This is a genomic window from Micromonospora sp. CNZ295, assembly GCF_004217535.1.
Map to the genome: position 1 here is coordinate 4,963,548 of NZ_SHKZ01000001.1, position 115,343 is coordinate 5,078,890.

At 70.3% G+C, this 115,343-nt stretch carries 107 protein-coding genes (1 of these 107 only partly in view); 52 read left to right on the forward strand and 55 right to left on the reverse strand.

Annotation, left to right across the window (positions count from 1 at the left end):
• The 3 genes in view from EV376_RS23175 to EV376_RS23185 are tightly spaced (at most 17 nt apart) and all read left to right on the forward strand, a layout consistent with a single transcriptional unit that may run on beyond the window.
• Positions 1-352 carry the 3' end of an ABC transporter ATP-binding protein gene (locus tag EV376_RS23175; protein WP_130326519.1) on the forward strand. 605 nt of this gene lie to the left of the window's left edge, so the window shows 352 of its 957 coding nt (coding positions 606-957); its start codon lies off the left edge, out of view; it ends in the stop codon at positions 350-352.
• Entirely contained in the window at positions 349-1,191 is an 843-nt protein-coding gene (locus tag EV376_RS23180) for an ABC transporter permease subunit (RefSeq protein WP_165438071.1), read from the forward strand. Before EV376_RS23175 ends, EV376_RS23180 begins: the two co-directional genes overlap by 4 nt.
• A 17-nt stretch (positions 1,192-1,208) precedes the next feature.
• Positions 1,209-1,442, forward strand: coding sequence for a hypothetical protein (locus EV376_RS23185; protein WP_130326523.1), 234 nt, complete (start codon positions 1,209-1,211; stop codon positions 1,440-1,442).
• Between the two features lie 211 nt (positions 1,443-1,653).
• Here EV376_RS23185 and EV376_RS23190 read toward each other — a convergent pair whose 3' ends face one another.
• The 4 genes from EV376_RS23190 to EV376_RS23205 all read right to left on the reverse strand — a co-directional run bounded on the left by EV376_RS23190 (position 1,654) and on the right by EV376_RS23205 (position 5,256).
• Positions 1,654-2,187: a DUF305 domain-containing protein gene (locus EV376_RS23190; protein WP_130328815.1), complete on the reverse strand. Its 534-nt coding sequence runs from the start codon at positions 2,185-2,187 to the stop codon at positions 1,654-1,656.
• A gap of 56 nt (positions 2,188-2,243) precedes the next feature.
• Positions 2,244-3,044 carry a lytic polysaccharide monooxygenase gene (locus EV376_RS23195; RefSeq protein ID WP_130326525.1) on the reverse strand — a complete coding sequence of 267 codons (801 nt, stop codon included), beginning with the start codon at positions 3,042-3,044 and terminating at the stop codon, positions 2,244-2,246.
• Positions 3,045-3,209: 165 nt separating this feature from the next.
• The gene (locus EV376_RS23200; RefSeq protein WP_130326527.1) at positions 3,210-4,535 is read right to left on the reverse strand and encodes a HAMP domain-containing protein; all 1,326 of its coding nucleotides are present in this window, start codon (positions 4,533-4,535) and stop codon (positions 3,210-3,212) included.
• Between the two features lie 31 nt (positions 4,536-4,566).
• Positions 4,567-5,256, reverse strand: coding sequence for a response regulator transcription factor (locus EV376_RS23205; protein ID WP_130326529.1), 690 nt, complete (start codon positions 5,254-5,256; stop codon positions 4,567-4,569).
• Between the two features lie 38 nt (positions 5,257-5,294).
• Between EV376_RS23205 and EV376_RS23210 the strand changes: the two genes are divergently transcribed.
• Positions 5,295-5,864, forward strand: coding sequence for a hypothetical protein (locus EV376_RS23210; protein WP_130326531.1), 570 nt, complete (start codon positions 5,295-5,297; stop codon positions 5,862-5,864).
• 161 nt (positions 5,865-6,025) lie between these two features.
• On the opposite strand, the gene EV376_RS23215 is transcribed toward EV376_RS23210, so the two are convergent.
• On the reverse strand, positions 6,026-8,434 hold the full coding sequence (locus EV376_RS23215; protein ID WP_165438072.1) for an FG-GAP repeat domain-containing protein: 2,409 nt from the start codon (positions 8,432-8,434) through the stop codon (positions 6,026-6,028).
• Positions 8,435-8,810: 376 nt separating this feature from the next.
• Between EV376_RS23215 and EV376_RS23220 the strand changes: the two genes are divergently transcribed.
• The 4 genes from EV376_RS23220 to EV376_RS23235 all read left to right on the forward strand — a co-directional run bounded on the left by EV376_RS23220 (position 8,811) and on the right by EV376_RS23235 (position 16,674).
• Positions 8,811-11,183, forward strand: a complete 2,373-nt coding sequence (locus tag EV376_RS23220; RefSeq protein ID WP_165438073.1) for a tetratricopeptide repeat protein — start codon at positions 8,811-8,813, stop codon at positions 11,181-11,183.
• A gap of 284 nt (positions 11,184-11,467) precedes the next feature.
• A complete protein-coding gene (locus EV376_RS23230; protein WP_486482766.1) occupies positions 11,468-13,522 on the forward strand; it encodes a cation-translocating P-type ATPase in 2,055 nt (684 codons plus the stop codon).
• Positions 13,407-14,102: a cation transporting ATPase C-terminal domain-containing protein gene (locus EV376_RS31025; RefSeq protein ID WP_486482767.1), complete on the forward strand. Its 696-nt coding sequence runs from the start codon at positions 13,407-13,409 to the stop codon at positions 14,100-14,102. The genes EV376_RS23230 and EV376_RS31025 overlap by 116 nt, the downstream gene beginning before the upstream one ends.
• A 136-nt stretch (positions 14,103-14,238) precedes the next feature.
• The gene (locus EV376_RS23235; RefSeq protein WP_207228330.1) at positions 14,239-16,674 is read left to right on the forward strand and encodes a glycoside hydrolase family 65 protein; all 2,436 of its coding nucleotides are present in this window, start codon (positions 14,239-14,241) and stop codon (positions 16,672-16,674) included.
• 92 nt (positions 16,675-16,766) lie between these two features.
• Here EV376_RS23235 and EV376_RS23240 read toward each other — a convergent pair whose 3' ends face one another.
• Complete coding sequence (locus EV376_RS23240; RefSeq protein ID WP_486482768.1) at positions 16,767-17,117, reverse strand: hypothetical protein; 351 nt, start codon at positions 17,115-17,117, stop codon at positions 16,767-16,769.
• Between the two features lie 275 nt (positions 17,118-17,392).
• Here EV376_RS23240 and EV376_RS23245 point away from each other — a divergent pair, with 275 nt between their 5' ends.
• From EV376_RS23245 to EV376_RS23270, 6 genes are all read left to right on the forward strand, one after another.
• On the forward strand, positions 17,393-20,314 hold the full coding sequence (locus EV376_RS23245; protein ID WP_130326537.1) for a BTAD domain-containing putative transcriptional regulator: 2,922 nt from the start codon (positions 17,393-17,395) through the stop codon (positions 20,312-20,314).
• Between the two features lie 67 nt (positions 20,315-20,381).
• A complete protein-coding gene (locus EV376_RS23250) occupies positions 20,382-20,621 on the forward strand; it encodes a hypothetical protein (RefSeq protein WP_130326539.1) in 240 nt (79 codons plus the stop codon).
• A gap of 69 nt (positions 20,622-20,690) precedes the next feature.
• Positions 20,691-21,173: a hypothetical protein gene (locus tag EV376_RS23255; RefSeq protein WP_130326541.1), complete on the forward strand. Its 483-nt coding sequence runs from the start codon at positions 20,691-20,693 to the stop codon at positions 21,171-21,173.
• 2 nt (positions 21,174-21,175) lie between these two features.
• The gene (locus EV376_RS23260; RefSeq protein ID WP_130326543.1) at positions 21,176-22,954 is read left to right on the forward strand and encodes an ABC transporter ATP-binding protein; all 1,779 of its coding nucleotides are present in this window, start codon (positions 21,176-21,178) and stop codon (positions 22,952-22,954) included.
• Positions 22,951-23,262, forward strand: a complete 312-nt coding sequence (locus EV376_RS23265; RefSeq protein ID WP_130326545.1) for a S24/S26 family peptidase — start codon at positions 22,951-22,953, stop codon at positions 23,260-23,262. The genes EV376_RS23260 and EV376_RS23265 overlap by 4 nt, the downstream gene beginning before the upstream one ends.
• Positions 23,259-23,765, forward strand: a complete 507-nt coding sequence (locus EV376_RS23270) for a MauE/DoxX family redox-associated membrane protein (RefSeq protein WP_130326547.1) — start codon at positions 23,259-23,261, stop codon at positions 23,763-23,765. Before EV376_RS23265 ends, EV376_RS23270 begins: the two co-directional genes overlap by 4 nt.
• An 83-nt stretch (positions 23,766-23,848) precedes the next feature.
• Here the strand turns inward: EV376_RS23270 and EV376_RS23275 are convergent, their stop codons facing one another.
• From EV376_RS23275 to EV376_RS23285, 3 genes are read right to left on the reverse strand one after another with little or no spacing between them, the layout of a single operon-like run.
• On the reverse strand, positions 23,849-24,646 hold the full coding sequence (locus tag EV376_RS23275; RefSeq protein WP_130326549.1) for a DsbA family protein: 798 nt from the start codon (positions 24,644-24,646) through the stop codon (positions 23,849-23,851).
• Positions 24,647-24,668: 22 nt separating this feature from the next.
• A complete protein-coding gene (gene fdxA, locus EV376_RS23280) occupies positions 24,669-25,013 on the reverse strand; it encodes a ferredoxin (RefSeq protein ID WP_130326551.1) in 345 nt (114 codons plus the stop codon).
• Positions 25,014-25,032: 19 nt separating this feature from the next.
• A complete protein-coding gene (locus tag EV376_RS23285; protein ID WP_130326553.1) occupies positions 25,033-25,500 on the reverse strand; it encodes a hemerythrin domain-containing protein in 468 nt (155 codons plus the stop codon).
• 368 nt (positions 25,501-25,868) lie between these two features.
• Between EV376_RS23285 and EV376_RS23290 the strand changes: the two genes are divergently transcribed.
• Positions 25,869-26,339, forward strand: coding sequence for an IS1096 element passenger TnpR family protein (locus EV376_RS23290; RefSeq protein WP_486482769.1), 471 nt, complete (start codon positions 25,869-25,871; stop codon positions 26,337-26,339).
• Between the two features lie 545 nt (positions 26,340-26,884).
• Positions 26,885-28,192, forward strand: a complete 1,308-nt coding sequence (locus EV376_RS23295) for a cellulose binding domain-containing protein (protein WP_130326557.1) — start codon at positions 26,885-26,887, stop codon at positions 28,190-28,192.
• Positions 28,193-28,297: 105 nt separating this feature from the next.
• On the opposite strand, the gene EV376_RS23300 is transcribed toward EV376_RS23295, so the two are convergent.
• The 3 genes from EV376_RS23300 to EV376_RS23310 form a co-directional block, all read right to left on the reverse strand.
• Positions 28,298-28,762 (reverse strand): DUF3237 domain-containing protein, encoded by a 465-nt coding sequence (locus EV376_RS23300; RefSeq protein ID WP_130326559.1) that lies wholly within the window; start codon positions 28,760-28,762, stop codon positions 28,298-28,300.
• Positions 28,763-28,856: 94 nt separating this feature from the next.
• Positions 28,857-29,324, reverse strand: a complete 468-nt coding sequence (locus EV376_RS23305; protein ID WP_207228332.1) for a MarR family transcriptional regulator — start codon at positions 29,322-29,324, stop codon at positions 28,857-28,859.
• Positions 29,321-30,550, reverse strand: coding sequence for a flavin-dependent oxidoreductase (locus tag EV376_RS23310; protein ID WP_486482919.1), 1,230 nt, complete (start codon positions 30,548-30,550; stop codon positions 29,321-29,323). The genes EV376_RS23305 and EV376_RS23310 overlap by 4 nt, the downstream gene beginning before the upstream one ends.
• Positions 30,551-30,812: 262 nt before the next feature.
• Between EV376_RS23310 and EV376_RS23315 the strand changes: the two genes are divergently transcribed.
• The 5 genes from EV376_RS23315 to EV376_RS23335 all read left to right on the forward strand — a co-directional run bounded on the left by EV376_RS23315 (position 30,813) and on the right by EV376_RS23335 (position 34,966).
• On the forward strand, positions 30,813-31,787 hold the full coding sequence (locus tag EV376_RS23315; RefSeq protein WP_130326564.1) for an ABC transporter substrate-binding protein: 975 nt from the start codon (positions 30,813-30,815) through the stop codon (positions 31,785-31,787).
• A 6-nt stretch (positions 31,788-31,793) separates the two neighbouring features.
• Positions 31,794-32,561: an ABC transporter permease gene (locus EV376_RS23320; RefSeq protein ID WP_130326566.1), complete on the forward strand. Its 768-nt coding sequence runs from the start codon at positions 31,794-31,796 to the stop codon at positions 32,559-32,561.
• Positions 32,558-33,373 carry an ABC transporter permease gene (locus EV376_RS23325; RefSeq protein WP_130326568.1) on the forward strand — a complete coding sequence of 272 codons (816 nt, stop codon included), beginning with the start codon at positions 32,558-32,560 and terminating at the stop codon, positions 33,371-33,373. The genes EV376_RS23320 and EV376_RS23325 overlap by 4 nt, the downstream gene beginning before the upstream one ends.
• Positions 33,366-34,178: an ABC transporter ATP-binding protein gene (locus EV376_RS23330; RefSeq protein ID WP_130326570.1), complete on the forward strand. Its 813-nt coding sequence runs from the start codon at positions 33,366-33,368 to the stop codon at positions 34,176-34,178. The genes EV376_RS23325 and EV376_RS23330 overlap by 8 nt, the downstream gene beginning before the upstream one ends.
• A gap of 230 nt (positions 34,179-34,408) precedes the next feature.
• Positions 34,409-34,966 (forward strand): dihydrofolate reductase family protein, encoded by a 558-nt coding sequence (locus EV376_RS23335; RefSeq protein ID WP_130326572.1) that lies wholly within the window; start codon positions 34,409-34,411, stop codon positions 34,964-34,966.
• 251 nt (positions 34,967-35,217) lie between these two features.
• Here the strand turns inward: EV376_RS23335 and EV376_RS23340 are convergent, their stop codons facing one another.
• On the reverse strand, positions 35,218-36,492 hold the full coding sequence (locus EV376_RS23340) for an MFS transporter (protein ID WP_207228334.1): 1,275 nt from the start codon (positions 36,490-36,492) through the stop codon (positions 35,218-35,220).
• A 90-nt stretch (positions 36,493-36,582) separates the two neighbouring features.
• Here EV376_RS23340 and EV376_RS23345 point away from each other — a divergent pair, with 90 nt between their 5' ends.
• Positions 36,583-37,425: a LysR family transcriptional regulator gene (locus tag EV376_RS23345; RefSeq protein ID WP_130326574.1), complete on the forward strand. Its 843-nt coding sequence runs from the start codon at positions 36,583-36,585 to the stop codon at positions 37,423-37,425.
• Between the two features lie 240 nt (positions 37,426-37,665).
• On the opposite strand, the gene EV376_RS23350 is transcribed toward EV376_RS23345, so the two are convergent.
• A complete protein-coding gene (locus EV376_RS23350) occupies positions 37,666-39,027 on the reverse strand; it encodes an aspartate aminotransferase family protein (RefSeq protein ID WP_486482770.1) in 1,362 nt (453 codons plus the stop codon).
• 44 nt (positions 39,028-39,071) lie between these two features.
• On the opposite strand from EV376_RS23350, the gene EV376_RS23355 reads away from it, so the two are divergent.
• The 3 genes from EV376_RS23355 (at position 39,072) to EV376_RS23370 (ending at position 42,181) form a co-directional block, all read left to right on the forward strand.
• The gene (locus tag EV376_RS23355; protein WP_130326576.1) at positions 39,072-40,115 is read left to right on the forward strand and encodes a LysR family transcriptional regulator; all 1,044 of its coding nucleotides are present in this window, start codon (positions 39,072-39,074) and stop codon (positions 40,113-40,115) included.
• A 108-nt stretch (positions 40,116-40,223) separates the two neighbouring features.
• Complete coding sequence (locus tag EV376_RS23360) at positions 40,224-41,018, forward strand: maleylpyruvate isomerase N-terminal domain-containing protein (RefSeq protein ID WP_130326578.1); 795 nt, start codon at positions 40,224-40,226, stop codon at positions 41,016-41,018.
• A gap of 254 nt (positions 41,019-41,272) precedes the next feature.
• A complete protein-coding gene (locus EV376_RS23370) occupies positions 41,273-42,181 on the forward strand; it encodes a ferritin-like domain-containing protein (protein WP_130326580.1) in 909 nt (302 codons plus the stop codon).
• Between the two features lie 123 nt (positions 42,182-42,304).
• Here EV376_RS23370 and EV376_RS23375 read toward each other — a convergent pair whose 3' ends face one another.
• The 6 genes from EV376_RS23375 to EV376_RS23400 form a co-directional block, all read right to left on the reverse strand.
• Entirely contained in the window at positions 42,305-43,315 is a 1,011-nt protein-coding gene (locus EV376_RS23375) for an ABC transporter ATP-binding protein (RefSeq protein ID WP_130326582.1), read from the reverse strand.
• Positions 43,312-44,301, reverse strand: coding sequence for an ABC transporter ATP-binding protein (locus EV376_RS23380; protein ID WP_130326584.1), 990 nt, complete (start codon positions 44,299-44,301; stop codon positions 43,312-43,314). Before EV376_RS23380 ends, EV376_RS23375 begins: the two co-directional genes overlap by 4 nt.
• Positions 44,298-45,179, reverse strand: coding sequence for an ABC transporter permease (locus tag EV376_RS23385; RefSeq protein WP_130326586.1), 882 nt, complete (start codon positions 45,177-45,179; stop codon positions 44,298-44,300). The genes EV376_RS23380 and EV376_RS23385 overlap by 4 nt, the downstream gene beginning before the upstream one ends.
• Complete coding sequence (locus EV376_RS23390) at positions 45,176-46,120, reverse strand: ABC transporter permease (protein WP_130326588.1); 945 nt, start codon at positions 46,118-46,120, stop codon at positions 45,176-45,178. The genes EV376_RS23385 and EV376_RS23390 overlap by 4 nt, the downstream gene beginning before the upstream one ends.
• Before the next feature lie 18 nt (positions 46,121-46,138).
• Positions 46,139-47,680: an ABC transporter substrate-binding protein gene (locus tag EV376_RS23395; protein WP_130326590.1), complete on the reverse strand. Its 1,542-nt coding sequence runs from the start codon at positions 47,678-47,680 to the stop codon at positions 46,139-46,141.
• Positions 47,681-48,175: 495 nt separating this feature from the next.
• Positions 48,176-48,625: a tetratricopeptide repeat protein gene (locus EV376_RS23400; RefSeq protein ID WP_130326592.1), complete on the reverse strand. Its 450-nt coding sequence runs from the start codon at positions 48,623-48,625 to the stop codon at positions 48,176-48,178.
• 352 nt (positions 48,626-48,977) lie between these two features.
• Here EV376_RS23400 and EV376_RS23405 point away from each other — a divergent pair, with 352 nt between their 5' ends.
• Genes EV376_RS23405 through EV376_RS23415 form a run of 3 tightly spaced genes read left to right on the forward strand, consistent with a single transcriptional unit; the run spans position 48,978 to position 52,781 of the window.
• Positions 48,978-49,991, forward strand: a complete 1,014-nt coding sequence (locus tag EV376_RS23405; protein WP_130326594.1) for an enoyl-CoA hydratase/isomerase family protein — start codon at positions 48,978-48,980, stop codon at positions 49,989-49,991.
• Positions 49,984-51,387, forward strand: a complete 1,404-nt coding sequence (locus EV376_RS23410; RefSeq protein ID WP_207228336.1) for a CoA transferase — start codon at positions 49,984-49,986, stop codon at positions 51,385-51,387. The genes EV376_RS23405 and EV376_RS23410 overlap by 8 nt, the downstream gene beginning before the upstream one ends.
• Positions 51,384-52,781: an amidohydrolase family protein gene (locus EV376_RS23415; protein ID WP_130326596.1), complete on the forward strand. Its 1,398-nt coding sequence runs from the start codon at positions 51,384-51,386 to the stop codon at positions 52,779-52,781. Before EV376_RS23410 ends, EV376_RS23415 begins: the two co-directional genes overlap by 4 nt.
• A 23-nt stretch (positions 52,782-52,804) precedes the next feature.
• On the opposite strand, the gene EV376_RS23420 is transcribed toward EV376_RS23415, so the two are convergent.
• The 3 genes from EV376_RS23420 to EV376_RS23430 are packed head-to-tail and all read right to left on the reverse strand — an operon-like array spanning position 52,805 to position 55,921.
• Positions 52,805-53,689, reverse strand: a complete 885-nt coding sequence (locus EV376_RS23420; protein WP_130326598.1) for an enoyl-CoA hydratase — start codon at positions 53,687-53,689, stop codon at positions 52,805-52,807.
• Between the two features lie 26 nt (positions 53,690-53,715).
• Positions 53,716-54,729 carry an acyl-CoA dehydrogenase family protein gene (locus EV376_RS23425; protein ID WP_165438074.1) on the reverse strand — a complete coding sequence of 338 codons (1,014 nt, stop codon included), beginning with the start codon at positions 54,727-54,729 and terminating at the stop codon, positions 53,716-53,718.
• 7 nt (positions 54,730-54,736) lie between these two features.
• Positions 54,737-55,921 (reverse strand): acyl-CoA dehydrogenase family protein, encoded by a 1,185-nt coding sequence (locus tag EV376_RS23430; protein WP_486482920.1) that lies wholly within the window; start codon positions 55,919-55,921, stop codon positions 54,737-54,739.
• A 135-nt stretch (positions 55,922-56,056) separates the two neighbouring features.
• On the opposite strand from EV376_RS23430, the gene EV376_RS23435 reads away from it, so the two are divergent.
• The 7 genes from EV376_RS23435 to EV376_RS23465 are packed head-to-tail and all read left to right on the forward strand — an operon-like array spanning position 56,057 to position 63,995.
• Positions 56,057-57,223 carry an acyl-CoA dehydrogenase family protein gene (locus EV376_RS23435; RefSeq protein ID WP_130326604.1) on the forward strand — a complete coding sequence of 389 codons (1,167 nt, stop codon included), beginning with the start codon at positions 56,057-56,059 and terminating at the stop codon, positions 57,221-57,223.
• 21 nt (positions 57,224-57,244) lie between these two features.
• On the forward strand, positions 57,245-58,414 hold the full coding sequence (locus EV376_RS23440; protein ID WP_130326606.1) for a thiolase family protein: 1,170 nt from the start codon (positions 57,245-57,247) through the stop codon (positions 58,412-58,414).
• Positions 58,411-58,845, forward strand: a complete 435-nt coding sequence (locus EV376_RS23445; protein ID WP_207228341.1) for an OB-fold domain-containing protein — start codon at positions 58,411-58,413, stop codon at positions 58,843-58,845. Before EV376_RS23440 ends, EV376_RS23445 begins: the two co-directional genes overlap by 4 nt.
• Positions 58,842-60,296, forward strand: a complete 1,455-nt coding sequence (locus EV376_RS23450) for an ANL family adenylate-forming protein (protein WP_130326608.1) — start codon at positions 58,842-58,844, stop codon at positions 60,294-60,296. Before EV376_RS23445 ends, EV376_RS23450 begins: the two co-directional genes overlap by 4 nt.
• A gap of 26 nt (positions 60,297-60,322) precedes the next feature.
• A complete protein-coding gene (locus EV376_RS23455; RefSeq protein ID WP_165438075.1) occupies positions 60,323-61,318 on the forward strand; it encodes an MBL fold metallo-hydrolase in 996 nt (331 codons plus the stop codon).
• Positions 61,315-62,331, forward strand: a complete 1,017-nt coding sequence (locus tag EV376_RS23460; protein ID WP_165438076.1) for a 2-dehydropantoate 2-reductase — start codon at positions 61,315-61,317, stop codon at positions 62,329-62,331. Before EV376_RS23455 ends, EV376_RS23460 begins: the two co-directional genes overlap by 4 nt.
• Positions 62,328-63,995 carry a thiamine pyrophosphate-binding protein gene (locus tag EV376_RS23465; protein WP_130326614.1) on the forward strand — a complete coding sequence of 556 codons (1,668 nt, stop codon included), beginning with the start codon at positions 62,328-62,330 and terminating at the stop codon, positions 63,993-63,995. The genes EV376_RS23460 and EV376_RS23465 overlap by 4 nt, the downstream gene beginning before the upstream one ends.
• On the opposite strand, the gene EV376_RS23470 is transcribed toward EV376_RS23465, so the two are convergent.
• Positions 63,976-64,815: a TIGR03619 family F420-dependent LLM class oxidoreductase gene (locus EV376_RS23470; protein WP_130326616.1), complete on the reverse strand. Its 840-nt coding sequence runs from the start codon at positions 64,813-64,815 to the stop codon at positions 63,976-63,978. The genes EV376_RS23465 and EV376_RS23470 overlap by 20 nt on opposite strands.
• On the reverse strand, positions 64,812-66,362 hold the full coding sequence (locus tag EV376_RS23475) for an AMP-binding protein (RefSeq protein WP_130326618.1): 1,551 nt from the start codon (positions 66,360-66,362) through the stop codon (positions 64,812-64,814). The genes EV376_RS23470 and EV376_RS23475 overlap by 4 nt, the downstream gene beginning before the upstream one ends.
• A 71-nt stretch (positions 66,363-66,433) precedes the next feature.
• On the opposite strand from EV376_RS23475, the gene EV376_RS23480 reads away from it, so the two are divergent.
• Positions 66,434-67,276 carry an IclR family transcriptional regulator gene (locus EV376_RS23480; RefSeq protein WP_486482771.1) on the forward strand — a complete coding sequence of 281 codons (843 nt, stop codon included), beginning with the start codon at positions 66,434-66,436 and terminating at the stop codon, positions 67,274-67,276.
• Between the two features lie 8 nt (positions 67,277-67,284).
• Here EV376_RS23480 and EV376_RS30545 read toward each other — a convergent pair whose 3' ends face one another.
• From EV376_RS30545 to EV376_RS23555, 16 genes are all read right to left on the reverse strand, one after another.
• Complete coding sequence (locus EV376_RS30545; protein WP_207228343.1) at positions 67,285-67,425, reverse strand: hypothetical protein; 141 nt, start codon at positions 67,423-67,425, stop codon at positions 67,285-67,287.
• Positions 67,422-67,580 (reverse strand): hypothetical protein, encoded by a 159-nt coding sequence (locus EV376_RS30550; RefSeq protein ID WP_207228345.1) that lies wholly within the window; start codon positions 67,578-67,580, stop codon positions 67,422-67,424. Before EV376_RS30550 ends, EV376_RS30545 begins: the two co-directional genes overlap by 4 nt.
• A complete protein-coding gene (locus tag EV376_RS23490) occupies positions 67,564-68,862 on the reverse strand; it encodes a CoA transferase (RefSeq protein WP_130326624.1) in 1,299 nt (432 codons plus the stop codon). Before EV376_RS23490 ends, EV376_RS30550 begins: the two co-directional genes overlap by 17 nt.
• On the reverse strand, positions 68,855-69,973 hold the full coding sequence (locus tag EV376_RS23495) for a CoA transferase (protein ID WP_165438079.1): 1,119 nt from the start codon (positions 69,971-69,973) through the stop codon (positions 68,855-68,857). Before EV376_RS23495 ends, EV376_RS23490 begins: the two co-directional genes overlap by 8 nt.
• 19 nt (positions 69,974-69,992) lie before the next feature.
• On the reverse strand, positions 69,993-70,820 hold the full coding sequence (locus EV376_RS23500; RefSeq protein WP_207228347.1) for an ABC transporter ATP-binding protein: 828 nt from the start codon (positions 70,818-70,820) through the stop codon (positions 69,993-69,995).
• Positions 70,821-70,847: 27 nt separating this feature from the next.
• Complete coding sequence (locus EV376_RS23505; protein WP_207228349.1) at positions 70,848-72,044, reverse strand: amidohydrolase family protein; 1,197 nt, start codon at positions 72,042-72,044, stop codon at positions 70,848-70,850.
• 11 nt (positions 72,045-72,055) lie between these two features.
• Positions 72,056-72,916 carry an ABC transporter permease gene (locus EV376_RS23510; RefSeq protein WP_165438080.1) on the reverse strand — a complete coding sequence of 287 codons (861 nt, stop codon included), beginning with the start codon at positions 72,914-72,916 and terminating at the stop codon, positions 72,056-72,058.
• A gap of 103 nt (positions 72,917-73,019) precedes the next feature.
• On the reverse strand, positions 73,020-73,961 hold the full coding sequence (locus EV376_RS23515) for an SDR family NAD(P)-dependent oxidoreductase (protein WP_130326632.1): 942 nt from the start codon (positions 73,959-73,961) through the stop codon (positions 73,020-73,022).
• Positions 73,958-75,625: an AMP-binding protein gene (locus EV376_RS23520; RefSeq protein WP_207228351.1), complete on the reverse strand. Its 1,668-nt coding sequence runs from the start codon at positions 75,623-75,625 to the stop codon at positions 73,958-73,960. Before EV376_RS23520 ends, EV376_RS23515 begins: the two co-directional genes overlap by 4 nt.
• Positions 75,622-77,787, reverse strand: a complete 2,166-nt coding sequence (locus EV376_RS23525) for an acyl-CoA dehydrogenase family protein (protein WP_130326634.1) — start codon at positions 77,785-77,787, stop codon at positions 75,622-75,624. The genes EV376_RS23520 and EV376_RS23525 overlap by 4 nt, the downstream gene beginning before the upstream one ends.
• On the reverse strand, positions 77,787-78,923 hold the full coding sequence (locus EV376_RS23530) for a steroid 3-ketoacyl-CoA thiolase (RefSeq protein WP_130326636.1): 1,137 nt from the start codon (positions 78,921-78,923) through the stop codon (positions 77,787-77,789). Before EV376_RS23530 ends, EV376_RS23525 begins: the two co-directional genes overlap by 1 nt.
• A gap of 81 nt (positions 78,924-79,004) precedes the next feature.
• Complete coding sequence (locus EV376_RS23535) at positions 79,005-80,192, reverse strand: ABC transporter substrate-binding protein (protein ID WP_130326638.1); 1,188 nt, start codon at positions 80,190-80,192, stop codon at positions 79,005-79,007.
• Between the two features lie 21 nt (positions 80,193-80,213).
• Positions 80,214-80,654, reverse strand: a complete 441-nt coding sequence (locus tag EV376_RS23540; protein WP_486482772.1) for a MaoC family dehydratase — start codon at positions 80,652-80,654, stop codon at positions 80,214-80,216.
• Positions 80,651-81,769: an acyl-CoA dehydrogenase family protein gene (locus EV376_RS23545; protein WP_130326640.1), complete on the reverse strand. Its 1,119-nt coding sequence runs from the start codon at positions 81,767-81,769 to the stop codon at positions 80,651-80,653. Before EV376_RS23545 ends, EV376_RS23540 begins: the two co-directional genes overlap by 4 nt.
• Complete coding sequence (locus EV376_RS23550; RefSeq protein ID WP_165438081.1) at positions 81,769-82,314, reverse strand: FAS1-like dehydratase domain-containing protein; 546 nt, start codon at positions 82,312-82,314, stop codon at positions 81,769-81,771. The genes EV376_RS23545 and EV376_RS23550 overlap by 1 nt, the downstream gene beginning before the upstream one ends.
• On the reverse strand, positions 82,311-83,504 hold the full coding sequence (locus EV376_RS23555; protein WP_130326644.1) for an acyl-CoA dehydrogenase family protein: 1,194 nt from the start codon (positions 83,502-83,504) through the stop codon (positions 82,311-82,313). Before EV376_RS23555 ends, EV376_RS23550 begins: the two co-directional genes overlap by 4 nt.
• 104 nt (positions 83,505-83,608) lie before the next feature.
• Between EV376_RS23555 and EV376_RS23560 the strand changes: the two genes are divergently transcribed.
• Complete coding sequence (locus EV376_RS23560) at positions 83,609-84,367, forward strand: enoyl-CoA hydratase/isomerase family protein (RefSeq protein WP_130326646.1); 759 nt, start codon at positions 83,609-83,611, stop codon at positions 84,365-84,367.
• A gap of 3 nt (positions 84,368-84,370) precedes the next feature.
• Here EV376_RS23560 and EV376_RS23565 read toward each other — a convergent pair whose 3' ends face one another.
• From EV376_RS23565 to EV376_RS23575, 3 genes are read right to left on the reverse strand one after another with little or no spacing between them, the layout of a single operon-like run.
• On the reverse strand, positions 84,371-85,012 hold the full coding sequence (locus EV376_RS23565; protein ID WP_130326648.1) for a hypothetical protein: 642 nt from the start codon (positions 85,010-85,012) through the stop codon (positions 84,371-84,373).
• A gap of 36 nt (positions 85,013-85,048) precedes the next feature.
• Positions 85,049-86,242 (reverse strand): thiolase family protein, encoded by a 1,194-nt coding sequence (locus EV376_RS23570; RefSeq protein ID WP_130326650.1) that lies wholly within the window; start codon positions 86,240-86,242, stop codon positions 85,049-85,051.
• Positions 86,235-87,761 carry an AMP-binding protein gene (locus tag EV376_RS23575; RefSeq protein ID WP_130326652.1) on the reverse strand — a complete coding sequence of 509 codons (1,527 nt, stop codon included), beginning with the start codon at positions 87,759-87,761 and terminating at the stop codon, positions 86,235-86,237. Before EV376_RS23575 ends, EV376_RS23570 begins: the two co-directional genes overlap by 8 nt.
• Positions 87,762-87,837: 76 nt before the next feature.
• On the opposite strand from EV376_RS23575, the gene EV376_RS23580 reads away from it, so the two are divergent.
• From EV376_RS23580 to EV376_RS23600, 5 genes are all read left to right on the forward strand, one after another.
• Positions 87,838-89,493 (forward strand): methylmalonyl-CoA mutase family protein, encoded by a 1,656-nt coding sequence (locus EV376_RS23580; protein WP_130326654.1) that lies wholly within the window; start codon positions 87,838-87,840, stop codon positions 89,491-89,493.
• A 112-nt stretch (positions 89,494-89,605) separates the two neighbouring features.
• A complete protein-coding gene (locus EV376_RS23585) occupies positions 89,606-90,070 on the forward strand; it encodes a DIP1984 family protein (protein WP_130326656.1) in 465 nt (154 codons plus the stop codon).
• A gap of 874 nt (positions 90,071-90,944) precedes the next feature.
• The gene (locus EV376_RS23590; RefSeq protein ID WP_130326658.1) at positions 90,945-91,484 is read left to right on the forward strand and encodes a PadR family transcriptional regulator; all 540 of its coding nucleotides are present in this window, start codon (positions 90,945-90,947) and stop codon (positions 91,482-91,484) included.
• Positions 91,481-92,209, forward strand: coding sequence for an ABC transporter ATP-binding protein (locus EV376_RS23595; protein WP_486482773.1), 729 nt, complete (start codon positions 91,481-91,483; stop codon positions 92,207-92,209). Before EV376_RS23590 ends, EV376_RS23595 begins: the two co-directional genes overlap by 4 nt.
• Position 92,210: 1 nt before the next feature.
• Positions 92,211-93,974, forward strand: a complete 1,764-nt coding sequence (locus EV376_RS23600; protein ID WP_165438082.1) for an FtsX-like permease family protein — start codon at positions 92,211-92,213, stop codon at positions 93,972-93,974.
• Between the two features lie 59 nt (positions 93,975-94,033).
• Here the strand turns inward: EV376_RS23600 and EV376_RS23605 are convergent, their stop codons facing one another.
• Positions 94,034-94,555 (reverse strand): universal stress protein, encoded by a 522-nt coding sequence (locus EV376_RS23605; protein WP_130326662.1) that lies wholly within the window; start codon positions 94,553-94,555, stop codon positions 94,034-94,036.
• Between the two features lie 44 nt (positions 94,556-94,599).
• Between EV376_RS23605 and EV376_RS23610 the strand changes: the two genes are divergently transcribed.
• From EV376_RS23610 to EV376_RS23640, 7 genes are all read left to right on the forward strand, one after another.
• Positions 94,600-94,827: a hypothetical protein gene (locus EV376_RS23610; RefSeq protein WP_130326664.1), complete on the forward strand. Its 228-nt coding sequence runs from the start codon at positions 94,600-94,602 to the stop codon at positions 94,825-94,827.
• The gene (locus tag EV376_RS23615; protein WP_130326666.1) at positions 94,824-95,510 is read left to right on the forward strand and encodes a helix-turn-helix domain-containing protein; all 687 of its coding nucleotides are present in this window, start codon (positions 94,824-94,826) and stop codon (positions 95,508-95,510) included. The genes EV376_RS23610 and EV376_RS23615 overlap by 4 nt, the downstream gene beginning before the upstream one ends.
• Positions 95,507-95,935, forward strand: a complete 429-nt coding sequence (locus tag EV376_RS23620) for a hypothetical protein (protein ID WP_130326668.1) — start codon at positions 95,507-95,509, stop codon at positions 95,933-95,935. The genes EV376_RS23615 and EV376_RS23620 overlap by 4 nt, the downstream gene beginning before the upstream one ends.
• Positions 95,936-96,128: 193 nt before the next feature.
• Positions 96,129-96,413, forward strand: a complete 285-nt coding sequence (locus EV376_RS23625; protein ID WP_130326670.1) for a hypothetical protein — start codon at positions 96,129-96,131, stop codon at positions 96,411-96,413.
• 354 nt (positions 96,414-96,767) lie between these two features.
• Positions 96,768-97,856 carry an IS630 family transposase gene (locus EV376_RS23630; RefSeq protein ID WP_165438083.1) on the forward strand — a complete coding sequence of 363 codons (1,089 nt, stop codon included), beginning with the start codon at positions 96,768-96,770 and terminating at the stop codon, positions 97,854-97,856.
• A 391-nt stretch (positions 97,857-98,247) separates the two neighbouring features.
• Complete coding sequence (locus EV376_RS23635; RefSeq protein WP_207228353.1) at positions 98,248-99,309, forward strand: aminotransferase class I/II-fold pyridoxal phosphate-dependent enzyme; 1,062 nt, start codon at positions 98,248-98,250, stop codon at positions 99,307-99,309.
• Positions 99,310-99,498 (forward strand): hypothetical protein, encoded by a 189-nt coding sequence (locus tag EV376_RS23640; RefSeq protein WP_130326674.1) that lies wholly within the window; start codon positions 99,310-99,312, stop codon positions 99,496-99,498.
• Positions 99,499-99,634: 136 nt separating this feature from the next.
• Here EV376_RS23640 and EV376_RS23645 read toward each other — a convergent pair whose 3' ends face one another.
• The 10 genes from EV376_RS23645 to EV376_RS23690 form a co-directional block, all read right to left on the reverse strand.
• Positions 99,635-100,120 (reverse strand): DinB family protein, encoded by a 486-nt coding sequence (locus tag EV376_RS23645; RefSeq protein WP_207228355.1) that lies wholly within the window; start codon positions 100,118-100,120, stop codon positions 99,635-99,637.
• 223 nt (positions 100,121-100,343) lie between these two features.
• Positions 100,344-103,301: an FAD-binding and (Fe-S)-binding domain-containing protein gene (locus tag EV376_RS23650; protein ID WP_207228357.1), complete on the reverse strand. Its 2,958-nt coding sequence runs from the start codon at positions 103,299-103,301 to the stop codon at positions 100,344-100,346.
• Positions 103,298-104,236: a dipicolinate synthase subunit DpsA gene (locus EV376_RS23655; RefSeq protein ID WP_130326678.1), complete on the reverse strand. Its 939-nt coding sequence runs from the start codon at positions 104,234-104,236 to the stop codon at positions 103,298-103,300. Before EV376_RS23655 ends, EV376_RS23650 begins: the two co-directional genes overlap by 4 nt.
• Positions 104,233-105,165, reverse strand: a complete 933-nt coding sequence (locus tag EV376_RS23660) for a dihydrodipicolinate synthase family protein (RefSeq protein WP_165438084.1) — start codon at positions 105,163-105,165, stop codon at positions 104,233-104,235. The genes EV376_RS23655 and EV376_RS23660 overlap by 4 nt, the downstream gene beginning before the upstream one ends.
• The gene (locus EV376_RS23665) at positions 105,155-106,768 is read right to left on the reverse strand and encodes a D-aminoacylase (protein ID WP_130326682.1); all 1,614 of its coding nucleotides are present in this window, start codon (positions 106,766-106,768) and stop codon (positions 105,155-105,157) included. The genes EV376_RS23660 and EV376_RS23665 overlap by 11 nt, the downstream gene beginning before the upstream one ends.
• Positions 106,765-107,913 (reverse strand): mandelate racemase/muconate lactonizing enzyme family protein, encoded by a 1,149-nt coding sequence (locus EV376_RS23670; protein ID WP_130326685.1) that lies wholly within the window; start codon positions 107,911-107,913, stop codon positions 106,765-106,767. The genes EV376_RS23665 and EV376_RS23670 overlap by 4 nt, the downstream gene beginning before the upstream one ends.
• A gap of 1 nt (position 107,914) precedes the next feature.
• Positions 107,915-109,084 carry an ABC transporter ATP-binding protein gene (locus EV376_RS23675; RefSeq protein ID WP_130326687.1) on the reverse strand — a complete coding sequence of 390 codons (1,170 nt, stop codon included), beginning with the start codon at positions 109,082-109,084 and terminating at the stop codon, positions 107,915-107,917.
• Positions 109,081-110,181: an extracellular solute-binding protein gene (locus EV376_RS23680; RefSeq protein ID WP_165438085.1), complete on the reverse strand. Its 1,101-nt coding sequence runs from the start codon at positions 110,179-110,181 to the stop codon at positions 109,081-109,083. Before EV376_RS23680 ends, EV376_RS23675 begins: the two co-directional genes overlap by 4 nt.
• A gap of 233 nt (positions 110,182-110,414) precedes the next feature.
• Positions 110,415-112,169 carry an ABC transporter permease gene (locus tag EV376_RS23685; protein WP_130326691.1) on the reverse strand — a complete coding sequence of 585 codons (1,755 nt, stop codon included), beginning with the start codon at positions 112,167-112,169 and terminating at the stop codon, positions 110,415-110,417.
• Entirely contained in the window at positions 112,166-112,918 is a 753-nt protein-coding gene (locus EV376_RS23690; RefSeq protein ID WP_165438086.1) for a GntR family transcriptional regulator, read from the reverse strand. Before EV376_RS23690 ends, EV376_RS23685 begins: the two co-directional genes overlap by 4 nt.
• 71 nt (positions 112,919-112,989) lie before the next feature.
• Here EV376_RS23690 and EV376_RS23695 point away from each other — a divergent pair, with 71 nt between their 5' ends.
• The 3 genes from EV376_RS23695 (at position 112,990) to EV376_RS23715 (ending at position 115,218) form a co-directional block, all read left to right on the forward strand.
• Complete coding sequence (locus EV376_RS23695; protein WP_130326694.1) at positions 112,990-113,244, forward strand: hypothetical protein; 255 nt, start codon at positions 112,990-112,992, stop codon at positions 113,242-113,244.
• A gap of 604 nt (positions 113,245-113,848) precedes the next feature.
• Positions 113,849-114,328, forward strand: coding sequence for a hypothetical protein (locus tag EV376_RS23705; protein WP_130326696.1), 480 nt, complete (start codon positions 113,849-113,851; stop codon positions 114,326-114,328).
• Positions 114,329-114,636: 308 nt separating this feature from the next.
• A complete protein-coding gene (locus tag EV376_RS23715; protein ID WP_130326698.1) occupies positions 114,637-115,218 on the forward strand; it encodes a dihydrofolate reductase family protein in 582 nt (193 codons plus the stop codon).
• Positions 115,219-115,343: the final 125 nt, after the last annotated feature.

Sequence of the window (115,343 nt, forward strand, 5' to 3'; positions counted from 1 at the left end):
GATCGCGGTGATCGCCCGGGGCCGCCTGGTCGCCGAGGGCACCCCGGACGAGCTGCGCGCCGCCCTCGGCGACGGGGCGCTGCTCATCGTCGCGGACCCGCTGGACAAGGCAGCCGCGTACCTGCGGGACCGCCCGGAGGTCCGATCGGTGGAGACGGCCGACGGGTGCCTGCGGGTGGGCGCCGACCCGGCCCTGGCCGCGGAGCTCAACCGAGGGCTGGTCGAGACGGGCATCCAGGTGCGGGAACTGCGGCCGGTGCGGCACTCCCTGGAGGAGGCGTTCCTGGATCTGACCGATCCGGCCGCACCCGAGCCGGCGACCGAATCGACAACCGAGGGAGGCCAACGGTGATCTCCTCCGTACGCGCGGCCTGGTTCGCCGACCGGAAACGACCGGGGGTCTGGGCGGTCACCCTCACCTGGATCGTGCTGGCGCTCGCGTTCGGCCTGGGGATCCCCTACCTGGTGCACCTGGCGCTCTCCGGTGACCCGGAACAGGCCGACGACGCCGCCACGCTGCTCGACGCCGTGTTGCCCGGCCAGCTCGTGACCACCGGAATCGGGCTGTTCCCCCTGTTCGGCGGCGCGATCGTGGTCATCCTCGGTGCGCTGGTGGTCGGCAACGAGTACCGCTGGGGGACCCTCAACCTCATCTTCACCCAGCGACCCCGGCGGGCTCAGGTGATGGCCGGGCACGCCGTCGCGCTCTGCGCGTTGACCCTGCTGCTGGTGGCGCTCACCTTCGCCGCGATGGCTGGTGTCACCGCGCTGCTCGCCCTGATCGAGGGCCGGGGCATGGCCTGGCCGCCGATCGGCAGACTCGCCGCGGCCGTCGCCGCGGCATGGCTGATCTGCACGGCGCACGCCAGCCTCGGCTACTTCCTCGCGATCGCGTTCCGGAGCACCGCCACCGCCATCGCCGTCGGGCTGGTGTGGACGCTGGTCCTGGAGAACGCGGTCAGCGGGCTGGCGCTGGTCCTGGCCCCGCTGGAGGTGGTCCGCGCCCTGCTGCTCGCGCCCAGTTCCGGAGCGTTGGCTGGAGCGCTCGGTGCCCGCTCCCAGTTCGACGGAGGGACCCCGGGGGTGATCGAGTCGGGCGGGGCGGCGCTGCCCGTCGCGGTCCTGGTCTGCTATGTGTTGGTGATGTTCGGGCTGGGTATCCGGCTGGCAGCACGCCGGGACGTCAGCTGAGCGGAAGGGGTGTCGGGTTGGATTTCCTTCTTGCCTTCGCGCTGACGGGGCTGATGGCCTGTGGCGGCTGGATCGCCTGGGCCGCCGTGCGGGCGTGGTCCCGGGCCCGGGCCCGGCGGCACGAGCTTCGACTCATCCGGGCGCGCTCGGCGGCCGACCTGCGCCAGGCGGAGCTTGCCGCACATGTCCGTGAGCTCGAGCTGGCCAACGAGACGTACGAGGACTTCGTCCGACGCCACCCCGAACGGTGACCGAGAGATCAGATTCTGATCGGCGTCCCGCCGCCGTCCGGGGAATGTAGCGGCACCGGGCCGTCGTCCTTGACGGCCGTGTGCTCCACGCCCGGGCGCTGGTCGCCCGAAGGGCGGTACGGCCGCACGGACCCGACGGGCACGAATGCCGGCCGGGCCGCCGCACCCCCCACAGCGGAGTACGGCGACCCGGGGTTCTCGGGCGGGCCGGTCAGCCGTTGAGTAACGCCAGCATCTGTGCGATCTGGTCGGCGCGGGACTCCGTGACCCGGCGGGCGAGTTCCTTGGTCTCGGGGTTCGCCCCCTCCGCCGCCTCCCGCTGGGACATCTCCACCGCGTTGTGCTGGTGGCCGACGAAGAGGTTGAGGAACTGCCGGTCGAAGTCAGGCCCGGACGCCTGCTCCAGCGCGGCGATCTGCTCGGCCCCCGTGGCCGGCAACCCTCCGTGCGCGGCGTGCGCGCCCGGATCGTGGTCGACCGTCGTCGGCTCGGACCAGGTGCCCAGCCAGGACTTCATCATCGTCACCTCGTCGCCCTGGGTGGCCTCGACGGCCGCGGCGAGGATCTTGATCTCCTCCCGTTGCGCCCGCGCCTTGGCCAGCCGGACGAGCTGCATGCCCTGCTCGTGGTGGGCGACCATCATCTGCAGGTAGGTGACGTCGGCGTCGTTGCGGGTGTCGCCGACCGGCACGGCCGCGGAGGCCGGCGGCCCCGGCTCGTCAGGCTCGGTGCCGCAGGCGGCCATCGAGAGTGGAGCCAGGACGGCCAACAGCAGTGCGACGCCGAGCCTGCTGCCGCGCCTCATGCCGGCAGCCACAGGGCGAGAGTGAACAGCGACGGCTCCCAGCTGCGGATCGCGCTGTGAGCCTGCCGGCAGCGGTAGCGCTTTCCGTCGAACGTGACCTCGTCGCCGACCCGGTACGCGACACCCGCCGCCCAGGCCGCGCCGGTCGGCGCACCGGTCTGGCCCGGGTTCGCCGGCTCGGTGGCCGTCGCGGTCTGCGTGGGCCGCACGGTCGGGGCCTGCGTCGGGACGCCGGTGGGGGCGGGAGTCGGCGTCTGGGCCGGCGGTGTGCCGCCCCCGCCGCCGACGTTGAGGTCGATGCAGTTGTAGAAGGCCATCGGGGTGTCGCCGATGTTCCAGATCGCCAGCACCGTCTGCCGGCCGGGGAACTTGCTCAGGTCGACCTGGTGGGTGACGACCGCCTCGGGCTGTCGGTTGCCGTCGTCGAACACCGCGACGCGGGTGTTGCCGATGAAGTACTCCCAGGTGCTGGTGCGGTGCCGGGCCGTCAACGCCCAGCTGAAGCTGACGGTGGAGCCCACCGCGCGTGCCGGCCAGTTGCGGCTGTTGTCGTTCAGCACGGCGAACTGCGAGAGCCCGCCGTCGCAGCTCTTGAGCCCCTTCGGCCCCTCCACGCTCTGCGGCTCGAACTGGATCGGGCCGCAGTCCGGTACGGCGCGCTGCGCGCACAGGGCCTGCCGGCTCGGCGGCGAGGAGACGTACCCGTGCGCCGCGGCGGGCGACTGGATCGCCAGCGTCGAGCCGGCGGCGGCCGCGACCGCCGCGAGCGGGTAGGCGATGATCTTGCGAATGGCCATCGTTTCGTCAACCGTCCTGTCGTGGGTTGTCGGACCGTCCGACACACCTCGAGTTACGGCTGTGGACGCTAGGCACGGGCGTCGTAACGAAGCCTTAAAGACTCCAGAAAGGATCTTTAAAGCGCGGTCCGTGGTCGCCCGGGCACCGTACGGGCAGGTGACGGCTCAGTCGCGATCGGCGCGCTGGCGTCGGCCACCCGGCCTGGAACGCTGATCCGGCGCGCCGTCCGCCGTGAGGAGGAGCGCCACCCGGGCGCCGCCCAGCGGCCCGCGTCCGATGTCGAGCCGGCCCCCGGCGGCGGTCGCCACCCGCTGCACGATGTCCAGGCCGAGCCCGGTCGAGCCGGCTCCGCTCGCGCCGCGCCGCACGGCTGCGGCGGGGTCGGCGATGCCGGGGCCGGCGTCGTCGACGATCAGCCCGCCCGGGGAGACGGTGACCCGGAACGCCGATTCCTCCGGGGTGTGCGCGAACACGTTGCCGAGCAGGGCGTCCACCGCCAGGATCAGGTCGCCGCGCGGCAGCGGCACCGGCACCGGTTGGTCACCGCCGGCCACCGTCCAGGGGCGCCGCTGATCCTCGGCCAGCACCGACCAGAACGCCAGCCGGTCGGCCAGCACCTCGACCAGGTCGGCGCTCTCGGCGCCGCGCTCGGTCACGCTGCGTCGGGCTCCCGTGATGATCGCTTCCATCTCCTCGTCGAGCAGGTCGCAGGCCTGGCGCATCCGTTCCCCGATGGGCCCGGGTGGCATCGCTTCGGCATCGAGGCGCAGCGCCGTCAGCGGTGTACGCAGGCGGTGCGACAGGTCGGCGGCCAACTCCCGCTCGGCGTCGATCAGCCGGCTCATGTCCTGGGCGAGCCCGTTGAACGCCTGCGCGGCGTCGCGCAGCTCCGGCGGGCCGTCGGGGTGGACCCGGGCGGTCAGGTCACCGGTGCCGAGTTGTCGCGCCGCGTCGGCGAGTCGACGGGTGGGCCGCACGATCCGGCCGGCCAGCCGGTCGGCGACGAGCGTGGAGCCGCCGACCAGGACGACGGCGAGGACCACGAGGGCCAGCCAGGAGCGCCACACCCCGCGCTCCATGTCCTCGCGGGGCACGTACACCTCGATCACCGCGGTCTGGTCATCGCTGATCACTGTGGGCAGCAGGTACGCCAGCCCACCGGCGGTGTCCGCGGTGACCGGGCGCCGGTACCCGGCGGCGAGCGTCACGTCGGCGGCACTGGCGTGCGCCACCCCGACCGGGGCCGCGTCGGGCAGGTGCACGGCGAGCCGCCCCTCGCTGCCCGCGGCGATGCTCGCCACCGCACGCGACAGCGACTGCGGGTCCGCGTCGACGGCGAGCGCCGCCACCATCGCCGCCGACTGCTGGCGGGCGTCGCCGATGGCCCGATCGTGCGCGAGCTGGCGGGTCACCACCGCGAGCGGTACGAGGAAGGCCAGCGCCACCATCGACGTGATGGCCAGCGCCAGCCGGTTGAGCGCCCACCTCATCGCGACCTCCGACCTCTCCCGGAACCGAGGGTCATCCCGGGTCGACCATCATGACGCCGACCCCGCGGACGGTGTGCAGCAGGCGCGGGTTGGCGGCCGTCTCGCCGAGCTTGCGCCGCAGCCAGGAGATGTGGACGTCGATCGTCTGCTCCTCGCCGATGCGGGCCTGCCGCCAGACCTCGGTCATCAGCTCTCGCCGGCTCACCACCTGCCCGACCCGCTCGGCGAGGTAGGTGAGCACGTCGTACTCCCGCCGGGTCAGCTTGATCGGCTCGCCGTTCATGGCGACCCGCCGCTCCTTGCGGCTGATCGTCAGCGGCCCGACGGTGATGGTGCCGGGCCCCTCATCGTCGGTGCTGCGCCGGTACCGCCGCAGCACCGCGGCGATGCGGGCCAGGATGTGTTCGCCGGAGAAGGGCTTGGTCACGTAGTCGTCGGCACCGGAGTTGAGCAGGTGGATGATGTCGGTCTCCGACCGGCGGGCCGTGGCGACGACGACCGGCACGTCGGAGATGGCCCGGATCATGCGGAGCGCATCGGTTCCGTCGATGTCGGGCAGCCCGAGGTCGAGGAGGATCAGGTCGGGCTGTTCGTCGGTCAGGATGCGCAGGGCCTCGGCGGCCTGGCCGACGGCCCGTACGACGTGGCCCGCGTCGGTCAGGGCGCGGGACAGTGCCGCGGTGATGATGCGGTCGTCCTCGACCAGCAGGATCAGCGCCATAGGATCACCCTATGGCGCAGGTGGGAGGGAGGATGATCATGCGTACGTTGCGCAACTGGGTGCCTACGCTGGTGTGGCTGGTAGCCACCGTCACCAGCATCGCGCTGGCCTCGGTCGCGCTGCTCCCCGTACTGCGCACCGCCCCAGCGGAGGAGGCACTCGCCTCGGTCCGCGAGCTGCGCCGCGGCGGCGCCGGCGGCGTCCCGCCGAGCGTCACGGCGCCGGCACAGCCGGTCCCGTCGTCGCCGCCGCCGTCGTCGGCCGCTCCGTCCGCCACGGCCCCGTCGGTCGCTGCGACGCCGACCCGCGGAGCCGGCGTGCGGCAGACGACGACCCGGGACGGCTGGACCGTCACCACGGACGCCGCTGGTGTGGCGACCTACCTGCGCTCGTTCCGGGTGGAGGGTGGCCAGACCGTGGTCCGGGCCAGCCGTGGGCGGGTGCAGCTCGTCACCGCCACTCCCGGCCCCGGGTACTCGGCGGAGACCGTGCAGGACACCCCGGACAACCTTGCGGTCTTCTTCCTCGAGCCGAATCACCACTTCGTCATCCACGTGGTGTGGCGCGACGACGCGCCGTTCGCCCAGGTGAGCGAGATCGGCGGCTGACCCGCGCACGGCCCGCGCATGCCGGGGTCGTGCGCGATCGGTCTGGCACGCGGGCCAGGTCAGCGACCCCGGCCAGCAGCGGATCCGGCGGGCTGAACGCCCGCCGGATCCCGTGGTCGGTCAGCTGCTTCCCTCATGTTTCCCGGTCGGGTCCAGGGCGGTCAGTTGACCGTTGAGGTGACCACGACTGAGCTGGTGGTGCTGCCCAGGAACGGTGTCGAGTCCATGCGTACGCACCTGAGTGAGTCGTTCGGATTCGTGTACCCCGCGGGGCAGTATTCCGGGTCGGCGTCGAGCGCGATGAGTTCGTAGTAGTGCCCGTTGACCAGGGCGTTCCAGCTGAACGGCGTACCGGAGTGGGTCGTCTGCCCGCAGGACCCGTAGTTGGTCCAGTTCGGCTGCTGGCTGCCCACGTGGACCCACGCGGAGCCGGCGGAGAGGTCCTTGACATAGATCTGCAGTGTGTGGGCCTCCGGCCAGGTGCAGTTGACCACCCGGTAGGTCTTGATGCCGGTGGGCGTGGGGTTCGTCGGCGGCGGTGGCGGGGGTTCGCTGACGTTGTACCACTTCAGGTCGATGCCCCAGGTCTGGTAACCCTTGACCAGGTAGGCGTCCGCGGCGGAGTTCCACAGCGCGAAGTAGTTCCCGGTGGTGATGTCCTGGCCGGCGTACGTCTTCCAGCCATCGTCCTCGCTGTCACCGAGGACGTACCACTCGTAGGACGGGGTGTCGGACAGCTGCAGGTTGACTCCGAAGGTCTGGTTGCCGTACTTCAGCCAGCCGCCGCCCCAGACCCGCAGCGCCACCGCCTGGCCCTTCATCAGGTGGGGTCCGCCCTGCGCCTGCACCCGCCACAGCGAGGTGTCCGCCCAGCCCAGGTTGACGCCGAAGGTCCGCTCGCCGTATACGAGTTCGCTCAGCGCGTTCTTGTTGTAGAGCCCCCCGGTTCCGTCATTGGTGCTGCTCAGGCCGTCCCACTGGCGTGCAGCCTTCGCGACGCTCTGCGGGAATACGTCGGGGTCCGGCCGCACCGTGCACAGCTCCGGGGTGTAGGCGGCTTCGGTGTCGTTGTAGGCGGCGATCCGGTAGCACTGGCCGCTGATGTCGCGTTCCGTGTCCACCCAGGTGTAGTCCTCGCGACCCTGGCCGCTACCGACCACGTTGCGCGTCGGAACCTGGTGCACCACCCGCCACTGGCCCTGCTTGTTGCGCTTTTCGACCCGGAAGCCGCGCTCGTTGTCCGAGCGGTCGAACCAGTTCACCGTGACCATCTTCTCGCTGACGAGCAGACCGGAGGGTTCGCCGTACCACCTGCCCGGACGGGTGATGGACGGGCCGGGCACGGCGGCGTACTTCGGGAAGTCGGCTGCGATCGCGTCGGTGACGATGAAGTGTGCTTCGCCGCTCGACCACGCCACCGGGAGGGTGGTCCAGCCTACCGCCCCGGTCAGGACCAGGTCTGTCATGCCGTTGGCGTCGAAGTCACCGCTGACCACCCTGGCCCCGGGCTCCTGCGCTCGGCCCGCGAAGCCCTCAAGCCGCTCCTCGACCACCTTGAACGTGCCATCCTCGTTGGACAAAGCAACCGGCACGCTGTCCCACTTCGCTCCCCCGGTCAACGCCAGATCCGTCCGGCCATCACCGTTGAAGTCACCACCGGTCACCCGCACCCCGGGCTCCTGCGCCCGACCCGCGAAGCCCTCAAGCCGCTCCTCGACCACCTTGAACGTGCCATCCTCGTTGGACAAAGCAACCGGCACGCTGTCCCACTTCGCTCCCCCGGTCAACGCCAGATCCGTCCGGCCATCACCGTTGAAGTCACCACCGGTCACCCGCACCCCGGGCTCCTGCGCCCGACCCACGAAGCCCTCAAGCCGCTCCTCGACCACCTTGAACGTGCCATCCTCGTTGGACAAAGCAACCGGCACGCTGTCCCACTTCGCTCCCCCGGTCAACGCCAGATCCGTCCGGCCATCACCGTTGAAGTCACCACCGGTCACCCGCACCCCGGGCTCCTGCGCCCGACCCACGAAGCCCTCAAGCCGCTCCTCGACCACCTTGAACGTGCCGTCGCCGTTCGACAGGGCTACCGGCAGGCCGCTCCAGGTGCTTCTGGGGCCGGGTGTCAGTGCCACGTCGGTGCGGCCGTCGTGGTTGAAGTCGCCGGTGGTCACTGTCACGCCAGGCTCCGCTGCCCGGACAGGGAAGTCGGACGACTCGGCGCTTGTCACTCGGAAGGTGCCGTCACCGCGAGAGAACGCCACCGGCAGGTGCCGCCAGGCGCTCGCGCCCGTCAGCGCCAGGTCGGTGCGCCCGTCCCCGTCGAAGTCACCGGTGAGGATCTGCGCTCCGGCGACCGCGGCCCACAAGGAGAACCTCGCGATGTCCTCGTCGGTCTCGTCGTCCGGGGCGTGCTTGAGATCGAAGGAGCCGTCGCGTTGGGCGAAGGCCACCGGCACGTTCCGCCACGTGGTCGCGCCCGTCAACGCCAGGTCGGTGCGCCCGTCCCCGTCGAAGTCCCCCGCGACCACCGAAGCGTCGAAGGTGCCAGCGGCGTTGGGTACCTTCACCACCGTTTCCGCGTGTACCGGTGCTCCTGTCGCGGCGACAATCGCCAGCGCGACCGGGCCAGCGGCCCACCGCCGCGCCCGGCGTCCTGCGCTCGGCCGTCCTGTTCTCGTCAAGGGTTTCGACCGCCTACGAGACATCGCTCTCCTCCGGGATCCGCCTGCCGATGGCCGATCCGCCGGAGCGCCATCGGGAGGCCACACCAATCGCTACCAACCGAAGGGCCAATGTCACAGACCGTCGTACGGGACGGATCGAATTCTGGACATCAGCGGACACAGATCCTGACTTATGCTGCGTGGCGCCGGTGCCGGTCCAGGAAGGCACCGGACAGCACCGGACGGCTGGAACGGACAGCGCCGGACACGAGGGAGCGCCATGCCGGTCAGGGTGAGTCCCGAGCGGAAGCTCCTGGCGGAGCTCTGCGACGACCTGCGGCTGCTGCGAGCTCAAGCTGGTGGGCCGAGCCTGCGGGCGCTGGCCTTCCAGGTCGGGCTCGGCAAGAGCCAGGTCGGCGCGATCTTGAGTGGCCGGATCCGCACACTGCCCGACTGGCGTGTGGTGAGCGGCTTGGTGGAGGGCTGTTACCGGTACGCAACTGACCACGGCCGGTTCGAGACGCTCGCGCTGCGCTCCGGCCTCAACGAGTACTGGCGGCCGCGGTATGCGGTGCTGGAGCATGCGTTCAGCCAGCACCGATCACCGACGTACCCGGCCCAGGAGGCGTTTGGGCCGCCGGTGATCCCCCGGCAACTTCCCCGGCCGGTACGGCACCTCGTCGGGCGTGGCGCCGAGTTGGCCGTACTGAGCAAAGCGTCGGGCCTCGTCGTGATCAGTGGTGTCGCGGGAGTCGGCAAGACCGCCCTGGCCCTGTCCTGGGCGCAGGACGTGGCGGATGAATTTCCGGACGGCCAGCTCTACGTGAACCTGCGCGGCTTCGACCCGTCCGGGTCGGTGCTGCTCCCGGGCGAGGCCGTACGTGCCTTCCTCGATGCGTTGGGGATACCGCCCCGGCAGGTACCGGCCGGCGAGGAAGCCCAGGTCGGTCTCTATCGGAGCCTGCTCGCGCAGCGGCGGGTCCTGGTGGTGCTGGACAACGCACGCGACGCCGACCAGGTACGACCGCTGCTACCCGGATCGTCCGGCTGCCTGGCCGTGGTGACCAGCCGCAGCCCGCTGGCCGGCCTCGTGGTCACCGAGGAGGCCCAATCACTGCGCCTCGACCAGCTGAGCGCCGTGGAGAGTGCCGATCTGCTCGCCGTCCGTATCGGCGCGGACCGGCTCGCGACCGACCCGGTCGCCACGGAACGCCTCGTCGCCGCGGCTGCGCGCCTCCCGCTCGCGTTGTGCGTCATCGCAGGCCGGGCCGCGATGCAGCCGAAACTTTCGCTGGCGGCCCTGGCCGACGAGATCTGCGGCGAACGGCAGGAAACCTCCCGGAGGGCGTTGGACGCTCTCCACGTCAGCGATTCGGCCGCCGACGTGCGGGCGGTCTTCTCCTGGTCGTATCACACGCTGGGCGCCGGCGCGGCGAAGCTGTTCCGGCTGTTGGGCCTGCACCCTGGTGAGGACATCGCGGTGCCGGCGGTGGCCAGCCTCGCCGGCGTCGATGCGGGACGTGTGCGGCGTGACCTCGCCGAGCTGACCGAGGCCGGCCTGCTCGATGAGCACCGCCCCCATCGGTACCGTCTGCACGACCTACTCCGCGCGTACGCGGTCGAGCTCGCCCACGAGGTGGACGCCGCGGATGACCGGGACGCGGCACTGAACCGGCTCTTCGACCACTACCTGCACACCGCGCACCTCGGTGCCCAGCGACAGCACCCGCTCTTCAGCCGGATCGCCCTCGCAGCGGTGCCGTCCGGGGTGACACCGGAAGCACTCGCCGACGCCACGGCGGCACAGACCTGGTTCGACGACGAGCGTCTGGTCCTGCTCGCGGTGGTCCATCAGGCCGCTCACCTGGGATTTCCCCGGCACGTGTGGCAGCTCGCCCTGGCGATCGCCAGCTATCTCGACCGGCAGGGACTCTGGCAGGACTGGTACGCCGTACAGATTCTCGCGCTGGACACGGCACGCCGTGACGGCCATCCGATCGGGCAGGCGCAGACCCACCGCACCCTCGCACGGGTCTGCTCCCGGCTGGGCCGCGCCGACGAGGCACGGGCGCATCTCGGCCTCGCACTCGAGTTGTTCGACCGCGGCGGCGACCGCGACGGGCTGGCACACACCCATCTCAACCTGGGGCAGGTACTCGAACGCCAGGGTCACCTGCGCGAGGCGCTGGACCACTCCCGCCGGGCGATGGACCTGTTCACCGAGACCCGCAACCTGGCGGGGCAGGCGTACACCCTCAACGCGGTCGGCTGGCAACTCGCCCTGCTCGGCGAGTACCAGGCCTCCGTCGACTCCTGCGAGCAGGCGCTCGACCGGTTGCGGTCGGTCGGTGACCGCCAGGGGGAGGCCGACGCCTGGGACAGCCTCGGTTACGCCCACCACCGGCTCGGCGACCACCGGAGGGCGATCGCCTGCTTCGGGCAGGCGCTCGACCTGTTCCGAGAGACCGGCGACCGCTACTCCGAAGCCAGCACGCTCGACCACCTCGGCGAGAGCCACCAGGCGGCGGGCGAGCCGGTTGCCGCACACGCGGCGTGGTGCCAGGCGCTGCCGATTCTTCAGCAGCTGGGGCATCCCGACGCCGAGCGGGTCACCGACCGGCTGCGGCAGGCGGCCGAGTCGCCACCGGAGTGAGGACGGCCCAGCACACCGCTGGCAGAGGTCCACGTGCAATCGCTGGTCCCGGACCGGGCCATACGGTCCGCGCGCTCGGCGCCGTGAGACCGACCTGGCGCACAACGGAAGCGAGGCGTTCGTGTTCATGCCGTTTTTGCGGCTTTATGTGATAGTCAGGACGAGGGCACGGGAATACTGGCGGTGCTGTCCGACGAAGCACGGGTGAGAGGCGTTCGAGCATTCCGCGGATTCCGGCGCCCCAGGCCGACCCTGCCCCGCCTTGGGCGCGAGAAGGGGCGGAGGTGGCCTGTGCACTGGGAGTCGATGCGCGGGTCGGATTAACCAGCCGGGAAGCGGCCGACCGGCTGGCCGCCGACGGTCCCAACCTGCTGCGGCGGGTGGCCCGTCGCGGCTGGCTCAACATCCTGGCGGCGCAGTTCCGCGACGTCGTGGTGGTGCTGCTCGCGGTGGCGGCAGTGGTGTCCTTCGCGTTCGGTCAGGTCGCTGAGGGCGCCGCGATCGTCGTGGTGCTCCTGCTCAACGGAGCGATCGGCTTCGTGACCGAGTTGCGTGCCGCGCGGTCGGTGGAGTCGCTGCGCACCCTCGGGCAGGTGACGGCCACCGTACGGCGCGCGGGGGAACGGCGGCGGGTGCCCGCAGAGGATCTCGTCGTCGGCGATGTGGTCCTGCTGGAGGGCGGCGACGTCGTCACGGCGGACCTGCGGCTGCTGGAGTCCTCGCGGCTGGAGGCAGACGAGTCCGCGCTGACCGGCGAGTCGGTGCCAATTGGCAAGACCGTCGAGCCGGTGCCGGGGGACGCCCCACTCGGGGACCGGACGAACATGGTGTTCAAGGGAACCGCGGTCACCCAGGGCAGCGGCGCGGGCCTCGTGGTGGCCACCGGGATGGGCACCGAGCTCGGCCGGATCTCCTCGCTGGTGCAGCAATCGCAGGGCGGGTCCACGCCGCTGCAGATCCGGCTCGACCGGCTGGGCAGGCGGCTGGTCTGGGTGACCGCGATCGTGGCGGCGCTGGTGGTCGTCGCCGGACTGCTCGGCCGCCAGGAGCTTTCCCTGACGCTGCGCACCGCCATCGCGCTCGCGGTGGCCGCCATCCCGGAGGGTCTCCCGGTCGTGGCCACCCTGGCCCTCGCCCGGGGGGTGCTGCGAATGGCGCGGCAGCGTGCGCTGGTCGAGCGATTGTCGGCGGTGGAGACTCTGGGCTCGACCAACGTGATCCTCACCGACAAGACCGGCACGCTCACCGAGAACCGGATGACCCTCGAGATGATCGAGCTGTCCGCCGGTCCCGTCACCGCCGCCGTGTGGCGGCGGCCTGAGCAGCCGCGCTCCCCTGCGCTGCTGCGCGCGCTGCGGATCGGCGCACTGTGCAACGATGCCAGCCTCGGCGACGGGCCGCCGGCCGGGCGCGACGCCGGTGAGGGGCGGGACGGGCGGGGGCCGTCAGGGGATCCGATGGAGATTGCCCTGCTCGTGGCCGCCACCGAGGTCGGGCTGTCCGGGCAGGGCCTGGCGCAGGAGTACCCGCGGATCGCTACTGAGGCGTTCGACCCGGCGAAGAAGATGATGGCGACCGTGCATCGGCACGACGAAGGCCTGCTGGTGGCCGTCAAGGGAGCGCCCGAGGCCGTCCTGGCTGCCTGCCACCAGGTGGCCACCGAGACCGGCGTCGAGGAGTTGGACCGGGCGGCCCGGGACGATTGGCACGCCCGGGCCGACCAGTTGGCCGCCGAGGGGCTCCGGGTCCTCGCCCTCGCCGACCGCACTGCCCAGAACGTCGGCGCGGATCCGTACGCGGAGCTGACGCTGGTCGGCCTGGTCGGGCTGCTCGACCCGCCGCGGCAGCACGTCGGCGAGGCCGTCTGGTCGTGTCGTCAGGCCGGCATCCGCGTCGTCATGGTGACCGGCGACCATCTGCGTACCGGCGAGGCCATCGGCCACCGCATCGGCCTCATCGGGCCGGGCGAGACCGTGGTTCACGGCAGCGAGCTACGCCCGCCCTCGGAACTGGCACCCGCCGAGCGGGACCGGCTACGCCGCGCCGCGGTCATCGCGCGCGCCTCGCCCGAGCAGAAGATCGACCTGCTGGCTCTGCACCAGGACAGCGGCGACACGGTCGCCATGATCGGCGACGGGGTCAACGGCGCACCGGCGTTGAGCAGGGCCGACATCGGTGGCGATGGGCCAGCGGGGTACCGACGTCGCCCGCGAGGCCGCCGACATGATCCTGCGCGACGACCGCTTCGAGACCATCGTGACCGCCGTCGAGCAGGGCCGCACGATCTTCGACAACATCCGCAAGTTCGTCGTCTACCTGCTCACCTGCAACCTCAGTGAAATCCTCGTCGTCGGCGTCGGCAGCCTCGCCGGCGGGCCGCTGCCGCTGTCGCCGATCCAGATCCTCTTCCTCAATCTGATCACCGACGTGTTTCCCGCCCTCGCCCTCGGGCTGGGGTCGAGTAGCAGCGACGTCCTGCGCCGACCGCCCCGGCACCCGGCCGAGTCGGTACTCACCCGTAGGCACTGGCAGGGCATCGTCGGGTATGCGGCAGTGATCAGCGCCGCCACCCTGACGGCCCTGGCGATGGCCACCACCTGGCTGGCCCTGCCCGCACCCCAGGCGGTGACGATCTCATTCCTCACCCTGGCCTTTGCTCAACTCTGGTACGTGTTCAACACCGCCGACCCGGCCTCGGGCCTGCTGTTCAACGAGGTCAGCCGCAACCGATGGGTCTGGGCCGCCATCGCGCTGTGCGCCGCCGTGCTGCTGTCCGCCGTCTACCTGCCGGTGCTTTCCGGGGCCCTGTCCGTCGTCGAACCGGGCCGCACCGGTTGGACGCTTATCCTCGCGATGAGCCTCGTCCCGCTCGCCGTCGGCAGAGCCATGCACCTGGGGCGCCGGGCAACCCCTCGGTAGCCTCGCCGGTCGACGAGGCGGCGCTTGCGGCTCGCCGCGCCCGGCCACGCCACGTTACGAACCCATCTTTCTGCTGAAAATGCGCGCAGATCGGACCGGGCCGACGAAGACTGGACCGTGGCGCGACCGTGAGCGGGTGAGCGCCGGTTCGGGGGGAAAGTGCGTGGAAGAGCGCCCGATGGACGGATGGACCTGGTGCTACGAGGGCTACGACCCACGCGAGGAGGGCCTGCGGGAAGTGCTGTGTACCGTGGGCAACGGGTATCTCGCCAGCCGAGGCGCGGCCCCGGAAAGTCTCGCCGACGGCATCCACTATCCGGGCACCTACGCCGCCGGCATCTACAACCGTCGGGCCAGCGAGGTGGCGGGCCGACGGGTCGAGAACGAGTGCCTGGTCAATCTGCCGAACTGGCTGCTGTTGACCTTCCGGGTCGGCGACGATCCGTGGTTCGACATTGACAGCGTTGACATCCTGGAATACCGCCAGGTGCTGGACCTGCGCCAGGCCACCCTCCACCGCCGCGTTCGCTTTCGGGACGGCAAGGGCCGCATCACCATCGTCACCCAGCGCCGTTTCGCGCACATGCGATTCCCGCACGCCTGCGTACTGGAGTCCACGATCACGGCGGAGAACTGGTCCGACCGACTGGCAGTCCGCTCGGCCCTCGACGGCACCGTCCAGAACACGCTGGTCGCCCGGTACCGGGGACTCGCCGGCGACCATCTCCTGCCGGTGCGCATCGACGAGGTATCCGACGACTCCGTCCTGCTCGAGGTGCAGACCAACCAGTCGCACGTCAGGGTGGCCATGGCCGCCAGAACGGCGGTGCACGGCGAGGGAAGACTCGACCAACGCCGCCTCGTCGAGCGCGATGGATGGATCGGCCACGACATCGACGTCGAACTCCACGCCGGGCGCTCCGTCCGGCTCGAGAAGGTGGTCACCGTCTTCACCAGCCGCGACAGCGCCACCCTGGAGCCGGCCGAGCAGGCCGTGCGATGGCTACGTCGCTTGGGCGCCCCGCGATCGCTGTTGACCGACCACGCCACGGCGTGGCACCACCTGTGGCAGCGTTACTCCTTTGGAACCGGAGTCGGTGCGGAAGAAACGGAAATGCTGCGCATCGTGCGGCTACACCTGCTGCACCTGCTGCAGACCGTGTCGCCCAACAGCCAGGACCTCGACATCGGGGTACCGCCCCGAGGCCTGCACGGCGAGGCGTACCGCGGTCACATCCTGTGGGACGAACTCTTCGTCCTGCCGGTCCTGAACCTGCGCACTCCCGCGGTGAGCAGAGGCTTGCTGCTCTACCGCCACCGGCGGCTGCCCGAGGCCCGTCAGGCGGCGCTCGCCGCCGGCCACGCCGGCGCCATGTATCCGTGGCAGTCCGGCAGCGACGGGCGGGAGGAGAGCCCGCGCCTGCACGTCAACCCCGTTTCAGGACGCTGGCTACCCGATCCCACCCACTTGCAGCGACACGTCGGCCTCGCCGTCGCCTACAACGTCTGGCAGTACGTCCAGGTCACGGACGATCGGGAGTTCCTCGCCCACCACGGCGCCGAGATGTTGCTGGAGACGGCGCGGTTCTGGGCCAGCCTCGCCAGCTACGACGCCAACCGGAACCGGTACGTCATCCGGAACGTGATGGGGCCGGACGAGTTCCACTGGCGCTATCCCGGTGCCGACCACGACGGCATCAACAACAACGCCTACACCAACGTGATGGCGGTGTGGGTGCTCCTACGTGCCGTGGACGCGCTCGACGCCCTTTCGGCGCAGAGCCGGGCGGAACTGCTCGACACGCTCCGGCTCGGTGCCGATGAACTCGTACGCTGGGACGACATCACCCGCAAGATGTTCGTGCCGTTCCATGACGACGGCGTCATCAGCCAGTTTGAGGGCTACGAGAGGCTCGATGAGCTGGACTGGGACTCCTACCACGAACGGTACGGCAACATCCAGCGTCTCGACCGCCTCTTGGAAGCCGAAGGCGACGACGTCAACCGCTACAAGGCATCCAAGCAGGCCGACGTCCTTATGCTGTTCTACCTGCTGTCAGCGGACGAGCTGCGCGACCTACTCCAGAGACTGGGGTACCGACTCGACGCACCGATGATCTCGCGTACCGTCGACTACTACCTCGCCCGTACCTCACACGGCTCCACCCTCAGTGCGGTCGTGCACGCCTGGGTCCTCACCCGCGCCCACCGAGAGCAGGGCGTGGACCTGTTCTTCCGGGCGCTGCGCGCCGACGTCGTCGACATCCAGGGCGGCACCACCGCAGAAGGTATCCACTTGGCCGCGATGGCCGGCAGTATCGACCTCCTGCAACGGTGCTTCGCCGGCATCGAGACCCGCGACGGGCAGCTGTTCCTCAATCCGTACTGGCCGAGGTCACTGCAGGCGCTCTGCTTCGGCATCCGCTATCGGGAACACGTCCTGACGGTGCGGATCAGCGGGCGGACGGTACGGATCGACAGCGCCGCCGGAAAACAGCAACCGATCCGGGTTTCCTGTCGCAGCAGGACGGCCGACCTGAGACCAGGATCCGCTCTCACCTTCGCCTTCTGACGTCGCGAGCCCGGAGCGGGCCCACCTCGGGCTAGGTCCTCGGCGCAATCTCTGGATCCGCCTGTCGCAGCCAGGAGTCGTGGGTAGCGGCGTCAGCGGGCCTCCATCACGGTCGTGTCGACCAGCCGGTTGTCCTCGGTGCCGGGTAACGTTCGGGCCGGAGGAAGTCTGCCCGCCCGGAGCAGAGCGCCTGGGAGTTGATGACCGAGTTTCCGTTCGAGCCAGGAGACGGCCGAGGCGAGTTCCTCCAGGTCCAGTCCGGTGGCCTGCCCCATCCGATCGAAGAGGTAGACGAGATCCTCGGTGGCGACGTTACCGGTCGCCGCCGGCGCGAACGGGCAACCGCCTGCTCCACCGATGCTGGCGTCGAGGGTGGTGACGCCCGCCTGGACGGCGGCAACCGCGTTGGCCACGCCGGTGTGCCGGGTGTCGTGCAGGTGCAAGCGCAGCGGTGTCCGCGATCAGAGCGACGACCTGGTTGTGCCCGCCTCGGCGAGGTTTCATAGTGCTGTGGCAGGGCTGCCTGTCCTGCTCCGCACGGTCTTCGCCGCCGCTGCCCCACCGTCACCCGCAACGCCACCCGAGCCGTGCGATACACCACCGCAGGCGCGGACGGATCTCGACGGCGAGACATGGTTCCAAGCCGCCACAGCCCTGTGATGAACTCCCGCACCCGACCGACCCGACGAGCGTTTAAACACCGCGCTAGCTTTGCGCGGTGCGCGGGTATCGGATCGGCGTCCTCGGACGGATCGAGTTGAGCGTCGACGGGGTAGCTGTGTCGCTCGCCCCGCTGGAACGGGGATTCGTCGCGAGCCTGGCGGCCCACCCTGGGCGCATCGTCTCCGTCGACCGTCTGATCGACGGTCTCTGGTCGGATCATCCGCCCGCGGGGGCGCGCAACCGGGTGCAGGCGATCGTCGCCTCGATCCGGCGCGGTGCGAGCCCGGAGCTGATCCTCACCAGGTCACCCGGCTACCAGTTGAACGCCTCGGTGGTCGTCGACTCGGCGGAGTTCGCCGCCGAGGTGCAGCGCGCCGCGGCCGCCACCGACGCCCGCTGTGCGGTGGAGCTGCTCGACCGGGCGCTGGCGCGTTGGCGCGACGACGCGTTCGTCGACGTCGGTGCGAGGCTGGTCGACTTCGAGCGCGATCGGCTTCGCGAGCTGCGTGAGCATGCGATCGAGCTGCGCGTCGAGGCGTTGCTGTCGCTGGGTCTGCACCAGGAGCTGGTGCCCGAGCTGACCACACTGGTACGCGATCGGCCGCTGCGGGAACGGCTGCGCGGTCAGCTCATGGTGGCCCTGCACCGCAGCGGCCGGCAGGCGGAGGCGCTCGCCGTCTACCGGGACGGGGCCCGGATACTCGCCGACGAGCACGGCATCGACCCGGGGCCACATCTGCGGCAGCTGCACCGGGAGATCCTCGGGAACGAGCAGGAGACGTCCCCCCGAGCGTGGGTGCGTCCCAACCAGCTGCCCGGCGTCACCGGTGACTTCGTCGGACGGGACAAGGAGCTCGGGCTGCTGCTGTCGTTGCTGGGGCGGAACCCGCCGGCGGTCGGCGCCGCTCAGGTCGTCGTCGTGACCGGGCTGGCGGGAACGGGCAAGACCACGCTGGCGCTGCGGGCGGCCCACGAGAGCCGCCATCGTTTCGCCGCCGGGTGTCTGTACGCGGACCTGCGCGGCAACACCACGGACCCGGCCCGGCCGGGTGCCGTGCTCGGCGCCTTCCTGCGCGCCCTCGGAGTGGCCGGCGAGGCCATCCCGGAAGCGGCCGAGGAACGCGCGGCGCTGTACCGGTCCGTGCTGGCCGACCAGCCCATGCTGGTGATGTTGGACAGCGCGGCGGACGCGGCCCAGGTGCGTCCGCTGCTGCCCTCCGCCGGCGGCAGCGCCCTGATCACCAGCACCTCGACGTTGCCCGGGCTGGCGGGCACCGAGGTCGTCGCGCTCGACGTCCTGCCGGTCGACGACGGTCTGGACCTGCTGGCCGGGCTCGCCGGCGCCGAGCGGATCAGCCGGGAGGCCGCGGCGGCGGCCGACGTCGTGGAGTTGTGCGGGCGCCTGCCGCTGGCGTTGCGCATCGCCGGCGTACGGCTGGGCGAGCGGGAGGCGATGACCGTGGCGCGGCTGCGTGACCGGCTGCGCGACGAGCGACGCCGCCTCGACGAGCTGTCGCTCGACGGGCTCGACGTGCGCAGCAGCTTCACCGTCGGGTTCGAGCGGTTGGCGCCGTCCGCCGCGCGGTTGCTCGCGGTGCTCAGCCGTACGTCGTTGCGCAGCTTCGGCATGTGGGACGAGACCATCGAACCACTGCTGGAGCAGCTGTGCCGGTCCCACCTGCTGACCGCCGATGCCGACGGCAGGGTACGCATGCACGACCTCGTCCGGTTGCACGCCCGGGAGCGCACCGACGTCACCGCCGACGAGGTGATCGCCTGGTACGCGCGGCTGCACGCCTACGCCGAACGCGCCGACGCGTCACTGCCCTGCAAGGCCCTGCCGGTGGTGGACGTGGAGTGCGTGATCGACGCCGGGGAAGCCGTCGACTGGTTCGAGGCGGAACTGGAGAACCTGGTCGCGGCGGTGCGGGACCTGCTGGGGTTGGGCGCGGTCGACCTGGCCGGGCGGCTGGCCGGCACGATGGGCAACTTCGCGCTGATGCGCAGCCAGCACCTGCCCGAGTTCGTCGACTGCCTGCGCGGCGTGCTCGAGCGCCACGCCGACCTGTCGTTGCCGACCCGGATGTCGCTGCGGCTGCGCCTGGGCACGGCGTACCGGATGTTGAACCGGCACGGCGAGGCCGTGCCGCTGCTGCGCGCGGCACACCGGGACAGCCGCGGGTCGCTGGTGGCGCACCGGCTCGTCGCGTTGCAGGGCTATTCGCTGTGCTGCCGTCAGCTCGGTCGGTTGCGGGAGGCGGACGCCGCGCTGCTGCTGCTGGTGCGGTTGTGCGCCGCGCACTGGCCGGGCGGCCCGGCCGGCGGGCACGTGCTGCTGACCCTGGGCATGCAGTACGGGCAGTACCAGCACACCTCACCGTTCGCCCACGCCTGCTTCACCGCAGCCCTGCCGCTCTTCGAGGCGGCCGGTGACCGGTGGGGCGAGGCGCTCGCGCGGGAGAGCATCGGGCTGCTGCACCGGCATGCCGAGGAGTGGCCGCAGGCCCTGGAGCACCTGCGGCAGGCGGTGGACACCGCTCGCCGGCTCGGTGACCGGATGAGCGTGACAACCGCCGAGCAGGCGCTGGCCGCGACGCACCTCGCCGCCGGCGACAGCGACTCCGCACGCCGGCTGCTGACCCGTACGGTCCCGGCGTTCCGCGAGATGCGCCACGAGTGGGGCGAGGCGATCTCCCGCCGGCTGCTCGGCAAGGTGTACCTCGAGGAGGGCGACGCGGATCGGGCGGTGGCCGAGCTGGAAGGTTCGGTGGCGATGCTGCGCGGTATCGGGCAGCCGTTCCCGCTCGCGAACTCGCTGAGCCTGCTGGCACGGGCGCAGGCCAGCCTCGGCAGGCCCGACCGGGCGGTGGCGCTCGGCGAGCAGGCGCTGGGCATCTTCGAGCACTTCGACGCCGCGTACGCCGATGACCTGCGCGGATGGCTGGCGCGCTGGCGGAGCGCAGCCCCCGCGCAGTAGAAGCGCAGGGCGTGCGCAGCGGGGGTCAGCACAGTGATGGGCAACCACCCACATAGGAGGTCTGCCCATGACCAGGATCATCACCCGCGTCGGCGACGCCGTCCTCGGCAAGGTGCTCGGGCGCGAAGAGGCCGGCGCCTGCGTGCCGGAGCACGGCCAGGCGTGCTCGTGCGTCGCGTCCGACGGCTACTGCTCGGGCGGCAGCTACTTCCGCCGTTACCGGCAGGGCTACTACAACTGCAACGGCGCGTGCGTGACGTCGACGTCGCGGTCGGTCTGCTACGTCAAGAAGGCCGGCGCCTGCTGACCTTCTCCCCCGCTGGGGGCCGCGCCGGGGGGCGCGGCCCCCGCACCTCTGAGTTGCCGAGGAGTTCCCATGCCGGGTTTCGTCTACGCCGCCATCACCGTCGTCGGCGCGGTCGCCGTACTCAACCTCGTCCTGACCCTGGCTCTGGCCCGGCGGCTGCGCGAGGCGCAGACCGGCCACGCCCACGACGGCGAGCCCGTTCCCGAGGTGCTGCCCGCCGCGGGTCTTCAGGTCAGCGGTTTCCCGCACGCCGACCTGGCCTCCGGCCGGCGCACGGTGGTCCTGCTGACGCCGACCTGCCCGCCGTGCCAGACCCTCCTGGACGCCCTCACCGCCGACGCCGAGCGCTACCGCCACGACACCCTCGTCCTCATGATCGGCACGCCGGAGGAGACGGCGCCCATGGCGCCGCGCCTGGCCGGCTTCGACACCGCGACCATCACCGAGGCGCTCGCCGAGCGGGAGTTCCAGGTCAAGGGGTTCCCCGCCGTGCTGTCGGTCGTCGACGGTGTGGTCGTCGACGCCGATCACCAGCTTCCGGTCCTGGCCTGACCGTGGCCACGCTGCGAGCCGCCCTGCGGCTGGGCTGCGCCGACCCGAAGGCGCTCGCCGCCATGGTCGTGCTCGTCCTCGTCGGCGCGGCGCCACCGATCGGCGTGGCGTGGTTCATGAAGCTGCTGTTCGACGAGGTGAGCAGGGGCCGCGCGGCCAGCCCGTCGGCCGCGACCTGGTACGCCGTGGCGATCGCCGTCCTGGGCGCCCTCGCGGTGATCGCCAACCGCCTGTCCGGCTACTTCACCACGGCGTTGCAGCACGCGATCACCATCGCCGCCGACGTGCGGCTGTACCGGAAACTGAACGGCTTTCTCGGGCTCGGCCCCTTCGAGCAGCCGGCACTGCGCGACCGGCTGGCGCTGGCCCAGCAGGCCGCCGATCAGGCGCCGTACGCGATCGTCATGTTCACGGTCAGCGTGGCCCAGAGCGTCGTGACCATCGGCGGCTTCGCCGCGATCCTGGCCTCCCTGTGGCCACCGGCCGGCCTGCTCCTGCTGGCCGTGGCCGTGCCCGAGTTCCTCATCCAGCTGCGGCTGTCGCGGCGGGCCGCGCGGGCCGTGGAGGACAGTGCCAGCCTGTTCCGGGCCCGCTTCCTGTTCCAGACCGTGCTGACCGACCTGCGCGCCGCCCGGGAGGTGCGCCTGTTCCACCTCGGCCGGTTCTTCCACGACCGGCTCACCGGTGCGGTGCGCTCGGCCGCCCGGATCGAGCTGGCCGCCGCGCGGCACGCCACCGTGGTGCAGACCTGCTGGGCGCTGGCCGGTGCCGCGGTGACCCTCACCGCGACGGTGATCGCGGTGAACGCCGCGGTCCGCGGCCGGCTCAGCCTCGGCGACCTCACGCTCCTGCTGGCCGCGTTCGCCGCGGCGCAGGGCGGTCTGGCGGGCATCGCCGGTCAGCTCGGCGAGGCCGGCACGGCGATGCGGCTGTTCCGGCACTACGTCGCCGTTCTCGGCAGTCCCGCCGACCTGCCCGACGGGACGCGGCCGGCGCCGCCGCTGCGCAGCGGAATCCGGTTCGAGGACGTGTGGTTCCGCTACGACGAGGACGGCCCGTGGATCCTCCAGGGTGTCGACCTCACGATCACCGCCGGTGAGGCCGTCGGGCTCGTCGGCCTCAACGGCGCCGGCAAGAGCACCCTGGTCAAGCTGCTCTGCCGGTTCTACGACCCGGACCGCGGGCGGATCACCTGGGACGGCGTGGACCTGCGCGAGCTGCGGGTCGAGACGCTACGCCGGCGGATGGGGGCGGTGTTCCAGGACTTCATGTGCTACGACCTCACGGCAGCGGAGAACGTCGGCATCGGCCGGCTGCCGCACACGGCCAAGCAGGTCGAGGACGCGGCGGCGCGGGCCGAGATCCACGAGCGCCTGCGCGCCCTCCCCCACGGATACGCCACGTTGCTCAGCCGCACCTTCGCCGGTCAGGACGGCGAGCCCGGGGTGACGCTGTCCGGCGGGCAGTGGCAGCGGGTCGCGCTGGCCAGGTCGCTGATGCGCGCCGACGCCGACCTGCTCATCCTCGACGAGCCCAGCTCCGGGCTCGACGCCGACGCCGAGACCCGCGTGCACGCGTCACTGGCCCGCATCCGCCACGGGCGCACGGGGCTGCTCATCTCCCACCGGCTGAGCACCCTGCGCGACGCGCGGCGCATCGTCGTGCTGGCCGCCGGACGGGTCATCGAGTCCGGTGCCCACGACGAGCTGATGGCGGCCGACGGTGAGTACGCGCGGTTGTTCCGCCTGCAGGCCGAGGGCTACCAGCTGGCGATGTCATGACCGGTTGGCTGCGCCGCCGCTGGCGGCCGGTGGTCGTACGGGGGAACAGCATGGCGCCGACGCTGCGCGACGGCGACCGGCTCGTCGTCCGTGTCGGGCGGGCACCGGCCCCCGGTGACCTCGTCGTGTTCCGGGCCCGCGACGTCGTGGCGGGCACGGACCTGACGTGGATGGTCAAACGCGTACAGCGGGTGGAACCGGACGGTGCCGTGACCGTCCGCGGGGACAACGCCAACAGCCAGGACTCGCGGCACTTCGGAGCGGTGCCACGCGAGGCGATCCTCGGCGTGGCCAGAGGGAGGCGATGAGCATGTACGTCGAGATCGCGTGCCGGGTGCTGCTCGGCACGGTCCTGCTGGCGGCCGCCATCGGCAAGGTCTCCGGGCGGGCCGCGTTCGGCGAGTTCACCCGGTCGGTGCGCGACATGGGCTACCAGCCGGCCGGCCCGCTCGCCGCGGCCGTGGTCGCCGCCGAGTTCACCGCCGTCGTCCTGCTGGCGGTGTTCCCGCCGGCCGGCTTCCTCGCGGCCACCGCCCTGCTGCTCGCCTTCACCGTCGCCGTCGTCGCGAACCTGCGGCGGGGCGGCGCCACCTGCCGCTGTTTCGGCCGCACCGCCGCCCCTCTGGGCCGGCACCACGTGTGGCGCAACGCCTTCCTCGTCGGCTGCGCCCTCGTCGGCGCGCTCGCGCCGACCGGACCCGTGCGCCCGGGTGAAGCGGTCCCGGCGGTCGCGGTCGCCCTGGTCGTCGGCGTGCTGGTCGTCATGCTCGACGACCTGCGCTACCTGTTCGGCGCGTCCGACCGGGGGTGACGCGGGCGAGATCTCTCGCCGACGCCGGGCAAGCCGACGGTGCCGCGCGCGGGGCCTTCCCGTGCACCGCCGACCGCGCGACGTCAAACGGCCGTGGCCGCTCGACGCCGCTCGTCGCGTTCACCTGCTGGCCACGGCGTGGGGTGCGCGGTGGCGTCACGGACAGCATCCCGGCCGGCCTCGGCAGCCGCACGGTGCGCCGGCGGGTCGGTGAGCAGTTCGGCCAGGTACGCCAGCCCTCGAAGACCTGGCAGAGCGGTGCCGTCGGGATCCACCACAACGGGTACGACGGGCCCGCCGGCGGCCAGCCAGTCGGTGCGCCACTGGTGCGACCGGCGCCAGCCGGTCGTGGTCAGGGGGATTCCGTTGGGGGCGATGGTGGCGCCGAGGATCCGGGTGGTGTGCAGGGGGGCGGGGTTGCCGAATCCGGGTGGCGGCAGTTCCGGCGAGTTGAGGTAGGGCTCGATGGGGTAGGGCGGGTAGGTGATGCCGGCGACGACGGCGCGCACGTCGTAGGCGCTGCTGAGGTGCTGCCCACGCAGCCAGATGGCGTCGAACAGGGCGCGCCGCAGGTCGTGCTCGACGTTGTCGGTGACCGCTTCGGCGTACGCGGAGACGGCCGCCAGCGTGTTGCTGATGATGGTGGGGGCCGCCTCGGGTGGGTGCTCGCCGGGCAGGGCGAGCAGGCGGATCTCGGCCAGCTCGCGTTTCCACCGGTCCGGGTCGGCGGCGGCCGGGGTGCCGGTCATCGACAGCCGAGGGTCGTGCTCGACGGCCCGCCAGTCGACCTCGGCGCGGCGGTGTCGCCGTAACGTGTCGACGCGCTGGCTGGCCAGGTAGGAGTAGGAGCAGTTGAAGTCGCCGTAGACGATCAGACGCATCGGTGTCTCCTGCCTTCGCCGCTCACGTCGTCGGACGGGGGTATCCGGCGACCAGTGGAGTGTCGACCGCCAGCCGGCCCAGCTTGGCGGCCCCGCCCGGCGACCCCAGCGGGGCCTCGGCTCCCGGCAGCGGCTCGGCGAAGAACCGGGCGTTGTCGGCGGTGAACACGGACCACCGTTCGGGTAGGTCGTCCTCGTAGAAGATCGCCTCGACCGGGCAGACCGGCTCGCAGGCGCCGCAGTCGACGCACTCGTCCGGGTGGATGTACAGCGCCCGGTCGCCTTCGTAGATGCAGTCAACCGGGCATTCCTCCACACAGGCCCGGTCGACCACGTCGATGCACGGCTCCGCGATCACGTACGTCATGCCGCCTCCCCCAGTGTCGTCACCGGCCGCCTCCTCGCCGCTGTCCAGGCCGCCGCGGTGGGTTGCTGCGGGGCAGCCGGTCCCAGGCCGGAATCGGCAGGGCGATGACCGCGGCCGGGAACAGCCCGTGCTCCTCGTTGTCGATGTGCCGGTGCAGCCGGCCCAGGGCGGCCAGCACCGCCGGCCAGTCCGGTGCCGCGCGATCGACGGCGCCGAGGACACCGTGGATGTCGTCGTGCTCGTCACAGAGCCGGTCAACCGCTTCGGTGAGGCTGCCCTCGGCGCGCAGCTCGACGAACAGACCGCGCTCCTCGACGTCGGTGTGCGGCGTCAACAGCGCGAGCAGCTCGTCGAGCCGGACGACGGGGTCACCGACGCCGGAGGTGATCGCCGTGCGCAGCCGACCGGCGGCGTTGGCGATCGCCTCGTGTTCGGTGGTCAGCTGACCGATCAACGGGAACTCCCGGCAGCCGCAGTAGTTGCACATGACCGATCTCCCGACGCTGTCGTGGTGATGCTCGCAGGTTGTCCCGGTAAATCCCGGGCGGGTAGGGCCGTTAGGCCTGTGCCCCCGGCCGGATGCCGGCCGGGAAAAGGTGGCGACCGCCGGCAACGCGGGGGGGTGGCCGCCGCCGTCGGGGAGGTGGTCTTGGCCAGTTCGTCAACCAGCGAGGTAGGAAGAACATGCGCCACCCGCGGGCCTGGTCCGGTGCCGGTGTCGGTGTCGGTGCGTAGCCTGCACGGCGGCGACGGCGGTTTTCGATGGAAGGGTGATCGGTGGCGCGTACCTGGCTGTCCGTACGGGTTGAGCTGGTCTCCGGTCGTGGCGTCGACCTGTGGCCTCGACCCGGCAGGGTGTTCGCCGCGAGCCGGTCACACACCTTCGCCCAATTGGCTGACGCGATCGACCTGGCGTTCGCCCGCTGGGACCTGGCCCACATGCACATGTTCACGACGGCCGACCAGACCCAGATCACGCCGCTGGCGCTGTGGGATGGCGAAGCGCCCGAGGGCAGCATCGACAGTGACCGGACCAAGCTCAGCCGGCTGGCTGGCGGCGAGCAGTTCGCGTACCTGTTCGACTTCGGTGACGACTGGGCACATCTGTGTACCGTCGCCGAGTCCCGCATCGATCCGCTGCAGACGCTCGGCGGTGTGCCTGCCGGGCCGATGCCGTACTTCGGCTGGGGTGACGTACCCGATCAGTATGGCCGGCGCTGGGACGGCGACGACGGCGGATCGCAGCCGCCGAAACCGCCGCGCCACCCGTTCGCCGAGCTTCCGCCGCTGCTGCCCTGGTGGGGGCCGCGCCAGCGCGGCCAGTAGCGATCCGGGGATCATCGGCCGACAACCGCCTGGGCACGTTCACGCGTACCTGCTTGAGCAGGCGAACCCGTAGTCGACATCCGCCGTGCTCAGGAACCTGGTGAGCAGCTCGGCGATTGAGCGTGTTATCGATAACATGCTATCTTTTGGCGCGCGGGCGAAGGGCACGCTCGCGATCACCTCGATCCAGCCGGAGAGGCGCGCCGAGGGCGCAACCCAGGCCGCCTCGCCGGTGGGTGACCAGTCCGGGCGCTGTGCAGGTGCCAGGCGACCACAGGCGGTCGCCGGCCGACATCGGTCCGGCCACATGCCCGCCTCCGTGCCGTCGTGGACGATCCCGGCGCCGACGGACGGCCACACCCGCGCGGGTACACCGGGCCCGGACTACCGGAGCGGAACGGGCGTCGCCATGCCTACCAGGCGACGCCGGAGAAAGCCGCCAGCACCTCGCTGACCGTCGGTCGGCGGAGCGCGGCCCGTGGTCAACGGGCCGGCCTCGCACCACATCACCGGCACACGACGACCAACGGCAAGGAGCCAAAGCTATGAAACGGAGACTCCTTCTCTCATCCATCTCGGCCGCAGCGGTTCTCCTCGCGGCGACCGCCGTTGGCGCGCGGAGCGTGGGCTTCGGCGACGCGGCGGTGGCCGCGACGAACGGCACCCTCGCCGCGACCGCAGGCTGCGGCAAGGCCCCCACACTCAGCAGCGGTACGCACACGATTCAGAGCAGCGGACAGAATCGAAGCTTCATCCTGCGGATCCCGGACGGATACGACAGGAACCGCCCCTACCGGCTGATTGTCGGCTTCCACTGGCTCAACGGCTCGGCTGCCAACGTCGCCTCAGCCGGCTACTACGGGCTCGCGCCTCTGGCGAACAACAGCGCGATCTTCGTCGCGCCCCAGGGCCTCAACGCCGGCTGGGCCAACACCAACGGTCGGGACCTGACCCTCTTCGACGACATCTCCCGGCAGATCGAGAACGATCTCTGCGTCGACACGACCCAGCGCTTCGTGCTCGGATGGAGCTACGGCGGGGCGATGAGCTATGCCGTGGCCTGCGCTCGACCCACCGTCGTCCGGGCGGTCGCGGTCCTGTCCGGCGCCAACCTCAGCGGATGCAACGGCGGCACCCAGCCCGTCCCGTACTTCGGCATCCACGGCACCTACGACAGCGTGCTGAACATCTCCCAGGGTCGGGCACTGCGCGACACCTTCGTCCGGAACAACGGCTGCGCCGCACAGAACCCACCCGAGCCGAGCCGAGGCAGCCTGACCCACATCACCACGACCTACTCCGGCTGCCGAACCGGCTACCCCGTGCAGTGGGCCGCGTTCGACGGCGACCACACCCCCAGTCCGGTCGACGGATCGTCCAGCCCCAACGACTCCAGGACCTGGACCTCCGGGGAAATCTGGAGATTCTTCACCCAGTTCTCCTCCACCACGCCGCCCACCACCACGCCCCCGACGACCACGCCGCCCACGACCACGCCGCCCACGACCACGCCCCCCACCACCACGCCCCCCACCACGCCTCCCCCGTCGACCAGCTGCGTCGCCACCTACCGCACGGTCAACAGCTGGCCCGGCGGCTTCCAGGCTGAGGTCACCGTGGCCAACAACACCGCCACCACGATCAACGGCTGGACCGTACGTCTGACCCTGGCCAGCGGCCAGGCCATCAGCAGCCTCTGGAACGGCACCAACACCGGCACCACGGGCAACGTCACCGTGCGAAACGCCCCCTACAACGGCACGTTGGGCGTGAACGCCTCGACCACCTTCGGGTTCACCGCCACCGGCGACGGCACCACTCCGGCCAGCAACATCACCTGCACCAGCCCCTGAGCGCGGCATTGCCCGGGGCCCGGTGCCAGCTGGCGCCGGGCCCGTGGGCAGGTGGGCCGGGGCGACGTTCCAGTGGGGATGTCGGCCGTCTTCATCGCCCTGCGCTCAGGTGACGCGGTAGGCCGTGTAGCGCACCCGGTCGCCCTCGCGAATCGCGGACGCCACGAAGACGCACTGCTCCAGGACGGCCAGCGTAGGCGCCGAGGTCTCCAGCCGTACGCACAGGCGGAAGTAGTACTCCGACGCGTCCACCGTGTCGCCGCGTTGCAACGCATCCAGGATCTCCGGGCGGCCGCTGCGGACGCCGACCGTACGGATGTCGACGTGGCCGCCGTCGGCGGTACGCGCCGAATAGCGCGCGTCGATCTCGACCCCGCCGTCGGGGCGGACCAGCTGCCAGTCGGCGCCGCCAGGGAGGATGTCGGCTTCGAAGAGGCCGGTGACCCGGCCGCCGACAACAGGTACGACGCGGCGGTGACCGGCGCGGGTCACCCCATGGTCCTCCAGTGCGCCGAGCCGGGCCTCCACATCGAAGGCGGCCTCCAGACCGGGAACCGGGGGCGCACTCACGGGGTCCCGTCCGGCAGGTCGACGCAGCGGGGGCGGAGTTCGGTGCGGCAGCCGCCTCGGTTGGCGCGGTGCGACGGCCGCCGTGGCGGCGTACTCATGGATTCTCCTTGCCTCGCGTGAGCGCGTCGCGCAGGCGTTCCAGCGCGGGCACCGCGGCGGCGAGGGCGGACCGGTCCTCCTCCGACAAGGTGGCCGCGGCGCGGGCGACCAGATTTCCACTCGCGAGGTCGAAGCGGTCGAACAGGTCGAGGGCCTTCGCGGTGGCGAGGACGTCGACGTGGCGGAGGTTGCCGGGACGGGGGCGGCGCTCGACGAGACCGTTGCCCTCCATGGCGGTAAGGAGGTTGCTGACCGTCGAGCGGCTCAGGCGGAGTCGTGCGGCGAGTTCGCCGGGGGTGGACACCGTTCCGCGGGGCAGCGCCCGGACGATCTCGATCTGCGCGTCCGGGATCTCCGGCAGGTCCTCGGCGGCCCGGGCGGCGGCGAGCAGCGTGCGGCGCAGCGGCGAGATCACCGACGCCAGGCGGGCGGCGTCCAGCTCCGTCGCCTCCGAGCGGGTCACGGCAGGATGCCCGTGAAGACCGTCGGCGTCAGGGAAGCCCGTTCGTTGAGAGCGGAGGGCAGAAAGCCGGCCGCCTTCTTGTAGCCGGTGGCGATCTCGGTGAGCTCCTCCGGCGGAATGACGTCGTGGATGTGCGTGAACCCGTCCGGCGCGCGCTCGTGGGCGAGCACCATCACCTGTTCCGGGCCCTGCCGCCGGTTGCTCAGCACGAGCGCGGTGGTCGCCGGCCGCCGATCCGCCTCGTAGGCGTCGAGCGCCTGCCGAACCGTCGACGCGGTGGCGAGGTGGAAGGCGAGCGTACGGGCGTCCAGGATGGCCTGCGACGCCCCGTTGGAGCCGTTCGGGTACATCGGGTGCGCCGCGTCCCCGAGCAGGGTGGTGTTGCCGTACGTCCATCTTTCGATCGGGTCGCGGTCCACCATGGGATATTCGAGGATCTCGTCGACGGCGCGCAACAGGTGCGGCACGTCGAGCCACGGGAAGCGCCACTTGTCGAAGAGCGCGATGATCGGTGCGGGGTCGACCGGCCGGTTCCAGTCGGCGTTCGGCGCGGCGAGGCCCGGGCCGCGCCGCTCGCCGACGACATTGATCAGGTCCGGGCCGATCGGGTACGCGACGAACTTCTGTTCCGCGTCCCCCGCCATGATCATGGTTCGCCCGTCCAGGAATCCGGGCGCGCGTGCCGTCCCCCGCCACAGGGTCAGGCCGTTCCACACCGGCGCTCCCTCGCCGGGCCGATGCTGCCGGCGCAGCGCCGAGTGGATGCCATCCGCTCCGACGAGCAGGTCGGCCCTGACGTCGACCTGGCCCGCTGCCGTCTCGAAGCGCGCGACACCGTCCTGCACGTCGACGAGCCGATGCCCGGTGCGCACCGCGTCGGCGCCCAGCCGTTCCCGCACCGCGCTGAGGAGTTCCATCTGGAACTGGCCGCGGTGCACGGACAACTGCGGCCAGCGATATCCCGCGTCCAGGCCGCGCGGTTCGCTCCAGATCTGCTGACCGTGACGGTTGTAATAGGCCAGCGAGCCGGGCGCGACGCCCAGCCCTTCCACACGCTCGCGAAGGCCCAGTTCGGAAAGCTCACGGACGGCGTGCGGGAGTAGATTGATCCCGACGCCGAGGGGGCGAAGCGCGGCGGCGCGCTCATAGACGGCGATGTCACGGAAACCGGCCTGGTGCAGGCTCAGGGCGGTGGTGAGCCCACCGATACCGGCGCCCGCGATCACGATCGCCAAGCCGTCGCTCCCTCCGCCGCCGCGGACAACCAACCACACAGTTTGGTGACAAAATCGTCACGCGTCAAGACCGTTCTCAGCGGACTTTCACGATGAGGCGACATCACTCGAATCAATGTGAGTTGCCATATCAGAATTCTTGACAATCGATGCCCTCTGCACGACGCTGATCGGCGCGGTCGGATGGTCCACCTCACCCGCCGGCCGGCACTTCCTCACGATGCACCAGGGCTGCGCACGGAAGGGCTCGTCCATGAAGAAGGCCACCGCCCTCGCTGTTCTCGCCGGCATGGTCATCGCCCTGACGGGTTGTACGGATTCCGACGCCCCGACGCCGTCCAACCAAGCAAGCGGAGACCTGCGAAAGGTCCGCGTCGCGGCCCTTCCCATCAGCGAGACCGCCGCACTGTGGGGCGGCATCAAAGCGGGCATCTTCCGCAAGCGAGGACTCGATGTGCAGGTCCAGCCCGCGCAGGGCGGCGCGCAGGCCATTCCGGCGCTGATCAACGGCGATATCGACTTCGCCATCGGGCAGCCGTTCGGCCCCTTCCGCGCCGACCTGCAGAACCTCGGTGTGGTGATCGTCGGCAACTACGCGTCGTCCTACGCCGACGGCGACGACATCAACGCCGTGGTGGCGTCGGCGAAGTCCGGCATCACCCGACCGGCCCAGCTCGCGGGGCGCAAGGTGTCGGTCAACAGCCTCGGCGCGGCCGGCGACGTCACGATCATGGCGGCGGTCGAGAAGGACGGCGGCGACCCCAGCAAGATCCAGTTCGTCGAAGTCGCCTTCCCCGACGCCCCGGCCCAGCTCGCGGCCGGCAACATCGACGCCGCCTGGGTGACCGAGCCGTTCATCACCCAGCTACGTGAGCGCGGCGACGTCCTCGTGGTCGAGCCGTACCAGGCCACGATTCCCGGCCTCGCCACCCTCACCACGATCACATCGAGCAAGCTGAAGGAGTCCGACAACGCGCTGGTCACCGACTTCTCGGCCGCCATGATGGAAACACTCACCTGGGCCGCTGATCCCGCCAACGAGACGGACCTGCGTCAGGCCATCAAGGACAACCTCGAGCTCCCCGAAGCGGTCGCCGACTCCCTGCGGCTGCCGGCATTCGGGTGGGAACTCGACCGGGCAGGCCTGGAGCAACTGGCGACGCTCGCCCAGAAGTACCGCGTGCTCGACCAGCAGCCCGATTTCGACCGCCTCATCCAGCCGCAGTAACCGGCAATGCGCAAGGTCCTGCTGGGCACCGCCGGCCTGCTGGGGTTCCTCGCCGTCTGGCAACTGATCCCCACGCTGGGCCTGGTCGACCCGCAGTACCTGCCGTACGTCACGGACGTGTTCGCGTGGCTGGTCCAGGAAGTCCGCGACCTGGCGTTCTGGCGGCGAGTCCGGCTCACCATGACGTCGTGGGCAATCGGCCTGGCCGTGGCGACGCTCGCCGCGGTCATCCTGGGAACGACGATCGGGATCGTGCCGTTCCTGCGCCGCGCGACGCACACGACCGTGGAATTCCTGCGACCGGTGCCGTCGGTCGCGCTGATCCCCCTCGCCGTGCTGATGTTCGGCCTGCAGATGCGCGCCGCACTCGTCATCATCGTCTACGCCGCGTTCTGGCAGGTGTTCGTGCAGGTGATCTACGGTGTCGCCGACGTCGACACCGTCGCCCGGGACACCGCGCGAAGCTTCGGCCTCACCCGCGCCCAACGCCTGCGGTACCTCGTGCTCCCAACCGCCCTGCCGTACCTGATGACGGGTCTGCGCCTCGCCGCGGCGGTGGCGCTCATCCTGGCGGTCACCGCGGAGATGGTGATCGGCAACCCCGGCCTCGGGCGCTCTATCGAGCTCTCCCGCTCCGCCGGGGACGCCGTCGGCCTGTACGGCCTCGTCGTGGTCACCGGACTCCTCGGTGTCGCGGTGAACGTCGTGTTCCGCATCGTCGAACGCCGCTCGCTGGCCTGGCACCAGTCGGTGCTCTCGGAGGAGCCGCGATGACCGCCCTTCGCATGACAGACGTCCGCCCCCGCGGCCTGGTGACCCGGATCGCCGTGAACGCCTCGTTCGGGGTCGGGCTGCCCATCCTGATCCTGGTGCTCTGGGGCGCGTGGTCGACCCGGTCGACGAACCGGTTCCTCGTCGGTCCACTCACGATTCTCGACGCATTCCGGCACACCTGGATCGGCCCGGCCTTCGTCGACGACGTCCTGCCGAGCCTGTACCGCCTCGGCCTCGGCCTCCTGGCCTCGATCGCCCTCGGTGTCGCCGCCGGCGTCGTGATCGGCCGACTCCACCGGTTACGCGACATCCTCGAGCCGACGCTCGAGTTCTTCCGCGCGATTCCACCGCCGGTGCTGATTCCGGTCGCGATGCTGCTGCTCGGCATCACCGACACGATGAAGGTCGTCGTCATCGTGTCCGGCGCGATCTGGCCGATCCTGTTGAACACGATCGACGGCGTCCGAGCGACCGACAGCGTGATGCTGGAAACCGCGGACTCGTTCCGCATCCCCCGGTTGCGACGGCTGTGGTCGGTCGTGCTCCCTGCGGCGAGTCCGCGCATCATGACCGGCGTACGGCAGGCACTGTCGGTCGCGCTGATCCTCATGGTCATCTCGGAGATGTTCGCGTCGTCCTCCGGCCTCGGCTACCGAATCGCGTACTTCCAGCGGAACTACCTCGTCGCCGAGATGTGGAGCGGGATCCTCCTGCTCGGCCTCATCGGCGTCCTCCTCGCCGTGCTCTTCGGCCTCGTCGAACGGCGCGCCCTGCGCTGGTATCACGGAATGAAGGAGATCACCCGTGCCTGACGGCGGCCCCCTGCTGAAGGTCGAACACCTGCGTAAGGTCTACCCCTCCGCCGCGGGTGAGGTCGAGGCGATCGGCGACCTCAGCTTCACGATGCGACCCGGCGAACTGGTGTGCATCGTCGGACCGTCCGGATGCGGGAAGACCACCCTCCTGAAGTGCCTGGCCGGACTGCTGCGGCCCACCAGCGGCGTCGTCGAAATGGACGGATCGCCAGTGACGGGCCCGAGCCCGGCCATGGCCGTGGTCTTTCAGGAGTACGGCCGCAGCCTCTACCCGTGGCTGACCGTCCGGGGCAACGTCGAGCTCCCGCTTCGCCACAAGAAGCTCTCCCGCGCCGAGCGCGACCGGATCGTCACCGACGCCATCGACGCGGTCGGGCTGCGCCAGTCGGCGCGCAGCCATCCATGGCAGCTCTCCGGCGGGATGCAGCAACGGGTGGCCATCGCACGCGCCATCGCGTACCAGCCCGAGGTGCTCATCATGGACGAGCCGTTCGCCGCGGTGGACGCGCAGACCCGCGCCGATCTGGAGGACCTCGTCCGCGAGCTGCACCTGACTCGCGGGATCTCGACGGTCTTCGTGACGCACGACATCGACGAGTCGGTGTATCTGGGCCAACGCGTGCTCGTCCTGTCGAGCTCCCCGACCCGGGTGCAGGAGGACCTTGTGATCGACCTCCCACCGGAGCGCGATCAACTCACCACCCGGGCCCTGCCCCGGTTCACCGAGCTGAGGACCCAGGTCTACGAGCAGATCCAGCGGGCCAAACGCGGCCCGGCCGCGATGCCACGATCGGCGCCGTGACCTGCCACCTCTGCGGTCGTCATCATCGAGGCGGCCGGAGGCCGCGCAGGCCGGAGATGTTGGGCGGGGTGTGGTTGTAGCAGGCGGGGTGCACGGCCGCGAGCGGGCATGCGCCGGTGAACGTCCTCGTCCTCAGCACTCGACAGCGTGCCGCTGCCGGTAGAAAACGGGATCAAATGCGGGTGTGACTGCACTTTCCCGACCTGGAAGCGGCGTTAGACTCGCCGGCCATGGGACTCCTCACCTTCAGTCTCAACCTCACCCTGGACGGTTGCGTCGACCACCGGGAGGGGATCGCCGACGACGAGACGCACGCCTTCTTCACCCGTCTCATGGACGAGAGCGGGGCAATGCTGTGGGGTCGCGTCACCTACGAGATGATGGAGAGCTACTGGCCGGCCGTCGCCCTCGACCACGAGGACGCACCGCCGGCCATGCGCGAGTGGGCGGTCAAGCTGGGTGCCAAACCCAAGTACGTCGTGTCATCCGCGCGTACGGACTTCCCGTGGACCAACAGCCACCATATCGCCGGTGATCTGCGCGAGAGCGTGCAGAAGCTCAAGGACGCGACCCCGGCCGGGGTCCTCCTCGGAAGCGGCAAGCTCGCGACCGAGCTCGACCGGCTGGACCTGATCGACGAGTACAAGCTGGTCGTCCATCCCAGGATCGCCGGCCACGGCCCGACGCTGTACCAGGACGGGCTGCCCGGCACGCGCCAGCTCGAGCTGCTCTCGGCGAAGCCGCTCCGCAACGGCGCGGTGGCCATGCACTACCGCCGCGCGCGCTGAATCGCAGGAGCCCATCGCCGCCAGCTCACCGGCAACGCGACGTCCTCCTCGCGCTCGCCGCGCAGCGCCGAACGACTCCTCGAAGGCGAGCACCTTCGGGTTCACCGCCACCGGCGACGGCACCACTTCGGCCAGCAACATCACCTGCACCAGCCCCTGAGCGCGGCACTGCCCGGGCCCGGTGCCAACTGGCGCCGGGCCCGCGGTGGGCCGGGGGCGACGCACCTGGCTGCCACCCGCAGTTGTCATGGTCACCTTGTGGGGCCTTCTCGGCCCGTCGCGGGGTCGGTGGCCAACACGAGGTCTCCCACCCGGATGTTCGTTGATCGCGGCTTCAGGTCCGCTGCCCCGACGCGGCCGGGACCGCTGAGCGGATGCCGCGTCCGGCCCGACGAGCGACGGGACAGCAGACGTCCAGCCAGCGCGGCGGCGAGGCCGGCCAGCCCGGCCACCGCGAAGCCGCCCGCTGGCACGGAGACATCGATCGTCACCCCGACGATCAGGGATCCGACGGTCAAGCCCGCGCTCTGCGTCGAGGATTGCAGACCTGTCGCCTCACCCCGCACGCTGGCCGGCGCCAGCCGGCTCACCGCGTCGGACACCGTGGAAAGGGTCGGCGCGGTGAGCAGCCCGGCGGCGACGACGGCCGCGCACAACCAGGGCCAACTATGGGCGAGGCCGGCGGGAATCGTCACGAGCCCGAGCACGCCGAGCAGCAGCCACGTGGACAGCGGCCGCGGCAACGCGCCATAGATCAGCCCGCCCGCGACGGAGGCCACGCCGAACACGGCTACGACCAGGGCGGCCCAGGACACCTGACCTGCCTGCTCGAGCGTGGCGACAATGGCGAGGTCGACGCCGCTGAGCAGGGCCGTGGCACCGAACGCCGTCGTCAGGACGGCGATCATGCCGGTGCCCAGCCACTCCCGGCCCGGGGGCCGCCCGGCCGCGGCGGCGTCGGCCTCGTCATCGGCACGCAGCGGCGGGTTGAGCATGGCCATCCCGACTCCGCCGACCACGATCGCGGCCCCGACGCCCCACACCACCACACCCGGAGGCATCGTCGCCGCGCACAAGATCACTACGGCCGGGCCCACCAGGTACGACAGCTCGCCCTGCACCGATTCCAGCGCGAACGCGGGCCGGCGCTGGTCTGCCGTCGTCATCGCGGCGATCGCCTGCCTGCTCACCGCCTGGGCGGGCACCATCAGCAGATTCGCCGCGAAGGCGGTGCCGAGCAGGATCCCGAACGGCAGGATCGGCACGCTCAGCCAGAACGCGACCTGCGCCAGGACCGTTACGAGCAGCACGGTACGCGCGCCCCGCCGGTCGATCAGGCGACCAAGCAGTGGCCCGCCCAACGCCATGCCGGCGGTCACACTCGCCCCGACGCCACCCGCGGCCGCGTAGCTCATGTCCAGGCCCAGTACGACATACATCGTCAGCGCCATCACGTCAGCCGAGATCGCGATCCTGGCGAGCAGCGAAACGCCCAACAGCGACGCCATCCCCGGCACGGCGAGCACCTGTCGGTATCTGGTCACCTGCGGGACGCTAAGTCATCCGTCGGTACCTCGGAAGTGGCCAACTTCTTGGGTCTGCCATAATGAATTCTTATGGCCAGGGATCTCGAGACGGTGTTGCTGCGGTCGTTCGTCACCGCCGTGCGGGCGGGCAGCATCAGCCGTGCCGCGTCCGCGCTCGGGCACACCCAGCCCGCGCTCAGCCAGCAGTTGCGCAAGCTCGAGAGCGCCGTCGGCCGTCCGCTGCTCTACCGGTCGCCGTCCGGGGTCTCGCCGACCCGGGCGGGTGAGGAACTCCTGCCGTACGCCGAGCGCATCCTCTCGCTCTCCGCACAGGCCCTCACCGAAACCGGGCGCGCGCTCACCGGCCGCTGCGGCGTCGGGTTGCTCGAAGACCTCGCAGCGTCCCGGCTCCCCCAGGCCCTCGCCGACCTCGCCGGGCTGCACCCCGGCGCCACGCTGGAGGTGCTGATCCTTCCCAACGCGGCGATGCGAGAGGCCTATGACACGGGCCGCGTCCAACTCGTGCTCGACGAGATACCGAGCCTTCCCGGGCCGGCACGTTGGACGGTACGCCGCCCGCTGGTCTGGGCGATCGGCCAGGGTGTGGACGTGGCTGCCGATTCGCTGCCGGTGGTGCTGTTCTCGAACCCGTGCTTCTGGCGTACGTCGGTGCTGGAAACGCTCGACCGCGCCGGTCGGCGCTGGCGGGTCGCGTTCGAAAGCAACAGCCTGGTCGGCGTGCTCGCCGCGGTACGGGCCGGGCTCGGCGTCGCGGCGCTCATGCCCGCGAACCTCGAACCGGTCATGGCCTGCCATGACGCAGACGCCCTGCCCACCCTGCCGGACGTCGAGCTCGGTCTCGCACGGCACCCGCGAACCGAAGGTGATCCGCTGATCGACGCCGTGGAGACCGCGCTTCGACGCATGATCTGAGGCCCGCAGCTGCGGCGACGAGGCGGTGGCCCTGCGGGCGGCGGCGGCAGCGACACCCACGGCCCCGGCCGGCACGTGCGCGACGAGCCGGCGTTCCTGGACCAGCTACCACCTACGCCCTCGATGACCACAGCATGTGGCTGTCCGAACCGAGCGCGCCTTTCGGGCACTCGGCGATGCGGTGGATCGCGTCGCCCGGGGCGTCACTACCGGCGCGACGCGAACGGGTGACGCGGCCGGTCAGGCCGGCGCCGCTTCGCCGATCGCCTGGTCCAGGATTTCCAGACCGAGGGCCAGTTCCTCTCGCGTCGCGGTGAGGGGTGGTGCGATCCGGAAGGTGCTTCCCATGCCGGGCAGCTGCACGACGTTCATATGGAGGCCGAGTTCGAGGCAGCGGCGGGTGACGTGGGCGCCGAGGGCGTCCGAGCCCTCTCGCGTCTCCCGGTCGACGACGAGTTCGATCCCCTGCATCAGGCCACGCCCCCGTACGTCGCCCACCACGTCGTGTCGGTCTCTGATGTCCAGCAGGCCGGCGCGCAGGAACTCGCCGAGTTCTCGGGCCCGTACGTCCATCTGCTCCTGTTCGAGGACGTCGAGCACGGTGTTGCCGACGGCGGCGAGGAGGGGGTCGGACACGTGGGTGGTGTAGAAGAGGTAACCCCGCTCGTGTGCCCGTTGTTCGATCTCTTCTGTCGTGATCATCGCGGCGAGCGGTAGGCCGGCGCCCAACGTCTTGGACAGCGTGAGGATGTCGGGCACTATGCCATCGCGTTGGAAGGCGTACCACGTGCCGGTGCGGCACAGACCGGTCTGTGCCTCGTCGACGATCAGCAGCATGCCGCGCTCACGGCACTTGCGTGCCAAGGCCACGAAGTAGCCCGGCGGCGGTTCGATGACGCCGCCAGAGCTGAGGATCGGCTCGACGATGCACGCCGCGAGACTTCCCGATGACTGGGCATCGACGAGGGCGAAGCCGTAGTCGAGCTGGCGCTGCCAGTCCAACTCGCCGTCGGGGGTGGTGAAGTCGGGGCGGTACGGGTTGGGCGTGGGAATGGCGAAGTTTCCCGGCGTGGGCCCGTAGCCCCGGCGGCCGGCGCTGTACGTTGCGGCGGCCGCGGCGTGGGTCATGCCGTGCCACGACTTGGCGAAGGCGACGATCTCGTGTTTGCCCGTCACGAGCTTAGCCATCCGGATGGCCGCCTCGTTCGACTCGGCGCCGGTCGTCAGCAGCAGCGCCTTCTCCAACGGCGCGGGGAGGGACTCGGCGAGCCGGCGCGCGAGGTCGACGACCGAGCGGGACAGCATGCCGCTGAACAGGTGGTCCAGCCTCCCGATCTCCCGCTGCACCGTCTCGACGATCGCGGGATGGCTGTGCCCGAGGATGGCGCTCATCTGACCCGAGGTGAAGTCCAGGACCTGCCGGCCGTCAGCGGTGTACACGAAGCTACCGGCCGCTCGTTCGATGATCTCGGGCGTGAACGAACCGCCGTAGCGCACCAGGTGACGGGCAGCGTCGGACCAGAACTGTTCGGCGGTACTCCGCTCGGTGGTCAGCGTCATACGCCTCACGATAGGAGCGTTCGTTATGCACGAAAAGCTCATGTTTCTGGCTACGCTGTGCGGAGTTCGCGCACAAGGAGTTTCCGATGCGGCTCAACACAGCACGCCTGGAGATGCTCAGCCTGCTGGACGGCCTCGGCACCATGCGGGCCGTCGCCGCGGCCCTGCACATGAGTCCGTCGGCAGTGTCGGCACAACTGGCGACCCTGGAGGCGGAGACCCAGACCGAACTGCTGCGGCGCAGCGGCCGACGGGTACAGCTCACGCCCGCCGGGCATACGCTCGCCCGGCACGCCCGCATCATCCTGGACCAGGTCAAGGCTGCTGAGGCGGATCTCCAGGGCCGCTCCGGAGAACCGACGGGGCCGGTGCGCCTCGCGGCCTTCTCCAGCGCCATCCGGACCGTCGTCATTCCGCTCGCCGCGCGGCTCCGGGAGGCGCATCCCAGGATCGAGCTCGAGGTCACCGAACTGGACCCGCAGGCCAGCCATCCGGCCCTGCGCCGCGGCGACTACGACATTATCGTGGCCGCAGACTTCATCGACGGATCCATGCCGCTGCATCCTGACGTGCACACCATTCCCCTGCTCACCGATGCCATCGTGCTCGTGCTGCCGCGGCCGCAGGCTGGGTCCGACGCACCGGCGGATCTGGCCGACTTCGCCGAGGCGGCCTGGTCCATCGACATGCCCGGCACGTACCTGTCCAACCTCGTGACGAGCACCTGCCGACAAGCCGGCTTCGAGCCAGTCGTGGCTGGCCGCTTCGCCAGCTATGAGCTGCTGCTGGCGCATGTCGAAGCCGGGCTGTCCGTGTCGCTCCTGCCCGAGCTTGCCGTGGACCGGCGCTACGACGTCGCCACCCGCCCGCTCCGCCGGCCGTTGACCCGCCACGTCTACGCGGCCGTTCGCGGCCGATCAACTCTCACCGCAGCGAGCCAGATCGTCCTCCACGAACTTCGCAAGCTCTCCACGACACCGCTAACTCGGCGTGAACGGATACCGGCCGGGGAAGGTCCCAACCGGGTCGGGTACGGAACGTCGCAGGACGCCCTCGGCAACCGGCACGCCGGCGAGGACGGTACGCAGCCGGTCGACGTCCGGTCGCCTCCACCGGCCAGGGCGTCGTGACGGTGCAGGTCACGGCAGGTGAACCCTGGCGCGCCAGTGCCGCGGCGCCCGCCGCGTCGGTTGTGAAAGTCGCTGTCCCGTTGTCGGGCACAGTGATAGGAAGCCGGGGTGCACAGACTCCTCACGTTCTCTGATCATCTGCGGCTGATTGACGAACGGTCGACCGCCTTCCGCGCCGCGGTCGCTGCGGCGCCCAGCCTCGACGTGCCGGTGCCGAGCTGTCCGAGGTGGACGCTGTTCGATCTCGTGCAGCACCTGGGCATGGGCCGCCGCAGGTCGGCCGCCATCGTCGCCGCAGGGCCGGCCGACGCTCCCCCGGAGAAGTCCGCTTGGGAGGACGGCACGGGTGCGCCTCGGGAACGCGAGGCTCTCCTGGCCTGGTGGACCGAGTCCGTCGAGCGACTGACGAGCGCGCTGCGCGAGGCCGGCCCGGACCGTGGTTGTTGGACGTGGTGGGGTGACTCGCAGTCACCGCAAACCTCCGGCGCATGGGCCCGGCGTCAGGTTCCCGAGATCGCGGTGCACACCTACGATGCCCAGCTCACCGTGGGTGCCCCGCAGCCACTGCCGGACGAGGTCGCCCTCGACGGTTTCGACGACTGTCAGTTCACCCTCTGCTCGACGGATGTCGCCTGGCCGCACGAACCCGCCGTCGTCGATTACTACGCCACCGAAGGCCGCTCTTGGCGCCTTCGGCTGTCCCGCGACGGCGCATCGGCCGCCCGCCTCGGCGCGTTGGCTGCCAGCGAGGACCCGGACCCGGCCGACGCCTCCGCCCGGGGCACGGCCAGTGACCTGGTCCTGTTCTTTTGCGGCCGCATATCGCCGGATTCTCCGCAGCTGGAGCTGGACGGCGACCGTCGCATCTTCGACCAGCTCATCGCCTGGGACCCGTCCGTGTAACAACGATCCCTTCATCCTGCGTAGGCCGCGTTCTCGGCGTGGTGCAGAACCAGGATCGCGGTGGCGCGGTGTGGGCAACAGCGCAGTTTCGTCAGAACGCGCGGAGCCTAGTCGACGTTCGATCCATCCCGTACCGACTCCGGCAAAAATCCCCCAGCGGGTCATCGGCGCAATTAGCGTGAGCGTCACCCTTCCAGTCAGGTCGGGCGGCGCGGACAACCCACAGGACCTGGCGGCAGCAGATCGGAGGCAGCATGGACAACTGGTTCATCTCAGAAGCGGTGTCACGCAGTGCGGAATCCGAAACGGATCGGCGAAGGCTTGCGGCCTTGGTAGATCCAGGGACGTGCGAAGCCGACCCGGCCGGTGGTGGCGGCTCGCCGAGCGACGCGGCAATCCTCAACTTCGCGCTCAATCTCGAATATCTCGAAGCTGAGTTCTACCTCCGTGCGACGACGGGGTCCGGTCTTCCGGACGAGATGACCACCGGCGCCGGGGTCCGTGGTGAGGTGTCCGGTGGTGCATCGGTCAACTTCAGCAGCAAGTTCGTGCAGAGGTTCGCGAAGGAGATCGCCTCCGACGAGATGCAGCATGTGGCCTTCTTGCGATCCGCGCTCGGCGATTCCGCTGTTGCTCGTCCCGCGATTTCGTTGGACACGAGCTTTACCGCGGCGGCGACTGCCGCTGGTCTGGTCAAGCAAGGCGAAACGTTCGATCCGTACGCCAACGACCTCAACTTCCTCTTTGCGGCGTTCCTCTTCGAAGACGTCGGGGTGTCGGCCTTCAAAGGATCCGCGTCGCTGTTGTCGAACAAGACGTACCTTGATGCGGCAGCCGGGCTGCTGGCCACCGAGGCTTACCACGCGGGGATTGTTCGCTCCGCTCTCTACAGCGCTGGGCTCACCGACGACACGGTATTTGACTCGGTACAGAAGATCTCCGACGCGCGTAACAGTCTTGATGGTCCGACGGACGACGACCAGGGTGTCGGCACAGCGGCGGACCCGAATTTCATCCCCACGGACGAAAACGGGATGTGCTACGGCCGGTCGGCTCAATCCGTTTTGAACATCGCGTACTTGAGCCCGACCCCGACGGCTTCGGGTGGTTTCTATCCAGCCGGCATGAACGGCGAGATCGCGGTGGGCGCCGGAGCGGCCTGAGGGGGTCGAGTCGCCCGAGGATGTCAGCACGGCAAGGCCGACGATCGGGGCCCGCGAGGACGTCGCGTTGCCCGCTCAGGCGCGCCGGGGCGCACCCGTTGCGTGCCGGCGCGACCGCCTCAGCTACCCGGCGGCCTCCGCCCGCATCGCGCGGACGGCCTCCCCCGCGAACAGGCAGGCCGCCCCGTGGCCGAGGCCGACCTCGGCGAGAACCGGGTCGGTCCGGGCGCACTCGGCCCGGGCCTGCGGGCACCGCGTCCGGAACCGACAGCCACCGGGCGGATCGATCGGGCTCGGGATGTCACCGGAGAGGATGATCCGGCGACGGCTCCGCTCCACCGCCGGGTCGGCCACCGGAATCGCCGACAGCAGAGCGGCCGTGTACGGATGGGCGGGCTCCCGCCAGATCTGCGCCGGCGTACCGCTTTCCACGATCCGGCCGAGGTACATCACGGCCACCCGATCGCTCATGTGCTCGACGGCGGCGAGGTCGTGGGCGATGAACAGATAGGTCAGCCCCAGATCCCGCTGCAGGCCCCGCAGCAGGTTCATGATCTGCGCCTGCACGCTGAGGTCCAGCGAGGCGATCGGCTCGTCGAGGACGATCAGGTCCGGCTCGCCGGCCAGGGCGCGGGCAATGCCCACCCGCTGCCGCTGGCCGCCGGAGAGTTCGTGCGGGTGCCGGTCGGCGAGGTCGCGGCGCAGGCCGACCATGTCGAGCAGGTCCGCGACCCGCCCACGGCGGGCGGCACCTCCGTCGGTGAGACGGTGCACGATCAACGGCTCGGCTACGCTCGCGCCGACCGTGTGCCGGGGGTCGAGGGAGGCCTGCGGATCCTGGAACACCATGGCGACCCGGCGGCGCAGTCCGCGCAGCCGGCGCCGGGACCACCGGGTGACGTCCTGTCCGGCCACCCGGACTCGACCGGAGGTGGGGTCGACCAGGCGCAGCAGCGCCAGGCCGGTGGTGGACTTGCCGCTGCCGGACTCGCCGACCAGACCCAGCGTCTCGCCACGGCGCACCCGCAGCGACACCCCGTCGACGGCGCGCACCACGCCGGCCGGCGTCGGGAACCACACCGTCAGGTCGTCCAGTTCGGCCACCACGTCGGCCGTCGCGCTGTCCGTGGTCATTCGTCCTCCCGGTCGGGCCGGTGCGGGTAGAAAGTCCGGACCTGGTGCTGCGGGGACACGGGGACCAGCGGCGGCAGCTCGTGCTCGCACCGGGCGTCCCCCCGCACCGGGCAGCGGGACCAGAAGGCGCACCCGGCCGGCAGGTCCAGGGGGCTGGGCGGCGAACCCGGAATCGTCACCAGGTCGGCGCCACCGGCGTCCGGGTCGGGTCGCGCCGCGAGCAGCGCGGCGGTGTACGGGTGCGCCGGCTCGGCGAAGACGGCGTCGACGGGCCCCTGTTCGACGATGCGCCCGCCGTACATGACGGCCACCGTGTCCGCGGTGCCGGCGACGACGCCGAGGTCGTGGGTGATCCAGACGACGGCCGTTCCCATCCGCCGCTGCAGGTCGGCGACCAGCTCGACGATCTGGGCCTGCGTGGTGACGTCGAGGGCGGTGGTCGGCTCGTCGGCGATCAGCAGGTCCGGTTCGCAGGACAGCGCCATCGCGATCACCACCCGCTGGCGCATGCCGCCGGAGAGCTGGTGCGGGTACGCGTCCACCCGCTCCGCGGCGGACGGGATGCCGACGAGATCGAGCAGTTCGACGGCGCGGGCCCGGGCGGCGCGCCGGGTCAGGCCGAGGTGTTCCTCGCCGGCCTCGCCGATCTGGCGACCCACGGTCAGCACCGGGTTGAGCGAGGTCATCGGGTCCTGGAAGACGAAGCCGACGTGCCGGCCGCGCAGCCGCCGCCGACGCTGCTCGGGCAGCCCGACGAGGTCCGTGCCGAGCAGGTGCACGCGCCCGGTGACGCGGGCGGAGCGGGGCGCGAGACCGGTGGCGGCGAGCACGCTCATGCTCTTGCCGCTGCCCGACTCGCCGACCAGGGCGAGGGTCTCCCCTGCCCGCACCGACCAGTCGACGCCGGCGACCGCGCGGGCCGGTCCCCGGCGCGTGCCGATCGTGACGGTCAGGTCCGCGACGGCAAGTACGGGCGGGTCGCTCATCCGGCGTTCCTCCTCGCCTCGCTGACGGTGAGCTGGCGGGGGTCGAGCACGTCCCGCAGCGCGTCCCCGACCAGGTTGAAGGCGAGGACGGTGGCGAAGATCGCGACCCCGGGGAACACTCCCAGCCACCACGCCTCGGTGACGAAGCCCCGTCCGTCGTAGAGCATGCGGCCCCAGGCCGGCGCGGGCGGTTGGACGCCGAGACCGAGGAAGGACAGTGCCGCCTCGGACAGGATCGCGAAGGCCAGCGACAGCGAGGTCTGCACGATCAGCGGCGCCGCGATGTTGGGCAGCACGTGCCGGCGCATGATGCGCAGGTCGGACGCCCCGGTGGCGACCGCCGCCCGGACGAAGACCTGCTCGCGTACGGAGAGCACGCCGGCGCGCGTGACCCGGGCGAAGATCGGGGTGTACACCACACCGATGGCGATCATGGCGGTGACCAGGCCCGGCCCGAGCACCGCGACGATGGCCACGGCGAGCAGCAGGACCGGGAACGCGAACAGCACGTCCATGCACCGCATGAGCACGTTGTCGAGCCACCCCCGGTAGTAGCCGGCGAGCAGGCCCAGGGTCACGCCCACGGCCAGGGCGATGCCCACGCTGACCGCGCCGACCTGGAGCGAGACCCGGGCGGCGACCAGGACGCGGCTGAGCACGTCCCGGCCGAGTTCGTCCGTGCCGAAGGGATGGGACCAGCTGGGCGGCTGGAGCATCTGGTCGACGTCGACCTCGTTGATGCCCGAGGGCGCCAGCCACGGTCCGGCCACGCCCACGACGACCAGCAGCGCGAGGACGGCGCTGCCGGTCACGGCCAACGGGTCGCGGCGCAGCGCCGCCAGCGCCCGGCGTGACGTCGAGTCACCGGCACCGCTCATCGCACCCGAATCCTCGGGTCGAGGCGGGCGTAGAGGATGTCCACCAGGAGGTTGATCAGCAGGAACAGCGCGGCCACCAGCAGGATCGCGCCCTGTAGCACGGGATAGTCCCGGGCCTGCACCGCGTCGTAGGTGAGCCGACCCACGCCGGGCCAGGCGAACAGCACCTCGATCACGATCACGCCGCCGAGCAGGCTGGCCAGTTGCACCGCCACCACGGTGACCACCGGGATCAGCGCGTTGCGCAGGACGTGCCGCAGCACGACCACCCGGGTTCGCAGGCCCTTCGCTTCGGCCGTGCGGACGTAGTCCTCGGAGAGGACCTCCAGCACCGAGGAGCGGATGAACCGGGTGAGGATCGAGGCGGTGACCAGTCCGATCGTGACCGCCGGCAGGACCACGTGGGAGGCCCACCGGCCGGGGTCGTCGGTGAGGGCCACGTAGCCGGAGGGCGGCAGCCAGCCGAGCACCCCGGCGAAGAGCAGGATGCCCATGATGCCCATCCAGAAGTCCGGCACCGAGACCCCGAACTGGCTGAACACCCGGGCCGCGTGGTCGAACAACGACCCGCTGCGCAGGGCCGAGAGCACGCCCAGCGGGAAGGCGACAAGCAGCGCGAAGACGACCGCGGTGACGGCCAGCGACAGCGTCGCGGGCAGCCGTTCCAGCACGATCGACGTGACCGGCCGTCCGCTGCGGAAGCTGACGCCGAGGTCGCCGGTCAGGGCGTGCCCGACGTAGCTGGCGTACTGCACCGGCAGCGGGCGGTCCAGGCCGGCCCGGGCCCGCAGCGCCTCGTACGTCTCCGGGTCGAAGCGGGTACCGAGCGCGACCCGGACGGGGTCACCGGGCACGAGTTGCAGCAGCAGGAACACGACCAGCGTCACGCCGAGCAGCACGACGCCGGACTGCAGCAGCCGCCGCACGACGAAGCGGGTCACCAGACGTCCCCCGTCGGCTCACCGGGCGAGGGCGACGTCGCGGAATCGGATCGCCCGGTCGGTGCGTACCTCGTAGCCGGTGACCTGCTTCGACCAGCCCTGCACGACGTCCGGGTTGTAGAGGTAGATGTAGCTGGCGTCGTCGACGATCTGCTTGGCCACCTGCTCGTACTGCCGCTTGCGGGTGGCCTGGTCGGTCTCGGTCCGGGCCTGGTCGAGCAGCTTGTCCACGCTGGGGTTGCGGTATCCGTGGAAGTTGAAGGTCCCGCCGCTGTGGTGCTGGGCGTAGTAGAACTCGTCGGGGTCGATGTTGCCCAGCCAGCCGAGCATGAACGAGTCGAAGTTGCCCTTGCCCTGTTCGTCGAGCCACTGGGCGAAGTCCAGCGTACGGATCTTGACGGTGATGCCGACGTCCTTGAGCTGCGCGGCGATGACCTGCGCGGCGGTGACCGTCTCCGGGTACTCGCTGGTGACCATCAGGTCCATGGTCAGACCGGTGACGCCGGCCTGCTGGAGCAGTTGCTTCGCCTGGTCCGGGTCGCGCCGGTACGGGGCGTAGTCGTAGTAGAAGGCGCTGTCCTTCGGTATGGCGGTCTGGTTGACGGTCGCCAGCCCGAACTTGGCAGCCTTGGTGATCGCCTCGCGGTCGAGCGCGAAGGCGACCGCCCGGCGTACGTTCACGTCGCCGTACGGCTTGCGGGCCTGGTTCAGCGCCAGGTACCAGTAGTCGGTCGACGGCACCGAGCGGACGGTGAGGTCGTCGCCGTCGCGCAGCGCCGGCACCTGCTGAGGCGGCAGGTTGTCGGTCCACTGCACCTCGCCACCGCGCAGGTTCTGCAGGGCCACCGTCGGGTCCTTGACGAACGTGAAGGTGACCCCGTCCAGCTTGGGCTTCGTGCCCCAGTAGCCGTCGTTGCGAGTCAGCTTGATGCTGTCGCCGGAGGTGTACGAGGCCACCGTGAAGGGACCGCTGCCGACCGGCTTCGTCTTCACCGCACCGGACTCCACGTTGGATTTCTCGACGATCGCCACCCCCTTGAAGCCGCCGAGGTTGGCGAGCAGGTTCGGCGTGGGCGCGGTCAACGTGACGACGACGGTCGTGGGGTCGGGCGCCGTCACCGACTTGACGGTGGCGAACCGGTACGACGCGTTCAGCTTCTCCTTCATGATCCGGTTGTACGAGTAGGCCACGTCCTCAGAGGTAAGCGGCGAACCGTCGGAGAAGGTCACCCCCTCGCGGAGGGTGAAGGTCCAGGTGAGCTGGTCGTCGCTGGTGGTCCACTTGGTCGCCAGCGACGGCTTCATCTCCAGGTTCGCGTCCGGCTCGACGAGCGTGTCGTAGACGTTCTCGAGCACCTGAAAGCTGTGGTACGCGGAGGTCTTGTGCGGGTCGAGCTGGTCGGGCTCGCCGCTGATGGCGGCGACGAGGACGCCCCCGGCAGAGGCACCCGACTCTCCCGCGCCGTCGACATCGACGCCCTCCCCCGCGGTGCACCCGGTCAGCACACCGAGCGTCAGGGTGAGTGCGGCGCCGGCCACCCGGAATCTGGTGCTGGACATGGTCCCCCCTGGATTCTTCCCGGCAAAGTGAACGATCGTGCGAGTCTCGTCCCCAAACTGGAGGATGTCAACAAAGGCGACGAATTGCCTGCCCCCGCAAACCCGGCGTCGATCCCCCCTTCGCCCCACGCTAACCGCAGAGCCACGCCTCGACAGCCCCGGATTGCCTCCCGCCACGGGATCCGGCCGGCCTGCTTCGTCACCATCGGGCGGCCAGCACTTCACCACGGCGCTGGCTACGAGTCCCTCGGGCGCTGTTGCTTCACGGGCTGGTCGGACAGCGAGCGAGCTTGTACCCACAGCGCCCCGTGTTGGCGTACCGGCCAACGTGCACAGCCAGATGCAGATGTGCGTGCACACTGCAGATGGTCGAGGCACATCCGAACCTCCAACCGGCCGCGCGAGGCGGCCAGCGGATTCAGCGAGACCTACAGGAGCAGGCGGGCTCTCGTTCACCTCCGTCGCCAGGCGTTCTCATCGACCCGACGCCGCTGCCTAAAGGTGGTGTGAGGAATCTTGGCGTGACTTGCGGACGAGGCGGGCAAGGCCACGGCCGCCGGCGTAGAGCAACCAACCCAGCCAGGCCACCAGGCCCGCACAGGTGGCCAGGACCGCCGGCGCGGCGACAATCTCCGGCAGCGGCATCGCCGAGGGCGGTAGGAGCGCCATGACGAACATGCCGATGAAACCGGCCATCCAGACCGACATGATCGCCCAGCCACCGACGCCGCCGATGACCACCCGATCCAGTTCCGTGCGGGCGGTATGGTTGGTCGGTTCCGCGGCCAGTACCGCGCTGATGCGCCCGGCGGCTGCCGCCAGCCGCCCTTGGGTGGCCGCGACGCGAGCGAGCCCGCTGAGCGCTTCTTTGTGCTCCCGGTCGAGCGCCAGCGCCCGGCGGTAGGACCGGTTGGCGAACATGTTCCAGTCGACCGAGTGGAACATGAGTGCCCGGATGTAGTGCGGGCCGGCCGCCTCCGGGGCCAGGCCCACGGCTCGCTTGATCGTCCGGAACGCAGAGCGCGGCCCCGAACCCCGGTCTTCTGGACCACCTCGCTGAAACGTGACACTGGTGCCAGCTCCACGACGCGGAAGGAGTCGCCCACAACGTCCAGCGCGCTTCAGGGATTGCATAACGCCCGGGTAGGGTGCTGTTGTGGTACTTCCGCCTACGCCAGCGGCGGACGGATCGCCCTTCCGGGACGACGCCGACATTGCACCGCGGCCCGCATCGAACCTCGAATATACCCCGCCCGGAACGGGTCACCGCGGAGGCGGCCGATCCCGTCCGGGAGCGATGCTGATCGACGAGTTCGAACTTGACGAGCATGGCCGACCGTCGCAGCCGCTCCACATCCTCGACCTCGACGCCCTAACACCCGACCAGATTTACGAAGCCATCAGGGCGAACAGCGGTCGCACGCCGGTGTTGGTCGGCGTAACCCACGCGCGACCGTCCCAGTCGGCCGCTCCCCTCTTGGAGGCGCTCACCTGCACGCTGGTCGCGGCGCCCGGAACCGCGGACCGTGACCTTCCCCGCACGTGCGTGGCCGTCCCCGATCTGGAGGAGGCTATCGCGGCCTTGCAGGCCACCGCGCTGGCCTGTCCGTACGCCACGCTCACCCTGGCCGACCTGCTGCGGATCACCACCGGGACGACCGTCGCCGACGGCCTGGTCGCGGAGTCGCTGGCCTACTCGATGCTGCTGGCCGGACCGGAGTTCCTCGCCTGGCGTGAGCGCACGCCTCGACGGGCCGTCGCTGCCAGCGAGGAGGCGGTACAGCTCTTCCGGGCCGGCGACACACTCCGCGTGATGCTGAACAGACCCGAGCGGCACAACGCCTTCGATCGGGGTATCCGCGACGGCATCGCCGACGCCATGCGGCTGGCGGAACTCGACGACTCAATCACCGCCATCGAGCTCTGCGGCGCCGGGCCTTCCTTCTCCAGCGGTGGCGACCTCGACGAGTTCGGCACCACCCCGAACGTGGCCGCCGCCCACCTGATCCGGCTGCGGCAGAGCGCCGGATATGCCCTACACCGTGTCGCCGACCGGGTCCGCGCGACCTTACACGGCTCCTGCATCGGCGCCGGCATCGAGGTCCCAGCGTTCGCCAACAGGGTCGAAGCCCGCGACGACGCCCGCTTCCACCTTCCCGAGCTGCGCATGGGCTTGGTGCCCGGGGCGGGCGGAACGGTGAGTATCACTCGCCGCATCGGCCGTTGGCGCACCGCCTACCTCGCGCTGTGGGCCGAGCCGGTGGGGGTCGAGACGGCACTCGCGTGGGGGCTGGTGGACGCGCGTGCCTGAGGTGCGGCCGCTGCCGCTGGCTGGCTTCCCGGTCGGCATCGCCGGTACGAGCCGAGCTGCGGTCCTGGCTCGCGAACTGCTCAGCAGCCTCGGCGCCGGGCCCGGCGTCGGTTCCGATCCCATGATTGACCTCGCCGACGCCCCGACACCGTCGGCCGACTGGGCCGCATCCGGTGCCATGGCACTCACCGGCCGCGCCGACGGTCCGCCGCTCATCGCGCCGGGCTCGCCTGCCACGGCAGTCCGCGCCGCGCTCGCGGTCTTCGCCGCGTTGACGCGGGCCCGCACCGACCGGGACCCGGAACTCCCGGGACCGGGGCTGCTCGCTGAACGGGCCTCGATCGCGGGCTTCACGAGACGGGGCCCGATCTCCTGCGGGGGCGCGTTCCGGATCCTGCCCACTGCTGACGGGTGGCTCGGCATCTCCCTGCCCCGCGCGGATGACCTAGAACTCGTCCCCGCTCTGATCGAGAAAGCAGCGGTGGCGATCAGAGAGCCGTGGGCCGACGTGGCCGCCTGGGCCGCATGTAAAGAAGCATCCGCGGCGGCCGACCGAGCCCAGTTACTCGGAATCGCGGCCGGGGCCGTACCCCGCTCGACGTCTGACGACGAACAGCTGCGTCACCGGAGGCAGCTCGCCGGATCCGATCGCACCGCCGTGCTTTTCACCCGGGGCGGACCACGCGCCAGTCCGCCGGGCCGCCGCGACCACCCGCCTCTGGTCGTGGACCTCACCTCTCTCTGGGCAGGGCCGCTCTGCGCGCACCTGCTCGGCCGCGCCGGGGCCCAGGTCGTGAAGGTGGAGGGGGTACAGCGTCCGGACGGCGCGCGTTCGGGGCCGCGCGCCTTCTTTGACCTCCTGCACGGTGGCCACTTGGCGGTGGCGCTGGACCTGAGTGAGCAGGACGGCGTGGCGACGCTGGCGGCGCTCGTGCGGCACGCCGACCTGGTCCTCGAGGCATCGCGGCCGCGGGCGATGCGGCAGTTGGGAATCGACGCCGAGGCGGTCGTCGCGGGTGGGACCACCTGGGTTTCCATCACGGCGTATGGCCGGACCGGACCCTGGGAGCATCGGATCGGTTTCGGCGACGACGTGGCCGCGGCGGCCGGCCTCGTGGTACGCGACAGAGGCGAACCCCTGCCGTGCGCGGACGCGATCGCTGACCCATTGACCGGGGTATACGCCGCTGCGGCCGCGGCCGCGGCGCTGCTCAGCGACCACGCGTGGCTTGTCGACGTCGCTATGCGCGACGTAGCGGCGCTCGCCGCCCAGGGACCGCCTCATCCGCCCGAGAACCTGGCGGTCAGCGCTCCGGTGGCCCGGCGGCCATCCGCCGCCGCCCATGCGCTCGGCGCGGATACCGAGGTCGTACTGCGCCGGCTGGGGCTGCGATGAGTCTGTTCCTCGCCAACGTCGAGGTCGACAGCCGGTCGGTCGCCGTCCGCATCGAGGCGGGCGTGGTAGCCGCGATCGGGCCGAGCGTGAAGCCCGACGTCGGCGACGATGTGGTCGATGGCCGCGGCGGCGCGTTGATTCCCGGTCTGCACGACCACCATATGCACGTGCTTGCTACGGCGGCGGCGGCAGCGTCGGTCGAGTGCGGCCCGCCCCGGGTCGCGCACCTCGAGCAGCTCCGGCGAGCGCTGGCTCGGGCGTCCGCGACACTGCCAGATGGCGCCTGGCTGCGCGGCATCGGTTACCACGAGCAGGTCGCCGGCGACCTCGACCGGCGCGTGCTCGACACCCTGGTCCCCGACCGGCCCCTGCGGATCCACCATCGCAGCGGCGCCCTGTGGATGCTGAACTCTGCCGCTCTCAGTCTGGTCGCACCCGTACTCGACGAGAGCGCAGATGTGGAGCGGGACGACGCCGGAGCGCCGATCGGCCGGCTGTGGCGGTACGACGCCCGGCTTCGGGCGGCGATCCCCGAGGCTCCACCTCGTCTCGCTCCGGTCGGCGAACGGCTCGTCTCGTTCGGCATCACCGGCGTCACCGATGCAACCCCCGACCTCGACCGGCGAGGCGTGGACCTGCTCACCCAGGCGGTGTCGGACGGCGCCCTCCCGGTCCGGCTCCTGCTGCTCGGTTGGCAGGACGCAAGTGGGCTGCCGCAGACGATGGGTACCGGGCCCCAGAAACTGCTGCTGCGCGACCACGACCTGCCTCGGCTCGACGATCTGGTCAATGCCGTGGCAGCAGCCCATCGCCAGGGGCGTGCGGTTGCCATCCACTGTGTCTCCCGCGAGTCGCTCCTGCTCACGCTCGCTGCGCTGGAGGAGGCCGGCGCGGTGCCCGGTGACCGTGTCGAGCACGCGTCCGTGGTTCCGCCCGAGGTCCGGTCCTGGATGGCCCGGCTCGGGGTACGCGTGGTCACGCAGCCCGGGTTCGTGCACGCGAGAGGGGACGACTACCTGGCCGAGGTCGCTCGCGACGACCTGCCGTACCTGTACCCGTACGCGTCGTTGCTCGCCGCCGGAGTGCCGGTGGCCCCGTCGAGCGACGCGCCATTCGGCGACCTCGACCCCTGGTCTACCATCGCTGCCGCCAGCGCCCGCCTGACCCGGCGGGGCAGGCGGCTCGGCGTCGACGAGCGGGTCCCTGCCGGTACCGTCCTGGCGGGCTACCTGTCACCGCCCGAGGCACCCGGCGGTCCGCCGCGGGCAGTGCGTGCCGGGGCGGCGGCGGACCTGTGCCTGCTGCGCGAGCCGCTTGGCCGGGTACTCGCGCGGCCACACGCTGCCCTGGTCCGGATGACGCTCACCGGTGGCGTCGTGCGGTACGGCGGGTAGGCGGGGCCGGCCCGGCGTTGGAGTCAGCCGGCGCCGGCCGACGTGCTGCCGGCCGATCCCGCGGCGTCGCGCATTGACCGGGCGTCGTGGCCCGCCAGCGGGTCCTGCTCGACCTCGGCGTTGTGAGCGTGCGCCAGGTGGTGCAGGCCGAAGGCGGCGTCCATGCCGTCCCGCAGCCCCATCAGATCCTCGGCCTGGTTCACCGCCCGCTTCGCCAGCGCCAGGCCGAGCGGCGGCATCTTTGCGATCCGGCCCGCGATATCCAGCGTCCGCTCCTCCAGCTCCGCCCGCGGCACCACGCGATTTACCATGCCGAGTTGGTGGGCGCGGTTTACGTCGATCCGCTCCCCGAGGAAGAGGAACTCCTTGGCCTGTCTTGCGCCGAGCACCCACGGGTGGGCGAAGTACTCCACGCCGGGGATCCCCATACGCAGCACGGGGTCGGCGAAGAACGCGTCGTCGGCGGCGATGATCAGGTCGCAGACCCAGGCCAGCATGAGCCCGCCGGCGATGCAGGCGCCCTGGACGGATGCAATCGTCGGCTTCGGCAACTCCCGCCATCGGCGGCACATCCCGAGGTACACCTCGGACTCGCGGGCGAACCGGCTCTCCGCGCCCGGGCGGCCGACGTGGTCCCACCAGAGGCCGGCGCGGCGCGGGAAGCTTCGGTCGACGTCCCTCTCCGGGGTCCCGATGTCGTGCCCGGCGGAGAAGTGATCACCTGCGCCGCGCAGCACGATCACCGCGATCCGGTCGTCGTCGGCCGCGCGGTAGAAGGCGTCGTCGAGGGCGTATGTCATGGCGGAGTTCTGCGCGTTGCGGTATCGAGGGCGGTTCATGGTGACGACGGCAATCGGGCCACGGCGCTCGAAGAGCACGACTTCGTCCGTTGATCCAGGTTCGTGCATTGGCACTCGCTTCCTCGTCCCAGCAGTCATCGCGGCATTAGGCCAAGGGACCGGCCGACCTCCCGGCGGTGCCAGCCGGCCCCGCCCCAAGCCTCGGCCAGTGCCCACGTGCGCTTCATGAACAGGTGCAGGTCGTGCTCGACGGTGTAGCCGAGCGCGCCGTGGCATTGGAGCGCGGTGCGGGCAACGACGGATGCCGCGTTGCCCGCGAGCGCCTTCGCCATCGATACGTCCCGCCCGGCATCTGGGGAATCGGCCGCCATGCTGTAAGCCCCGGCCAGGACCGCGGGTTCGGCGAACTCGATCCGCACCAGCGCGTCGGCCAGCGCGTGCTGGACGGCCTGGAAGCTGCCGATTGGAGCGCCGAACTGGTGGCGGTCGCGAACATGCCGCACCGCCATGCCGAGCATCCGGCGGGCGAGCCCGACGAGTTCGGCGGCGGTTCCGAGGACGGCACGCCGCCACGCGCGCAGCACCTCGGGGCCGTCGGCGATCGGCCCTCCGACCGGCGCGGTGTGTTGAACCAGACCGCGGTTCGGGTCCATCGAGGCGACCGGCTTCACGTGTCCGGGGTCGAGGGCGGTGAGGTGGATCGCACCGGCCCCGCCCCAGCCTCCGCTCAGGACGAAATCTGCGGTACGCCCATGCGGGAAGCGCCCGGCGCTGGCGGGGTCGGCGGCGATCGTCAGCTCGCCCCGCAGCAGCGAGCCAAGGATCGCGCGAAGGTCAGGTCGGCCCACGGCCCGCTCGGCGAGCAGCGGGCCCGCCAGCGCGATGGCCTCCAACGCAGGGAGCGGGAGGGCGGCGTGGCCCGCCTCCATCAGCAGCACAACCATCGAGACCTCGTCGAGCCCGAGTCCGCCGTGCTCCTCCGGCACTAGCAGGCCCAGTGCCCCGATTTCGCCGAGCCGCCGCCATAGGCTCCGCAGCGGTGGTGCGTCCGGAGCGGAGCGCAGCACCGCGCCGGGGCACTCGCGCTCGAACAGGGAGCGGGCCAGCGAGCGAAACTCTTCCTGTTCTGCGGAGAGGGCGAAATACATCGTGGGCTCAGTTCCTGGCCCCGAGCGGCCTGGGCAAGCCGAGCAGCCGCTCGGCCACGATCGTGCGCTGGATCTCGTTGGTCCCGGCATAGATGGGCCCGCCCAGCGCGAACTGGAACCCGCGGCTCCACGGTCCGTCCAGCTCGCCCTCGGGGCCGAGCAGTTCAAGCGCGGTGGTGTGCAGGCGGATGTCGAGCTCGGACCAGAAGAGCTTGTTGAGGCTGGCAGCCGGGCCGGGCTCGTGGCCGGCGAGGATGCCGCTGACCTGCCTGAGCGTGAAAAGGTGGTACGCCTCGGCTGCCATCCACCCGTGCACCACATCGTCCGCTAGGCGGGCATCGAGGTCGTCGCCGCGGGAGGCGGCCAGGTCGACGAGGCGCCGGGCGGTCTGCCGGAACCGGCCTGGTGAGCGCAAGGTGAGGCCGCGCTCCGACCCTGTCGTCGCCATCGCCACCCGCCAGCCCTGGTTCACCTCGCCGAGCACGGCGTCGTCGGGCACGAACACGTCGTCGAAGAAGACGTCGGCGAACCCCTCGTCCCCGTCGAGCCGGCCGAAGCCGCGGACCGTGACGCCGTCGGAGTTGAGCGGCACGAGGAAGTAGGTGAGCCCGCGGTGCCGGCCCGCCTCGGGGTCGGTGCGGAACAGCCCGAACAGGTGGGTGCAGAACGCCCCCCGCGTCGTCCAGGTCTTCTGGCCGGTCAACCGCCAGCCACCGGCGTCCTCGTCCCGGACCGCGCGGCTGCGGATGGAGGCCAGGTCGCTGCCGGCCTCCGGCTCGGACCACCCCTGGCACCACAGGTCTTGCGAGGCGGCCATCCGCGGCAGGATGCGATCCTGCTGCTCTTGCGTGCCGAAGCGAAACAGGGTCGGGGCGAGCAGGAATATGCCGTTCTGGGTGACCCGCTGTGGCGCGCCCGACCGGTAGTACTCCTCTTCGAAGATGAGCCATTCGACCAGTGACGCGTCCCGGCCGCCGTACCGTTTGGGCCAGGAGACCACCGCCCAGCCGGCGTCGAAGAGCTCGCGCTCCCACTGCACGTGCAGGGCGAACCCGGCGGCCGTGTCGCCGGATGGCAGGGGTGGGTCAGGGCGGTGCGCGGCGAGCCACTCCCTCGCCTCCGCACGGAACGCCGCCTCGGCCGGGGTGTCACGCAAGTCCAATTGGAGTACCCCCACCGCAGTGACTTCCAGATTGTGGAGACCATATCCACTTCGCTCCGCACCCGTCAATCCCGCACTTTAGGGGTTGACCGGGCGGTTCAGCCTCCGTAGCTTCCACATTATGGAGGTTACTTTCGCACATCGCGGGTGGGAGGAGGCGCCAGGTTGGACTTCAATCTGAGCCAGACCCAGTTGGCCCTTCGCGAATCCACCCGGCAACTCTGCCAAGGCTTCGACTCTCACTACTGGCGCCGGATAGACGAGGAAAAGATCTTCCCGGAGGAGTTCGCCAAGGCGTGCGTCGCGGCCGGTCTTCCCGGCACGATGCTTCCCGCCGAGCTCGACGGGGTCGGACTCGGCGTCACCGAGGCCGCCATCGTCCTCCAGGAGATCGCCGCGAGCAACGGTGGGCTCGACGCCTGTTCGGTGGTGCACATGGGCATGTTCGGGCTCAACCCGATCCTCGTGCACGGCAACGAGGAGCAGAAGCGGGAGTACCTGCCCCGGGCGGCGCGCGGCGAACTGGACTCCTGCTTCCTTGTGACAGAGCCAGACGCCGGGGTCGACACGACCCGGATCACCACGACAGCCCGGCGCGAGGGCGACACGTACGTCGTCAACGGCCGCAAGGTGTGGATCAGCCGGGCCGCCCAAGCCGAGTACGGGCTGCTGCTGTGCCGTACCGAGCCGTACTCGGCGGTGAAACGCAAGACCGATGGAATGACGCTGCTCTTCATCCCGATGCGCGTGCCCGAGGTAATCATCACTGAGATCCCCAAGATGGGCCGCAACGGTGTCTCCTCCAACGAGGTGGTCATCGACGGACTACGGGTACCGGTCTCGTGCCGCATCGGCGAGGAAGGGCAGGGCTTCCGGCACCTGCTCGACGGGATCAACCCGGAACGCATCATGATCGCAGCGGAGGCGGTCGGCCTCGGGCTGAACGTGGTCCTGCGCGCCGCGGCGTACGCGCAGGAGCGCGTGGTGTTCGGCCGTCCGATCGGACAGAACCAGGGGGTGCAGCTCCCACTGGCCGATGCCTACTCACAGCTCAAGCTGGCCGAACTCGCCACCTACGAAGCGGCGTGGCGGTACGACTCCGGGCTGGACTGCGGGGCACAGGCGAACATGGCGAAGCTGCGCGCCACGGAGGCGGCCCACTACGCCGTGAACGTCGCGTTCGAGACGTTCGGCGGGTACGGCTACGCCAAGGAGTACGACATCGAGCGTTTCTACCGGCAGCTGCCGCTGACCCGGGTCGCACCGGTCACCAACAACCTGACGAAGGCCTTCATTGCCACCCAGGTTCTGGGTCTGCCGAAGTCCTACTAGCCCATCAACAGAGGAGCGGGAGTGGAAATCCGCGGCGCGGTCGCCATCGCTGGGATCGGCGAAACACCGGTAGGCAAGGTTCCCGACCGATCGAGCACCCAGTTGCACGCCGACGCGATCGAGTTGGCCGTCCGCGACGCCGGGCTCACGCTGGCCGACATCGACCTGCTGATGACGGGCAACTCCCGGCCGCGGCCGTACCTCTACCACGCCGAGATGGTGGCGGAGTACCTCGGCATCTATCCGGCGCACTGCCTGACGGTCAACACCGGCGGCTCTACGTCAGCTGCGCTGATCCAGTACGCGGCGGCGATGATCATGACCGGCCAGGCCCAGGTCGCGGTCATCGCCAAGGCGGACAACCTGGCCACCGGGATGGGCCGGCAGGCGACGATCGAGTCGATGGCGACGATCGGGCACCCGCAGTTCGAGGCACCGACCGGCCCGCTGATCCCGGCGCTGTATGCGCTCATCGCCGCCCGCTACTACCACCGGTATGCCATCAAGCCGGAGCACGTCGCCGAGGTGCCCGTCGTCGACCGGGCACACGCCGCGCTGCACCCGACCGCGCAGTTCCGCACGCCGTTGACGGTCGACGACGTGCTCGGCTCGCGCCTGATCGCCGACCCGCTGCACATGCTCGAATGCGCGACCGTCTCGGACGCCGGCGCCGCCGTCGTGATCACCTCCGCGGCCCGGGCTCGGGACCTGCGCCAGCCCCCGGTGTACCTGCTCGGCATGGGCGAGTCGCACCCATTCGAGCACGTCTCCCAGGCCGCCGAGCTAACCGAGACGGGTGCCGCGGACTCCGGCCGCGCCGCCTTCGCCGCGGCCGGCTGCCGCCACGAGGACATCGACGTCGCGATGATCTACGACGCCTTCTCGTTCATCCAGCCGATGCAACTGGAGGACCTCGGCTTCTGCGCCAAGGGCGAGGGGGCCGAGTTCGTCGCGGCCGGCCATACCCGGCTGGGCGGGCAATTGCCGACGAACACGCACGGCGGCGTCCTCTCCCACTCCCACGCCGGCAAGCCCAGCGCTCTCTTCATGATCACCGAGGCGGCGCACCAACTGCGCGGCCAGGCGGGCAAGCGGCAGGTCCCCGACGCCAGTACCGCGCTGGTGCACACCGAGGGCGGCATCCTCGCCTCGCACTGCACCGCGATCTTCTCCTCGGAGGTGCCCCAGTGACATCCGCCATGCCACCGGCTCCCGCCAAGCCGCTACCCGTACCGGATCAGGACAGCGCCGAGTTCTGGAGCGCCGCCGCGGAGCACCGGCTCACTGTGCAGCACTGCGACGACTGCGGCGCGGACCAGCTCTTCCCCCGTCTGGTCTGCGCGCGCTGCCACGGTCGCGCACTACGGCTGCGACCGGCCGCCGGTACCGGAACCGTCTACTCGCTCACGATCGTTCGACGCGCGCCCAGCCCGGCGTTCGCCGCCGACGTGCCGTACGTCGTCGCGCTGGTCGAACTGACCGAGGGGCCTCGGCTGATGGCGAACATCGTCGGCTGCGCCCCCGAGGAGGTACACATCGACATGGCCGTACAGGTCCAGTTCGACGACATCGCCGAGGGCATCTCGCTGCCGCGGTTCCGTCCCGTGGACGGGCAGCCGTGAGCGTGCCGCTGTTGCTGGAGATGGCGGCCGAGGCCCATCCCGACCGGCCCGCGCTGCGCACCCCTGATGGCACACTGCTGACCTTCGCGGCGTACCGTGACCGGGTCGCGGCGGCGGCCGGCCTGCTCCGCGGGCATGACGCGCGCCGGGTCGTCCTGCTCTCCGAAGCCACCGCCACCCTTCCGGTGGCGCTCCTCGCGGCCGCCTGGGCCGGCCTCCCGTTCGTACCGGTCAACCACCGGCTGCCCGCCGACCGCATCGGCGAACTCCTCGATCGGCTGCCCGGCGCCTGCGTCGTGTTAGGCGCCGGGATCACGGCATCCCCAGGTCTGTCCACAATCGATGACATCGAGCTGTTCGCGGCACCACCCTCCGCCGACGGGCCAGCCAGCGTCGAGGCCGACAGCACCGCCGTCGAACTCTTCACCAGCGGCACGACCGGGCCGCCGAGGCTGACCACCCTGACCCACTCGAACCTGTTCAGCTACGTCACCAACACCGTCGACCTCGGCGCCGCCGCCGCGGACGAGGCGCTGCTGCTGGCCACGCCGCCCTTCCACATCGCCGCCGTGGCGGCCGTGCTCACCGCGTGCTACGCGGGACGCCGGCTCGTCCCGCTCGGCCGGTTCACCCCGGAGGGCTGGCTTCGCGCCGCCGCCGAGGAACGCGCCACCCACGCGTTCCTGGTGCCGACCATGTTGGCGAGGGTGCTCGACATGCTGGACCGGGAGCCCGGCCTGGCCGCGCCCGCCCTGCGCAGTCTCGCCTACGGCGGTGCGCGGATGCCTCGCCCCACGATCGAACGTGCCCTGCGCGCCTTCCCGGAGACCGACTTCGTCAACGCGTACGGCCTGACCGAGACCAGCTCCACCGTCGCCGTGCTCGGCCCCGACGACCACCGGGCCGCCGCGCTCGGCGATCCCGTCGCGGTCGAGCGCCTCGGATCGGTTGGGCGGGTGCTACCCGGCGTCGAGGTGCGCGTCGTCGACGTCAGCGGCGAGCCGCAGCCGACCGGCGCCGCCGGCCTCGTCGAGCTGCGCGGCGCGCAGGTCTCGCCCGCCGGCGCGGTCGGCGGGTGGCTGCGTACGGGAGACACCGGTCGGATCGACGCTGACGGCTACCTGTTCCTCGGCGGCCGGACTGACGACGTCATCATCAAGGGCGGGGAGAACATCGCGCCGGGCGAGATCGAGGACGTAGTCCTGCGGCATCCGGCCGTCGCCGCCGTGGCCGTGGTAGGCGTGCCGGACCCCGAGTGGGGTGAACGGGTCGCCGCCGCCGTCGTCCCCCACGCGAGAACCGTGGAGCCCGACGCGATCCGGGAATGGGTCCGGCGGCACCTGGGGTCGCTGAAGGCGCCGGACCTGGTCCAGATCCTGGACGCGCTGCCGGAGACCGCCACCGGCAAGATCCCCCGCTCCGCGGTACGCGATCTGCTGGGGGTCCGGTGACCGCCCAGCCGCCAACCCTCCCCCCGGTGGAGCAGGTCCTGCCCGGGGTTTGGGCAATCCCGCTGCCGATGACCGGCACCGGCCTGGCCTACGTGCGGGTCTACGCGATCGAGGCGGACGACGGTTTCTACCTTGTGGACGCCGGGTGGCCGAGCCGCGAGGCGCCGGACCTGCTGGCGGCCGGGTTCGCCGCCGCCGGTGCCTCGCTCGCCGACGTACGCGGTGTCCTCGTCACCCACATCCACCCCGACCACTACGGTCTGGCGGCGCACATCCGGGCGGCCACGGGCGCATGGGTCGCCCTGCACCCCGCCGACGCCGCGATCATCGACGACCGGTACGGCGTCGACGGGAACCGCGCCGCGCTCACCCGGCAGTGGCTGCGTGTCGCCGGCGTGCCGGACAGCAGGGCGACGGAGCTGACCACGGCGATGCTCGCCGGGCCCGGCGAGATCGAGATCTGCCACCCGGACCTGGAGCTGGAGCACGGTGACCGGGCACCGATGCCCGGCCGGGAGCTGATCGCCGTTCACTCGCCCGGGCACACCCCGGGTCACCTCATGTTCGACCTACCCGCCGAGGGGGCGATGTTCGCCGGGGACAACCTGCTGTCCCGGGCGACACCGAACATCTCCTTCGGACCGCACACGGACTCCGATCCCCTGTCGGACTACCTGCAGTCGCTGCTGGCGGTGGACGACCTCGGCCCCCGGGTCGCCTTCCCGGCCCACCAGCAGTTCATCGCCGATGCCGCGGGCCGGGCCAAGGAACTCGTGCACCACCACGACGAGCGACTTCAGGAGGTGCTGATGGTGCTGCGTCGCGGCGCCGAGACGGTGTACGAGGTGTGCGGCGAGCTCACCTGGCACCACCGTCTGGACGTGTTGCCGGCCTACCTGGTCCGGGCGGCGCTCGGCGAGACCCACGCGCACCTGGTGCGGCTGGCCACGATCGGAGCTGCCACGGTCTCGGCCGGCCCACCGCAGCGGTGGGCGGCCGTACTCGTGACGGAGGCATCGTGATCTGGGTGGTGGGAGCCGGTGGCATCGGTGCCGGCATCGCGGCCCGGCTCGCCGGCGCGGGCCAGCCGGTTACCGTTTACGATGATTGGGCCGAACACGTCGACCACATCCGGCAGCACGGGCTTACCTTGGAACATCCGGGCGGCGTGCTGCACACCCGGCCCGCGGTCGTCCGGCTCTCCGACCCGGCCGCGCTGGCCGCGGCGCCAGCGCCGGACCTCGTCCTGCTCGCGGTGAAGTCTGACCGTACCCGGGACACCCTGCTCCGGCTCGCCGACCGGCTGCCGCCGCGGTGCGCCGTGGTGTCGCTGCAGAACGGCCTGAACGAGCCGGTCATCGCCGAGGTTGTAGGGGCGGCCCGCACGGTCGGTGCCGTAGTCCGCTTCGACGGCGCGCTCATCGGTCCGGGCCGGGTGGCACAGCAGCGCTCCGACGGGGACGTGGTCCTCGGGGCCGTCGACGGCGCGACGGGCGGCATGGTCCCGGAGATCGCCGACCGGCTGCGCGTCGCGCTGCCGGTGGTCGTCTCGGCGAACATCTGGGTCGAGCTGTGGAGCAAGCTCACCCGCAACTGCCTGCTGAACCCTGTCTCGACGCTGGTGGGTCTGGGCCTGGGCCGGATGGCGGCCATCCCCGCGGTGCGAACGGTCTGCCTGCGGGCCGGGCTCGAGGTGGTCGCGGTGGCGCGCGCCACCGGCGTCCCGACCGAGCCCGCCATCATGTACGGCCCTGACGTGGAGCGGTTGCTGCGCGGCGATCCCGACGCGGTACGGGAGTTCCACGCCGCGTTCGAGCGGACGTATGCGGCGTTGCCCGACCTCAAGCCGTCGATGCTCCAGGACGCCGAGAAGGGGCGGTCGGTCGAGGTCCGCTGGCTGAACGGGGCGGTCGTCGGGGCCGGGGCGCGGGCCGGGATCGCCACGCCGATCAATCTGGCCCTGACCGAGCGGGTGGAGGAACTGGTCCGCGGCACCCGGACGCCGGGAGTACACAACCTGGAAGGACTTGCGTGAGTACTGAAATCACGGGCTACGCCCGTCTCGTCGACGCGCTCGAGTGCCTTGGCACGCGCGAGATGTTCGGCGTGATGGGCGTGGGCAACATGCACATGGTCGGTGAGTTCGTGAAGCGCGGCGGCCGGTACGTGGCGACGCGGCACGAGGCTGGTGCGGTGAACATGGCCGACGGCCAGGCGCGTACCACCAGCGGGCTGGGGGTGTGCACGGTAATCCAGGGCCCGGGCCTGACCAACGCGATCACCGCGCTGACGACCGCGGTCCGCACCGCCTCCCCGGTCCTGGTCATCACCAGCGAGTTGCCGCTCGGTCGCCGGCCCACCGGACAGGCGATCGAGCAGGAGCCGCTGGTCACCGCGACCGGCGCCGCGTACCTGCGGGCGACGGACGCCGACCCGGGGGCAGCGCTGATCGAGGCCGCCGAGCAGGCGCTGCGGTCGCGCCGGCCGGTCGTGCTGAGCGTGCCCGGCTCAGTGCAGCGGCGGACCTGGGCACCGGCGCCGCTGGCCGCGCCGGTGGTGGGCCTGGACCGGGTACCCCCGGCCGAGGCAGACGTGGCGATGCTGGCGGAGCTGTTCGCCGGTTCCGCCCATCCGGTGGTGCTGGCGGGCCGGGGCGCGCAGTGGTCCGGCGCTGTCGAGGCGGTGGCGGCGCTGGCGGAGCGGACCGGCGCGCTGCTCGGTACCACGGCGCTGCTCAAGGACCGGTTCCGCGGCCACCCGGCCGACATCGGCGTGGTGGGCGGCTTCTCCCACCCGCTGGCCCGCGATCTGCTCGGCACCGCCGACCTGGTGGTCGCGCTCGGCGCGTCGCTGAGCGTGTGGACGATCGCCCGGGGTGGGCTCTTCCCCCATGCCACGCTCGTGCAGTGCGACCACGACGCCGACGCGATCGGCGCGCAGGCACGGCCGGACCACGGGATCGTCGCCGACGTACGCGCGCTGGTGGAGGGACTGCTGCCCCGGCTACCGCAGCCGGACGAGGCGCCGGCACGGTGGGCCGCCGAGGGCGCCTTCGACCGGCTGGCCGGGCGGCAGCCCGAGGACGATGTCGTCGACGGTAGCGACGTGGGCCAACTCGACCCGCGCACCGCGGCCATGGTTCTCGACAAGGCACTGCCCGCCGATCGGGTGCTCACCGTGGACGGTGGGCACTACATCGGGTTCCCAACGGAGTTCATCGCGGTGCCCGACCCCCGGCAGTACCAGTTCACGCTGACCTTCGGCGCAATCGGGCAGGCCCTGGGCGTGGCGGCCGGCGCCGCGGTCGCGCGGCCCGGGCCGGCACACGTGTGCGTGATCGGTGACGGCGGGCTCGCCACGTCCATCGCCGACCTGGACACGGTGGTGCGGGAGGCGGTCCCGCTGCTCATCGTCGTCTTTAACGACATGGCCTACGGCGCGGAGATCCATCACCTGCGGCATGAGGGGCTGCCGGACGAGATCGCGCGATTCACCGGTACGGACCTGGTGAAGGTGGCGGCCGGCTTCGGTTGCGACGCTCAGCGGGTCACCACCGCCACCGAACTGGCCGACGCGGTCCAGGGCTGGTCCGGCAACGCCCCGCTGCTGATCGACGTACCGATCGACGGGCTGCTCCTGGCGCGCTGGTACGCCGAGGTGCTCGACCCGCCGCGGCAGCTCACCAGGCGTACCGGCTGAGCAGCGCGGCGAGCTGGTCGCGCACCTTCTCGGCCGGCCCCGGGGGCGGTGGTACCAGCACCCGCGCCGGGGCCAGCGCCCGCAGCAGCTCGCGGTTCTCGGCGCGGGTGGACGCCCCCAGCGTCACGGGAAGCCGGGCTGGATCGATGCCGTGACGGGCGGCCTGCTCGCGGTAGTACGGCACCAGACGCGCCGCGTCGGCGAGGCGGGCGGGGAGGAAGCCGGCGCCAAGTCGCGCGGCGCGGCGCGCGGCAACGGGCGAGTTGCCGCAGATGTGCAACGGCACCGGGCGTTGGACGGGTGCCGGCCGGACCCACCCACCCGCCTCTGGGTGTGGCCGGTCCCCCCACAGCTCCCGGAGCGTGTCAATCTGGGTCCTTACGAGCCGGCCCCGCCCGGCGAACGCGTGGCCGGTCGCCCGGAACTCGTCCTCCGCCCAGCCGACCCCGATCCCAAGTTCGACCCGCCCGCCGGAGAGCACGTCGAGGGTGGCCACCTCCTTCGCGGTCACCGACGCGTCGCGTAGCGGCAGCACGAGCGCGGCGGTGCCCAGCCGCACCTCACGGCTGTGTGCGGCGAACCAGGTGAGCCAGAGCAACGGGTCGGGTACCGGCTGCTGGTCCGCGAGTACGTCAGGTGTCCGCGGGTCCGGTGGGTAGTGGCGGGCCTGCCGCATCGCTGGCGTCACCAACACGTGCTCGACTGTCCACACCGACTCGACGCCGAGCTCGGTGCATGCGAGGGCCAGCGCCCGCGCGCCCTCCGGGGAGGCGAGCGCGCCGACGTTGGCGTACATCACACCGACCGGTGGCGCACTCACGCCGGTACCCTCCCTCGCAGTTGCTGTTTAAGGACCTTGCCGGCGGCGTTGCGGGGCAGCGTGTCGACCACCTCGACCCGGCGCGGACACTTGAAGTCCGCCAGCAGGGTCCGGCAGTGCGCGATTAGGTCGGCGTCGGTCGGGGGCGGTCCGTCCGCGCTGTCGCTCAGCACGACCACCGCATACACGTCCTCGCCGAGCCGCGGGTGCGGCACGCCGATCACCGCCGCCTCGAGTACCGCCGGGTGAGCGTGCAGCGCCCCCTCCACCTCGGCGCTGGCCACGTTGTGCCCGCCGCGCACGATGATGTCCTTGCGCCGGTCGACGTGGTAGAGGAAGCCTTCCTCGTCGACGCGGACCACGTCGCCGGAGCGCAGCCAGCCGTCCGTGAACGCCGCCGCGGTGGCTTCCTCGTCGCGGTAGTAGCCAACCATCACCGACGGGCCGCGCAGCAGAAGCTCGCCGGTGCCGCCGGGTCCCACGTCCGACCCGTCCTCGTCCATGACGCGGACCTGGGTGAACCGGCCGGCGCACCGATTGCCGATCGACCCGAGCCGCGTGAACGCGTACTCCTCTGGCAGGTAGCAGCCGCCCGGCCCGGCCTCGGTGAGCCCGTACGTCTGCATCAGCCCGGCCGAGGGCACCGCGGCCCGTAGCCGTTCGATCAGCGCGGCCGGCATGCTGGCCCCGCCGTAGTCGAGAATGCGCAGGGTGCCCAGCGAGGCTCCGCTGAGCGCCGGACTGTCCGTCCAGTACGCGTAGATCGAGGGGACGGCGACGTACACAGTCGCCGCGACCTCGGCGATCAGCGCGAGGCTCGCCGCGGTGTCGTAGTCGTCGACGACGACGCACGCACCGGCCCACAGGCATGACAGCGCGTTGAAGTGCAGACCAGCACCGCTGGTGATCGGGAAAGGGCTCTGCAGCACGTCATGCGGGGTGAGGCGGAAGGCGTCGCTCCAACCGATCGCGGCGGCGAGCGAGGAGCCATGGGTGTGCAGGACGCCCTTGGGCCGCCCGGTCGTGCCGGAGGTGTAGAGCAGGTTCGCCGGATCGGTGTCGCTCAGGTTGCCGACCGGTGGCGCCGGCGTGGCGTACAGCGAGGCGAGCGGGTCGGCGCCGTCGAGGACAGCGACGTCGCAGGGTGCCGTGGCGACCCGGTCCCGATGCTCCGCGCCGGCGAGCACGAGACGGGCTCCGCTGTGGCGCAGGATGTGCTCCACTTCGGGCGGCGCGAGCCGGGCGTTCACGGGTACGTTCACCGCGCCGAGTCGCAGCACGGCGTGGTAGACGACGAGCGCATCGGCGCCGCAGCCGTTGTCGAGCACCCAGCCCACCCGGTCTCCGCGCGTTACGCCGGCCGCGGCGAGCCCGCCCGCGACACGCCCCGCGGCCGAGTCGAGGTCCCGGTAGCTGAGCGTGTGGTAGGAACCTCTCCCGGATCGCCCGACGACCGCCCTGGCGTCGGGTGTCCGCGCCACGCGAGCCGCCAGAAGGGAGGGAATTGTGCGCCACGCGTACTCAACTGGTAGTGGTATAGGTCTCATCGGTTAGCCTCAGCAGTCCACGGTATGAAATATACTTCCACGTTATGGCGACGGAAAGTTGGCGGGGAACTATGACCAGAGGGGCGGATGCGCTGCCCACCGGCGATAGGACTAACGGCGCCGAACGGGGCTCTCAGGCGATCCACAGGGCCTTGCAGCTCCTCAAGTGCTTCACCGTGGAGCGTCCGACGGTCTCGCTGACCGAGCTGACCCGGCAGACCGGGCTGACCATGCCGACCGTGCACCGGATGGTCAAAGCCCTGCAGAGCAGCGGTTTCCTGGTGCAGGATTCGGTGACCAACCGGTACAGCCTCGGGCCGGCGGTGATGAACCTGGCCCGGGTGATGATGCACCGCTCTGCAAACGAGGACCTGGTGGCGGCGGCGATGCCGTTCCTGGAAGGGCTGCGCGAGATCACCAACGAGACGGTCGGCCTGCACTGTCCCACGGCCGAGGCCCGGTACTGCGTAGCGGAGCTGGTGAGCCGCCAGCCGCTGCGCCTGAGCACCGGCGTCGGGCACACCTACGAGCTGTTCATCGGCGCCACCGGCCACGCCATCCTGGCGTTCTCGGCGCCGGCCACCGTCGACCGTGTCCTGGGCCGACTGGAGCAGGCCGACCGGCTCGACTACCCGGAGGTTGAGATCCCGACGCGGAAGCAACTGGAGGACGATCTCGCACTGATCCGACGCCAGGGGTACGCGATGAGCCTCGGCGAGGTGGTGGCGAACGCGACCTCGATCGCTGTGCCGATCCTGAGCGACCAGGGCGTCGCCATCGCGGCGGTCAACGTGACCGGGCCGGCGGACCGGTGGACCCGCCCCTTGATGGAGCGGCACGTCCCCGACCTGATCGAGGCGGCGCGGCAGATCTCGGCCCGGTTGGGGTACCCGGGTAGCCACCATCTGGCGTGACCGCCCGCTCAGTCCGATGCGGGCAGCGGCTTGGCCACCTTGAGCCGCATCTGCTCGCCGCAGCAGGAGAGTGAACCGTCGCCCTGCTTGGTGCAGAGCACCTCCGCCGCGCACCGCGCGCATTCGTACCGCTTTCCAATCAGGTTCACGCCGGCCTCCGACCACTCGCCAACGGGGACATCGCCACCTCGCAGCAGATCAGCGGCTGCACAGGTGGGCGTACCACCACGACTTCGGTGCCGCATCGCTCGCAGCGCACCCGGCTGCCGACCCGCACCGAGGTGTCGTCACGTATCTCCGTCATCGTCCCTCTCCTCGTCCGTCCCGAGCATCCGCTCGCTGATCACGCCGCGGCGCCGCAGCTCATCGATCTCCTCCGGGCTCATCCCTAGCCGCCGGCGCAGGATCTCCTCGTTGTGCTCGCCAAGCAGTGGCGAGCGGAAGCGGTGGGTGAGCCGGATTCCGGCACCGGTGCCAGGATCGGCACCGTCGCTGTCGCGGTACCGCAACGGCCAGGTCGGGTACCGACGGATTCCGCTGAGCGGATGCTCGATCGATTGGTAGTACCCCGTCGCCGTCAGCTGCGGGTCGTCGTACATCGCGGCCGGCGTGAGAACCTTTGCCGCCGGGATCCCCGCCTCCTGCAGCAGCGCGGCGGTGGCGGCCGGGTCACGGTCGCGGGTCCAGGCGGACAGCCAACGGTCGAGCGCGTCGTGCTCGGCCCGTCGTCCGTCCAGGGTGGTCAGCCGCGCCGCGGGCAGCCCTGGTGGATCGCCGACGATTGCCACCAGCCGCTTCCAATCGGCCTCGTCGCGGACCGTCAGGGCGAGCCACTCGTCCTCCCCGCGGCACGGGTACACACCCTGCGGCGCGAACTCGGGGGACCGGGAACCCGTGCGCCCGAGCACCTCGCCGGTGAGCGCATGGTGCAGCACCGGCTCCGGCGTCATCGCGGCGACCACCTCGGCCTGCACCAGCTCGATCAGCTGACCCCGCCCGGTGCGCTCCCGATCCCGCAGCGCGGCGACCAGCGCCAGGGCGCCATGCATCGCGACCAGCGGATCGGCATACCCACCGGGGCCGAGCGGTGGGCCGTCCGGGTCGCCGGTGATCCAGCCGATACCGCCGGCGTACTCGAAGGAGTTTCCGAAGCCGACGAAGTCGCGCCAGGAACCCTCCAGCCCGTATCCGGGCATCCGGATCATCACGATCCGCGGGTTGATGGCGGCGAGCGCCGGGTAGCCGAACCCGAACTGCTCGATGACCCGGGGTGAGAAGTTTTCGATCACTACGTCGGCGCTGGCGACGAGCCGCTCGAGCACCGCCCGGCCGTCGTCGGTCCCGAGGTCCAGGGTCAGGCCAAGCTTGTTGAGGTTGGTCGCCTGGAACAGGCCGCTCAGCTCGTACCACCGGCTGCCCTGCTGGGGGAAGGCGGCGAGGAAGCGGAACCCGTCCACGCGGCGCGGTCCCTCCACCTTCACCACGTCCGCGCCCATTGTGCCGAGCAGGCTGCCCAGGTACGGACCGGCCCAGAAAGTGCCCAGGTCCAGCACCCGGATCCCGGCGAACGCCTCCCGCCTAGTCATGCGAGTGCCCCTGCGGCAGCGTTGGCGCGTTTCCGAGGGTCGCGGCCTGGACGTCGCGGAGCCGGAACGGTGGCCCGGGATGCAGCCCGCCGTCGGGCGCGGCCACGAAAAACCCTCGCTCCCGGAACGGCGGAAGCTCCGGCGCCGTCGCGCCGCTCGTTATTGGTGCCGCTGGCACCCGGAAGGCCTGGCAGAGCTCCACCGTCTCGGCGACGGTCGTCTCGGCGAACCACGGCCGCACTGCGGCGTAGAAGGCCGCCATGTCCCCGCGGTCGTAGCGCATCTCGACGTACCGGTCGGCGTACTCCGGCACGCCCAGCAGCGTGCACAAGTCGTGCCAGTGCTGTCCGGTCAGGCAGTTCACCGCGACCATGCCGTCGGCGCAGGGCATCGGTCCGGGGATGTACGCGGTGTACCGGGTCTGGGTGTACCCCAGCTCGACCAGGGTTTCGCGCCGCAGCATGTCGAACGCGACGGTGTTGAAGACCGCCGACATCCGGTCGACCAGGACCCGCATCGGGGTTCCGTCCACGTGTGACCGCCAACCGGTGAGGCCGGCGACCGCGACGTAGGTCCCGGCGGCGTACTCCCCGAGCCGGCCGCCGACCGGCACGGGGTCGCCGTCGGCCCGCCCGCGCGGTGACACCCAGCCCGCCGCGGCCTGCAGCACCAGGTCCGACGCCCGCCACTGCCCGTACGGCCCATCCGGCGCGAAGTCGACCAGCCGCACGACCGTGCCGGCCTGGTCTGCCACGTCCGCGGCCAGCCCGGCGACGGCGCCCAGCCCTTCGTCGACGAAGACCAGGTCAGCCTCCGCGCACAACGCGGCGACCAGGGCGTGTCCGGCTGGGCCGGACGGGTCGGCGGTGAGCGATGACTTGCCGGCGTTGAGGTAGCGGAACAGTGCTCCGGTGCCGGCCGCCGTACCGTTCGGTGTGTGCCGCCGTAGGCGGTCACCCGCCGGGGGCTCGACCTTGCTCACCTCGGCGCCGAGCAGCCGCAGTAGGCGGCCGGCGTACGGGACCGCGATGTCCTGGCCGATCTCCACCACTCGTACGCCGCGCAGCGGCCCGTCGGGGGTTTCCCTCCGGCTTGTGCTCGACTCCGCCAATCCCCTGCTCCTGATGCGCTCAGCCACCGACCGCCGGTCCGGTCAGCAGGTGGCGGATGTGCTTGACGGCCGTGCCCGCCTCCGGCAAGGCCATGTCGTCGATGCTCCGTGGCCGCCCCAGCGGGACCCGGAAGTCCTCGATGACGTGGCCGGGACGGGCACCCATCACGATGATCCGGTCGGAGAGCAGGACGGCTTCGGCGACGCTGTGGGTGACGAAGACGACCGTCTTGCGGTCCTGGTCCCAGATCCGCAGCAGCTCGATGTTGAGCACGTCCCTGGTGAACGCGTCGACCGCGCCGAACGGCTCGTCCATCAGCAGAATGCGGCTTCCGGCGGCAAGGGCCCGCGCGATCGAGGCGCGCTGCCGCATGCCGCCGGAGAGCTCCCGGGGCAGCTTGTTCTCGAAGCCGGCGAGCCCGACCATCTGGATCAGCTCGCGGGCCCGGCGCTCGCTCTCACCGCGGCTCCGCCCGGCGATCTCCCCGGGCAGCATGACATTCTTCAGGACGCTGCGCCAGGCGAGCAGGACCGGGTTCTGGAAGACCATCGCCACATCGGGGTGCGGTCCCGAAACCTGCTTCCCGTCGATCGAGGCCGCGCCGAGCGAGGCCGGGTAGAGACCCGCCATGATCTTGAGCAGCGTCGTCTTGCCGCAGCCGCTCGGACCGACCAGGGAGACGAACTCCCCTTCCCGGACCTCCATCTCGATGTCGCGCAGCGCCAGCACCCGCTCCCCGGAGCGCGTGTCGTACACCTTGGACAGACCCTCGACCGTGATCAGTCCCTTGGCTGCCGGCCGCTCCTGGATGTCGGGCCGGTCACGCTGCTGCACAACTTCGGGCACGCTTCCTCCTCCTGCCATCTCGCCGCGTCAGGACCGCGCGGTCTTGGCGACCGGGAAGCGGAACAGCTCGGCCGCGTTGCGGTGGGTGATCCGGTCCACCTCGTCGGGGTCCAGGTCGCGCAGCTGGCGGTGCAGCACCTCCTGGGTGTCCGGCCAGGTGGAGTCCGGGTGCGGGTAGTCGGATTCGACCAGGATGCGATCGACTCCGATGCGGTGCCGCTGCTCGAACCCGGACGGATCCTCCAGCGAGCTGAACCAGAAGTTGCGCTGCACGATTTCGGCCGGGGTGAACTCCTTGCTGGTCCAGCCGCCGGCGTACCCGGCGTGGTTCTGGTCGACGCAGTAGCGCAGCCGGTCCAGCATCGAGGGAACCCAGCCGATCCCGCTTTCGGCCAGCATGATCTTCAGGTTGGGGATCCGGACCGGGAGCATCGAGTAGAGCCAGTCCACCAGCGCGACGCTCGAGTTGAGCGGGAAGAGCACCGTCTTGGTGTCCAGTGGCGCGTCCGAGGCCGCACCGAGGATGTACGACGCCGACCCGACGTGCAGGCACACCACGGTGCCGGTGTCTGCGCAGGCTTGCAGCAGCGGGTCCCAGTGCCCGGTGTGGACCGATGGGAGGCCCAAGTGCTCGGGGTTGTCCGGGAAGGTCACGGCGCGGAATCCGCGCTCGGCGTTGCGCCGGATGTACTCCGCGCCCTCGACCGGATCGCGCAGCCACGGGATCTGACAGGGGATGATTCGGCCCGGGTACGCGCCCGCCCAGTCCTCCAGGTGCCAGTCGTTGTACGCCTCGAACGCCACCCGGCCCAGCTCCGCGTCGCGGCTCAGGGAGAAGCGGTACCCGCCGAAGCCGGCGAGCTTGGACGGGAAGCACAGCGAGGCCGCGATGCCGTTGACGTCCATGTCCTTGATCCGCTCGTGGATGTCCCAGCAGCCCTGCCGCATCTGGTCGAACCGTTGCGGGTCGAAGCCGGCATTCGTGAGCTCGAAGCCGACCGTCGCGTGCACGCTCATGTTGGGCAGCAGCTCACCGTCGTACAGCCAGGCCTGCTCGCCGGAGGCGTCTTCGACCACTCGCGGTGCCCGGTCGGTGAACGCGGCGGGGACGCGCCCCTCGAACGTGGTCGGTGGCTCGACCACGTGGTCGTCGACCGAGATGACCGTGTAGTGCACTTCCCGCGGCTCGGGCTCAGGCAGCCGGCGCGGCATCGTCTGTGTCATGTTGTGTCTCCTCAGCCCTGCCAGTAGATGACCTTTTTGCGCAACCAGCTGATGAGCATGTGGGCCGCCATGCCCAGTGCAGCGAAGATGATGAGCAGCGCGAAGATGTCCTCTGTCCGCAGCTGGACCGAGAACTGCTGGATGAGGAACCCGAGCCCCTCCCGCGAGCCGAGGAACTCCCCGGTCACCGCGCCGAGGATGGCGAAGACGAGCGCCAGCTCGAGACCGGCGAAGATGTAGGGCAGCGCGGTCGGCAGCCGCAGCTTGATGAACGTCTGCACCGATGACGACCGCAACGAGCGCATCAGCTCCTCGGACTCCGCGTCGACTGCGGTCAGGCCGGCGTAAGCGTTGACCATGACCGGGAAGAACGCGAGGATGCCCGCAATGATGATCTTCGGCTGAGCGTCGAAGCCGAACCAGATCGTGAGCATCGGCACCAAAGCGATTTTGGGGAACGTCTGGAACGCCACGAGGTACGGGTGCAACACCCGCTCCACCATGGATGACGCTGCGAGCAGGCCGCCGACCAGCACGCCGAGGACCGTCCCCGCAGCGAACCCAACCAGCGAGTTGCGCACGGTGTAGAAGAGGTGGTCGGTGTAGCGTCCCTCCTGCGTGTTGCGGATCAGTGCCTCGATCACCTCGGCGGGAGGCGGCAGGACGAAGTCGGACAGCTTCAACCACTTCACCGCCAGGTGCCAGGCGGCCAGCACGAGCACCAGTACCGCCGGCGAGAGCACCAGCTCCGGCCGCCTGCGCAGCAGGCTCGGCTTCTCGACGGGTCGGCTCAGGAGGGCGTCGGCGGCACTGGCCGTCGCAGCGGTGGTCCGCTCCGCTGGGTCGGACACGGTTGGCGGGGATGGACTCACGATTCTTCCTTTCCGCTGCCCGGCCCGGGTCTCGGAGGTGCCACCCGACCTGACATCCGCATTGTGGAAGCTGATTTCACGCTATCAACCGGGTTTCACGAGGTCAATGAAAGTCTGGCCGTCCGCGTCGGGCCTCGACGGTGGGTCCCCACAGGTCAGCGGCGGCCGCAACGACGTCGTCGGCGGCGTAGCCCTGGCTCAGCCGGTCGGCGAAGGCCGGCTCGGCGAACACGGCCGCGAACGCCTCCGGCGTCCAGCGACCCGCCGCGGCGTCTGCCGTGGCCGCGAGAACCGGCGGCGCCAGCACACCCACCCGCGGGCCATAGCTGATGAAGACGTTGCCGCTGACCGGCGCGGACGCGTCCGAGGCCAAATAGACCACGAGCGGGGCGACATGTCCAGGCGAGAGCCGCTGCGCGTCCTCGGGCCGATCCGTGAAGATCGGGGAGGTCATCGCGGTCGCGGCCCTCGGACAGATCGCGTTAGCCCGCACCCCGTACGCCGCGCAGCCCTTCGCGGTCGAGACCGTCAGCGCCACGATCCCCGCCTTCGCGGCGGCGTAGTTGGGTTGTCCTGCCGGCGCGTTGAGGAACGCTTCAGAGGCGGTGTTGACGACCGAGGCCCGGACCGGCCGCCCCGCCTTGGCCTCCGACCGCCAGTACGCGGTGGCCCAGCGGGTGGTGCAGAAGTGGCCCCGCAGGTGGACCCGAAGCACGTCGTCCCACTCTCGCTCGGACATCGTGAAGACCATCCGGTCTCGTACGATCCCGGCGTTGTTCACCAGCACGTCCAGCCGGCCGAACCGCCGTACCGCGCCGGCGACCAGCGCGCCGGCATTGGCGAAGTCCGCGATGTCCGAGTGATCAGCGACGGCCTCGCCGCCTGCCGCGACGATCTCGTCGACGACCTCCTCGGCGGCGCTGTCCACGTCGTTGACGATCAGCCGGGCGCCGGCGGCGGCCAGCGCGAGCGCCTCGGCCCGGCCGAGCCCACGGCCCGCCCCGGTCACGATCGCCACCCGCCCAGCGAGATCCACGGCGGTCATGACCGATCCCCGAACGCGGTACCCGCCAGGTGGAGCACCGCGGCGCGGCCGTGCCGCTCGAAAAGCCGGTTCCAGGCCTCCCGCGCGGGTACGTCGAACTCGCGGAAGTGCTCGGTCCCCGGCGGCCGCCACCACACGGGGTCATCCACCTCCCACCGATCGGCCACGAGGGCTCGCTTGTGCACCTTGTTCGTCGCCGTCATCGGCAGTCCGGTCGCAAGCCGCACGAAGCGGGGTACCGCCTTGGTACCGAGGTCGGGCTGTTCGCTCAGCCACCGCTCGAACGCGGCAGGGTCGAAGGGCCGGTCGGTACGCCAGTGCAGCGCCACCATCAGTTGGTCACCCGCGGCCGGGTCCGGCACCGGGTAGACCGCGAGGTTGACGACGTCCGGGTGGCGCAGCAGCACCCGCTCGATCCCGGCCAGGCCGAGGTTTTCCCCATCCACACGGGCCCAGTCGCCACGCCGGCCGGCGAAGTAGAACAGCCCCGCCTCGTCCCGGAAGGCAAGGTCACCGGTCCAGTACCAGCCGTCCCGGGTGCGCTCCCGCTCGGCCTCCGGATCCTTGTAGTACCCCTCGAACGAGCCCAGGCCGCCGGCGTTGACCAGTTCGCCGACGCACTCCTCGGCGTTGCGGACCCGGCCGTCCTCGATCACGGCCCGCGGGCACTCACGCCCGGTCGCCGGATCCACCACCCGTTCGGCGCCGCTGCCCCGGCCCAGCACGCCCTGCGGGTCGCCCGGGCCGCGGGCGAGGGTCACCCCGCCCTCTGTCTGTCCGTAGTGGTCGAATACCTGGCAGCCGAACCGCCGGCTGAACTCGACGATGTCGCGTTCGGCCCCCTCGTTGCCGAAGACCGCCCGAAGCGGATTGTCCGCGTCGTCGGGGCGCTCGGGTTGGGCGAGGACGTAGCTCAGCGGCTTGCCGACGTAGTTGGCGTAGGTCGCGCCGAACCGGCGCACGTCCGGCAGGAACCCGGACGCGGAGAACGAGCGGCGCAGCGCGATCGTGGCGCCGACGGTGAGCGCCGGCGCAAACCCGGCGATGATGGCGTTCGAGTGGAACAGCGGCATACAGATGTACACGACGTCGTCCGGGCCGAGCGCCACGCGGTCGGCGACCTTCTTGCCGCGGCGCACGATCGCCCCCTGGGAACTGCGCACCGCCTTCGGCTCACCGCTGGTGCCGGAGGTGAACAGCAGCAGGTACAGCGAGTCGGGGCGTACCGGCGGCAGCACCGAGCGGGACGTTCCATCCGGCTGGGTCCCGTCGATCTGATCCACCTGGAGAACCGGCACGTCGAGATCGATCCCGGACAGCAGCGGCGCGAGCGCGGGCTCGGTGACCAGGAGCTGGCAGTCCGCCAGCCGGGCGTCTCGCGCCAGCGCCTCGCCCCGGCGGGTGGCGTTGAGGCCGACGACGGTCGCTCCGCACAGGGCGGCCCCGCAGAGCAGGAACAGGTGCTCCGGAATCGTTTCGAGCAGGGTACCGACGTGTAGGCGCGCCGAACTCCGGTACCCGCTCAGCAGGTCCGCCCACCGGTGCGCCTGCGTCACCACCTCGTCCCAGGTCCACCGCTGGTCCTCGAAGAGCAGGCCGGTCCGATGGTCACCGGCGCGGGCGAGCACGAGGTCACGAACGGTCGTCGCCACTCCGTCGCTCACGGTAGGTCCCTGGGTAGGCCGAGCAGCCGTTCACCGATGACGTTGCGCATGACCTCGCTGGTCCCTCCTCCGATACTGAGCCCCCGGGTATCCAGGAACGCGTGCTGCCAGTGCCGCGCGTCGGCGCCGTCGCCGAGCCCCGCGCGGCCGAGCAGGTCGAGTCCGAAAGCGGCGGTGTCCTGCCGGTGCCCGACGCTGACGAGCTTGCGGACCGTCGGGTCCGGGCCCGGTACGCCCTCCCACCGGGCGTGTGATGCGCGTGTGCCGAGCGCCCGGACGGCGTACTCCGCCGCGGCCAGCCGGCCGAGCCGATTCAGCGTGGCGGGGTCGGGATCCACCGCCCGCGCGGTGGCGAGCACCCGGTCGAAGCCGCCGTCGGCGAAGGCCATGGTGCTCATCGCGGTCCTCTCGGCCGCGAGCGACAACCGCACCAGCCGCCACCCACCGTCGACCTCGCCGAGCAACAGGGAGTCGGGTACGAACACGCCGTCGAGGAACACCTCGTTGAACCTCGACTCCCCGGTGATCTGCCGCAGGGGGCGGATCTGGATTCCCGGCGCGCTCATGGAGACCGCGAAGCAGCTGATGCCGCGGTGCCGGGGACCGCCGCCGGTCCTGGCCAGGCAGAGTCCCCGTGTGGCCTCGTGGGCGCGAGAGGTCCAGACCTTCTGGCCGTGCAGGTGCCATCCGCCCTCGACCCGCACCGCCCGGGTCGACAGTCCGGCCAGGTCCGATCCGGCTCCGGGCTCGCTGAACAGCTGACACCAGCGATCCTCGCCGGCGAGGATCGCTGCGATCAGCCGGTCGCGTTCCGCGCTGCCCGCCCCGTGCAGCAGCACCGGGAGTATCCAGCGGGCAATGCCCAGGTCGGGCGGGTCGATGCCGTACTCCCGCATCACCGTCGCGAGCTGAGCCGCCTGGTGCGGCTCGGCCCCGCGCCCCCAGGGCGGCGGAAGCTCCGGAGCGACCAGCCCTTCGGCGGCCAACGCCGCCCGCTGTTGCCCTGGCGCCACGGCCGCGCATCGGCGTATCGCAGCCCGCGCCCGCTCCTCCACCTCGCCGCCGGACGCCGGCGTGGGCATGGGCAGGCCGTCGGCGAGGCAGCGGCGGCCGAGTTCGGCGGCCCGTTCCCGCGTGGCCGCCAAGCGCTGGTTCACCACCGCGCGCCGCAGGTGCAGGTGCACGTCGTGCTCCCAGGTGAACCCGATGCCACCCAGGATCTGCAGACAGGAGCCGGCGCCGGTGGCCGCCAGGTCCGGCGCGACGGTGGCGGCCGCAGCGACCGCGACCGCGCGGTGCGATGCGTGCCAGCTGCGCGCGGCCTCCCACACGAGGGCCTTGACGGTCTCCCGCTGCACCAGGAGGTCGGCGCACTTGTGCTTGACGGCCTGGAACGCTCCGATCGGCCGGCCGAACTGCTCTCGTGTGGTCGCGTGGGCGGCCGCCGTGCGGGTGCACCAGTCCAGGGTCCCGGCCGCCTCCGCCGCGCAGAGCAGGCCAAGAGCGTCGGTGACGGAGGCAGACAGCCCGGGCGGGAGCAGGCGGTCGTGCCCGAGCCGGGCGTCGACGGTACCCATCGACATCGGCCGCGCCCCGTCCAGCGCCGGAAGCGGGCCGGCGACGACCTCTGCCCGTCTCAGCAGCAGCCACCGCTCCTGCACCGGTCCATCGCCGGCGACTGCGCGGACGAGGAACAGGTCGGCGTCGGCCGGACCGACGAGCAGCGGCAGTTCGCCCCGTACCAGCAGACCGCCGTCTGGGGCCGGGGTGAGCCGCAGCGCGCCGTCCACCGCGACAGCCACCTGGGACCGTCCGGTGCCGATCTCGGTACAGACCTCGGAGGCCAGCGGGTGGTTCAGGTGGTCGGCGAGGGCGAGGGTGGCGAGCAGCCCGGCGAAGTACGCGCCGGTGGTCAGCGCGGCGCCGAGGTGTTCGGCGACGATCGCGAGGTCGAGCGGCTCACCGCCGCCACCTATCGGCTCCGGCAGGTGCGCGGTGAGGAAACCCAGGTCGGCCAGGTCCCGCAGCGGGTCGGCGACCGGTCCGCCGGCCAGAGCGGTGCGGGGGTGTTCCGGTCCCGCGTTGCGTCGGGTCCAGCTCTCCAGGGCTCCGGCCAGCAGCTTCTCCTGCTCGGCGCGCGGGTGTACTGCGACGATGGCCATTACAGCAGCTCAAGAATGGTTCCGGTGGCGAGTGCGCCGCCGGCGCACATCGTGATGAGGGCGTAGCGGCCGCCACGCCGCTCCAACTCGTGCAGCGCGCTGACGATGAGTCGGCTGCCGGTGCTGCCGACCGGATGGCCCAGCGCGATGGCACCGCCGTTCACGTTGAGCCGGTCCGGATCCGCTCCGGTCGCCCGCAGCCAGGACAGTGGTACTGCCGCGAAGGCCTCGTTTACCTCAAAGATGTCGATGTCGGACAGCTTGAGGCCGGCCTTGTCGAGCACCGCGGCGGTTGCTTCCACCGGCCCGTCGAGCAGGTAGTACGGGTCGGCGCCGACGAGCACGTGGGCACGCAGCCGCGCCCTCGGCCGCAGACCTCGGGCCTCGGCCAGCGCCCGGTCCATCCAGAGCACGGCCGCGGCGCCGTCGGAGAGTTGCGACGAGGTACCCGCGGTGTGCAGCGCGTCATCGGCCAGCGGGCGCAGTCCGGCGAGCGCCTCCCGGCTGGTCTCCCGCAACCCCTCGTCCCGGGTCACCGGTCCGGTCCCGTTCGGGCCCGGTACCGCAATGACCTCGCGGTCGAACCGGCCCTCCCGCCAAGCCGCGCCGGCCCGCTGCTGCGAGATCAGTCCGAACTCATCGAGGTCGGCGCGGGTCAGCCCGCGCCGTTCGGCGATTCGTTCGGCGGCGATGTACTGCGTCGGCATGTCCCACGGCCAGGCGGGCGGCCGCGGGGTGTGCAGGCCGGCGGGCTTGTTCGCGTGCAGGGCGACGGTGCTCATCGACTCGACGCCGCAGCCGATCCCGATCCCGATCATTCCTGAGGCGATCTGCGCGGACACCATGGCATTCGCCTGCTGCCCCGACCCGCACGCGCAGTCGACTGTGACGGCGCCGACGTGCGCGGGCAGTCCGGCGCCGAGCCACGCGTTGCGGGTGACATTGCTGCTCTGCTCGTTCGCGGTGGTGACGCAGCCGCCGATGAGCAGCTCGACGTCTTTGGGTTCGACGCCGGCACCGGTCAGTACGGCTTGCAGTGGTTCGGCCAGGAGGGCGGCCGGATGGACGCCGTCCAGCCTTCCGCCACGCTTGCCGATCGGCGTCCGCAGCGCCTGCACGACAACGGGCTCGCTCATGCCTTGTTTCTCTCCCCCCAAATGGAGGCCGGCGGGGTGGACCGGCGACGACGGCGCCGATCCACCCGGTCAGCGGGTGCGCTAGAAGGACGGTGCTTGGTAGGTGCGGGCGAGGTCCTCGATCGGTTTCGGATCGAAGTCCTTGCCGACCTCCTCGAGCAGCGTGAGGTCGCGCCAGGTCTCCAACGTGATGTCACCTGGGACGAGGTTTGCCTGCTTGAGCGGTTCGATGCCCCGGTTGAGGGCGTCGTCGGGCATGAGCCCTAGCCGCGTCTGCGGGTAGCCCGGCGGCGTCGAGTTCTTCATCCGCTCCTTGACGATGGCAAGCGCCTTCTCGAACGCCTCCTCGTCGGTGTCGGCGGCGGGCTTGGACTCCGGGTAGAGCTTGAGGGCGATGGCGGTGGCCTTCTCGGGCGCCGCCAGCGCGAACGCGTATCCCTTGAGGATCGCGTGAAGGAAGCGCTTGAGGACCTCTGGCCGCTTCTCGATCATCGTCTTCGTGGCGACCAGCGTCCCAGGCGGCAGCAGGTCCTTGTCGAACTTGGTGTCGAGGCGGTGGGAGGGCAGGCCGGAGTTGTTGAACGCGATGCCGTCGCTGTCGATGCCGCACCAGGCGTCGATCTTCTTCGACCGCAGCGCCTCGGCGACGGCCGCAAGCCCGGAGTTGATCGGCACCTGCTCGATCTGGTCGGCCGGCACGCCGTCGAGCCGGGCCGATTCGAGGCAGTAGATGGCGGTCCCGGTGCCGATCGACGTGACGCCGATGCGCTTGCCGGCCAGGTCGGCGGGGGACTTTACCGGCCCGTCGTTGGCGACGAAGATGCCGATGTTCGTGAAGGCGGTGAAGTACACCGACTTGGTTACGGGCTTCTTGCCGGCGAACACGACCTGGCTGAGCGTCGCCGGCACGCCGACGTCGAAGCGCCCGGTCTCCATCTGCGCCAGGGCGATCTCACTGTTGGTCTGGCCGCTGGCCTGGATCGTCACCTCCAGGCACTCCTGGGCGAAGAACCCGAGCTCCTGGGGCACCTGGGCGTAGGCCACGGAGCCTAGGCTCACGTTTGCGGCGGCCAGGATGTAGTTCACCTTATCGACGGATTGGCAGTGCCCGGTGTCACCTGACGCGCTCTCGTCCTCGTCGTCTCCGCATCCCACAACGCCGGTGGCGAGCGCGAGGCAGGTCAGGCTGGCAAGGGCTCGCCGGCGCCAGCTTTGAGTGACGTTCATGCTGATCACCTCCTCCTTCCACATCTTGGAATAGGCTTTCACAGGCAGAAGCTATGGCCTTGATCACAGGGGTGTCAAGGCCTGCGGTTGCCCGACACGGATCTCCAACCGCGCGGTCCCACGGGCGTGGGTACCCCGACTGTTGCGGCCTTCGAAGCGCACGGTCACCGCTGTACCGGTCTCCCCGGTGACGCTGTCCAACACGTCGCCGGTGAGCCGCATGACGTCGCCGGGGTAGTTCGGCGCGCCCAGCCGCAGATCGATCTCATGCAGTACCGCCCGCGGGCCCGCCCAGTCGGTGAGGTAGCTACTCACCAGGCCCGCGGTCGTCATGATGTTCATGAAGACGTCCGGTGAACCCGCCCGTACCGCAGCATCGCGGTCGTGGTGGCCGGGGTAGAAGTCGCGGGAGGCGATCGCCCCGCAAACAATCAACGTGGTGGTGACGTCGATCTCCCGCACCGGCAGCGGCTGCCCAGCCGAGATCGCCGCCCTGCCGATCACAGCGCTCCCCCGGTACGGAACTGCGCCGCGAGCGAGCCGCCGAGCGCTGCCAGATGCTCCGCTGCCCCGCCGAGGGTGAACTCCAGCGTCTTGAACCTAAAGAAGTAGCGATGCAGCGGGTAGTCGAGGTCGATGCCCACTCCACCATGCAGGTGGTGCGCGGCGGAGATGATCCGGTGGCCGCCCTCGGTAGCCCAGAACCGCGCCACCGACACCGCGTCCCGCGCATCCTCGCCGTGGTCCAGCAGGGTGGCCGCCTTCCACAGGGTCCAGGTCATCGCCTGCAGGTCGATGAAGGCGTCCGCCGCCCGGCTGGCCACCGCCTGGAAGGAGCCGAGCGGGCGGCCGAACTGCCGGCGCTGGGTGGTGTAGCGGGCGGTGAGCGACAGCGCGGCGTCGGCCACACCGCAGATTTCGGCGGCGCTCAACAACAGTTGGTAAGAACGGACCCGATCGAGCAGCGCGGCGCCGGCCTCGCCGGCGAACACGTCGACCTCGCGCAGGAGCGGTCCCTCCACCGCGACCCGGGCGCAGACCTCCGCACCGCTGGTCTGCACCGGCTCCACGACTACGCCGGGATGGTGCGGTCGCAGCAGGACCGCCAGACGCGCGTCGTCCGGGTCGACGGCGGCGACCAGCAGGTGGTCGGCGACCGTGCCGTACGGCACGAACGGCAGGATCCCGTGCGCGGTCCAGCCGCCCTCGACGGGCTTGAGGGCGACGGTCGGCGTCGCCTCGACCGTGCCGGCCAGGCACGGCAGCACCACTGCCCGCCCCGCGGAGACCTGGGCCAGCAGCTCATCGGGGCGCTGTGTGGAGGGCAGCCCGGCCAGCGCCCGGGCCGCCGCCAGTACGCCGGACAGCGGCACCGGGGCGACCACGCGGCCTGCCTCCCGCGCGACCAGGCACGCGTCGAGCGCGCCGCGAGCTGTCCCGCCCACATCCTCAGGCAGTGCGATGCCGAGCAACCCCGCCTCGGCCAGGACCTGCCACAGCCCGTCGTCCCAGCCGGACGCGGGCAGGGCGGCCAGCCGTTCCGGCGTGACAAGGTCCACCAGCACTTGCCGGGCCAGGTTCGCCACCGCGGTCTGGTCCTCGTCGAACGAAAAGTCCATCACTCTCCCCCGCTCACCCGCGCCGGACGAAACCGCAGCGTCACGAAGTCGACGGAGCCGACCAGCTCACCCGCGGCGTCGGTGTAGCGCATCTCGGTCGTCACGAAGTAGCCCTCGCCGAGGGCGGTCGACTTCCGGGGCGATACCGATCGGATCGTGGCCTGGTAGTGGACTCGGTCGCCGAGCGTGAGGTACCGGGCGAAGCGCAACGTGCAGCCGGTTGCCACGACAGAGGTATAGCCCGCCTCGGCGAGCACTCCGACCAGCTTCTCTTCGGCGTTGTCCGGTTCGGTCGCCGCAGGGAACCGACGGTCGTGATGTGTCCAGGACTGGAGCATGGCCGGTGGAGCCACGATCTGGCCGAACGGGCCGGACTCCGCCCAGTCGGGGTCGGTGTATCCCGGGTTCTCGTCCCCCATCGCCTGGCACCAGTGGCGGATCATCGGTGCGTTGACCTCGTCCGGGGCGACCCGTGGTTGCCCGCTGGTCCGCCCGACGAACTCCAGTAGGCGAGCGTGCAGCTCGTCAGCTCCCGCGTCACTCACGCCCTCACCACCCGATCCAGTCGGCGGGCCACCCGCGGCATCCCGAGGCCTGCCCGGGCCACGATCTCGCGCTGCACCTCGTTCGTCCCTCCGCCGAAGGTGTTGATCACCGCTCGGCGGTACGCGAACTCGAGCGCTCCCCACGGCGACTGTCCCCGGGCGCCGTCCGCCAGCAGGCTCTCCGCGCCGACCACTTCCATCAGCAGCCGGTAGACCTCCAGTACCGTCTCCGTACCGAAGACCTTCACCGCCGAGGCGTCGGCCGCGGCGACCTCGTCCCGGCCCACCTCCCACGCCATCCGGCAGTTGAGCAGGTGCATCGCCTCCACCAGGGCGTGGCTGCGAGCCAGGTTGCGCTGCACCCAGGGAATGTCGATGACCGGCTGGCCGTCGCGTTCGGTCGAGCCGGCCCACGCCACGACCTCCTCGTGCAGCCGGACCGCCAGGCCGCCGAACCCCGCCATCGCAATCCGCTCGTGGTTGAGCTGGGTCTGCATCAGCCGCCAGCCGTCACCCTCCGTGCCCACCAGCCGGTCCCGCCGCACGCGCACGTTCTCGTAGTTGGTGATGTAGGTGTCGTACGAGGCCAGGGTGCGGATGGGTGCCGCGCTGAAGCCCGGTGCCGAGGTGTCCACGATCAGCACCGAAATGCCCTGGTGATCCCGGGTGGCGGGCTCCGTGCGCGCCGCCAACCAGATGTAGTCCGACGCGGCGCCCCGGCTCGTGAAAACCTTGGTGCCGTTGACGACGTAGGCGTCCCCGTCCCAGACCGCCTTGGTGCGCAGTGACGCCAGGTCGGTACCTGCCTCGGGCTCGGTGTAGCCGATCGCGAAGTCGATCTCGCCGCGCAGGATCGCCGGAAGGAAGAACGCCTTCTGTTCGGCGGTGCCGTAATCCATCAGCGTCGGCCCGACGGTGTTCAGCGAGATCATCGGGATCGGTGCACCGGCCCGCTGCGCCTCGTCGTAGAAGATGAACTGGTCCATGGCCGGGCGACCCTGCCCGCCATACTCCACCGGCCAGCCCAGGCCCAGCCAGCCATCGGAGCCGAGACGGCGGATCCAGGCACGGTAGCGGGGACCGTGGTCCTCCCAGCGCAGGTCGGAGAACTCCCCTTCCAGGTGCGTCCGGAAGTACCGGGACAGTTCGGCGCGTAACCGTCGCTGCTCGTCGGTGTAGGTAAGGCGCATGTGGACCGGCCTTCGCCCTTCGACTTGTGAAAGTATATTCCGTATTGTGGAAGCAGCTTAGGAAGCCTGGCCGGCCCCGTCAACAGCCCACCGGAGGAGATCCGATGCACCGCAGCTTCGATGAGTACCGCACCGCGTACCAGCACCTCGCGATGGAGCGTCGCGACGGCATCCTCGAGGTACGCCTGCACACGAACGGTGGCCCACTGGTGTGGGGCGCCGGACCACACACCGAACTCGGCTGGGCCCTGCGGGAGATCGGCGGCGACCCGAGCAACCGGGTGGTGATCCTCACCGGCACCGGGACGGAGTTCATCGCCCGGCTCGACGACAGCTGGGTGGGGCCGATGACGCCACCGAAGTGGGAGCGCATCTACACCAACGGCAAGCGCCTGCTCGCCGCCCTGCTCGACATCGAGGTACCGGTCATCGGGGCGGTCAACGGCAAAGCCACCGTGCACGCCGAGTTCGCCGTGCTGTCGGACATCGTGCTGGCCACGCCGGAGACCGTGTTCTCCGACGCGCCACACTTCCGCTTCGGCACCGTGCCAGGCGACGGCGTGCACGCCGTCTGGTCCACGCTGCTGGGTGTCAACCGCGCCCGCTACTTCCTGCTCACCGGGCAGCGCCTTTCCGCCGCTGAGGCCAAGGATCTGGGCGTGGTCAACGAGGTCGTCCCCGCCGCCGAGCTCCTGCCGCGGGCGTACCAACTCGCGGAGGACCTCTGCCGGCAGGACGACATCACGCTGCGCTACACCCGTGAGGTCATGACCGAGCCGTTGCGACGCCTCCTCGCCGAGCGGGTCGGCCACGGCCTCGCCCTGGAAGGTTTGGGCGCGTTCGCGACCTGGCCCGCCGGCTGACGATCACGAGGCGTCGGCCGGGCTGTCGCCAACGAAGTCCGCGGGGGGCGGCCGATCCGGATCGTCCCGGTAGACCCAGTGCTGCTCGCAGCCCTCGTCGCCCTTCCACCGGCACCGGTGCACCTCCACCCGCAGCAGGTTCTCGTCCGCGGCCCGGTAACCCTCGAAACAGCCCGACTCGAACGCCCCCGTGTAGCGCGCGTTCTCCGGATGCGCCTCGCTGTAGTAGACGCACTCGCGGCGGCGCACGACACAACGCCCTTCGTCGTGCTCCGCGTACAGCGCCGCGGCGTGCTTCGGCCCACGGATGCTGTGCACCAGATCCTGGTAGAGCGCCATCATCCGGGCACTGCCCGCACCCTCCATGCCGTGCGCCTTCAACAACATGGCGTATCCGCGGCCACCGTACCGCCGGCCGATCTCCCGTGCGATCTCCGTGGCCTTCTCGACGCCGACGACCTCCTCGGCGATGCTGTAGAACGTCTGGAAGTTGTTCTCGATCTGCCGGCTCATGCTGTAAACGAGATGGTCCACGGTGAGTTCCTCGATCGGGATCTCGTACCGGTCCATCCGCTCGCGTTCCTGCGCCGTCAGCCGCTGCCCTGGATAGAACAGCAGCGGATCGTTCGCGTACGGCTCCTGCATCCTCTCGATCTCCTCCCGCTTCGGGCCGGCTTCGGGCTATACCCGCAGCAGCACCGCGTTGCCTTCACCGATACCGCCACACATCGCCACCAGGCCGAGCCCGCCACCCCGGCGGCGCAGTTCGGCGACGATCGTCATCACCAGCCGCGCCCCGGTCGCGCCGGTCGGGTGGCCGAGGGCGACAGCACCCCCGTTGACGTTGGTCCGCTCCCGTAGCTCGGCCGCGCGAGCCGGGTCGCCGTCGGCCAGCCGCAGCGTGGTGACGAGCGGCACGGCCGCGAACGCCTCGTTGACCTCGATGAGGTCGACGTCGGCCAGGTCCACCCCGCACCGGTCCAGAACCCGCCGGGCGGCCACCGCCGGGATGGACGCGATCTGCGCCGGCGGCCCCGCCACCGACACCACCCCCAGTACGGTGGCCAACGGTCGAAGGCCACGCGTGCGGGCGAAGCTGGCGGCGGTGACCGCGAGCATCGCCGCTCCGGTGCTCAGCCCTGGCGCGTTGCCCGCGGTCACAGTCGCGCTGCCGTTCACCGGCGGCAGGGCGGCGAGCTGCTCCAGGGTGGTGTCCGGCCGCGGTGACTCGTCGGCGTCGAGCCGGTACGGCCGCGACGCGTCCTCGGGCGACCGGACCGGCGTGATCTCCTCGTCGAGCAGGCCGCGCTCGACGGCGTCGGAACACCTCTGCTGGCTGCGCAGCGCCCAGCTGTCCTGCTCGGCGCGACCCACACCGTGCAGCGCGGCCTCGTCGGACGCCTGAACGGCACGCGGCACGCCGGTATGCGGGCACGCGATCACGAGCTGGTCGGCGAGCCGCACGTCGCCCAGGCGGTGCCCCCAGCGCAGGCCGTCCAGGAAGAACGGCACGGCGCTCAGGTTCTCCGCCCCGCCGGCCAGCACGACGTCGGTCTCACCGCTACGCACCCCGCGGGTCGCCAGAGCGAGCGCGGCCAGCGACGAGCAGCAGGCACGGTCTACCGTGTACGCCACGCCGTCTTCCGGCAGCCCCGCGCGCAGCGCGGCCTGCCTCGCGATCGACCGGTCCGATCCCGGGAAGTTGACCCCGAGGACGAGCTCATCCACATCGGAGCCGATCAGCGCGGCCCGCTCCAGTGTGGAGCGAATCGCGACCGCAGCGAGCGCCGGGACGGACGCCTCCCGCAGCGCGCCGCCGAACGAGCCGAACGGCGTGCGGGCGGCTGCCACGAGTACCACGTCGCGGTCAGACATGACGCTCCCTACCCACCCAGTACGGCTCTCGCAGCAGCCGCTTGGCGATCTTCCCGGTCGATCCCCGCGGCAGCGCGGCGACGAACTCGACCGAGCGCGGCTTCTTGTAGCCGGCCAACATCTCGGCGCAGTGCTCGACCAGGTCCCGCTCCGAGGGCGCGGTCCCCGACCGCGGCACCACGATCGCCTTGACCGCCTCGCCCCAGCGGTCGTCGGGTACCCCGATCACCGCCACCTCGGCGACCGCCGGGTGCCGCGCCATGGCGGCCTCCACCTCGGCCGGGTACACGTTGTACCCACCACTGATGATCACCTCTCGCAGTCTGTCCACGATGGACAGGCTGCCGTCCTCATCACGGCGGGCGACGTCGCCGGTGCGGTACCAGCCGTCCCGGAAGACCTCCCGGTCCGCGTCCGGCCGCCCCCAGTAGCCCCGCATCACGTTCGGTCCGCGAACCCACAACTCGCCGGGCTGCCCGTCCGGCACGTCGTTGCCGTCGTCACCGACAAGCCGGGTCCGCACGGTGGTCACCTCGCGACCGGCCGATCCCAGCCTGGCCTGCTCCTCCGCCCGTAGAACGAGCACCGGATGCGGCGCCTCGCACGATCCGTAGACCTGCACGAACCGCGGCCCGAACACCTCGATCGCCTCCTCCTGCCGGGCCGGGGCGATCGGCGAGCCGCCGTACGTGATGGCGCGCAGGGACTCCGGGCGGTCGGGGTGACCCCGTGCCGCCTCGGTCAGCGCGGCGATCATTGTGGGGACCAGGAAGCTGTGCGTCGCGCGCTCGCGAGCCACCAGTGCCAGGAACCTCTCGGGATCCCAGGACCGCACCGGCAGGTTGCGGCTACCGCGCAGGAAATGCGCGAGCACCTTCGACCCGCTGCCGTGCGCCATCGACCCCACGTGCACCATCCCGTCACCGGGGCGCGGATCGATCTCGTCGGCGAGCATGTTCATCGTCGCCGCCAGCCGGCTGCGGTTGGTCGCGGTAGCCCCCTTGGGTCGCCCAGTCGTGCCGGAGGTGTAGAGCAGGAAGCTCGGCGCATCGGGCTCCAGCATCACGCCGGCGGGCGCGTCGCTGGCTCCGGCGAGCAGATCCTCGTAGTCGAGCCCGAGGCGACCGACCCCGAGCCGGATCAGATGGCGAAGGTCCGGGCAGCGCTCCTTCAGCTCCGCCGCGGACTCCTCCTCGCCGCCGTCGAAGATCAGAACGTCGGCACCTGAGTCGGCGAGCAGGAAGGCCCGCTCGTCCAGTGTCAGCCGGGTGTTGACCGGAACCCGCACGCGGCCGGACTTCGCGATGCCGAAGTCGATCTCAACCGATTCGAGCCGGTTCGGCAGCAGCATCGCGACCCGTCCACCGACCACCCCGCCCAAGCCGGCGAGCGCGTTGGCCAGACGGTTGGAACGCCGCTCGACATCGGCGAAACTGGCCGTACGCTCGCCGTCGACCACGGCTGGTCGGCTCCCGAACCAGGCCGCGGCGCGGGCGACCAGGATGTCGATCGTTACCATGTCGGGCTCCCTGATGGATGTCTCCCTGGCGTCGAGTGGTGTGGACTACACTTCCACAATATGACAGCATCAGGAAGTGCCTGATGACCAATTGGCCGCGGCGGTCGGCCGGTGGAGCGAAGTCCACCGGGACCGCCTCTCCGGGCCTGACGACCGCACCGTCTCCGGGATGCCCGTCGCGCCTCTTTACACCCCGCTCGACATCGCCGACGGGGTTGAGGACCACCTGACCCAACGCGGGCTCCCCGGCGAGTTCCCGTTCACCCGCGGCATCCGGCCGGGCATGTACCGCGAGGGCCTGTGGGTCATGGGGCAGTACTCCGGCCGCGCCTCACCCGCCGAAACGAACCGCCGCATCCGCAGCCTTCTCGCCAGCGGGCAACGAGGGTTCTCGGTCGCCCTCGACCTGCCAACCCAGAACGGGCTGGACTCCGACCACCCACTCGCCGCCGGCGAGGTCGGCAAGGTGGGGGTACCGATCGACACGCTCGCGGACATGGAAGATCTGCTCGACGGCATTCCCCTCGACCAGGTGTCCCAGATCCGGACCACCGCGAACGCCATCGGCCCGATCGCCGTCGCCCTCTTCGTAGCCGGCGCGGAGGCACACGGCTACCGTCCGGCCGACTTCAAGGTGATGCTGCAGAACGACGTGCTCAAGGAGTACCTCGCCCGCGGCACCTACATCTTCCCGCCGCGACGGGCGCTGGAGTTCACCGTCGACGTCATCGAGTACTGCGCCCGGGAGCTGCCGCACTGGGAGCCGATCGAGTTCTGCGGGTACCACATCCGCGACGCGGGCGGCTCGGCTGTCCACGAGGTGGCGATCGCGTTCGCCAACGGTATCGAGTACATCGACGCGGCGCTGCGCCGCGGCCTGCGTGTGGAGGACTTCGCCCACAACGTGTACCTGTTCCTCGCCGCACACATCGACCTGCTCGAAGAGGTCGCGAAGTTCCGGACCGCCCGGCGGATGTGGGCGCGGCTCATGCGTGACCGCTACCACGTGACCGACCCGCGGGCCTGCGCGGCGAACATCTTCGTCTACACCCTCGGCAGCCTGCAGACAGCGCAGGAGCCGTTGAACAACGTCGTGCGCATCGCCTACCAGGCACTCGCGGCCATTCTCGGCGGGGTGCAGACGCTCGCCACGTCCTCGTACGACGAGGCGCTTCAGCTCCCCGGGGAACAGGCCGTCCGCGTCGCGCTGCGGACCCAGCAAATACTCGCCCACGAGACGGGAGTTACACGCACGGCCGACCCGCTCGGCGGCTCGTACGTGGTCGAAGCCATGACCGACCGCCTCGAACAGGCCGTGGCAGAGGAACTCGAAGGTATCCGGGACAAGGGTGGGGCGCTGGCCGCGCTGGAGTCGGGCTGGCTGCGGAGCACGCTCGACGACGAGGCGTACCGCCAGCAGATGCTAATCGAGCAGGGACAGCGCACGGTCGTCGGAGTGAACCGCTTCGCCACCAACGAGCCGCCCGAACTGGGCGACTTCGGCGGCGGCCCTGACGGCGACGTCGAGGCCGCACAGCGCGAACGGCTGGCCAAGGTGCGACGCGACCGTGCCCACAGCACCGTGGCCGACAGCCTCGAGGAGGTAGCCGCGGCAGCACGCCGGGGCGCTAACACCGTACCCCCGATCCTCGCCGCGATCCGCAGCTACGCCACGGTCGGCGAGATCTGCCAGGCACTGGCATCGGTTTGGGGACGCGCCTCGGCCCGCTGAGGCGGGAAAGCATGACGGTTACACGGCGAGGAGCCGGCCAGTCGTGACGACCATATCGGAGGTCCCGGAAATGGATCGCGGCCAGTGATCTTCGCTGGCCATAATTGTGGCCATGAAGCTTGCTGAGGCTCTCGCGCTGCGCGCGGATGCGGCGCGCCGCGCCGAACAACTGCGTGCCCGCATCGCCGCCAGCGCCCGGTACCAGGAGGGTGAGTCGCCCGCCGAGGACGCCGCGGCCCTGCTTGCTGAGGCAGGCGAGGTTCTCGATGAGCTGGAGACGCTGATCCGGCGAATCAATCGCACCAACGCCGCCAGCGTGGTGGAGGGTGGCACCCTCACGGACGCGCTGGCGCGCCGTGACGTGCTGCGCATGCGGCACAGCGTGGTCACGTCCGCCGCGGACGCCGCGGCCGGGGAAGGTCAGCGCGGGTTCCGGCAGTTGCGTTCGGAGCTGAAGATGGTCCCGGCGCTGCCGGTGGCGGACTTGCGTCACCAGGCCGACGATCTCGCCCGGCAGCTTCGCGAGGTCGACACGCTGATCCAGCGGACCAACTGGGAGGTCGACCTGCTGGACTGAGAAAGGGGCGCGGAGCAGGTAGCCGACGTGGAGGCGTGCACGAACCCGAGAGCCGGCGGGCAATCCGGCTCCCTCCTGGCGCGCCGCGGGCAGGCGCAGGGGTTCGACTCCCCCGCACACATCGCACGCCCAGCACAGCGCACAGGTGACGGCGCACGAGGCACGGCACACTACCGGGTGCAGATCCACGATGGCGAGGGTGGGACAGGGGAACTTCCGCAACCCGTCCAGGCACAGTTCGCCTGCTACCCGGATGCGGGCCCTCACCCCCGGCCTGAAGGCCGGAGCACTGGCCCGCATCCCGGTAGCAGGGGGGTCACGGCGAAGAGGCACTGCCCAACGGGAGTGGCGGCCGGCCCGCACGTCGGCGCATGACGAGCCTCTCGTAGGCGCGCAGGGCGCCCCGGCGACTTGGCCGACATCCCGGTATTAGCCGTGGCGTCGTTCTGAGGCTCGATGGCCCGGGAGCCTGATCAGGCTGCCCCGACGGGCTGGAGAACAACGGGAGCCGCCGATCAGGGTGCGGCCAGGATGGTCGTCGGCAGGTCCGAGAAGCTGGTTGCCTGGGCCTGGCACGGTCTCGCCACGGGCGATGTTGGCGTATGGGCCAACGTGCACGGCGAGGTGCAGCTGTATGTGCACAGCACGTGCAGATGGCGGAGGCACATCCGGACCTTCAACCGGCCGCGAGGCGGCCAGCGGATTCAGCGTGGCCCTCAGGAGCAGGCGGAGGGCTGTTCGGTTGGAGCACCCTGGCCCCTGCCCGCAGGACACCGAGTCGGGTTGGTAGCGGCTGCCTCCGCACACCCCGCCGGATTTGACAGCGCTATAGCTAGCGGTTATCTATTAGCGATCTATCCGAAGGGTTGCCTGGGTGCAGGACGTGGTGCTGGCCATGCTGGCCAAGGAGCCGGCGCACGGATACGAGCTGCGCGGCCGGATGCGTGCCGCGCTCGGTCCGCTGGGCGAGGCGATGAACGCCGGGCAGATCTACGTGACGCTGACCCGGCTCGCGAAGGCCGGGCTGGTGACCTCGGAGCGCGCCGAGGGCCTGCCGGACCGGCCGGACCGGCGGGTGTACGCGCTGACCCCGGCCGGGCAGCAGCGGGTCGCGGGCTGGCTGGCCGAGGTGAACTGGCCCAAGCCGGACCTCGCCGAGTTCCACCTCAAGCTGGTGGCTGCCGCGGCCGCCCGGCTGGCCGATCCGGTGGCCCTGGTCGACGCGCAGCGGCGCGAGGTGCTGCGCCGGCTGCGCGACGCCCAGCGGGCCGCGTTGGACCGGTCGGTGGATCCGGTTGCCGGGCTGCTGCTGGAGGGTGTCGTGCTGCGGCTGCGGGCCGACCTGGAGTGGCTGGAGGCGTGTGAGCGCATGTGGACCGGGCTTGATCGGTCCGGAGGGAAGGCGGGGGCGTGACCGGATCGACGCTGTTGCAGGCGCGTGGGCTGAGCATGCTGTACGGCGGCGAGCACGCGCTGGTCCGTGCGGTCGACGAGGTCGACCTGGACGTGCCGGCCGGACAAACGTTGGCGATCATGGGACCCAGCGGCTGCGGCAAGTCGACCCTGTTGCACCTGCTGGGCGGCCTGCAACGCCCGACCAACGGCGAGATCCGGCTGGCCGAGCACCGGATCGACGGGATGAGCGAGCGCGGCCTGGCCCGGCTGCGGCGGCATCACATCGGCTTCGTCTTCCAGTCGTTCCACCTCATGGACGAGCTGACCGCGGTGGAGAACGTCGAGCTGGCCGCGTTGCTGGCCGGACAGTCGCCGCGCCGGGCTCGGCAGCGCGCCATGACTCTGCTGGACCGGGTGGGGCTCGCCGATCGCGCCAAGCACCTGCCGTCGGCATTGTCCGGCGGCCAGCGCCAGCGGGTCGCGATCGCCCGCGCGTTGAGCAACGAACCGCTGGTCGTGCTGGCCGATGAGCCCACCGGAAACCTGGACAGCGCCGCCACCCTGGAGGTGCTGCGGTTGTTCGAGGAGCTGCGTACGGCGGGGCAGACCCTGGTGGTGGTCACCCACGACGCGCGCATCGCCGCGGTCGCCGACCGGGTGATCTCCATGCGTGACGGGTCGTTCGCCGACGACTCCCGGCTCGCCGGCACCACCGGCGGCACGGTCTACGGTGGCTGGCGCTGACGTGGCTGGACGTCTGTTGCTCGTCTGCCGGTTGCTGGTGCGGGACCTGCGCCGGCGGCGCACCGAGACCGTCCTGCTCCTGCTCGCCATCGCCGCCGCCACCGCGACACTGACCCTCGGCCTCACGCTCAACGAGGTCGCCGACCGGCCGTACCAGCAGACCCGGACCGCCACCGCCGGCCCGGACGTGATCGTGACACCCCGGACCACCGGCCAGGCCGCGTTGGACGAACTCGCACCGCTGACCACCGCGGCCGGCGTCACCGATCACAGCGGCCCCTTCCCGATCGCCTACCTGACGATGACGGCCCACGGCAAGTCCGCGCACGCCGTCGTCGAGGGCCGGGACACCACACCCGTATCGACCAACCGGCCCGCCGTGACCGACGGCACCTGGGTACGCCCCGGCGGCGTGGTCGTCGAGCGTGCCTTCGCCGACGCCCTGGGCATCCGCACCGGCGACACGGTCACCGTCGACGGCCATCCGCTGCGCGTGATCGGAACCGCGGTCACCGCCGCGAGAGCGACCTATCCGTACGCCGGGTGGCACTACCCCGGCAGCATCTTGGTCGAGCGCGGCGGCCTGGTCTGGGTCCACCACAGCGACATCGCCACGCTCGCCGGCGACGAGCCGCTGTCCTACACCCTGAACCTCAAACTCGCCGACCCGGCGGCCAGCACCGCGTACACGGTCAGCGAGCAACTCACCACCTGGCAGGAGATCAGCTACCTCAACGGCCGGCTGTACAGCGACGCGCGGACCGTGCTGCTCGTCGGCAGCTGGCTGCTCACCGGCCTTGCGCTGGCCGGCGTCGCCGGCATCGTCGCGGGCCGGATCATCGGCCAGCGCCGCCGGGTGGGGCTACTGAAGGCCGTCGGCGCCGGACCAGCCATGATCGCCGCCGTTCACCTCGCCGAATACCTCGTCATCGGGCTCACCGCCGCCGCCACGGGCCTGGCCGCGGGCTGGTTCGCCGCACCCGTGCTGATCCGCCCCAGCGCCGGGCTCATCGGCTCCGTCAACGGCCAGCCCCCCGCGCTGCGCGTAGTGATCGCCGCCACGGCACTCGCCCTCACGATCGCGGTGGCGGCGACGCTGATACCGGTGGTGCGCGCCGCCGCCACCAGCACCGTTGGCGCACTGGCCGACGCCGCAACGCCGCCGCGGCGCCGGCGGTGGCGTATCTGGCTGTCGCGCCGGCTGCCCACGGCCCTGCTGATTGGAGTACGCATCAACGCGCGCCGGCCGCGCCGCGCCCGACTCGTCATGGTGAACACCCTGATCACCACGACCACGCTTGTCACCATACTCATGGAAAACGGCCGTGTCGTGCACTTCGACCTCGGCTACACGCAACTCGCCAATCCCCGGTGGGAACGGGGTGAGCAGGCCATGCTCCTGCTCACCGTGGTGCTGTGCTTCCTTGCGCTCATCAATGCCGTCGTGAGCACCTGGACCGCGGTTCTCGACGCCCGGCAGCCGCTGGCCGTCGCGCGGGCGCTCGGTGCCACGCCTGTGCAGGCCGGCGTGGGTCTGGCGGCAGCGCAGCTGCTTCCCGCCATACCCGGCGTCGCCGTGGGGATCCCGGCCGGCATCGGGCTTGTTTCGGCCCTGAGCACCGACGAGGTCCCGTACCCACCCGGTTCCTGGCTGTTCGCCACCGCACTCGGAGTCCTGCTCGCCATCGCCGCGCTCACCGCCATTCCCGCGATGGCCGCCACTCGGCGCCCGGTTGTGGACGCATTCCATTCCGCACCGACCTGACAGCCGTCCACGTAGGTGGCCGTGGTCGGGCTGTTCGACTGGCTCGCGCTCACACGGTTTTAGGGGACGACGATGACGATTCTGTCGGCAAGGCTGAGGAGCCGGTAGGAGATTGAGGACCGCAACACGTGGGTGCGTCTGCGTGATCGGCCGATGATGATGGCGTCGGCGCTGAGCCGCTTGGCGTGGCATTCCAGTTGGTCTGCGACGCCGCCGCTGGCGGCTATGTAGTCCCAGGGCAGCCCGAAACCGGCCATGGCCGCAGCAACCTCAGCGGACAGGTCGGGGGGCGAGGCCGGCACGGCGGGCACGGACGACACCGCGCCGCACGCGTCTGCCACCCACTGCCAGGACAGGTCGCTGACGTGGACGACGTCGAGTTGAGCGGTCACGCGGCGGGCCCAGCCTACGGCGAAGGCCAGGGCGTCATAGCTGGCCGGCGAGCCGTCGAAGCCGACCACCACATGTCCCAGACGCGGGCCGCCGGATCCGTCCTGGCTGCTATCGGGTCGGGTTCCGTGACCCGGGTGGGCGTTGGTCATGGTGGCGCTGTCCCTTCGTCCGAGCCGGTGCTCGGGCATACCCGATCCTATTCCTACAAGTGTTTATTGTGTAAACTCCGAACATGACCTCCGTGATCGGCCTCCCGCAGGTGGACGTCAAGGACCAGACCGGCGTCGAGGAGTGCCGGGTCGAGACGATCTACTACGACGACCTGCGCCGGACGCGGCGCGACCACGCCGCCGACACTGCGCACGTCGTCGCCGAGACGCTGCCCGGCCAGCCAAAGCCACCCGGTTCGTCGAACACCGGCACGGCGGTGGCGGCCGACCTACCGGCCCGCAGCGCATGAGGCAGCCCACGACGGCGACGCCCGCCGACCCGGAGATCTCAGGACGGCGGGGGCTGATCCTGGCAATGCTCCGGGCATCCGCGGCCCCGCTGACCATCACCACCATCGCCGACCGGCTCGGTGTGCATCCCAATACCGTCCGCTTCCATCTCGACGCGCTCACCGACGCGGGACGCGTCGAGCGCTTGCTTGGCGAGATCACCGGACCGGGACGGCCCCCCATCGTCTACCGGGCGCATCGGGGGATGGACCGCAACGGCCCATCGAACTATCGGCTGCTGGCTACGATCCTGACCAGTCACGTCGCGGCCAGCACACCCGACCCTGCCAGGACGGTCGCCGAACTGGGCCGAACCTGGGGATCGTCGCTGATCGACTCGCCCCAACGCTCTGGCGCATCGACCAAGACCGAGGCTCTGACCCGGGCTGTCGGGATGCTCGCCGATCTCGGTTTCGAACCGGAGCCCCACAGCGGCGCACGCACGAAACAGATCCGGCTGCGGCACTGCCCGTTCCTGGATCTGGTCGACGACCACGCTGACGTGATCTGCTCGCTGCATCTGGGTCTCATGCAGGGCGCGCTGGCAGCTCTCAACGGTCCTGTCACGGTGGACCGGCTCGACTCGTTCGTCGAACCAGATCTGTGCGTCGCGCATCTGGCCTCGACCAGGACCCGGCCATGAACGAGCTGGCGGTACGGATCGCGACGGCGGCGGCGCTGCTGTGGCTGGGCATGGTGCTGGCGATCTCGTTCCTGGAGGCACCGCTGAAGTTCCGCGCACCCGGACTCGACCTGCGCGTCGGGCTGGCGATCGGCCGGATCGTGTTCCGGGCGCTGAATCTGGCCGAGATCGGGTGGGCCATCGTGATCGCGGTGGCCCTGATCGTCGACCCGCAGTCTGTGCCGGTGGCGGTCGCAGCGACCGTCACGATTGCGCTTCTCGCTGTCCAGCTAGGACTCGTACGACCGCGGCTGAACCGACGCTCGGACCGGGTCCTGGCAGGCGAGGACGTACCACCGTCATCAAGCCACCACGTCTACATCACCTTGGAGGTGGTCAAGGTGATCGCCCTGATCGTCCTGAGCGCCTGGCTGCTGTCGGGCTGAGCGGGCTAGCAGCATCGGATCGGAGACGCATGACTAGGAACACCATGGGCAGCGACGTCGGCCTCCGCGCGTGCGGGATGCACGAACCAGATGCCCCGACTGGGCGGCAGCGGTCTCTCGGCGCGGCCCTCCGTGGCGCGGGATCCCGTCACGCAAGCACAGTTCGCGACCCGGGCAGCGGGCAGGTGTTGTGATGGCCGGCCAACCGCAGGTCGAAGCACTCGGTGACCACAATTACCTGATCCGCACCCGTGAAGGCGAAGACACGGTCGAGTTCAGCATCCACGCCAGCCCTGACGTCGTGGCCCACATCGCCGTCGTCGAAGCCGACGAGAACCGCATCATCGAAGCGACAGTGGCCTACCTGCTCCGGCGGCAACGCGCCGACGACCTGCCCGCAGCACTCGATCTCGACGACGTGGCCGCCGCATACGACGGCTACATCGACGAGATCTTCACCCAGCTCGACCGCCGATGAGCACCAGCTGAAACACGGAGGCGGAATACGTCTATGACGCACGAGACCGCGCGACCCAAGGTCAGAACCCGCCCGAGGTGGTTCGGGACGACGCGTCCTGAACGTCAGGCCGAGCGACAGTGGCCGAGCGGCAGGTGACCTGTTCCACCAGGTTGCGACGACACCTGCCAGTCCATCAGGCCTGACCACCGATCACTCGACTGGCCGTGTCGACAACGCAACGAGTCAATAACTAAGGCCGAGGCCGCCAGGCCCCCTACAGACGACGGCTCAGGGTCGAACTTCCGCCATGATCCGAGCGGCGGCTGCCGTACTAGTGTCGTGAGTCGTTAATTCGGCTGCAGATAGTAGGCTGTGGGGGTGGCTGGTCGTCCTCGTGGTCTTGTCGAGCTGACTGATGATGAGCGTGCGTGTCTGACCCGGTGGGCGCGGCGGGGTAAGTCGTCACAGGCGTTGGCGTTGCGGTCGAAGATCGTCCTGTTGTCCGCCGATGGGCTGGTCAATACCGATGTCGCGCAGCGGCTTGGTGTGTCGCGGGACATGGTGGGCAAGTGGCGTAGCCGGTTCCTGGCGCGCCGGTTGGAGGGCCTGGTCGACGAGCCGCGGCCTGGGGCGCCTCGCCGGATCAGCGACGACCAGGTCGAGGAGGTCATTGTTCGTACGCTGGAGCAGCAGCCGGCCAATCAGGACAGTCACTGGTCGACACGGTCGATGGCCAAGGCCACCGGGCTGTCGCAGACCGCGGTGTCGCGGATCTGGCGGGCGTTCGGCCTCAAGCCGCACCTGGTGGACACCTGGAAGCTGTCGGCGGATCCGCTGTTCGTGGAGAAGGTCCGTGACGTGGTCGGCCTATACCTGGATCCGCCGGTGAAGGCGATGGTGCTGTGCGTGGACGAGAAGTCGCAGATGCAGGCCCTGGAGCGGACCCGGCCGATGCTGCCGATGATGCCCACGGTCCCGGCCCGACAGACCCACGACTACGTTCGTCATGGTGTGGCGAGTCTGTTCGCCGCGTTCGACGTCGCCACTGGCACGGTCATCGGGCAGGTCCACCGCAAGCACCGTCACCAGGAGTTCCTGCGCTTCCTCAAGGCCATCGACGCGAACACCCCCGCCGAGTTGGACCTACACCTGGTCCTGGACAACTACGCCACCCACAAGACCCCGGCCGTGCAGCGATGGCTGGCCGCGCATCCCCGCTTCCACCTGCATTTCACCCCGACCTCGGCGTCCTGGCTGAACCTCGTCGAGCGGTGGTTCGCCGAACTGACCAACCGGAAACTGCGCCGATCCAGCCACCGGAGCCTCGCCGAGCTCGAAGCCGACGTCCGCGCCTGGATCGACGCATGGAACGCCGACCCGAAGCCCTTTGTCTGGACCAGGACCGCCGACGACATTCTCAACAGCGTCGCCACCTACTGTGGCCGAATTAATGACTCATGACACTAGGTCTTCTGCCCACGGACGTCGGTGGCGCCTCGGCGATCTTGAGTGACCAGGTGTTGGGAGAGCGACTCCCCTGCCTGATGGTGGGACGGGCCTGCGCGGATGGGAGAGATGACCAGCCACCGCCATCCGCACAGCGGCTGAGTGCTGGCCGATCTCGGTCGCCAGTGTTCCGCCCTTGAAGCGATTTGCGACAACTGGAGCAGCGGGCCCGCTAATCGGCCTGGTGCACACGGGGCACCAGATGAGAGGGGTTGTGCGAACCGTGGTGACAGTGGACATCTTCGGTCGCTGCCGGTCATACACCGAGAGTCGGGAGGCTCGAACGGACGGGCTGTACCCGTACTTCACCCCCTTCGGGGGTCAGGACGCGACCGTCGCGAAGACCGTGGACGGCGAAATTTTAATGTGCGGCTCGAACAACTACCTCGGACTGACCTCCGACCCCCGGGTGAAAGCGGCGGCGCAGGCGGCGATCGAGGAGTACGGATCGTCGCGCACGGGATCGCGGCTCCTCAACGGCAATACGCCGCTGCACGAGGAACTGGAGCACGAGCTGGCCGATTTCCTCGGCATGCCGGCCGCACTGGTGTTTCCGACCGGTTACCAGGCGAACGTCGGCGTGATCGCGGCCCTGTTGTCGCATCACGACGTGGTCATCCTCGACCGCGAGGCGCACGCCTCGGTCTACGACGGTTGCGGCATGAGCCGGGCCAGAACCCGCCGGTTCGCCCACAACGACATGGACGACCTGGAACGGCGGTTGGCGTCCACCCCCTCGGACGCCGGACGGCTGGTCGTAGTGGACGGGGTCTACTCGATGGCGGGCGACCTGTGCCCGCTGCCCGAGGTGGTGCGCCTGTGCCGGCAGTACGGCGCCCGTCTGCTCGTCGATGACGCGCACGGCATCGGTGTGCTGGCCGAGGGCCGGGGTACCAGCGCACACTTCGGCGTCACCGATCAGGTCGACCTCGTCACGGTCACCTTCAGCAAGTCGCTGGCGTCGATCGGCGGCGCGGTGCTCGGTCCGGAGGATGTCATCGAGTACCTGCGCCACCACGCGCGCAGTCTCATCTTCAGCGCGTCCGCGCCGCCGGCCAACCTGGCCGCCGCGTACACCGCCCTGCGCATCCTGCGGTCGGAGCCCTGGCTGTGCCACCAGGCGGTAGAGAACGCCTCGTATGTGCGGCGTGAGCTCAGCGCCCTGGGTTACGACCCGTTTCCGAGTGAAACGCCGATCGTGTCGGTACGGCTCGACGGCGTGCAGCAGACCCTGCTTGCGTGGCGCGGCCTGCTGGACCGCGGCGTCTATGTCAACGCTGTGATCCCTCCGGCGGCTTCGCCCCGCCTGCGGGCAAGCTTCTCCACCACCCACACGTCGGAGCAGCTCAAGCGCGCCGTCGCCGCGTTCGCCGAGGTCCGCGACCTGATGGCCCTCAAGGACCGATGAGTGTCAAACCGGCTCCAACCCGCAGTCGGGACCCGGGATCCGGCGGTTGCCTGGGCGCGGATGTGGCGGCTGCACTTCGTACCCTTCTCGCTGTCGGCCGGTCTGGTCGGCATGACGGCGCCGCCGGTCGGGCCCGGTGCCGCGAGCATCGTGGTCGGGCTGCTGTTCTGCACTGTCGGGTACCGGTAGATCCACACTCCCGCAGGCGCGCGCAACCCTGGCGGCCGTGACGTGAAGGTCACTCAAGCTCGGACCGTGGGTGCATGACGGGATCCTGTCGAGTGGAGGGTGGTGCCAGGGCTGGAACGTCGACGGTCGAGGGGAGTTAGCGCTGCCCGAGTCCCGTCTTTCCGTCGAGCAACTCGCGTGCGACGTCGAGGTGACCGGCATGGCGCGCGGTTTCCTCGATCACGTGCAGGACGATCCGACGCAGGTCGGTGATCTCGTCCCCGAGTGGACCGGGGTGACGTCCTCGCGGGGGCGCCGACAGTGGGGTGGAGGCGAGGACGGCGTTGGATCGCTCGCATTGGTCGCGGTAGAACGCGATGACCACCGCTGGTGGGCGCGGGGTGGTGAGTGGCGTGTGGTCGTCGTCGGGCCAGGTCATCGGTTCGGCGGAGCCGGTGGCGACTTCCTGGAACCAGTGCCGCTCGGCGTAGCCGAGGTGCTCGATGAGACCGAGCGGCGTCCATCCGGAAGGCAGCACCGCGGTTGTCAGGGCTTCGGCGTCGAGGCCGTCGATGATCGCCAGTACGCTGGCACGTTGCGCCTCCAGGAACATCAACAATGCGTTCTTCTCGCTGCCATCCACCCGGTCCACGCCCCTTGCCGGTCAGATCACCCATAGTCCGTGGAGAAGCCCCACGCGGACCGCCACGATGTCGAACAGCCGCCGGCCGCTGTGCGGCCGGTCGGCGAGCACAGCGGGCGGTACCATCCGCGTCGCACGCTAACAGCCAGCGCAGACACTTCCGGGTGGGCGCATGGCCCGGCAGCCGGGCCGCTGGGCGCACGCGCTATGTCGGCGGCATCACCTACCGGTCTTTGGCCGTGGCCTCCTCTATCTGGCCACCGTCCTGGACCTGCACGCCCGGTACCTGGCCAACCGGGCGATCGCCATTCACCTGTACACCGACCTGGCCGTTGACGCGCTGAGCGCGGGTTGCGATTTCGAGGAGTTCCAGCACGTGCTGGTACTGCTTTCCGCTCGCCAGCGACATGCCCAGCTCGCATGTCCGGTTGGACGATGCGTAACTGTGGAAGTCCCGCCCCGAGAGTTCACGCACCTGGCGTTCCGTCGCGCCCCGGGTGAGCTCGGGAAAGGCCAGACCTCGGTCGCCGGCGAAGCCGCAGCACCCCCAAGTGGTGGGTGTGAAGACCTCCTCTGCGACGGCCGATGCAATGGCTCGCAGATCGTCTTCGATGCCGAGGTGCGTCGTTGCGCACGTCGGATGCAGGGCCAGGGAGGGTATCCGCTCCGTCACGCGGAGCCTCGGCAGCACCGACCGCCGCACAAAGGTCACCGCATCCACGATGTCCAGCTTGGTCAGCTGGCGGCGCCGGGCGTCGTCAAGGAGCCCGGACAATTCGTCGAGACCGAGGCTGCACGAGCTGGCATCGCACACGATCGGCAACGTGCCCCGCCGCGAGGCCGTCCAGAGCGCGTCGAGTGTGCGGCGCGCCATTTCACGAGCCCCGTCGGTGTATCCCTTCGACGTCCAGGGGGTTGCGCAGCAGAGCCCATCGACCCCGTCCGGCACGCTCACTGGGATGGCTGCTCTGCGGCAGAGCTGCAGGAACGCCTCGGTGACCCCGAGACCTGCGTTGGTACCTCCTGCCGCTCCGAACAACGAGCCGATGCACGCCGGGAAGAACACTCCCGCGGATCCCGAGGGTGTCTGTGGTCTCGGGCGGGCCCGACCGGCGGACGGGAGCCCGCCGAGGCTGGCGATGCGTGCCCCCAGCCGTGCCCCGAGTGCAGCACCGATGTTCACGAAGAAGCTGTCCGGAGCGAGGGAGGCCGTACGCAGGCCCGCGCGCAGGGTGGCGATGACAGCACGCCAGTTCTTCGCTGCTAGTACCGCTGCGGCCGCCTGGAAGCGGCCGTGTCGTGCCGTGCGCTGGGCTTTCATGACCTTGCCCGTGTCAATGCCGACCGGGCACGACAGTGCGCACAGTGAGTCTGCGGCGCAGGTGTCCACTGCCGCGTAGTCGTAGCCGCGTCGGAGGTCCTTGCGTGCCTCGTCGTCTGCGGCAGCCATCTCACGAAGCAGGGCGATGCGCTGTCGTGGCGTCGTGGTGGTGTTGCGTGACGGGCAGCCTGGCTCGCAGAAACCGCATTCGACGCAGCGATCCATCTCGCCGCCCAGGACGGGTATTACCTTGAGGTTCTTCAGGTGTGCCGACGGGTCATCACTGATGAGCACGCCTGGGTTCAGGATCATCGTGGAGTCGAACAAGGCTTTGATCTCGACCATGATTTGGTGCAGCTGGTCGCCGTACTGCCTTCGTACGAAGGGAGCCATGATCCGTCCCGTGCCGTGCTCGGCCTTCAGGGAGCCACCGAGGCCAAGCACCAGGTCGACCAGGTCTTCGGTGAATGCCTCGTATCGACAGACCTCGGCAGGGTCCTGCAGCGCTGGACTGATCATGAAGTGGAGATTGCCGTCCTTGGCGTGCCCGAAGATGGCCGCGTCCTGATAGCCGTGTTCGGCGAGGAGCTCCGTGAGGCTGCGGACGGCGCCCGTCAGAGCCGGTGGCGGCACGACTACGTCTTCGAGTAGGGCTGTTGATCCGACCGGCCGGGACCCGGCGAGCGCGGCGTAGAGCCCTTTGCGAATTCGCCAGATCTCACTGCGGACTCGGGGATCGCGGGTGAGCTCGATCGCGGTGTGCGAGTGAACCGTGGCGAGGGTGTCGTGTGCTGCGTGGACGACGTCGTCGAGTTCGGCTTCGGTTGCGGCCTGGTATTCGACGAGGAGGGCCGTGTGCTCGTCAACGGTCAGCCCGAGGGCTGGGAGTGCCTCTCCCCCAGTCTGCTGCGCGACCCGCAAGGAGTTTGCGTCCAGCAGTTCGATCGCCCGCGCCCTCGTCGCAATCAGCGTTGGCAGGGCATCTGTCGCCTGCGGGAGCGACTCGAACACGAGCAGCGTGGTGGCAGCGTGATCCAGCCTGGGCAGGGTCCGGAGCGTGACCTGCGCCAGGAATCCCAGCGTTCCTTCGCTACCGACCACGAGGTGGGTGAGGATGTCAACGGGGTCGGTGTGGTCGACGAGCGCGTTGAGCCCGTATCCCATTGTGTTCTTGAGGGCGAACTGGCGCCGGACCTCGTCACACAGGGATGGGTCGTTCGTCAGGCGCTCTCGTAGCCGAAGGAGTCCGTCGTGGAGTTCGGGTTCGTCGGCGCGTAGTTTCGCCTCGGCGTGCGGGGAGGCGGTGTCGAGTACGGTGCCGCTGGGGAGGACGATGACGGCTGACTCGATCGTCCGATACGCGGTCTCCTCCGTGCCGCTTGTCATTCCGCTCGAATTGTTCGCGACGACACCACCCACCGTGCAGGCGATCTCGCTGGCCGGGTCGGGGCCGAGTCGTCTGCCGTAAGGAAACAGGCGGGCATTGACCGTTCGCACCGTGGCGCCCGGCTGGCAGCGCACGCGCGCCCCCGCGTCCAGGACCTCGACGTCAGTGAAGTGGCGCTGAGTGTCGACAAGGAGCCCTGACGTCACGGATTGGCCTGACAGGCTGGTCCCGCCGGAGCGGAACGTCACGGGTAGACCGTGGCGACGTGCCACCGCGAGCGCCGATGCGACGTCATGCGCGTCCTTGGCCACCAGCAGGGCGGTCGGTTGCAGCAGGTAGTGCGAGGCGTCGTGTGCGGCCGCTGCCAATTCGACGGGCGTGGTGCGCAGACTGCCGTCGGAGACCGCTCGCCGCAACTCGGTCAGGGCAGCGGGGTTCGTTCCACGGCGCGTTCGGGCGGATCTGGAGTTCACGGCTCCTCCTCGATGATCCGCCGAGCGAACTCGAACTGCGCGTCGCCAACCGTGACCGGGGCTCGCTTGCCACCCAGCCCTCTGGCCCAGATGACGGTGAGTCCGGCGGCCGAGGCGGCGTCGTGGTCGATTCCGCCCGGTGGGGAGCTGATGTCGATGACAGCCGTGGAACCCACGGCAGCGAAGGCGTCCGGGGAGATGGCTCGGCGGTCGGGAGCCGTGTTGACGATCAGGCCGGCGTCCTTGAAGAGCTCCGCTCGCCGGTCGTACGGCACGGCCTGTTGCGCGCCGAGCGCCAGCGCCTCGCGGAGGACCTCGGGACGACGTGCGGCCACCCAGACCGGCTCGCCGATCGAGACGAGGAGCTTGGCGATCGCCCGGCCTGTTGCTCCGAAGCCCAAGAGTGCGACCGGCACCTCGCGAAGCAGGCGGTCGGTCAGCCGCACCATTTGGGCGACTAGTTCCTCGGCCACCGCATCGGCAACGATCTCCGCGAGCCGGGGGTCGTCCTTGGTCTCGAAGAGGCGGCATCCGGACTTTGCGGCCCAGGTTCGCAGGCTCGGGCTGGCCCTGCCCAGGATGATCCCGCCGGCATGGACATCCGAGTGCGATAGCAGCCGTTGGTCGAGGACGATTGGCGTCGTGGCGTACGGTGCGAAGACGCTGTCGTCGGGGCCGAGGCCCGGTGCGGGGCAGACGATCCACCGCGCGCCGGCCACGGCCTCTTCCGCCGATTCCGTGACCCGCACGTCTTGGGCAGACACCAGGTCGGTCCCGAAGTGGTTCACGGTGTGCCCGTTCTTACTGAGACGGACCGCGACCCGGGCTTCGCGTCGATCACCGCCGAGGACCGCTACGCGCATCGCCGTTCGGGTGGCGGCGGACGTTGGGTGTTCGTGGTGCTCGTCGGGCACCACGGGGAGGGCGTCCGTCACGAGACGAGCGCCTCGCGGGCATCGAGCGCGTCGAAACGCTCGTCCGCGGACCTCAGCGCATCCTGCAGCACCTGCTGCTGGCGAGCATCGAGCTCGACGTAGGGAAGTCGCACCACTGGCGTTCCCGCGTAGCCGCGCAGTTGCATGGCGGCCTTCACTGCGCGGGGCTGGCCAAGCTCGCGGACCGCTGCCGCGTAGGGCTCGAGTGCGTAGCGGACCTGCTCGGCCAGCGCATGCTGCGCGGTTCCGGCGTGCTGCGCGATCAGCCCGAACGCGCGCGGGAACACCCACGAATTGGTGGAGGTGAAGCCGTCCGCGCCGTCCGCCAGTGCCTGCACCGAGACGAGGTCTGAGGCCCCCAGCACTCGCACGTGTCGTCCGACTGCATCGATGGTGGCGCTGATCCCGCACTCGGCTTTGGTGCCCTGCTTGATCGCGGAGAACCCGCTGTTGGCGGCAATGGCGGACAGCTGGTCGGCTTGTAGGTCGGTGCCGAAGACAGGGTTGTTGTAGATCACCATTGGGGCGTTGACCCTCGTGGCCAGGACCTCGAAGTGCCGCAGGATGTCATCGTTGCTGAGCTCCGCAAGCAACGGCGGGCTCACCATGATCTCGTCGGCGCCCGCATCCGCGAGGCGGTTCGCCAGCTCGACCGTCGCCGTCGTGGACGGCTTTGCTGCGCAGGCCATCACCCGACCGGGCGCCTGCGCGGCGACGATGTCGACGATGCGCTGGCGTTCTTGGTCCGTCAGACTCTGGAACTCGCCGTACGCCCCGGTCAGGAGCACGTCGACGATGCCGTGTTCGGAGAGTGCCAGCAGATTTTGCAGCATGGCTCCTGCATCGACGGTCCCGTCCTGCTTGAACTGGGTGGGCGCGATGGCGTAGACCCGCCGAGTGCTGGTAGGTCTGGAGTCGTCAACTGGCACGATCGTGCACCTCGTTCCGGCGCAGTACGCGCCCTCGGCGGTCATTGACTACGACGCCGTCCTCGACAGCGGCGGCACCCGCCACGAAGACGTGCCTGATACCAGTGGGCGGGAGCAGTGGGTCCTCGTAGGTGGCGTTGTCGTGCACGGTGTCCGGGTCGAAGACCACGACGTCGGCCACCATGCCATCGGATAGCTGACCCCGGCCCGGAATCCCGATGCGCTTGGCCGTGGCGAGGGTCATCCGCCGCACCATTTCGGGAAGGTCCAGTCCCGGCCCGCTACCCGCGTACCGACCGAGGACGCGCGGAAATGTGCCGGCGACGCGGGGGTGCGGGAGTCCCGGCAGCGGAATCCCGTCGGAGCCGATGCTGGTGTGTGGCCACCGCATGAACGTCGTGAGGTCCTGCTCGCTCATGTTGTGCAGGACGACGACCACCTGGCCGTCGTTGTGGTGGAGCAACTCCGCGATCGCGTCCACAGGCGATGTGAGGCCCAACCGGGCGGCCACGTCAGTGATGCTCCGACCGTGGTGTTGCGGGGTTCCGGTCGCCGACGCGATCCGTACGTTATGCCAGCCGGTCGTCGTACCGAGGTTCTGCCATCCGGGGACGCCTGCCGCGAGCTGCGCCTCGACCTGGCGCCGCACCGCCGGGTCACGAAGAGCCTGCAGCGCCGCTGGCACACCGGAGGTGAACAGTGGCGGCGGCAGGAGGGCCAGGAGTCTGGTGCTCCCGGCGGTGTACGGGTACACGTCGGTGGTCACCGACAGGCCGCCGTCCCGAGCCTGGTCGAGCTTTGCCAGCACCTCCGCGCTGCGCCCCCAGTTCGCCTCTCCCGCCAGCTTGAGGTGAGAGATGTGCAGCGCCACGGACGCCTGGGCGGCGACCTCGACCGCCTCGTCCACCGCCTCGAACACGCCGTCGGTGATGCTGCGGATGTGCGACACGTAGAGCGCGCCGGCCGCGGCAACCTCCGAGGCCAGCAGGCCCAGCTCGTCATGCGAAGCCCAGCACCCCGGGGTGTACGCCAATCCGGTGGACAGGCCGAATGCGCCCTGACGCAGGGCCGTGCGCAACGCGCGGAGCATCGCATCGCGCTCCCGCTGGTCGGCCGGCCGGTCGTCGGCGCCGAGAACAGCCGAGCGCAGCGCCCCGTGCCCGACGAGTGGTGCGATGTTCGACGGCAACGGCAGGCGCTGCATGGCCTGCGCGTACCCGGCCATGGTCTCGTACGTGGTGCCCTTCGCGCCGAACGGCGCGCTCGAGTCGGACAGGACCCGCTGGCTGGCCGAGTTGGGTACGGGGAAGGTGCTGAAGCCGCAGTTGCCGACGACCTCGGTGGTGACGCCCTGGAGTAGTCGACAGTGGTGGATGTCGGGGGCTTCCTCGGCGTAGCGGGCGGCGATGTCCGCGTGGCTGTGCGCGTCGATGAGGCCCGGTGCCACTACGGCGCCGGAGGCGTCCACGACGGTCGCCGCTGGGTCGTGCGCTGCCTCCCGGACCAGTCGTACCCGGCCGTCCCGCAACACCACGTCGGACCGGAATGGTGCGCGGCCGGTGCCGTCGATGACCGTCCCACCTCGAATCAGGACATCGGTCATGCGGTTTCCTCCTGGGAGACGGTGTACGCCGCCAGGACGTCCGGGTCGGGGTCGAGCCCAAAGCCCGGGCGGTCAGGGATCTCGAGCCAGCCGTTCTCGGGCAGGAAGAGATCTTGGAAGAGTGCGGAGTACACGCGCAGGTGCTTCAGGTGGTATTCCACGCTCGATCCTGCTGCTGAGCCGCACTGCAGTTGCGCGTTGTGGGGACCGAAGCCGTTCCCGTTCGCGATCCTGACACCGTTGGCGTGTGCCATGTCGGCGACGCGGAGGGCCTCGGTGAACCCCATACTGATGACGTTGGGTTGCAGGATGTCGACAGCCCCGGTCCTGATGTACTCGGCATAGGTCGGGGCGAAGCCCACCGGGTTAGCTGCGATCGGGATCGACGTCTGCTGCCTCAGTTGCCGCAGCAGGCGCGGGTCGTTGCGCACCACGGGCTCTTCGAACATGGAGATGTCCAGAGGTTCGCACAGGCGGCTGAGCCGCACTGCGTCGACGAGGTCCATGCCGGCGCCGCCGTCGAGGATGAGGGCCACATCGGGCCCGACCGCCTCCCTGACCGCGGCGATCCGGCGGAGGTCGTCGGCGGCGTCCCACGGCGTGGTCCGGCCAACCAGCGTCTTGAGGCGACGGTGGCCTTCGGCCACCAGGTGACGAGCCTCCTGGACCAGTTCCTCCACCGAGTAGCGCCGTTGATCCGGTGCCGAGGTGCTGGTGGGCCCGGCGGCGCCGAATGCCACATAGGCTTCCACCCGGGATCGGGCTCCTCCGCACTGACGCCAGACCGGCTGCTGCAGTACCTTGCCGCGTAGGTCCCACAGCGCGACGTCGAGGGCGCCGATCGCGTACATGAGTCCGGGTCCACGACGGGCGAATCGGGTGCGCAGCTCGCCCCATGCCTCCTCGACAAGCAGTGGATCTCGACCCATCAGGGTGGCCCCGATGTGGCTGTTGAGCAGCCGGACGACCTCGGCGAGGGGGACCTCGCCGTAGTGGTGGATCGGGCTCCACCCGGTGATGCCGTCCGCGTTGGTGATCGAGACCAGGGCGCCGGAGGCAGCGGTCGGGCCCGACCGGAACGGAGGTGGCTCGATCGGCAGGTTGGCGTACTGGACTGCGCGCACCTCGGTGATGGGACCGGCCATGTCAGTCCTCGAGGAGGATGCAGGCCGACGGGTCACAGACGATGCTGACGCGCTCACCGACCTGGGCGACCCGTGGTGGGCGGTCCTGGACGCGCACCGGCTCCGATTCGCCGTCGACGCGTACGAAGTAGTCGATGACGTTGCCGGCGTACGTCGTCGCGGTGATCTCACCGACCATGCGCAGGCCCGCGCCTGCGTAGTCGGCAGACTTGACCGCCAGGTTCTCTGGTCGGATCGCCAGGTGCAATTCGGACCTCGGTCCGGTCCGCAGCCGCTCACGGTTGCGGTCAGTCGTGGCGACTTCCACGGTCTGCCCGTTCGCCAGCCGCACCACAGGCCGGTCGCGCAACTCGACCAGGGTGCACGGCAGGATGTTCGCCAGCCCGACGAAGCGCGCGACGAACTGGGTGCGCGGCCGGGTGTACAGCTCCTCGGGTTCGCCCATCTGTTCGATCGCCCCGTCGCGCATCACGGCGACGACGTCGGCGATGGCCAGCGCCTCCTCCTGCGAGTGGGTGACGTAGATGCCGGCGATTCCCAGTCGCTGCTGCATGGCGCGGATCTCGAACCGCATGGACTCGCGCAGGACCGCGTCGAGGTTGCTGAGCGGCTCGTCGAACAGCAGCAGCGTCGGATGGGTAGCCAGAGCTCGCGCGACGGCGACACGCTGCTGCTGTCCGCCGCTGAGGTCGGTTGCTGGTCGGGAGGCAAAGTCCACCATCCCGACCAGCTCCAGCACCTCGCGCACGCGCGGGCCGACGAGGTGCTTGTCCAGGCGCGCCCGACGCAGTCCGTAGGCGACGTTGTCGAAGACGGTCATGTGCGGCCACAGGGCGTAGCTCTGGAACACCATGCCCAGCTTGCGTCGCTCCGGTTCCACGCTGCGTCGGCCGTCTGCGACCACGTTCCCATCGATTGTGATGAGGCCCTCGGTCGGCGTGTCGAGGCCCGCCACCATTCGAAGTGTCGTTGTCTTGCCGCATCCGCTGGGTCCCAACAGCGCAAGGAGCTGGCCGGGGGCGAGCGACAGGCTGATCCCCTTGACCGCCGCGACGTTCCCGAATCGCTTGTAGACGGACTCGATCGTGAGCTTGGGCGGCAGGGCAGAACTGTCTGGCGAGGTCTTGTCCGGAGCTGGTCGAGTACCGTGTACGAGCTCGAGGGGTCTCACTGGCCCATCACCTCGCGGAACTTGTTCTGGTTTGCCTCGCGGTTCTTGCTGACCCAGGTGCCGTCGACCGGGACAAGGCCCGCGGCGATGTCGAGCTTGTAGGGGGCCTCAACGTCCGTCCGCACCGGCTGGCCGCCGTAGCCCTCAACGAACGCCTTCTGTCCATCGGCGGTCAGGGACCACCGGGCGAACTCCTCGGCGACGTCCTTGGCCTTGCTGTCCTTGACGACGCTGACGACGGTGACGAACGACGGCGCGCCCTCGGCCGGCACGACAGGCAATGCCACACCGCCGTCTTGGGCGGCCTCGAAGGCGAGGTTCGCCGCCTGGATTCCGATCTGGCGTTCACCGGACAGCACCAGGTCGTTGATCGGGCCCTGGCTGGACGCCAGCAGCGCGTCGAGCTCGGCCAGGCGTGCGTAGTAGTCCCAGCCATAGGGCGGGCTGCCGGCCTTGTTTTTCAGGTACTCGGTGAGGAACCACAGCGGGGCGTGCGCACCGCCGCTCTGGGTCGGGTCACCGATCGCAATCTTGTTCTTCCACCGGTCGTCGAGCAGATCCGTCCAGCTGTCCGGCACCTCGTCAGGCTTGACGAGCTTGGAGTTGTACTGAATGAGGTACGCCTGCACGGCAGCCGGGATGGCGTACCCACCGCCGGTGGGGTCGCGGACGTCGCGGACGATGGCTGGGTCATCGAGCTCGGGCGGCTGGAACGTCTCGAAGAGGTGGAACTTCTCCTGCTGCTCGATGGCTGTGGTGTGGTTGCCGATGATGACGTCGGCTCGCACCTGTCCGGCAGCCGCCTCCAGTTGCAGGGTGGCCGCGATCTCGCCGGCTGTCTGCGACACGACGTTCAGGGTGAGGCCCTCGCCGTAGTGCTTCTTGAATGCTGCGACGATCGGGTTCATGCCCTCGCTGGAGATACCCGAGTAGATCGTGAGTGTTACCGGGTCCCCCGGCTTCCGCGTGCCGGCATCGGACGAGCCGCCGCAGGCGGCGAGCGTGCTCGCCGTCAAGGCGATGGCGAGTACAGCTGCGATCCTCGGCCGGCGACGTGCAATTGAGTGGGTGCCTGGGTTGTTCCGTTCACGGTTCATGGTGCAGTCCTTTCCCAGAGCGGGTTTTCGACGGATGTGGATCGAGGGGGCGGCGTGCAGTGGGCGGCTGGTCTCCCCCGCCGTGGTTAGCTCAGTGGGCGATGACCGAGCCGATGCGGCCGGATCCGAAGGGACGGCAGAGGCATCTGCGTCGGTGGATCGTGGGCGGGATCTTGTGGTGCGGTTGGGGTGCCGGTGGTGGCGCCCGCCGAGGGTCTGCCGCCGTGTCTGGCTCAGGAGTCCATCGACGCGATGGGGCGACCGCCGATGCGCTGCGCGAGCGCGACCAACGTCATGACCGCCGCGAAGATCAAGATTGCGACCGCGGAGGCCCGGGGCAGGCCGTTCGGTCCGTCCCACAGGTTGAGCAGCGCGGTGGCGGCTACCTCGCTGCCCGGTGCCCGGAGCAGGATTGAAGTGCTGAGCTCCGGGAACGTCTGGATGAAGACGAGGATCCATGCGTAGGCGATTCCCTGGCGCACCAGCGGGACCGTGATGCTGGCCAGGGCCCGCAGTTGCGAGGCACCGGAGACGCGAGCGGCCTCCTCCAGCTCGCCGGACACCTGGACGAGGGAAACCTGTACGGATCGAACGCCGTAGGTGATGTACCTGCCGGCGTAGGCGAGCAGCAGAATCCAAATGGTTCCGTAGAGCCGCAGCTCCTTGGCGGGTGTGAACAGGTAGGCGACCATCATGCCGATCGCGAATGCTGTGCCGGCGATGCCGATCGGTGCGATGGCGATGTAGTCCAGGAGCCCGCGCCCGGGCACCCGCGTCTTCGTCACGATATAGGCGGTGGCTATCGCGAGGATGGCGACGACGGTGGCGGTGACGCCCGCGAGGAGGAGGCTGTTGGCGAACCCCTCCCGCACGATCGGCGCAGCCACCACGAACCGGTAGTTGTCCAGCGTCAGGTTGTCGGCAGTGAGCCCGCGGGTCGGGGACTTGAGGAAGGAGATGATGAACAGCAGGACATAGGGCAGCAGCGCCGCGAGGAGAACGTAGGTGAGGCCGAGCGCGCTCAGGACGTGGCGACCGAAGCCCATTTGAATCGGCGTCGGACGGTAACCCTTGCCGCGGATCGTCTCGAAGCGTTTCGTCAGTCGCGTGGTGTACCGGTAGCAGAACAGCATCGCCATCGACAGCAAGCTGATGATCACCGAGAGTGTGGCGGCGAGCGCGAAGTCGAAGTTGACCAGGATCGCCTGTCGGATGCTGGTGGTCAGGACGTCGATCCCGAGGATGTATGGCGTGCCGAACATCGCAAGAGCCACGCTGAACGACAACAGGGCACCGGACAGGATGGCGGGCCGCATCATCGGCAAGGTGATCCGCCAGATCGTCTGGGCGGACGTTCCCCCCGTCACCCGGCTGGCTTCCTCCAGCGCGGGGTCCATGCTGCTGAAGGTCGGGACGAGCGTCAAGAAGACGAGCGCTACCGTGCCCGGAAGGGCCAGGAACACGAAGCCGTACAGCGAGTAGATGTTGAACGGGCCGAACTCTTGGTCGAGACCGAACACTGCGCGTAGGAGCACGTTGACGTACCCGGCGTTGGGGCCGCCGATCAGGATGTAGGACAGTGCGATCAGGAACGGCGGGCTGATGAACGAGACGATCACCGAGACCCGTACCAGCGACTTGAAACGCATGTTGGTCCGGGCCACCCCGAACGCGAGCGGGGTGGCGATCAGTACGCTGCCGACGGCCGTTGCGGTGGCCACCAGAATGGTGTTCAGAACGGCCTGACGCAGTCGCGAGCTCGCCAGCACCTCCGCGAAGTTGTCCCAGGTGAGGTTACCTGCGTCGTCGGTGACCGCCCGCCACACCATGGCCCCGATGGGCAGGATGACCAGCACGACCAGGATCAGGGCAACCGCGAGCCAGACGAGTTGGGCTGGGGCGATCCGCAGACCACGGCGAGCCGGCACCCGCCGCTCCTCCACAACCTGCTCGAGGCGTGGGCGGTCCTGCACGGACTGCGCGCTCATAGGTCGCTTCCAGCCCTGGGCAGCGGTGGCGGCGGTACCGGTCGCCGCTGACCGGGTGCGGCGTCGGCGCCTTCCGCCGCCAGGCGGGCCGCGATCGACTGCATGACTATGTGCTGCACGTCGAGCGCGTGGGCGGCAGCGGCCTCGGCGGCATCGGTGCCACGTCCTTCCAGGATCGCCGTGGCGATCGCGATGTGCTGTTCACCGCAGCGGCTGGCGTCGGACTTGGCCGGCGCGTCGCGCTGACGGAGCACGCTGGTCAGGCTGAGCGCGTTCTCCACCAGGGTGACGAGCCTGGGGTTCTGCGTGCCCTCAGCCACCATCAGGTGGAAGACACCGTCCCAGTGGCGGAACCCGTCGACGTCGCCGCCGACCGCTGCGTCGCGTGAGTTGACGGCAGCCTCCAGCATCTCTCGACGCTGTTCTTCGGTAGCGCGCTGCGCAGCGACGCGCGCGGCGCCAGCCTCCAGCACGGCTCGCACCTCGTAGGCCTGCTCAATGATCTCGCGTGAGGGGCTCACCACGCGCGCGCCTCGTCCACCGTCGGACTCGATCAGCCCGACGACCTGAAGGCGGAGCAGAGCTTCTCTGACCGGCGTCTTGCTGACCTGCAGGTCGCGGGACAGGCCCGCCTCCGAGACCGGGGTGCCCGGTTCCAGAGCCTTGCTGATGATCGCCTCCCGGATGGAGTCGTAAACCATCTGCGTCAGGCTCTCGGGCTTCGTCTGGAGTGGCTTGAGATGGCGCATCGAACTCCTTCGTATCCGGCGTGCGGAGTACGGTATATCGGATCTCATACACGGGTCAAGGGGTCCCGACGATGCACTCCTGGCCGATCCCGCAAGCGTTGCCAGCCCGACACCAGGCGCAGGCCAACGGCCAGCCGTGGCCGCGTCCGTCGGCGCGGGCGTGGTCGAGCGACCAGGGTCGTGGCGCTGCCGGCAGTGGCGTTCTGGACCGGGTCGAGGCGGCGCAGGTCGCGGTGGCCGTCAAGCAGGGTCGCCCCATCGAGCGCGAGCGCGATCGCGGCCAGGCAGGAACGAACGACCTCATCGGCGGACGGCACGACGAGTAACTGCCGCGGCCCGTCCATCTCCGCAGCGTCGAACGTATGCACGATCTCTGCGTGCAGGAGGTGGTACGGCGGGGCAGGGCGGCATCTGGGGACGCCTGACCGGGCGCGACGTGTGGCTGATCCGCGAAACGCGCAGGAAGACGACGGCTCAGGGCCGGGGATACGGAGTTCGGAAAGGTGCTGTGCTGAGAGTTCGACTCGGAGCCCGAAACCATGGAGACGGTAGATCGTCTGCTGCGCGCCGACACCGCAAGCCGGTGGCGGGAGCAGGGCCACGGCACTCCCCCGCCGGCTGGTGGCGCGAGATGTCATGCCTATGAGCTCGGAATACCCGCCTCGACCGTGCACGCGATCCTGACCCGGCACGGTCCGGCAGTGTGATGACGACCCTCGCCGGTGTCGAGACTGCCAGGCCTACTGGCCGTGCTCGTACCGCATGCAAGCCGAGCGCCAGCTGGTCACGACGGTCGGCGCGGCCACCACGGCGACTTAGAGCCCGTTCGTGATGGCCTAAACGTCGGGCTCACCGGGGAACGATGTAACAAGCACCCGGGTTGATCACGCCTGTACCTACGTGAAGCCAACGCTGCGTGGAGGCCTGGTCGTGCCTGATCTTGCCGCAATCGCCCGTGAGCGGGCAATGCTGGCGTCGACAGCCGACGCGATCGTGGAGGCGTCAGTCGGCAAAGACCTACGGGTCGCCGTGGCCTGCCCCAACTCGCACCTCGCCCTGGTCGACTACCTGGCACAAGCGCTGCACGCCCGCGGCCGCGCCTGCCGCTGCCTGCCCGTGACGCCGAGCCCGGAAGACGCCAGGAGTGTGCCACCGGATCGGCTGGAGAGCGGTTCAACCAATGTGGTGATAGCGAGCGGCCCGGATACCGAAGCCGACCGTGGTTCCCGACCGGTGAAGATCAGCGTGATTGCCGGAGTGCCGCGGGGCAGCGACGTCAGCCACCAGGAATCCGGCGAGCCGTGCTCACGGGCAACCGGCGACTCGGACATCATCATCGATTACCGCGACCCAAACGGGCCGATGATCCGCTACATGGCGCCCTACCTCGCGGGACAGAACCAGCAATAGAACGCGGGAATGGACGACGCTGCCGGAGGGATGCGGACTCAGGCTGTCGCCCGGTGGCGACCTGCGACAACGAGCACGTGCCGGCCACCGTCGCTTGACGCTCGGGCCTAGCCCGCCTCGATGCTCGGGCTGCATTTCTTGCTGCCTCGCTTACGCCGACCCGGTACGTCGAAGTCCGGCGGCGGTTCCTGCGCGAACATCCCGGCCACGTGCTGGACAGCTGGCCGCTGCCGGCCGATTGATTTCGTACAAGAGCGACCGCTCAGGACACGCTACTTTCGGGGCAACCCCAAGCAGAGGAGAGCCCCGTGGGCACGGTGGTCATGTACAGCTCGGTGTCGGTGGACGGCTTCGTCGCGGACGAGAATGACCAGCCCGGACCGCTGTTCGACTGGTTGTCCAACGGCGACGTCCCGTTGGACGAGAGCGGCGAGCTGACGGTGTCGCAGACGTCCTACGACTACACCCGGGCGTACTGGGACCAGATCGGGGCGACAATCGTCGGCCGCCACGTCTTCGACATGACGGACGGCTGGGACGGGAAGCCTCCCGGCGGAGTCGACCATGTGGTCGTCGTGACGCACCGGCCGGAACCCGAGGGCTGGGACCCCGAGGCGCCGTTTCACTTCGTCGACGGTGTCGAGGCAGCCGTGGCCAAGGCGCAGGAGCTTGCGGGTGACCGCATGGTCGAGGTCGCCGCTGGCGACGTCGGCGGCCAGGTGCTTGCCGCGGGCCTGGTTGACGAGGTGCGCATGGACGTCGTACCCGTCGTGTTCGGGTCCGGCAAGCGCTACTTCGGGTCGGTCGACGCGCAGCACCTGTTGGAGGATCCTGATGTGGCGATTCAGGGCAACCGGGTGCTTCACCTGCGCTATCAGGTGCGCCGTTGACCGATCTGAGCGGGTACGCGAAGAAGTCCACTTCGAACGCTGACACAAGATCGGGCCTCCGACCGCGTTTGCGCATCGCTGTCCCTGGTCGGGCGGCCGACGCCGATCCGCCCCAGCACCTCACC

What these genes read in the sequence shown, in the direction of transcription:
- EV376_RS23190 (WP_130328815.1), bottom strand. Translation starts at nt 2,187, where the DNA reads ATGGCCGCCTGCGGCACCGAGCCTGACGAGCCGGGGCCGCCGGCCTCC.
- EV376_RS23195 (WP_130326525.1), bottom strand. Translation starts at nt 3,044, where the DNA reads ATGGCCATTCGCAAGATCATCGCCTACCCGCTCGCGGCGGTCGCGGCC.
- EV376_RS23200 (WP_130326527.1), bottom strand. Translation starts at nt 4,535, where the DNA reads ATGAGGTGGGCGCTCAACCGGCTGGCGCTGGCCATCACGTCGATGGTG.
- EV376_RS23205 (WP_130326529.1), bottom strand. Translation starts at nt 5,256, where the DNA reads ATGGCGCTGATCCTGCTGGTCGAGGACGACCGCATCATCACCGCGGCA.
- EV376_RS23210 (WP_130326531.1), top strand. Translation starts at nt 5,295, where the DNA reads ATGCGTACGTTGCGCAACTGGGTGCCTACGCTGGTGTGGCTGGTAGCC.
- EV376_RS23220 (WP_165438073.1), top strand. Translation starts at nt 8,811, where the DNA reads ATGCCGGTCAGGGTGAGTCCCGAGCGGAAGCTCCTGGCGGAGCTCTGC.
- EV376_RS31025 (WP_486482767.1), top strand. Translation starts at nt 13,407, where the DNA reads ATGATCCTGCGCGACGACCGCTTCGAGACCATCGTGACCGCCGTCGAG.
- EV376_RS23250 (WP_130326539.1), top strand. Translation starts at nt 20,382, where the DNA reads ATGACCAGGATCATCACCCGCGTCGGCGACGCCGTCCTCGGCAAGGTG.
- EV376_RS23255 (WP_130326541.1), top strand. Translation starts at nt 20,691, where the DNA reads ATGCCGGGTTTCGTCTACGCCGCCATCACCGTCGTCGGCGCGGTCGCC.
- EV376_RS23265 (WP_130326545.1), top strand. Translation starts at nt 22,951, where the DNA reads ATGACCGGTTGGCTGCGCCGCCGCTGGCGGCCGGTGGTCGTACGGGGG.
- EV376_RS23270 (WP_130326547.1), top strand. Translation starts at nt 23,259, where the DNA reads ATGAGCATGTACGTCGAGATCGCGTGCCGGGTGCTGCTCGGCACGGTC.
- EV376_RS23275 (WP_130326549.1), bottom strand. Translation starts at nt 24,646, where the DNA reads ATGCGTCTGATCGTCTACGGCGACTTCAACTGCTCCTACTCCTACCTG.
- fdxA (WP_130326551.1), bottom strand. Translation starts at nt 25,013, where the DNA reads ATGACGTACGTGATCGCGGAGCCGTGCATCGACGTGGTCGACCGGGCC.
- EV376_RS23285 (WP_130326553.1), bottom strand. Translation starts at nt 25,500, where the DNA reads ATGTGCAACTACTGCGGCTGCCGGGAGTTCCCGTTGATCGGTCAGCTG.
- EV376_RS23295 (WP_130326557.1), top strand. Translation starts at nt 26,885, where the DNA reads ATGAAACGGAGACTCCTTCTCTCATCCATCTCGGCCGCAGCGGTTCTC.
- EV376_RS23315 (WP_130326564.1), top strand. Translation starts at nt 30,813, where the DNA reads ATGAAGAAGGCCACCGCCCTCGCTGTTCTCGCCGGCATGGTCATCGCC.
- EV376_RS23320 (WP_130326566.1), top strand. Translation starts at nt 31,794, where the DNA reads ATGCGCAAGGTCCTGCTGGGCACCGCCGGCCTGCTGGGGTTCCTCGCC.
- EV376_RS23325 (WP_130326568.1), top strand. Translation starts at nt 32,558, where the DNA reads ATGACCGCCCTTCGCATGACAGACGTCCGCCCCCGCGGCCTGGTGACC.
- EV376_RS23335 (WP_130326572.1), top strand. Translation starts at nt 34,409, where the DNA reads ATGGGACTCCTCACCTTCAGTCTCAACCTCACCCTGGACGGTTGCGTC.
- EV376_RS23345 (WP_130326574.1), top strand. Translation starts at nt 36,583, where the DNA reads ATGGCCAGGGATCTCGAGACGGTGTTGCTGCGGTCGTTCGTCACCGCC.
- EV376_RS23350 (WP_486482770.1), bottom strand. Translation starts at nt 39,027, where the DNA reads ATGAGCTTTTCGTGCATAACGAACGCTCCTATCGTGAGGCGTATGACG.
- EV376_RS23355 (WP_130326576.1), top strand. Translation starts at nt 39,072, where the DNA reads ATGCGGCTCAACACAGCACGCCTGGAGATGCTCAGCCTGCTGGACGGC.
- EV376_RS23370 (WP_130326580.1), top strand. Translation starts at nt 41,273, where the DNA reads ATGGACAACTGGTTCATCTCAGAAGCGGTGTCACGCAGTGCGGAATCC.
- EV376_RS23375 (WP_130326582.1), bottom strand. Translation starts at nt 43,315, where the DNA reads ATGACCACGGACAGCGCGACGGCCGACGTGGTGGCCGAACTGGACGAC.
- EV376_RS23380 (WP_130326584.1), bottom strand. Translation starts at nt 44,301, where the DNA reads ATGAGCGACCCGCCCGTACTTGCCGTCGCGGACCTGACCGTCACGATC.
- EV376_RS23385 (WP_130326586.1), bottom strand. Translation starts at nt 45,179, where the DNA reads ATGAGCGGTGCCGGTGACTCGACGTCACGCCGGGCGCTGGCGGCGCTG.
- EV376_RS23395 (WP_130326590.1), bottom strand. Translation starts at nt 47,680, where the DNA reads ATGTCCAGCACCAGATTCCGGGTGGCCGGCGCCGCACTCACCCTGACG.
- EV376_RS23400 (WP_130326592.1), bottom strand. Translation starts at nt 48,625, where the DNA reads ATGTTCCACTCGGTCGACTGGAACATGTTCGCCAACCGGTCCTACCGC.
- EV376_RS23405 (WP_130326594.1), top strand. Translation starts at nt 48,978, where the DNA reads ATGCTGATCGACGAGTTCGAACTTGACGAGCATGGCCGACCGTCGCAG.
- EV376_RS23415 (WP_130326596.1), top strand. Translation starts at nt 51,384, where the DNA reads ATGAGTCTGTTCCTCGCCAACGTCGAGGTCGACAGCCGGTCGGTCGCC.
- EV376_RS23420 (WP_130326598.1), bottom strand. Translation starts at nt 53,689, where the DNA reads ATGCACGAACCTGGATCAACGGACGAAGTCGTGCTCTTCGAGCGCCGT.
- EV376_RS23425 (WP_165438074.1), bottom strand. Translation starts at nt 54,729, where the DNA reads ATGTATTTCGCCCTCTCCGCAGAACAGGAAGAGTTTCGCTCGCTGGCC.
- EV376_RS23475 (WP_130326618.1), bottom strand. Translation starts at nt 66,362, where the DNA reads ATGAGACCTATACCACTACCAGTTGAGTACGCGTGGCGCACAATTCCC.
- EV376_RS23480 (WP_486482771.1), top strand. Translation starts at nt 66,434, where the DNA reads ATGACCAGAGGGGCGGATGCGCTGCCCACCGGCGATAGGACTAACGGC.
- EV376_RS30550 (WP_207228345.1), bottom strand. Translation starts at nt 67,580, where the DNA reads ATGACGGAGATACGTGACGACACCTCGGTGCGGGTCGGCAGCCGGGTG.
- EV376_RS23490 (WP_130326624.1), bottom strand. Translation starts at nt 68,862, where the DNA reads ATGACTAGGCGGGAGGCGTTCGCCGGGATCCGGGTGCTGGACCTGGGC.
- EV376_RS23505 (WP_207228349.1), bottom strand. Translation starts at nt 72,044, where the DNA reads ATGACACAGACGATGCCGCGCCGGCTGCCTGAGCCCGAGCCGCGGGAA.
- EV376_RS23515 (WP_130326632.1), bottom strand. Translation starts at nt 73,961, where the DNA reads ATGACCGCCGTGGATCTCGCTGGGCGGGTGGCGATCGTGACCGGGGCG.
- EV376_RS23525 (WP_130326634.1), bottom strand. Translation starts at nt 77,787, where the DNA reads ATGGCCATCGTCGCAGTACACCCGCGCGCCGAGCAGGAGAAGCTGCTG.
- EV376_RS23530 (WP_130326636.1), bottom strand. Translation starts at nt 78,923, where the DNA reads ATGAGCGAGCCCGTTGTCGTGCAGGCGCTGCGGACGCCGATCGGCAAG.
- EV376_RS23545 (WP_130326640.1), bottom strand. Translation starts at nt 81,769, where the DNA reads ATGGACTTTTCGTTCGACGAGGACCAGACCGCGGTGGCGAACCTGGCC.
- EV376_RS23555 (WP_130326644.1), bottom strand. Translation starts at nt 83,504, where the DNA reads ATGCGCCTTACCTACACCGACGAGCAGCGACGGTTACGCGCCGAACTG.
- EV376_RS23560 (WP_130326646.1), top strand. Translation starts at nt 83,609, where the DNA reads ATGCACCGCAGCTTCGATGAGTACCGCACCGCGTACCAGCACCTCGCG.
- EV376_RS23565 (WP_130326648.1), bottom strand. Translation starts at nt 85,012, where the DNA reads ATGCAGGAGCCGTACGCGAACGATCCGCTGCTGTTCTATCCAGGGCAG.
- EV376_RS23570 (WP_130326650.1), bottom strand. Translation starts at nt 86,242, where the DNA reads ATGTCTGACCGCGACGTGGTACTCGTGGCAGCCGCCCGCACGCCGTTC.
- EV376_RS23575 (WP_130326652.1), bottom strand. Translation starts at nt 87,761, where the DNA reads ATGGTAACGATCGACATCCTGGTCGCCCGCGCCGCGGCCTGGTTCGGG.
- EV376_RS23585 (WP_130326656.1), top strand. Translation starts at nt 89,606, where the DNA reads ATGAAGCTTGCTGAGGCTCTCGCGCTGCGCGCGGATGCGGCGCGCCGC.
- EV376_RS23605 (WP_130326662.1), bottom strand. Translation starts at nt 94,555, where the DNA reads ATGCCCGAGCACCGGCTCGGACGAAGGGACAGCGCCACCATGACCAAC.
- EV376_RS23610 (WP_130326664.1), top strand. Translation starts at nt 94,600, where the DNA reads ATGACCTCCGTGATCGGCCTCCCGCAGGTGGACGTCAAGGACCAGACC.
- EV376_RS23615 (WP_130326666.1), top strand. Translation starts at nt 94,824, where the DNA reads ATGAGGCAGCCCACGACGGCGACGCCCGCCGACCCGGAGATCTCAGGA.
- EV376_RS23620 (WP_130326668.1), top strand. Translation starts at nt 95,507, where the DNA reads ATGAACGAGCTGGCGGTACGGATCGCGACGGCGGCGGCGCTGCTGTGG.
- EV376_RS23625 (WP_130326670.1), top strand. Translation starts at nt 96,129, where the DNA reads ATGGCCGGCCAACCGCAGGTCGAAGCACTCGGTGACCACAATTACCTG.
- EV376_RS23665 (WP_130326682.1), bottom strand. Translation starts at nt 106,768, where the DNA reads ATGACCGATGTCCTGATTCGAGGTGGGACGGTCATCGACGGCACCGGC.
- EV376_RS23670 (WP_130326685.1), bottom strand. Translation starts at nt 107,913, where the DNA reads ATGGCCGGTCCCATCACCGAGGTGCGCGCAGTCCAGTACGCCAACCTG.
- EV376_RS23680 (WP_165438085.1), bottom strand. Translation starts at nt 110,181, where the DNA reads ATGAACCGTGAACGGAACAACCCAGGCACCCACTCAATTGCACGTCGC.
- EV376_RS23685 (WP_130326691.1), bottom strand. Translation starts at nt 112,169, where the DNA reads ATGAGCGCGCAGTCCGTGCAGGACCGCCCACGCCTCGAGCAGGTTGTG.
- EV376_RS23690 (WP_165438086.1), bottom strand. Translation starts at nt 112,918, where the DNA reads ATGCGCCATCTCAAGCCACTCCAGACGAAGCCCGAGAGCCTGACGCAG.
- EV376_RS23695 (WP_130326694.1), top strand. Translation starts at nt 112,990, where the DNA reads ATGCACTCCTGGCCGATCCCGCAAGCGTTGCCAGCCCGACACCAGGCG.